Here is a 114072-nt window from a genome sequence, read left to right as displayed (position 1 = left end):
CACGTCGGTCAGCTGGGCGAGCACGATCAGGCCCATCAGCATGGTCACCGAGATGGTGCCCATCATCAGGAGCGTCGTGGCGGCGTTGCGGGACTTCGGCTTGCGGAACGCGGGCACGCCGTTGCTGATCGCCTCGACACCCGTGAGGGCCGCACAGCCGGACGAGAACGCGCGCAGCACGAGGAACACGAACGCGAGGCCCATGAGGTGGTCCTGTTCGGCGTGGATCTCGAAGCCGGAACTCTCCGCACGCATGTCGTCACCGAGCACGAGCCCGCGGAACAGGCCCCACACGATCAGGACCATGATGCCGATCATGAACGCATAGGTCGGGATCGCGAACGCGCTGCCGGACTCGCGGATGCCGCGCAGGTTGATCGCCGTGAGGATCACGATCGCGGCGACCGCGAACAGGGCCTTGTGCTCCGCGACGAACGGGATGGCCGACCCGATGTTCGCCGCCGCGGCCGAGATCGACACCGCGACCGTGAGGATGTAGTCGACGAGCAGGGCGCTCGCCACGGTGAGCCCTGCTCTGCGCCCGAGGTTGACCGTCGCGACCTCGTAGTCGCCACCGCCCGACGGGTAGGCGTGCACGTTCTGCCGGTAGCTGGCGACCACGGTGAGCATCACCACGACGACCGCGACCCCCACCCACGGCGCCATCACGTAGGCGCTCAGGCCCGCCACGGACAGCATCAGGAAGATCTCCTCCGGCGCGTAGGCGACCGACGACATGGCGTCGGAGGCGAACACGGGGAGGGCGATGCGTTTGGGCAGGAGGGTGTGCGCGAGGCGATCACTGCGGAACGGCCTGCCGACGAGGAGGCGTTTGGCAGCGGTGGCGAGCTTGGACACCGGCAGAGCGTAAGGGGTCCACTCACCGGGACGGGCTAATGCTCGGTAGGTTCTGCTCAGAGTTCGCCTGAGGAGGCATGTCGTGCACGTGGTGATCATGGGGTGTGGCCGGGTGGGGGCGTCCCTGGCCAGGGCTCTCGAGCGACTCGACCACCAGGTCGCCGTGATCGACAAGGACCCGCAGTCGTTCCGCCGGCTGGGCAGCGACTTCCACGGGCAGCAGGTCGTCGGCAACGGTTTCGACCGCAACGTCCTGATCGAGGCGGGAGTCGAGCGCGCGGGCGCGTTCGCTGCGGTCTCCAGCGGCGACAACTCGAACATCATCTCGGCGCGGGTCGCGCGTGAGACGTTCGGCGTCGAGCACGTCGTCGCGCGGATCTACGACCACAAGCGCGCGGCCGTGTACGAGCGGTTGGGCATCCCGACCGTGGCGACCGTGCCGTGGAGCACCGACCGGTTCCTGCGGATGCTGTTGCCAGAGGGGGCCGCCACCGCGTGGCGCGACCCGTCCGGCACGGTCGCGGTGCTGCCGATCGAGGTCGACGAACGCTGGGTGGGCCGTCCCGTCTTCGAGCTCGAGGCCGCCATCGGTGCCCGGGTGGCGTTCCTGATGCGGTTCGGCACGGGTGTGCTGCCGGACGCGAAGGCCGTCGTGCAGGCCGACGACATCATCTACGTGGCGGCGCTGTCCGGCACGATCACCGACGTCGCGGCGGCGGCGCAGCAGGCACCGGAGGAGAGCTGATGCGGGTCGCGATCGCGGGTGCGGGCGCGGTGGGCCGGTCCATCGCGCAGGAACTCGTGCAGGACGGGCACCAGGTCATGCTGATCGAACGGGACCGGGCGCACTTCGACCCGAACTCCGTCGAGCAGGCCGAGTGGGTGCAGGCCGACGCGTGCGAGTTGTCCTCTTTGGAGGACGCGGGCATGCAGCTGTGCGACGTGGTGATCGCCGCGACCGGTGACGACAAGGTCAACCTCGTGGTGTCGCTGCTGGCCAAGACCGAGTTCGCGGTCCGTCGCGTCATCGCGCGCGTGAACGACCCGACGAACGAGTGGCTCTTCACCGAGTCGTGGGGTGTCGACGTCGCGGTTTCCACGCCACGGTTGTTGGCCGCGATGGTCGAGGAGTCCGTGACGATCGGTGACGTCGTGCGGCTGCTGACGTTGCGGCAGGGGCAGGCGAACCTCGTGGAGATCACGCTCGACGAGTCGACGCCGTTCGCCGGCCGGGCGGTCTCGGAGCTGACGCTGCCCCGCGACGCCGCGCTGGTGACGATCCTGCGCGGCGGGCGGGTCATCGTGCCGCAGCCGGACGACACGCTCGAGGGCGGCGATGAGCTGTTGTTCGTCACCACCGCCGCCGTCGAGCACGAGATCAAGTCCGCGCTGGGGTACTAGCGGGGGGCTAGATCCCGTTCCAGTACTGGTTGCTGCCGCCGTGGCAGTCCCACAGACCCACGTTGGCACCGTTCCACCAGTTGGCTCCGACGATCTCGACGCAGCGGTTGCCACCGAGCCATGACCGGATCCGGCCGACCTCGTAGTCGTGGGAGGCCGGGCGGTAGAACATCTGGAACGCGTTGTTCCCCGCCCAGCAGTCGAACATCTGCAGCGCCGCGCCGTTGTCGCCGTTGCCCCAGGCGGCGGACAGGCACTTGTTGTTGCTGGAGTTGCGCAGTTTCAGCCCGTCCCAGTACCAGCGCTGGGTGACCGCGCCCTGGCAGTCGACCATGATCACGCCGGCACCCTCCTGCGGGGTGGCGGCGGTCAGGCATCTGCCGTTGGACCGCGACGTGAACTGGGACCCCGCCTGCGCGCCCGCCGAGGTGGACGTGCTGACGAGCAGACCGCCCGACACGAGCGCGAGCGAGGCCAGGAGCGCGACTTTCCGCATGAAAGGTTTCATGCGGACCCGACGCTCGCCGCGGGCGGCGTGATACGGCTGGGTTCTCAGACGTTCCGGCGGGATCGCAGCTTTCGTCCTCACTGCGTCCCCTCTTCGTGCCGGATTTCGTCATCCACGACATCCTGGGAGGGGCCACGAGCCTGACCGAGCTCAACCCCGGTATCTGCGCAACGGAAGCGAGCACTTACCAACTGTGAGCGATCAGTTGCCCCTGGTCGGGCGCGAGGGTGAGCTGCGGGCCGCGCTGCGGACGCTGGCCGTGGACGGAACGGTGCTGCTGTCCGGTCCGCCGGGCGTCGGCAAGACCCGCCTGGCCGCGGAGGTGCTCGCCGCCGTGCCGCACGCCGCCGTGCGCTGCTATGCCACGGTCGCCACGTCCCGGATTCCGCTCGGGGCGATCGCGTCGCTCGTTCCCGCGGACATCCCCGCGAGCTCACACGGGCCGTCGATCCTGCCGTTGTCGTCTGTGCGCGCCGCTGCCGAGCATCTCTCTCGTGGCGGACGACGGGTGCTGTCGATCGATGACGCACATCTGCTCGATGACGCGTCGTTGTTGGTGTTGCAGCACGTTGTGCGCCACCGGCTGACGCGGGTCATCTGCACGGCGCGGCTCGGGTGGGGCCTCGAAGGGCTGTCCGTCGTCAACGTCGGCGCGCTCGATCAGCAGCGCGCGGACACGTTGCTGGCTTCCGCGCTGGGCGGACCCGCCGACGCCTCGACCCGGCACCTGGTGTGGGCGAACAGCCAGGGCAATCCGTTGTACCTCAAGGAACTCGTGGCCGCCGGCCGGCATTCGGGCGCGCTGACCGAGACCGAGGGCGGCTGGAACTGGAGTGGGCCGCTGGAGCTGTCGGGGCGGCTCGCCGAGCTCGTCGACCTGTCGCTGGGACGCCTCGCCGATCCGCAGCGGCGGGCGCTGGAGCTGCTCGCGTACGGCGAGCCGCTCGAACCGGAGCTGATGCCGGTTCCGCAGGACCTCGTGGACATGGGGTTCGTGCGTGTCGGTGATGACGGGCGCGCACGCGTCGCGCACCCCCTCTACAGCGCGCGCCTGCGGGCGACCTGTCCGACGCTGCGAGCTCGCGCGCATCGCAGGGCCCTCGCCGACCGGTTGGAGGCGGAGGGCGCGGACCGGCCAGGTGACGCGGTGCGGGTCGCGACGTGGCGGCTGGACAGCGGGACGGCCGAGTCGCCGGACGTGCTCGCGCGGGCCGCCGAACAGGCACTGTCCGCACAGGACTGGGAGCTGGCCGAACGACTCTCGCGCGCCGCCGTCGCGCGTGGGGCGACATCACGCGTGGGGCTCGTGCTCGGCCTCGTGCTGATGTACCAGCGTCAGTGCGTACAGGCCGAAGAGGTGCTCGCCGAGACGATGGCGGCGGGCGGCGACATGCTCACGTTGATCCAGGTGGGCTGTACGCGCGCGTTTAACCTGTTCTTCGGGCTCGGTGACGAGGACGCGGCCGTGGCGGTGCTCGACGAGGTGACCGATCGGGAGTTGCCTGCCGAGCTGGAGCACGCGGTGCTGTTCTTCGCGCTGACGTTCGCGCTGGAGGCCGCTCCGCTGCGGCTCGCGCGGCTCGGGGGTGAGCTGCTGATCGCCGAGGGCGGCTGGGCGGAGACGGCGGGACGGCAGGTGCTGGCGTTCGCCGACCAGTTCGCCGGCCGCTACACCGAGGCGATCGCGCGGATCGAGGACAACCACGAGGCCGTGCTGGCGACGGCCGGGCGGTTCCCGTCGCTGACGAACGCGGCGAACGGGGTGCGCAACGAGAGCATCCTGCGCTGCGGTGACCTCGCGGGTGCCGAGACGCGGGCCGCGCGGGCGCTGGCCGAGGTGATCGAGGAGGACCGCTGGTCGGTCACCCAGGTGCCGCCGCGGGTGCTGCTGAGCCAGTGCGCGCGGTTGCGCGGGCAGGCCGCGTCCGCCGTGCGGATCACCGCCGAGGGCATCCCGGAATCCGGTGGGCGGTCGGACTCCCGGGCGATGATGTGGGACGTGCTGCTGCTGGCCGAGTTCGCCGCCGGTGCCGCGTTGCAGGGGCAGTCCGATCGGGCCGAACGGGCGTTGGCGCGGGCAGAGGCCGGGTTGCGACCTGCGTGGCGGATCGCGCAGTTCGCCGTTGGGTCTGCACGGTCGTGGGTGCTGGCTGGCGGCGGGCACGTCAACGAGGCGATGCAGGCCGCTCTGGACAACGCCGCCACCGCGCGTGCACATGGCGCGCACTCTGAGGAGATCGTGTCGCTGCACGACGCGGCACGGTTCGGTGCGGACACCTCTCCACGGCTGTTGGAGCTCGCCAAGTCTCGCAAGGATCCGCTGACGACTGCGTATGCCTCGCACGCCCAGGCGCGCGCGTTGCGTGATCCGGCGGGGCTGGAGGAGGTGGCGGCGGCGTTCACGGCGTGCGGTGCCACTTTGTACGCGGCTGAGGCGCTCGCGGAGGCCAGCAGGCTGTCGCGGCTGCACGACCGGCCACGAGACGCGGACCGGCTGGAGCGGCAGGCCTCGGCGCTCGCGGAGTCGTTCGACGGCGCGACGACGCCCGGTCTGGTGGTGACGAGCACCCTCGCCGCGTTGACGCCGCGTCAGCTGGAAATCGCGCGTCTGGCCGTGGCGGGGCTGACGAACGTGGAGATCGCAGAGCGTCTGGCGATCGCCAAGCGGACAGTCGACAACCACCTGCACACGACGTACGCGGCGGTGGGTGTCACCGGGCGGGGTGGGTTGCGCGCGCTGTTCGGCCAGGGCTGAGGGCCAAAACGAAGTGCGCGGTGGACCGGACCTTCGGCACACTGCGAGTTGTGTGGCCGTTCGTGGGCAGGGCGCGAGAACTCGAGGACGTGATGTCCGCGCTCACCTCACCGAACGCAAACGGCGCCGCGCTCGTCGGACCCGCCGGTGTGGGCAAGACCCGGCTCGCGGACGAGGTCGTGGCACGGCTTGAGCAGACCGGTGTCGCCGTGCGGCGCTGTTACGCGACCGTGGCGACGTCGTCGATCCCGTTCGGGGCGCTGGCCGCGATGCTGCCCGCGGACATGCGCACCGCGAACCCGTTGGGCCGCGCCGTCGAGCACTTGGCGGCCGGGCCGCAGCCGTTGGCGATCGTGGTGGACGACGCGCACCTGCTCGACGACGCCTCGATCGGGTTGCTGCATCACCTGATCCGGCACGGGTTCGCACGGGTGCTCGTGACGTCGCGGCCGGGTGAGCGGACCGAGCTGTGGCAGGAGGGGTTGTTGCGGCGCTATCCGTTCGGCGACCTGTCGCGTGCCGAGTCCGATCTCTTGCTGGAACAGGCGTTGGACGGGCCGGTGGACACGCGCTCGTCGTCGTTGCTGTGGTCGGGCAGCGCGGGAAATCCCTTGTACCTCAGGGAACTCGTGGTCTCCGGGCGCGCGGTGGGGGCGTTGCGCGTCGACGACGGAATCTGGTCGTGGCATGGCGCGATCCAACTCGGCGGGCGGCTCGGCGAGCTCGTGCAGGAGAACCTCGGCCGGCTGGAGCCCGCGCACCGGCACGCGTTGGAGCTGCTCGCCTACTCCGAACCGGTCGAGCTCGAGCTGCTGGCGTCGCTGGTGCAGGAGGAGGCGCTCGACGACCTGGAGACACGGGCGTTGATCCGTGTCGAGTCGTCGGGCCGCCGCACCGTCGTGCGGCTCGGGCATCCGTTGTACGGCAGCCTGCTCCGCGCGACATGCCCCGCGTTGCGCGCGCAGTCACACCAACGCGCGTTGGCCGCCGGTCTGGAAGCAACGGGCGCACGCCGTCGTGAAGACCTGATGCGCATCGCGACGTGGCGGCTCGACGGCGGCTCACCGATCTCGCTGACCCTGCTGGCCGCGGCCGCCGAACAGGCGTGGGCCGCGCGGGACGTGACACTCGCCGAACGCCTGTGCCGCGCCGCCGTGGACGCGGGCGGCCTGAGCCGGGTTGGGCACGTGTTCGGCCAGGTGCTGATGCACGGCCGTGCACCGGACCAGGCCGAGGCAACGCTGGCGGACGTGATGACCGGCCCGTTGTCGGCGGCGGACCTGAGCCGCCTCGGCGCCACCCGGTCCATGAACCTCCACTTCGGGCTGGGCGACGCGGACGCCGCCGCCGCGGTGCTCGCCGACGTCGACGTGCCCGGCCTCCCGGAGGACCTGCGCGACTGGCTGAAGGTCGTCCGGACCCTGCAGGAGGCGCAGCACCATCACGTCACCACGGTGCTGGAGAGCACCTACCAGCCACTGATGCCGCACCTGTCCATCCACATGCGACGCACCAGGGCGTTGTGCCTGCTGCACGCGGGCCGGTACCGCGAGGTCGAGGAGGAGGTCGACTGGTGTGAGGCCGAGACTCTGTCGTTGGGCAGCGAATCGCCGGCACCGGACTACGGCGAGATGCGCATGCGCTGCTTCGCACTGGCGTACGGCGGCCACATCGCCGAGGCGGAGAGCCTCGCGCTGAAGATGTACGACACGTTGTTCGACGATTTGGACTTCACCGGCACGACGTCGCTCTACAGCGTGCTGTCGTTCTGCGCGCGCATGCGGGGCCACGGCTCCCAGGCCCTGCGCCTGGCCCGCGAAGGCAGTCCGAAAACACCAGGAAACCCGCTGATCTTCGACACCATCGCCCTCGCGAGCCTGGCGAGCGCCGCCGCGCTCTGCGGCGACGGCGCCCTGGCCGAGGAAGCCCTGGCCCGCGCCGAGAAGGCCCGCCGCCCAGCGTGGCGGCTGACCGGCATGAGGGTGCCGGTGGCCCGCTCCTGGGTGCTCGCCGCACTGGGCGACATCCGTGCCGCCGCCGACGCCGCGGTGACCGCGGCGGACGAATGCGCGGAACTGGGCGTGCACGGCGGCGAGGCCATGGCCCTGCACGACGCGGCCCGCTTCGGCGTCGACACGTCCCTGCGCCTGACGGCCCTCACATCCACCATGGACGACCCGATGACCTCGGCCTACGCGGCACACGCGACCGCACTCGCCCACGCCGCACCGGCCGTCCTGGGGGCCACGGCAACGGACTTCCTGCGCCTCGGCGCCACCCTCTACGCCGCCGAGGCCCTGGCCTCCGCCGCCCGCCTGCACCGAACCCAGGGCAACGCCCGCGCCGCCTCCCAGGCCTCCGCCCGCCAGGCCCTGGTGATGCGCGACTTCGACCGCGTCCACACCCCGGCCCTGCGCGCCGACGGCCTGACCCACCTGACCCGCCGCCAGGTGGAGGTGGGCCGCCTCGCCACGTCCGGCCTCACCAACCAGCAGATCGCCGAGAAGCTCCACACCTCGAAGCGCACCGTCGACAACCACCTGCATGCGATATACGGCGTGCTCGGGGTGACGGGGCGCGACGAACTGCGCACGGTGCTCGGCCCGTCCTGACGGGATCCCGCGGACTGCTACTGACGGCGGTATCCGGTATCCGGTGTACGGGATGCGGGATGCGGGATGCGGGATGCGGGATGCGGGATGCGGGATGCGGGATGCGGGATGCGGGATACCAAGTTCAGACGGCAGATATCCGGTATCCAATGTGTTGCGCACTGGGCATCGCCTGCCGATGACAACGTTGTCATGACTGGCGACCGTATGCCATTGCACCTGACATCCGATGTACGGGATACGGCATACCGGTCGCTGCTGATATCCGATATATCGCATACCGTCCGCCCGGCCAGTCGACAGCAGGCTGACCAGGGCACGGGCAGCGCCTCCGAACGAAGACGCGGCCGGCTGAACAAAGACGCGGCCGGCGCCTCCGAGGAGACACCGGCCGCGGGGAGACGCCGAGCGGATCAGTCGCGGGACTTGTCGCGCGACTCCTTCTCCACCACGCGCTGGAGTTCGTCCATGTCCGGGGTGAGGAGGTCGTCGGCCGTGCGGGCCAGGACCTCTTCCTCGGTGGCGCGAACTCCGGCCTCGGCCTCGCGGGCTTCCTCGGCCGCCTTCAGGCGCTTGTCGGCCCGGCGGACCGCCCAGACCGTGGCGACCAGTGCGATGGCCATAAGCGGGTAGCCCATGCCGAGGCGGGCCACGGCCAGCCAGCCGACCTGGTCCTCCTCGTAGAGCCAGCGCTGCACCACGAAACGCGCGAAGAAGACCAGCGCCCAGACGAAGGTCGCGATGTCGTAGTCGCGGACCGTGGCCTTGTCGGACCGCCAGGAGCGGTCGCGGCCGTTGAGGAACGTCCAGATCACGCCGGCCAGGGGCCAGCGCAGGATGATCGACAGCAGGAAGGCGCCGCCGTAGACGACGCTCTGCCAGATGCCGAAGAGGAAGAAGCCCTTGGCCTCACCCGTCTTGTAGGCGATGAACGCCGCGATGCCCACGCCGAACACGGCGGAGATGGCGGGCTGGATGGTGCCCTTGCGGACCGCCAGGACCACGCCGATGACGACGGCGGCGGCGAGCGCGCTGATGATCGCGGCCATCAGGTTCTTGGCGGCGAAGTTGACGATGACGAAGACGACGACGGGCAGCGACGAGTAGAGCATTCCGCTCACGCCGCCCATCTGCTCGAGGACGGTGGGCTGCTTTTCTTCGGTCTCAGCTGAGGTCATGAAGCGTTCTGCAACTCGTAATAGGGGTTGTAGAGCACCTTGCGCCCGTCGCGCACGGCGATGCGGCCACGAGCCTTGATCGTCCGACCAGGCTCGATGCCCGCGATGCGACGGCGGCCGAGCCAGACGAGGGTCACGCCCTCGGTGCCGTCGTAGAGCTCAGCCTCCAGCGTGGCGGCCGCGTCCCGGGGGCAGAGCTCCACGCTGCGGAGCCTGCCGAGGACGGTGACCTCCTCGCCGGACTTGCAGTCGCAGGCCTTCACCGCGCCGACGGCCTCCGCTTTTCGCGACAGGTCGTCCGCGTCGAGCTCGGTGACGTCACTGGTCAAGCGACGCACCAAGCGGCGCCAATAGCCGCTCATCCCCGACTCCTGCATTGCTCAAGTGGCCCCGTGGTGTGGACCGTCTGAGAGTGAGGGTACGCACGAGGGCGGACAATCTCGGGCGTGCCTGTCGAGACCGTCCTCCTCCTGCCCGGAACCGCCTCTGACGAGGTATTTGTCCGTTCCGTGTTCGCCGAGCCGTTGTCGCAGGTCGGCGCCGTTCTCACCGCTCCTCGCGTCCGCACACTCAGTGAACGGTTGACGGCCCTCGAAAATGCCTCGGCAGGCCACCCGATCGTGGTGGGTGGCGTCTCACTCGGCGCGCACGTCGCCGCCAGGTGGGCCGCGCACAACCCGGACAGGTGCGCGGGCCTGATCCTCGCGCTGCCGGCCTGGACCGGGGCTCCTCGGGGCGCGCCCGCGGCGCTCGCCGCCAGGGCCAGCGCGGAGATCGTCACGAACCACGGCCTCGACACCGCGCTCGCGGGCACGACCGGCTGGCTGCGCGAGGAACTGACCAGGGCCTGGCGCGGCTACGGGGACCAGCTCGTGCCGCACTTCGAGGAAGCCGCCGAATCGCCGGCACCGACGCTCGACGAGTTGAGGAGCCTGACCGTGCCGACGGGCATCGTCGGGTGCACCGACGACCCGGTGCACCCGATCGAGATCGCTGAGCAATGGGCAGAAGCGATCCCACGCGCCGTGCTCACCACAACGACGCTTGACGCCTACCCGCACGCACTAGGGCGCGCGGTGCAGGCGTGGCAACAAGCGCGTCAGCCCTGCTGCTGAATGTGCTTGGCGATCGCTTCCGGCAGTTCGACCGGCAGCGGGGTGCGGGGCGGCATCGGCTGCTCGCCGCGCACGACGACGGTGCCGCGCAGCATCTCCCGCAGTGCCGCGGAGTTCTGCTCGAAGTGCTCCTCGGGACCGGCGGCGACACCGCGCAGCATCCAGCGCGGCCCGTCGACGCCGACGAAGAGGATCTGCACGCCCTGGTTGCGCGCGGTGATCTCCTCGCCCCACTCGCCGTTCTCGCGGTTGATGCGGGCGCCGTCCTCCTTGAGGCCGTCGATCAGCTCGGCGCCGACCTCCCGCCAGAGGCCGCCCGACTTCGGCGCGGCGAACGCGCTGACCGTCAGCTGCCCGACGGACGTGAGGACGTGCACGGCGCGCACGGAACCGTTCTGCTGGTCCATCTCGACCTGCAGCTGGGCCTCGGCCGGCATCGGCAGCTGCACCGATCCCAGGTCGAGCCGCTCCAGCTCGTCATGGGGCGCCACCGTCGAGTCCCACGGCCCGGCGACGTCGTCGAAGTCCTCGTCGTGCTCCGGACCGGTGTCGACAGCCCCAGCGGAGTGACGACCGCGCTTGCGGCGCCTTCCGAACATGCCTCTACCCCTCTGTCTTCGTACGGGCGAGCACCACGTGCCCGCCGGTCGAGCCATAGCCTCCCGCACCGCGTTCCGTTTCCGGCAACTCGGTGACCTCACGGAACACCGCGTGCTCGACGCGTTGCACGACGAGCTGGGCGATCCGGTCGCCGCGCGACAGCACGATCGGCTCACGGAGATCATGGTTCACGAGGCAAACGCGGATCTCACCGCGGTAGCCGGAGTCGATCGTGCCCGGAGTGTTGACCACGCTCAGCCCGACCCGCGCGGCCAGGCCGGAACGGGGGTGCACGAAACCGGCGAACCCGAACGGGAGCGCGATCGCGACACCGGTGCCGACGACGGCGCGCTCGCCTGGTGGAATGACCACGTCCGACGTGGTGACCAGATCGGCGCCCGCGTCGCCGGGACGGGCGTAGGCGGGCACGGGAACCCCCGGATCGAGCCGGGTCAGCAACACCTCGACGCTGGACACGGCGGGCGAGATTACCCTGACGACGTGAGTGAGACTGCCGTGACCGCCACTACGACCTTCCGCGAGCGCCTGTACGTGACGTGGTGGATCTGGCCCTGGCCGCTGCTGGGCGCCGGGCTGCTGGCCGCCGAGGTGCACATGGGCTTCCCCGGTGTCCGGTCCTGGCTGCCGTACGTGATCCTGCTGCCGCTGATGATCGTGCTGATCATGCGGCAGGGGTCGACCAGGGTGGAGGTCGCCGACGGCGAGCTGCGGGCGGGCGAGGCGCACATCCCCCTCGCGCTGCTCGGCGACGTCGAGATCATCGCCCCGGAAGACCGGCGCAAGGTCATGGGCCCGTTCCTCGACCCGGCGGCGTACGTCGTGCAGAAGGGCTGGATCAAGTCGCTCGTGCGGGTGCGCGTGAACGACCCGGAGGACCCGACGCCCTACTGGCTGATCAGCTCGCGGCGCCCGGAAGAGCTCGCCGCCGCGATCAGGTCCGGGCAGAACGCGAGCTGAAGAACACAGTCCGAAGAACACAACTGGGCGCCACCCGTGCGGGTGAGCGCCCAGTTCTTTCTCGGCGGAATTTGCGTCAGGCGCAGTCCCGGCAGATGTACGTGCCGCCGTTGTCCTCGGCGAGCCTGCTGCGGTGGTGCACCAGGAAGCACTTCGAGCACGTGAACTCGTCGGCCTGCTTGGGCAGGACCTTGAACGTGAGCTCCTCGCCGGACAGATCGGCGCCGGGCAGCTCGAAGTTCTCCGCGCTCGCGTCCTCGTCGACGTCGACGACGCCGGACTGCGTCTCGTTCCGCCGGGCTTTCAACTCCTCGAGGGAGTCCTCAGCGAGTTCGTCCGCCTCGCTGCGACGCGGCGCGTCGTAGTCGGTCGCCATCTTCTTCACCCCTGCGGTCTACGGAGACTGTTCGTGTCGCTGGTTAACGCTCCAGCGACCTCTTTTGTGCCCCACGTCAAGGTGACGTAGGTCTCTCACACCCGAGCGCCAAGCCAACCCCCTTGACGTGACCGTCGGCTTGATCCACATGTGTGCGGAGCGCGCAGAGGGTAGCTCATTGTCCGAGTGCCTCCACATCGGGTTACCCCTTACCGACCGGACGGGTGACACAACCTTTGTACGCTGGACCGATACCCTGTGCGGGAGCACGTGCGTCCCGGCGTGCAACCTGACGTCAGGCCGGTACCGTCCTGACTGTGGGCAATCAGGCCGGTGCGGTGGGTCACGCCCGTCGGGGCGCGCAGCAGCCGGGCAGGGCCTAGGCTGATCAGGGGACGAACACGGGGAGGGCTTCGGTCGTGGGACCCGCATCGGGAAGTTTGACGCCCTACAAGCGGCGTCGGCCCGTGCCCGCGCTCGTCCTGTTCGCGGTGCTGTTGGTCAGTTCCGTGTTCGTGTGGGTGAAGGTGCTCGGCAACGCCGGCGACGTGGACGCGGCCATCAAGTGCAACGCGCCCGGCCACGTGCAGGCCTCGGGGACCGCGGCGGCCGAGGCCGGTGGCGATCCGGGGGCCACCTCGACCGCACCGCCGCCCGCCCTCGGGACCGTGCTGGAACACGACGCGCTGGACCGCACCAACCCCGTGCCCGTCGGCGAGGTCAACTTCAAGGTCGTCAACGCCTCGACCCAGCGCAACCACGCCAAGACCGTCGCGACGCAGTTCACCGAACTGGGCTTGAAGCAGGCGGCCGACCCAGGCAACGACCCGATCTACCCGGCGGGCGACATGAGCTGCCGCGGCCAGATCCGCTTCGGCGCCCCCGGCTCGCAGGCGGCGCGGACGCTGTCACTGCTGGAGCCGTGCCTGGAACTCGTGCGCGACGACCGCCAGGACGCCACCGTGGACATCGCGGTCGGCAAGAAGTTCGACGAGGTCAAGCCGAACAGCGACGCCCGCAAGGTGCTCGACCAGCTCAAGGAGTGGGCCGAGCAGCAGCCGGAGCAGCAGGGCGGCCAGGTCGCCGCGGCCGCCCCGCCGACCCTGAACGCGGACAACCTCTCCGGCGCCCGCGACGTGACCTGCGCCTGACCCGCTGACTTTCCGCTCGCCCGGCGCTACCTCGCGCACCTGGGGATTGACCTTCTTCCGGACGAACACGTGCTGTGGCGCGGCTCGCCGGTGCGTTGTTCGGTGTACTTGCGCACCGACCTGGCCTAGATGCGCTTCAGCGTGAAGTTCTACGCCGTGCGTCGGCACGCTCGATTCCTCGACCGCCCTGAACGACCTACTACGTCACCAACCGACGCGTCGTGTCGTTCCCGGCAGGCGCGCCCGCGCAACACGGCTGGCCGAGATCCACGTGCCGGACGCGCGTGGAGTCGTCACGCTGCTGTCCACGTTGACCGGACTGAAGCTCGTCAACATTGACTGAATCAACGTCGATGTTGATTCAGTCAAGCTCAACGTTGATTCAGACCTTGCCGAAGCCGGACTCGACGAGCGCGCTGTACATGGCGTCGGCGATGCCCGGTGCGGCCGCGAACGTCGCGTCCTCCCCCAGCTCGGGAGAAGAACCCGGCAGCCGCACCACGGCACCGGCCTCGGCGGCGATCAGCCCACCGGCTGCCCAGTCCCAGCGCCCCAGCGCGTGCTCGGCGTACGCGTCGAGCCGCCCGGCGGCCACCGAGCACAGGTCCAGCGAGGCCGCGCCGGCCCGGCGCAGGTCACGCACCCGCGTCGCCATCAAGGCCCACGCGTCCGCCTGCCGCTGACGACGTTCCGGCCGGTACGCGAAGCCGTACCCCAGCAATGACAGCGACAGATCCGTGGTCGCCGACACGTGCAACGGCTCCCCGTCCAGGAACGCGCCGTACCCGCGCGCCGCGGTCCACACGCGGCCGGTCGCCGGCTCCACCACCGCGCCCGCGACGGACTCGCCGTCGAGCTGCGCCGCGATCGACACCGAGTACCAGGGGATGCCGTAGAGGTAGTTGACGGTGCCGTCGATCGGGTCGACGACCCAGGTCAGCCCCTCGACGACGGTTCCGCCCTCTTCCTCGCCGAGAACCGGCTCACCGGGACGCAACTCGGACAGACGCGTCCGGACGAGTTGTTCTGAGGCGCGGTCGGCGGCTGTCACCACGTCCGTCGACGTGCTCTTGGTGTCGAACGAGACCACGGCGGAAGCACGCATGCGCTGAACAAGAGCGCCCGCTTCCTGTCCGATGGCCGTGGCGATGTCGACGAGTGGCCTGGGATCGAACACGACCGGTTCCCTCCTGCGTCACTAGCACGGGACTATCGGACAACGTCAGGCTAATGTCTGCGCACCACAGGTACTGAATCGAAACCAGCAGGATCGAGTAGGAAGGACCACGGGGAATGGGCATCACCCGCGGGTTCGGTGTGGACATCGGCGGCTCCGGCGTGAAGGGCGGCCTGGTCGACCTCGAAGCAGGAGCACTGGACGGCGAACGCCTGCGCATCCCCACACCTCAGCCCTCGACGCCGGAAGCGGTCGCGGAGGTCGTCGCCGAGATCGTCGAGAAGTTCCAGTGGGACGGGCCGGTCGGCATCACGCTGCCGTGTGTGGTCAAGCACGGTGTGGCGCTCAGTGCCGCGAACGTGGACAAGGGCTGGATCAACTGCGACGCCCAGAAGCTCTTCGCTGAGCGCCTCAAGCGCAGGCCAGAGGACATCGTGGTGATGAACGACGCGGACGCGGCCGGCATCGCCGAGATGTCGTTCGGCGCGGGCGTCGGCAAGGACGGGACCGTCGTGCTGCTGACGTTCGGCACCGGTATCGGCAGCGCGGTGTTCCTCGACGGCAAGCTCGTCCCGAACACCGAGTTCGGCCACCTCCAGGTCGACGGGCACGACGCGGAGACGCGTGCGGCCGCCTCCGTGAAGGAGGACAAGGGCCTTTCCTGGGAGGAATGGGCACCTCGCGTGACGCGCTACATCAACGTGCTCGAGGACCTCATCTGGCCCGATCTCGTGATCGCCGGCGGCGGTGTGAGCAAGAAGGCGCAGAAGTGGTTGCCGTTGCTCGAGGTCCGCACCGAGGTCGTCGCGGCCGCGCTGAAGAACGACGCCGGCATCGTCGGCGCCGCGTGGGCCGCCGCGCACGGCATCAGGCCCTGACCGCGATCATCGCGACCATTCGACACCGAAACGTGTCCGACTCGCCTTACTCGATCTAGCTGCGAGAACGCAGGTGAGAGCGCCCCGAACCACCTCGGGGCGCAACACCGCGTCACCGACGTCGTTACAATGGAACGCACACCCGCCAAGCAAGATCGGCGGGGAGATCCCCTGAACTCTGGCGACCGAGGTTTCGCGCCCTCTGGTTTGCCTTGAACGACCGTCGCGAAAGGGCGTACGTGGCAGCCGCAGAAACCGCATCCCGACGCTCCAGCTCCGCCGCGAGCGCCGCCAAGACGACCAAGGCGACCGCGGCCGGTGAGGCCGAGGAGAAGCCCAAGCGCAAGACGACCGCGACGGCAGCGGCCAAGAAGCCCGCCGCCGCAGCCGCCAAGGGCGCGCGCAAGCCGGCCACGAAGGCCGCTCCCGCCAAGGGTGCGACGACCAAGAAGGCCGACGGCGAAGAGCCCGAGGACATGGAAGGCGCTCCCGGCGCCGAGGACCTGGTCGAGGACGTCGAAATCGTCGACGAGCCCGTCGTGGACGAGCCCGAGGAGGCGGAGGACCCCGAGAACAAGGGTGACTTCGTCTGGGACGAGGAAGAGTCCGAGGCCCTGCGCCAGGCGCGCAAGGACGCGGAGCTCACCGCCTCGGCCGACTCCGTCCGCGCCTACCTCAAGCAGATCGGCAAGGTCGCCCTCCTCAACGCGGAGGAGGAAGTCGAACTCGCCAAGCGCATCGAGGCAGGCCTGTACGCCGCCGAGCGCGTGCGCCGCTCCGAGGAGGAAGCGGAGAAGCTCACGCCGCAGCTGCGCCGCGACCTCCGCTGGATCGTGCGTGACGGCGAGCGCGCCAAGAACCACCTGCTCGAGGCGAACCTCCGTCTCGTCGTGTCGCTGGCCAAGCGCTACACCGGCCGCGGCATGGCGTTCCTGGACCTGATCCAGGAGGGCAACCTGGGTCTGATCCGCGCCGTCGAGAAGTTCGACTACACCAAGGGCTACAAGTTCTCCACGTACGCCACCTGGTGGATCCGGCAGGCGATCACCCGCGCCATGGCCGACCAGGCCCGCACCATCCGCATCCCGGTGCACATGGTCGAGGTCATCAACAAGCTCGGCCGCATCCAGCGTGAACTGCTCCAGGACCTGGGCCGCGAGCCCACCCCGGAGGAGCTCGCCAAGGAAATGGACATCACGCCCGAGAAGGTGCTGGAGATCCAGCAGTACGCGCGTGAGCCCATCTCGCTGGACCAGACGATCGGCGACGAGGGCGACAGCCAGCTCGGTGACTTCATCGAGGACTCCGAGGCAGTCGTCGCTGTCGACGCCGTGTCGTTCACGCTGCTGCAGGACCAGCTCCAGTCCGTTCTCGCGACGCTGTCCGAGCGCGAGGCGGGCGTCGTCCGGTTGCGCTTCGGCCTCACCGACGGCCAGCCGCGCACGCTGGACGAGATCGGCCAGGTCTACGGCGTCACGCGTGAGCGGATCCGTCAGATCGAGTCCAAGACGATGTCGAAGCTGCGTCACCCGTCGCGCTCGCAGGTCCTGCGCGACTATCTCGACTAGGTCATACCTGGACATACGCAGAAGGCCCCGCACCGGTTCGGTGCGGGGCCTTCTGTGTTTCGCGGGTTTGTGTTTTCCTGCGACGTGATCGACGAACTGCGCACCACCCTCGCTCGCAACGAGGTTCTGGTGGAGGTCCTGCGCCGCGCCGCCGAACTCGATCTCCCGGGGTGGTACCTGACCGCCGGATGCGTGTTCCAGACCGTGTGGAACGTGGTCACCTGCCGGCCGCCGACCGAGGGCATCAGGGACTACGACCTGTTCTACTTCGACGGGTCCGACCTCAGCTAGGAAGCCGAGAACGAGGTCATCAAGGACGGCGCGCGCGTTTTCGCCGATCTGCCCGCGGTCGTCGAGATCCGCAACGAGGCGCGTGTTCGACCTCGTCGTCCGCCCCAACCCCGTGCTCGCTCCGCGCGAGATCTCCGAGACCAAGACCCGGCGGTGGCGGGAGCACTGGCCGGAGCTCACCGTGCTGCCCTGGCCTGACCAGGCCTGATCGTGCGCACGCGAAAGATGAGTACCCATGTGCTCATGTGCCGTCTATGCATCCGCGACACCATCAGTGTGTGGCTGTGCCGGAGGGGTGCACAGGGACAGTTCCGGACACCGGAACGAGGGGGCAGGAAAACATGGGCAGGTCAGTACTCGAAGGGGCTTTCTCGCTGCTGGACAAGCTGATGGACGAGGGCGAGCTGGGGCTCACGCAACTCGCCGACCGCTGTGAGATGCCGAAGACGACGGTGCACCGCCTTCTGGACCAGATGGAGACGCTCGGCGCGGTGGAGAACGTGCGTGGGCGCTACCGCATCGGCGCGCAGATGTTCCGGTTCGGGCAGGCGTGGGAACCTGCGCCGGGCATTCTGCGGGTCGCGCGGCAGCCGTTGCGGGCGTTGTCGGCGACGATCCGGACGTCGACGATCCTCGCGGTGCCGCGGCGGGACCGGGTGCTCGTCGCGGCGGCGAGCATCGTGCGGGCGGAGGACGTGGCCCGGTTGCGTCCTGGGGCCACGGTGCCGGCGGGCATGGAGTTCGTCAGCGCTCCGGTGCGCACGCCGTCCAGCAGCGTCATCGGGACCGTCTCCGCGGTGCTCGACAACGGCCGCAGCCCCACCGCGTTGCGGGAGGCCGTGGGACATGCGGCGCGGGCGATCAGCGCGGCCCTCGCGAGCTGATCCGGCCGGGAAACCAAGCGTTTGATCGGGAGTTTGATCACGGTTCCGCGTCCGAATTGTGGGACGTTCGTGACCTGTTCGCTGCGGGCGGACAAGCGCAACCGATATCACACTCCCGGTCGCACGCAACCGACCGAACGGCCTGAACATGCTGCTCCACCAGCGGGTTTCTGGTTGCGCAGCGTGCGTGTCAAGACTGTGAACCGGTGGCAAACACATGTGTAAGCCTGCTGCAGCCGGGTAAATCGCATAGTGACGCGAGTCGCCACGCACACGGGAACACTGACTATCGCCAGAACGTCTGTCAGAGTGGAGCCAGCGAGCACCGCGCACCAAGCCAGGGGCGCCGTGGTCGCAGCTTGGTAAGAGGGCACCGGAACACACCGTATCGGTGCCGGGACGGAGGGAGATTCATCATGACTGCAGCACTCACCCGCCCCGAGTTGACCGCTGCCGACCGCTGCGACCGCTGCGGGGCTGCTGCCCAGGTTCGCGCTTTGCTCCCGTCCGGGGGCGAGCTGCTGTTCTGCGGGCACCACGCCCGGGCGCACAGTGAGAAATTGCGCGAACTCGCTGCTGAGATTCAGCAGGGCTGACTTCCACCCCACCTAGCCGCTCGGGGCGGAGATCCGGATGGATCTCCGCCCCCTTCGCTTTCGGGCCAGTTCTGGTTCCTGGGCGAGTTCTAGATCGTGTCGAGAACGGGCTCGAACGCCAGCTCGGCCGCACCGATCAGCTTCGCGTCCCTGCCCAGCGGTGACGTCACGACCTGGGTGCCGCCGACCGCCCGCGAGACCAGGCTGCGCTGCTGCACGGCGGCGCTCACCGCGTCGACGATGGAGTCCGGCAGGGCCGTGTAGAGATCGCCGAGCACGACCAGTTCCGGGCCGAGCACGTTGACGATGTTCGCGAGCCCCAGCGCCAGCCACCCGGCGAACTCGGTCAGCACGGCGGGATCGTCGAGCGCCCGCAGCGTCGCGACGACGGCGCCGCGCGGGGCGTCGTCCGGCAGGCCCAGCGCCCGGCACAGCGCCGGTTCGCCGACCTCGGTCTCCCAGCAGCCGTCACAACCGCAGTAGCAACGCCGGCCCTGCGGGTTGACCACCATGTGTCCCAGCTCGCCGACGTAGCCGCCGGAGCCGCGCAACGGCTGCCCCGACAGGATCACTCCCCCGCCGACACCGACGTCCGCGGAGATGTAGACCATGTCCGAGGACGACTGGGCCGCGCCGCGCACGTGCTCCGCCAGCGCGCCGAGCTCCGCGTCGTTGCCGACCTGGACCGGCAGCTTCAGCACCGCCTCCAGGCGTTTGCCGAGTGCCACGTCCGTCCAGTGCAGGTTCGGCGCCTCGTGCACGTGGCCGTCGGCACGCCTGACGACACCGGGCACCGACACACCGACCCCGACAGCGGTGGCGTCGAGGTCGTCGGCCATGAGGCGCGCCGACTCGACGATGTGCGTGATGACCTCCCCCGGATCACGCGTCCGGTGCAGGTTCCAGCTGTCCCGGCCGAGGATCTCCCCGCCGAGGCCGACGAACCCCATCGCCACGTGCTCCACCCGCACGTCGATCGCGATGACGACCGCGGCGTGCGGCTGGGGCAGGACCAGCAGGGACGGGCGGCCCGCTCCGCTGCGCAGAGCGGGCACGCGTTCGGCGACCACGCCGGCTTCGGCGAGCCCGTCCACCAGGGCCTTGATCGTGCTGCGGTTGAGCCCGAGCTCAGCCGCGAGCGACGCCCTGGTGGACGGCCCGTCGACGTGCAGGCGACGCAGCAGCGCCGTCCTGTTGTGCCTGCGGATCTCGTCGGGACGGGTGCCGGAGGTTGGTCCCGTCACCTCGTCAGCGAGCCGCGGTGGCTGCCCGGCGGCGGGACAACGCGTCGACGCTCGCGGCGAGCAGCAGGACCAGGCCGGTCACGATGTACACGACGGCGGCGGGCTGCTTGAGCAGGCCCATGCCGTTCGCGATGATCGCCAGCACCGCGCCACCGATGACCGCGTCGCGCAGGCGGCCCTTGCCACCGAACAGCGACGTACCACCGATGACAGCCGCACCGACCGACAGCAGCAGCGTGTTGCCGCCACCGGCGTTCGGGTCGACCGAGCCGACCTTCGACGAGTACACGATCGCGCCGATCGCGGCCGCGGAGGACGCGATCACGAACACGCTCATGCGGATCCGCTCGACGTTGATACCGGCGCGACGCGCGGCTTCCTTGTTGCCGCCGACGGCGTAGATGTGCCGGCCGTAGGCGGTGCGGTCGAGCACGAACGTGCCGATCACCAGGAGCACCAGCACGAGCGGCACCACGAACGGCACGCCCTCGATGATCACCAGGTTGCTCGGCGCCCGGTTGAGCGACAGCGCGAAGGTGATGAGCGCGGCCAGCACCGCGAGGCCGGCGATCTTGGCCAGCACCAGCGACGTCGGCTGGGCGACGAGTCCCTTGCGCAGCCGGGAGAAGTGCCGGGTGAGCACGACCGCCGCGTAGCCGCCGATGGCGATGACGAACAACGCCCACGAACCGGCTGCGCTCAGGTTGCCGTTGGCGACGTTGAAGATCGTGTCGTCACGCAGGCCGAGCGTGCCGCCCTGACCGATGAGCTGCAGCACGACGCCGTTCCAGACGAGGAACAACGCCAGGGTCACGACGAACGACGGGATGCCGACCTTGGCGACCAGGAAGCCCGTGATGCAGCCGATGGCCGCGCCGACGCAGACCGCGAGCAGCATCTCCAGCCAGGCGTTGGCCGGGATGCCGACCGCGGCGATGACCAGGGCGACGGCCGAGAGGGCCGCACCCGCCCAGATCCTCATCAGCACCGACAGCGCGATCGCGAGCACCAGCAGGCCGCAGAACACGTAGAACACCGTGTCGCCCATGCCGCCGAGCAGGTTGCCGTTGTGGATCAGGTGCAGTGCCATCACCGAGGCCGTCACACCGGACGCGGTACCGGCGGACAGGTCGATCTCGCCGAGCAGCAGCACGAACACCAGGCCCATCGCGATGATGGTGATGCTGGCGCCCTGCTGGAGCAGGTTGGCGAGGTTGCCGAGGGTGAAGAACGTGTCGGACAACGAGCTGAACACGATGAGCAGCACGACGAGCCCGAGCAGCGCGGGCAACGAGCCGAGCTCGCCGCCGCGGACCCTGGCCCAGTAGTCGCGCACCGCTTCGCCCGTGGACTGGGACGTCGTGTCGATGCCGAAGTCGGAGATGGCGCCCGCTGCCGGGGTGTCCTGCGAGGGCGTCTCGGTGGTGTTGGTCATGCTGTCCTCTTCGGAACTCATCAGATCGTCGCCGCCTCGGGGCGGGCGATGCCCAGGTCACCGGAACGGCCGGCGGTGATCAGCTCGACGACCTGGCCGTGGGTGACGTCCTTGGACGACACGACGGCGGCCATGCGGCCGAGGTAGAGGCACGCGATCTTGTCGGCGACCTCGAAGACGTCGTTCATGTTGTGGCTGATCAGGACGACGCCCAGGCCCTGCTCCGCGAGCCGGCGGACCAGGTCGAGCACCTGGCGCGTCTGCGCGACGCCGAGTGCCGCGGTGGGTTCGTCGAGCAGCACGACCTTGCTGTTCCACAGCACGGCTTTCGCGATCGCGACGGTCTGGCGCTGACCGCCGGACAGCGACGCGACCTGCGTGCGCACCGACTTGACCGTGCGCACGGACAGCGACGCCAGCGTCTTGCGCGCCGCCTGCTCCATGTCGGTCTCGTCGAGCAGGCCGTTCTTGGTGCGTTCCCGGCCGAGGAACATGTTCTGGACGATGTCGAGGTTGTCGGCCAGGGCAAGGTCCTGGTAGACGACCTCGATCCCGAGCTCCGCGGCTTCGCGCGGACCCTTGATGTGCACCGGCTGGCCCTCGAACAGGACCTCGCCCGAATCGGTCGGGTGGATGCCCGCGATGCACTTGACCAGCGTCGACTTGCCCGCGCCGTTGTCGCCGACGAGGGCGGTGACCTCGCCGGGTTGGACGTCGAGGTCGATGTCGTGCAGGACGTGCACGGGACCGAAGCTCTTGTTGATGCCGCGCAGCTCGAGAATCGGCTCGCTCACTGGGTTTCCTCCGTGGTTACACGTGGCGAGAGGCGGGGCGCGCCAGACGCGCACCCCGCCTTCGCCGCGAGCGGTGTTACTTGATGCCGAGCTCGGAGCAGGCAGCCTGGGTGGCGGCCACGCAGACCTCGGAGGCCTTGACGAAGCCGGCGTCCACGACGACCTTGACCTTGTCGCGGGTGATCAGCTGGGACGTGAGCAGCACGGACTTGACGTCGCGGTTGCCCTTGGCGTCCTTGGTGACGCCCGAGGCCAGCTTGTCGGCACCCGCGGTGTCGCCCTTGGCCAGGAAGCCGGCCAGCTTGGCGGCGGCCTCAGCCTCTTCCTTGATCGGCTTGAAGACGGTCATGTACTGGTCCTTGAGCAGAACGGCCTGCAGGCCGTCCGGCGTCGCGTCCTGACCGGTGACCGGCACCTTGCCGTTGAGGCCGACCTTCTTGAGCACGGTGATGACCGCGCCGGCGAGGCCGTCGTTCGCGGCGACGACGCCGTCGACCTTGCCGCCGTTGCTGGTCAGGATCTGCTCGAAGACCTGGCCACCCTTCTGGTTGTCCCAGTTGTCGATCGGCTGGGACTGGACCAGCTTGAGCTTGCCCGAGTCGTAGAGCGGCTTGAGGACCTTCTTCTGGCCGTCCGCGAACAGGGTGGCGTTGTTGTCCGTCGGCGCGCCCTCGATCTCGATGACGTTGGCGCCCTGCGGGGCCTCCTTGAGCGCGTCGGCCAGACCCTGGCCCTGCAGCTCGCCGACCTTCACGTTGTCGAACGACACGTAGTAGGACGAGGAGCCACCGGTGTTCAGGCGGTCGTAGTCGATGACCTGAATGCCCTGGGCCTGCGCCTTCTTGGCGACAGAGGCACCGACCTCGCTGTTGGGCGTGGCGATGATCAGGACCTTGACGCCGGCGTTGATCATGCCGTCGGCCAGGGTGCTGAACTTCTGCACGTCGCCCTGGGCGTTCTGAATGTCGGGGACGAGGCCCTCGGCCTTCAGAGCGGCCTCGAGGAGCGGCTTGTCGAAGCCCTCCCAGCGAGCGGAGGTGGCGGTCTCAGGAAGGATCACGCCGACCTTCGCGCCATTGCCGCTGCCAGAGTTCGTTTCGGTGCTTCCTCCGGTGTTGGAGGACGTGTTGGCGCCGCACGCCGAAACCGCCAGGGCGAAGCCCGCGGTAACAGCGATGGAAGCGAGAGTCTTGCTGCGCATCCGCCATCCCTTTCACTGCGCTGTGTCACAGAGAATGTTGTGGCGCACAACGTATGCCCGACATATGCGTGACCGGAACCACACTGGATCGATTAAGTCGCAACGATGCGGTAACCGTGGCGTCATTTAGTCACTCAGAGTTGTGAGAGCGTAACCACGGCGCAACGACCGACTCGACCATCCGGCGCACCGCCTCAGCCGATGGCCGAACGTGGCGATCAGCGAAGAGCAGGTGCCCGGTGCCGATGAGCACGGGGGCGACACCCTCGGCGTCGAGATCGCCGACGCGACCCAGCTCCTTCTCCCGTTCGAGATAGGCCTGGATCATGATCGCGGCGTCCGTCAGCACCGGAACACCCGCCGGCCAGGTGTCGCGCAGCCGCCTGCGCAGGTCGTCGCGGAACGTCACGAGGGCGACGATCGCGACAGCGACCGACTCGAACACGGCGGTGATCGCTTCCGCGAGGTTGCCGACGACGGTGCCGGTGCCCGCGGCCTCGAGCAGCGCTTTCGCCCGCGCGTCCATCTTGTCGACACGGTCCATGACGAAGTCCGCGAGGAACGCGTCGAAGTCGTCGAAGTACCGGTGCAGCACACCCTTGGCGACGCCGGCCTCGGTCGTCACCGCCCTGCTGGTCAGCGCGCTCGGCCCACTCTCGACGAGGAGGCGATCCGCGGCGCCGAACAACTGTTCCCGCACGTCGCGCAGGTGCACACCGGTGGGCACGCTGATTGCTCCTAGCTGAGTGGGCACATGCCCACTATGGTGGGCACATGCCCACTCTAGACAACGAAGAGCTCGGCAAGCGACTCGCGAGCTCGTTCGGTGCCGACGCCGCCCGCTACGACCGCACCCGGCCGCCCTATCCCGACGAGCTGGTTCAGCGGATCGTCACGGCGAGCCCGGGACCGCGCGTGGTCGACGTCGGTTGCGGCACCGGCAAGCTGTCGCGCCAACTGCAGGCCGCCGGACTCGATGTTCTCGGCGTCGAGCACGACGAGAACATGGCCGGGTTCGCCCTGGCGACCGCTGTGCCGGTGGAGGTGTCGAAGTTCGAGACCTGGGACCCCGCCGGCCGTGAGTTCGACGCCGTCGTCGCCGGGCAGTCGTGGCACTGGGTCAACGCCGAGGAAGGGCAGCGCCAGGCCGCGCGGGTGCTGCGGCCCGGCGGCGTGTTCGTGGCGCTGTGGCACGTGTTCGCGATGCCGGACCCGGTCGCGGAGGCTCTCGCCGACGTCTACCAGAAGGTCGCGCCGGAGATTCCGTTCCGCGTCGGGTACAAGGGCGCGGAGATCCTGGCGTCCTACCGGTCCGGATGCGAGCGGACCGCGGAGTCGTTCGTCGCCACGGGCGAGTTCACCGGCTCCGACCTGTGGAGCACACGGTGGGACCAGAGCTACACGACCGCCGAGTACCTCGACCTGATCCTCACCATGAGCCCGCTGGCCCTGCTCACGACCGAGCAGGTCACCGAGGTGCTGGACTGTGTCGGCGCCGCCATCGACGCGGCCGGCGGCGGCTTCACGATGAACTACGAGACGCTCGCCGTCGCCGTCACGCGCAACTGATACATCGGATACCGGTCACCAGGATCGCAGGGTCGCGATCCGTTCCTCGAGCTGTTCGATGGTGGCCATCGCGGTCGGCGGCCCGCCGCAGTACTCCCGCAGCGAGTTGTGGATCTTGCCGTGCGGCTTCTTCGTGCGGTGGTGGTGCATCGCCACGAGTGTGTTGAGCTCCTTGCGCAGTGACGCGAGGCGTTCCTGCACGCTCGCGGTCCGCACCTCACGCACCGCGGCTTCCGGCTTGGGGCGCTTGGCCGCGGTGGCCATCTGCTCTTCCTGGCGTTGCAGGAGCAGGGTGCGCACCTGGTCGGGTTCCAGCAGCCCCGGCAGGCCCAGGTACTCCTGCTCCTCCGCCGAGCCCGCCATGGTCGGGGCGCCGAACGACGAGCCGTCGTAGATCACCTGGTCGAGCTCGGCCGTGGTGCCCAGGGCCGTGAAGGCGCGTTCGTCCTCGCCCGGTTCGTCCTTGGCCTGGTTGGCCGCGGCCATCAGCTCGTCGTCCCAGCCGTCCTTCTCGCGGTGCGGCTTGCCCAGGACGTGGTCGCGCTCGGCCTCCAGCTCGGACGCGAGCTGAAGCAGGACGGGCACCGACGGCAGGAACACGGTGGCGGTCTCGCCGGGCTTCCGGTTGCGCACGAAGCGGCCGACGGCCTGCGCGAAGAACAGCGGGGTCGACGACGACGTCGCGTACACGCCGACGGCGAGCCGCGGCACGTCGACACCCTCGGACACCATGCGGACGGCGATCATCCAGCGTTCGTTCGTCGCGGAGAACTCGGCGATCTTGCCGGACGCCTTCGGGTCGTCCGAGAGGACGAGCGTGGGGATCTGGCCCGTGACGCGCTGGAGCACCTGCGCGTAGGCCTTCGCGACCGTCTGGTCGGTGGCGATCACGAGGCCGCCGGCGTCGGGCAGCCCGTTCTCGCGCTTCTGGGTGAGCCGCTGGTCGGCGGCGCGCAGCACGGAGGCCATCCAGTCTCCCGCCGGGTCCAGCGCCGTGCGCCACGCCCGCGCGGTCTGCTCCTGGGTCAGGGGCTCGCCCAGCCGTGCGGTGTACTCCTCGCCCGCGCTGGTCCGCCACGACGCCTCGCCCGAGTACGCCAGGAACAGCACCGGCCGGACGACGCCGTCGCGCAGCGCGTCGGAGTACCCGTACGTGTGATCGGCCTTGGACGTCTTGAAGCCCCCGTTGCTCTCCTCGTACTGCACGAACGGGATCGGCGAGTCGTCCGAGCGGAACGGCGTGCCGGTCAGGCAGAGCCGGCGGACCGCGGGCGTGAACGCCTCGCGGATCGCCTCACCCCACGACTTGGCGTCACCGCCGTGGTGCACCTCGTCGAGCAGCACCAGCGTCTTGCGGTTCTCGGTCCGCACGCGGTGCAACGTCGGATGGGCGGCGACCTGTGCGTACGTCACGGCCACGCCGTGGTAGTCGCGGGAGGTCATCGCGTTGGTGTTGCGGAAGTTCGAGTCGATGTGGATGCCCTGCTCGGCGGCGGCCTTCGCCCACTGGTGCTTGAGGTGCTCGGTGGGCGTGACGATCGTGACGGCCTCGATCGTCCGGTCGGCCAGCAGTTCGGCGGCCACGCGCAGCCCGAAGGTCGTCTTGCCCGCGCCCGGCGTCGCGACGGCGAGGAAGTCCTGCGGCTTGGCGGCGAGGTACTTGGTCAGCGCGCGGCGCTGCCATGCCCGCAGCGGTCGCATTGCTGCTGTCGCTGTCACAGACGTGTTTCTCCTCATTTGCGCTGTTCAGACATGGCTTTGACATGCAACAGCCCTCAGGCGGACCGTGGCCGAGGGCACCGTGACTCTACCCGTTCCGAGCGTCGATGCCGCGAAACGTGGCCCTATGCACCATGCTTGTCACTGCGATGGGTTCGCCTACCGACAACAGCGCACGCAGGTCCGGCCGCAAGGGGCCGCTGCGTCTACTCGCGCGCACGCTGTCGAAGGCGTGGCAGGGCAACATCTTCTCAGAAGCCGCCGAGGCGGCGTTCTGGCAGACGCTGTCGTTCCCCCCGCTGCTGCTCGGAGTGCTGGGCGCCATGGGTTATCTCGGCGACTGGTTCGGCCCCGAGGTGCCCCTCGCCGTGCAGGAGAAGATCATCGGGTTCACCCGGACGATCTTCAGCGGCGACGTCGTCAACGGCGTGATCCAGCCCACGGTCGCGGAGATCCTCAGCACCGGCAAGGGCGAGATCGTCTCCATCGGCTTCCTGATCTCGCTGTGGGCGGGTTCGTCGGCCATGTCGTCGTTCGTCGACGCGATCACGGTGGCGCACGGCCAGTACGGCGTCCGCAACGAGCTGTGGCAGCGCATCTTCGCACTGCTGCTGTACATGATCTCGCTGGTGGCGCTGGTGGTCGGCCTGCCGGTGCTGGCGCTGGGGCCGGACATCCTGCCGCAGTTCTTCCCGGCGTCCTGGCAGCCCTACATCGAAACGTGGGTGGGGCGGTTCTACTACCCCGGCGTCGCGCTGCTGCTGGTGTTGTCGTTGTCGCTGCTCTACAAGGTCGCGCTGCCACGCAGACTGCCGTACCACCGCGTGCTGCCCGGCGCGATCCTCGCGATGGCCGTGTTCATCCTGTCGTCCATCGGCCTGCGCCTGTACATCCAGTGGATCACCACCACCGGCTACACCTACGGCGCTCTCGCGACCCCGATCGCGTTCCTGCTGTTCGTGTTCTTCATCGGCCTGGCGATCACCATCGGCGCGTACTTCAACAGCGCCATCCAGGACACGTGGCCGGCCAAGATGACCCGCCGCCAGCGCCGCCGCTGGCGCAGGCTGGAGATGGAGCGCGCGGCGTCGCGCATCCGTTCGGAAAGTGCTGCGCCCCAGGAAGTCGGACAGCAGGAAACGAACAACACCGGCTACTCGGCACCGTCGCCCGCCGACACGCAGCTGACGGCCCCGCTGAAGATCCAGGAGCCGCGGTCACAGCCCCCTCAGCCCGAGGAAGAGAAACAGCGGGGGTAGCCGAAGCCACCCCCGCTGCTCATCGAGCGCGCGGAGTTCTCGGGGAACGCGATCTACTCGCCGCCGGCAGGCAGGTTGTCGTAGATCTTCTGGCAGTCCGGGCACACCGGCGAACCAGGCTTCGGCGACTTCGTCACCGGGAAGACCTCGCCGCACAAAGCGACCACGTGCGTTCCCATCACGGCGCTCTCGGCGATCTTCGCCTTGCGCACGTAGTGGAACATCTTCGGGGCGTCGTCCCCGGTCTGGTCCGTGCCTTCCGGCCGTACGTCGACCTCGGGGAGAGTCTGGGTGCTCACCCGCCCAGGGTACCTGGGATGATGTCCCCTCGTGACCACGCTGCACATCGCCGACGAAGTAGCCACCGCACTGGCCGGGAACCGGCCCGTCGTCGCTCTTGAGAGCACCATCCTGTCCCACGGGCTGCCCGCGCCGCGCAATCTCGCCGTCGCCGCACGCCTGGAGAAGGTCGTACGGGACGCCGGTGCCGTACCCGCCACGATCGCCGTGCTCGACGGTGTGCCGCACATCGGCCTTTCCGCCGCCGAGCTGGACCGCGTGTGCAACGCGGGCGACCTCGTGAAGCTCTCGCTGCGCGACCTCGGCCCCGCCTACGCCCTGGGCCGCAGCGGCGCGACGACGGTCGCCTCGACCACCGCCCTGGCGCACCAGGCCGGCATCCGCGTCTTCGCGACCGGTGGTCTCGGCGGCGTGCACCGCGGCGCCCGCGACACGTGGGACGTCTCGGCCGACCTCGACGTGGTGGCGACGACCCCGGTGCTGATCGTCTGCTCGGGCGTGAAGTCGATCCTGGACATGGGCGCGACCCTGGAAGTGCTCGAAACCCGCTCGGTGCCGGTCGTCGGCTACCAGACCTCCCGCTTCCCCGCCTTCTACCGCCGCGAGTCGGAGTTCGACGTGCCGTGGCGCGTGGAGACCGCCGCCGAAGCCGCCGCCGTGTTCGCCGCCGGTGGCCGCGGCATGCTCCTGGCGAACCCGATCCCCGCCGCCTTCGAGATGGACTCCGCCCTGCACGACCGCCTGCTGGCCGAGGGCCTGCGGAAGCTCGCCGACCAGGAGGTGCGCGGCAAGGACGTCACGCCGGTCCTCCTGGAGCACTTCCACACCGCGAGCGCCGGCGTGAGCCTCGACGCCAACGAGGAACTGGTCGTGAACAACGCCTCCGTCGCCGCCGCCGTCGCCGTCGAGCTCTTCCAGTGAGGCCAGTGGTCGTCGTAGGTGACGCCGGCCTCGACGTAGTAGCCCGCCACAGCGGCCCCATCGCCCACGGCGGCGACGTGCGCGCGAAGGTGACCATCGAGCCAGGCGGCGCAGGCGCGAACACGGCCGTATGGCTCGCCGCGTGCGGTGCGTCGCCGGTCCTGGTGGCCCGCGTGGGCGCCGACTCGGCAGGCCGCCAGGTCCACTCCGAACTGACCTCGGCAGGCGTCCAATGCGCCTTCGCGGTCGACCCCGAGCTGGCGACCTGCTGCGTCGTCGTGCTCGTCGACGAGGACGGCCAGCGCTCGATGCTGCCCGACCGCGGCGCGAACGCCCGCTTCTCCCCCGCCGACCTCGACCCCGGCCTGCTCGCCGCCTCACACGGCCACCTGCACCTGTCCGGCTACGTCCTGCTCGACGCCACCTCCCGCCCCGCGGGACTGGCCGCACTCGAGGCGGCCCGCAACGCCGGCTGGACAACGTCGGTCGACCCTCAAGCGGCCGTGCTGATCCACTCCGCCGAGGCGTTCATGGAGGACGTGCGCGGCGTCGACATCCTCATGCCGAACGCCGACGAGCTTCAGGCGCTGACCGGCTCAGCCGACCCGGCCGCCGGCAAGGACCTGCTGACCTACGTCGGCGCGGTCGTCGTGACAACGGGACCGGACGGCGCGTCGTGGGTGGACGCCGACGAGCTGATCTCAGTCCCCGCTGAAGTCACCGAGTGCGTCGACTCGACCGGCGCGGGCGACGCCTTCGACGCCGGCTTCCTGGCCGCCTGGCTGGCCGGCGCTTCGAAGCGGGACGCCCTCCTCGGCGGCGTCCGCGCGGGCTCCCGAGCCGTCAGCGTCGTAGGCGCCCAGCCACCCCGCTAGGCCCCCGCCCCCGATAGATCAGCGCCGATATATCAGTTCCCGCCGCCCTCACCGGATGCAAAAAACGTTTGCGGACGACGTCAAAAGACTCATTGCAAAGGCAGACGCGCGGAAGGCCTTAGCAATGAGTCTTTTGCGGACGAAGTCCAAAGAGTCATTGCCAAGGGGCGGGCGGCGTGGGGCGACAGCCGAATGCGGCTCAGGTTGTTGACTCGGGTTGGCCGGCTGGGACTCGGTGCCGAGTCAGCCGTCGATGATCGTGGTGCTCTTGGGCGCGATGGCGCGGCGCTCGACCTCGTAGCGGTTGGCCTTCTCGGCCTTGCGCGGCGGCCTGTCGTTCGCGATCAGCACGGCCATCCACGGCAGCGGCACGGACAGCACGATGAAGAACAACGCGAGCCACCAGGTGTTGGCGAACAGAGCCGCGAGGATGAGGCACGGGAAGCGCAGACTCATCATGATCGCGTACTTGCGTCTCCGGGCGGCGTGCTGTTCCTCGTAGGACGGGGCCGCCTCGGTGATCAACACCGGGGTGTCGTTCCGGTCGGGACTGCTCACGACACCACCTCCACCCATCAATAGTCCCACGTCCGAGTGACGCTCGGGACACCCGGTCGGCGGTTAACATCCGCGAGTGGTCGCCCTTGATCGCCTCGTGGACGTGCTCGGCAGTCTGGGCACGCATCTGGCGTGCGCGCCAAAGGGCCGTGACGCCGAACTCCGCGGGGTTGCCCTGCACGACCCGGCGGAGAACACGCCGGCCGCGGCAGGTGATGTCCTGCTCGGATTGGGCACGGCCTCTGTCGCCGCGGCGGCGCGCCTTGTGTCTTCGACGGTGGCGTCAGCAGTTGTGTTGCACGGCAGGCCGCCGCTGGACGAGCGTGTGATCGCCGCTGCCAAGAAGTCTGGCGCGGCCGTGTTGCTCGTGGATCCGTCGGTGCCGTGGAGCCAGCTTGCGAACGTCACGCAGACGCTGGTCAACGGCGGTACGCGCACCGGTGACCTGTTCGGCCTGGCCGACGTGATCGCGGGCGTCGTGGGCGGGCCGGTGACGATCGAGGACCAGCAGTCCCGCGTGCTCGCCTACTCCTACCGGCAGCAGGACGTCGATCCGGTGCGGGTCCAGACGATCCTCGGTCGTCGCGTCCCGGAGGAAGCTCGTCGCGCGCTCGACGAATACGGCGTGTTCACGCACCTCGCGTCGTCCGACGAACCGATCTTCGTCCCCAAGCTGACGCCGCAGCTGGGCAACCGGCTCGTCGCCGCCGTCCGCGCGGGCCGTGAGCTGCTCGGCTCGGTCTGGGTGGAGGTCACGGGGCCGGTCGATGCCGCGAGGTCGGCCGCGTTGGTGGACGGTGCGCGCACGGCGGCGTTGCACCTGCTGCGGTCGCGGGCGTCCACGGATCTGGAACGCCAGGCGGAGGCGGACCTGGTGATCCGGCTGCTCGAACACCCCGAGTCCGCCGACGTCGCGCGGCTCGGGTTGCCGTCGGCCGACCTTCGCGTGATCGCGGTGCAGGCCCACGCGGGTGAGGGTGAGCACGGGGCCGCGGTGCTCGCGTTCCAACGGGCCACCGCGGGCTTCGGGTGGTCCCGGCCCGGACGCAGCGCACTGTTCGGCAACGTCCTCTACACCGTCATCCCGGCCGCCGACGACGCCGTCGGCTGGGTGCGCTCCCTGGTTCGCGAACTGCCGGCCGAGGCCACCGTGCTGGCCGGCATCGGTGGTCCGGCCGAGGCGACGCAGCTGCCGACGTCACGGCAGGAAGCCGATGAATGCCTCGCGCTCTCAACCGGTGCACCGGTTGTATACGACGACGCTTGGGCGCAGGTCCTGCTGCAGCGGCTCGCCGCGGTCGCCGAGGCCGGACGACTTCCCACGCGCGGCCCGATATCCAACATATTGCGATATGACGCTGAATACGGGACGCAGTATGCAATGACGTTGAAGGCGTGGCTCGCGGCTCAGGGCGATGTGCGGACAGCGGCGCGCGAGCTCAAGGTGCACCCGAACACGTTGCGGTATCGCATGCAGAAGATGGCGGAGGTGACGCCACTCCCCCTCGACGATCCCGACCAGCGGCTCGCGATGGCCATCGCCCTGTCGATCACGCGGTGACAACGGTGCCGTGAAAGCATCTACACCCGTGCACCCTGATCTTTCCGTTGACCTGTGCGCCCGGTTGCGCGAGGCGTTCGAGAACGCCGGCTACACCGCGGACGGCGTCGTCGACGCACTCGGCCCCCAGGCCCACTCCGCGCTCGGCCGGGGCGAACCGGAACCCGCCCGTCGCGCCAGCAAGGACGCCGGGGCGCTCGGCACGTTGATCCGCCTCTTCCTGCTGGGCGACCAGGAGCCGGAGCAGGACGTCCGCAAGGCGCTCGACGGAGTCGGCATCGACGACCTCGTCGCCAACGAGGTGTTGGCAGCGAACACAACAGCAGGTTCTCTGACGGCCGGGCTCGACGTGCGGCCGTACGAGGACAACTGGTGGGTGATCGCCGACCTCGACTCCGACCTGCGCGGCGGAGCGGTCCCCGAGGACCACGTGCTCGGCGTCGGCCACGCGTCCATCAGCCTCGCCCGCGCGACCAAGCGCACGCCGGTCGGCACGTTGCTCGACCTCGGCACCGGTTGTGGCGTCCAGGCGTTGCACGCCAGCACGCACGCCGAGCGCATCACCGCCACCGACCTGTCCGAGCGCGCGCTCCGGCTCGCGCAGGGCACGTTCCGCATCAACAACCTCGACGTGGAGGCGCTGCAGGGCGAGTGGTTCGGCCCGGTCCGCAACCGGCGGTTCGACCAGGTTGTATGCAATCCGCCGTTCGTCGTCGGTCCGCCGCGGGTCGACTACGTGTACCGCGACTCCGGGCTCGGCGGCGACGACGCGTCGGCGCTGGTCATCCGGCAGCTGCCCGCGTTCCTCAACGAGGGCGGCGTCGGCCAGCTGCTGGCGTCGTGGGTGCACCGCAAGGGCGAGGACTGGGAGGAGCGCGTCTCCAGCTGGTTGCCGCGCGGTGGGATCGACGCGTGGTTCGTGCAGCGCGACATCGCCGAGCCCGCCCTGTACGTCGGCACGTGGCTCAAGGACGCGGGCGTCGACCCGCGCAGCCCCGAGGGCCAGCGCAAGGCCGCGGCGTGGCTGGACTGGTTCGAGGAGAACGAGGTCCAGGGAATCGGCTTCGGGTACGTGACGCTGCGGCGCACCGACGAGATGCACTCGCAGGTCGTGTGTGAAGACCTGCGCCACGCCTACGACGACCCACTGGGTCCGGAGGCGGCGCGGTGGCTCGACAACGTCGCGTGGCTGCGGGCGAACCCCGATCTGCTGGGCCACCGGTTCCGCGTGGCGGACACCGTCCTGCTCGAAGAGGTGTCCGAGCCGAGCGAGGAGGGCTGGCGCAAGGTCGTGGCCCGGCTGCACCGCACCGACGGGCCCGGCTGGCAGCACGAGGTCGACGAGGCGACCGCGAAGCTGATCGCCGGTTGCAACGGCGCGTTGCCGCTGGAGGACCTGCTCTCACTGCTCGAGTTCGCTTACGGGGAAATCGATGCAGAAGCCGCGTTGCCCATCGTTCGTGATCTCATCCGGCACGGAATGTTGATTCCCGCGTGAAAGCAGTTGTGGCGCGCGTCACAGAAGCGAGTGTCGAAGTAGAGGGGGCCGTCGTCGGCGCGATCGACGAGCCCGGATTGCTGGTGCTGCTCGGCGTCCATCACGACGACACAGCCGAGCACGCCCGCAGAATGGCGCAGAAGCTGCACGGTCTGCGCATCCTCAACGACGAGCAGTCATGTGAGTCGACCGGTGCTCCGTTGCTGGTCGTCAGCCAGTTCACCCTCTACGGGGACACGCGCAAGGGCCGCCGTCCGTCCTGGACGGCGGCCGCCCGGCCCGAGCACGCGGAACCCTTGGTGAACGCCGTCGTGCAGGAACTCCGCCAAAAGGGCGCGCGGGTCGAAACGGGACGATTCAGAGCCGAGATGAAGGTACGGAGCGTGAACGACGGTCCGTTCACCGTGCTCGTCGAGGTGTAGTCGGCCTCTTGGCTAAACGGTTCTCAGCCAATCCTCAGATTAGTCGCGCAACCGCTGTGACTGTGGCGACGTCTTCAAGTCATGGAAGTCGGGAACGAATTCGGAATCGTCTTCGTTACCCAGGTATCAGCCAGCTAGCGATGGGATCCCGAGCGGGCCCGCCGCAACCGGCAACCAGGGCGCAGCGCCGCGCCGCCTTGACCGCCACGCGCGACTGTCCTGACCGACAGCAGCGTCGCCCGCACCAGGGGGAGGGAGATCCATGACCGTCACGAGGATCTCCGACCGTGAAGTCGGAGAGAACACGCCCGCCGTCGTCGAGCACGAACTCGACGCCCAGGGACCAGCAGCCGACCTCGTTCGAGTCTACCTGAACGGAATCGGCAAGACCGCGCTGCTCACCGCCGAGGAGGAGGTGGAGCTCGCGAAGCGCATCGAGGCCGGTGTGTTCGCACAGCACGTCCTCGAGACGGCCAAGCGCCTCACCCCGACCCGCCGTGAGGAGATGGGGGCACTCGTCCGCGACGGTCGCCGCGCGAAGGACCACCTGCTCAAGGCGAACCTGCGCCTCGTCGTGTCGCTGGCCAAGCGCTACACGGGCCGTGGCATGCCGCTGCTGGACCTGATCCAGGAAGGCAACCTGGGCCTGATCCGCGCGGTCGAGAAGTTCGACTACACCAAGGGCTTCAAGTTCTCGACCTACGCGACGTGGTGGATCCGCCAGGCCATCACCCGCGGCATGGCCGACCAGGGCCGCACCATCCGCCTCCCCGTCCACCTCGTCGAGCAGGTGAACAAGCTCGCGCGGATCAAGCGCGACCTGCACCAGACGCTCGGCCGCGAGGCGACGAACGAGGAGCTCGCGAAGGAAGCGGGCCTCAACCCCGACAAGGTCGCCGACCTGCTCGACCACGCGCGTGACCCGGTATCGCTGGACATGCCGGTCGGCACGGAGGAGGACGCTCCCCTCGGTGACTTCATCGAGGACTCGGACGCCACCGACGCCGAGAGCGCCGTCATCTCCGGGCTGCTGCAGGACGACCTGCGCCGCGTGCTCGCCACGCTGGAGCCGCGCGAGCAGGCCGTGATCCGGCTGCGCTACGGGCTCGAGGACGGTCAGCCGCGCACGCTGGACCAGATCGGCAAGCGGTTCGGGTTGTCGCGCGAGCGGGTGCGGCAGATCGAGCGCGAGGTCATGTCGAAGCTCCGTCAGGGTGAGCGCGCGGCGAAGCTGCGGGCCTACGCCTCGTAACTCACCCGTCCGGCAGTATTGACTTGTGACTCAACTCACGGCACGGTCGGGCGTTACCAAGCCAAGCGACGCCCGGCGAGAGCCGGAGGTCGCACACGAAGGAAGGTCGGGACGGCCGGGGGCCGCCCCGGCCTTCCGTGCGTTGGGGGTAGCGAAGAACACGGTGGTCGGGGATCACATCAATACGTCCCTTTGATGGCGGTACGGTTTTCTGATCCGAACTGCACACCGTTGGAGTTGTGTACCCCGTGCCCACCACTTTCGAGTACACCGACGTCCTTCCGCTCGCGAAGGACACCGAGACCGAGTACCGCCTCGTCACGTCGGACGGGGTGAAGCTGATCGAGGCCGGCGACCGCAAGTTCCTGGAGATCGCTCCCGAGACGCTGACGCTGCTCGCCAAGGAAGCCATCCGCGACATCCAGCACCTGCTGCGCCCGTCGCACCTCGCCCAGCTGCGCAAGATCATCGACGACCCCGAGGCCTCGGGCAACGACCGTTTCGTCGCCATGGACCTGCTGCGCAACGCCGCCATCTCGTCGGGCGGTGTGCTGCCGATGTGCCAGGACACCGGCACGGCGATCATCATGGGCAAGCGCTCCGAGACCGTTCTGACCGGCGGCGACGACGAACAGGCCCTCGCCCGGGGCGTCTTCGAGGCCTACCAGGAGCTCAACCTGCGCTACTCGCAGATGGCCCCGGTGACGTTCTGGGACGAGAAGAACACCGGCACGAACCTGCCCGCGCAGATCGAGGTGTTCCACAAGCCCGGCCAGGAGCCCGTGTACGAGTTCCTGTTCATGGCCAAGGGCGGCGGTAGCGCGAACAAGACGTTCCTCTACCAGGAGACCAAGGCGGTTCTGAACCCGAAGCGCCTCGCGTCGTTCCTCGACGAGAAGCTCCGCTCGCTCGGCACCGCCGCGTGCCCGCCGTACCACCTGGCGGTCGTCGTCGGCGGCCTGTCCGCCGAGCAGAACCTCAAGGTCGCGAAGCTCGCCTCGGCCCGCTACCTCGACAACCTGCCCTCCGAGGGTTCGGCGCTGGGCCACGCGTTCCGCGACAAGGACCTCGAGCAGCAGGTCCTGGAGCTGACCAGGAACTTCGGCATCGGCGCCCAGTTCGGCGGCAAGTACTTCTGCCACGACGTGCGCGTCATCCGGCTGCCCCGGCACGGCGCGTCCCTCCCGGTCGGTGTCGCGGTGTCGTGCTCGGCGGACCGCCAGGCCAAGGCCCGCATCACGCCCGAGGGCGTGTTCCTCGAGCAGATGGAACGCGACCCGGCGCAGTTCCTGCCCGAGATCGAGGGCGAGGACCTGTCCGACGAGGTCGTCAAGATCGACCTCACCCGCCCGATGCCGGAGATCCGCGAGATCCTCACCAAGCTCCCGGTGAAGACCCGCGTCTCGCTGACGGGCCCGCTGGTCGTGGCTCGCGACATCGCGCACGCCAAGATCAAGGAACGCCTCGACGCCGGCGAGGAGATGCCGCAGTACCTCAAGGACCACCCGGTCTACTACGCCGGTCCGGCCAAGACGCCCGAGGGCTACGCCTCCGGTTCGTTCGGTCCGACCACCGCGGGCCGCATGGACTCCTACGTCGAGCAGTTCCAGGCCGCCGGCGGCTCGCTGGTGATGCTCGCCAAGGGCAACCGGTCCAAGCAGGTCACCTCTGCCTGCAACAGCCACGGCGGCTTCTACCTGGGCTCCATCGGCGGCCCGGCGGCCCGGCTGGCGCAGGACTGCATCCGCAAGGTCGAGGTGCTCGAGTACCCCGAACTCGGCATGGAGGCGGTCTGGAAGATCGAGGTCGAGGACTTCCCCGCCTTCGTCGTCGTCGACGACAAGGGCAACGACTTCTTCGCCGAGACGTCCGCCCCGACCCTGCAGATCAGTTTCAGGCGTTGATCTTCAGCCTCTAGTCGCATCCACAGCCGGGCCCCTGATATCCGATATATCAGGCGGCCCTGCTGTGCTGCGTCGGGTCCCTAGCGGGCCAGCAGCCAGTCGAGGGCGGCGTCGGCGTGGTCCAGCACTGAGATGTGGCCGTCGCCTGGGGTGAGGCGGAGTTCCGCGCCGGGGATGCGGGAGGCGAGCCACTGGCTGTGCGAGGGCGGATTGATGCCGTCGCGATCGCCGTGCAGCAGAAGCACGGGTACCCGGATGGACGCCGGGTCGAAGCCCCACGGGGTCACGTAGGCGAGGTCGTCGTCGATCAGCGGGCCGGGGCCGTTCGCCAGCGCGGGTTCGACGACCTTGCCGAACCACGACCACGGGCCTCGCAGCGTCGCGAGGTCCGCCTCGGAGAACTCCATGTCGTACTCGACGCCGGACGCCTCGTACCGTTCCTTCGCCGCACGGCCCGCGGCGGCCGCACGCAACGACGCTTCGGCCGAAGCGACCATGCCGTCGAACCAGGCGAGGCCGGAGGCGTCGAAGGGGGCCAACGACGCACCGGTGACGACAGCGGTCACGCGGTCCGGCAACAGGGCGGCGCACGCGAGGGCGTGTGGTGCGCCGCCGGAATGGCCGATGACCGCGAACTCGTCGAGGCCGAGCGCGTCGGCGACGTGCGATGTGTCAGCGGCGGCCGACGCCACCGTCCTGCCTGGTACGGCGGTCGACCCGCCATAGCCCGGCCGGTCGTATGACACCCAGCGCACGCCCGGACGGAACAGCGGTTCGGGTGGCAGTCCCAGGTTGGGTGTGCCGTGATGCCAGAACACCGGCACGCCTTCGCCCACGTCGTACACGTGGAGCCGCCGCTCCCCCAGGTGAAGATCCATGCCGTCAGCGTCTCACCATCAGCCGGTCTCCTCGCGGGATTCCAGGACCAGGCGGCGGTCGCCGAGAGGGGCGGCCAAGCGGACGGTCAGCGGCACCTGACGGACCTCCTGGGTGCACATGGTGCCCGGCGGCTGCTTGGTGATCGTGACCAGCGTGATCTGGACGACCTCGGCGGACTGCGCGGTCACCTCGGCACGAGCCTCCTTGCAGCCACCACCCACGCCGAAGACCTCGATGTCACGACCGTCGCCGAAGACGTAGGCCTCGTCGCGGTAGGTGTCTGACAACGATGTCGTGTCCACCTTCTCCTTGGCCACCGGCGTCACGTTGGGCGGGACGACCGGCTTCTCCTCCGAGATCGAGACCGGAGGCTGGGCCGGGGCCGTGGGGTTCGCGCCGGACGACCCGGTGGAACCAGGCGCGGACGTGCCGGACGTGGGCGCGCCGCTGGAGGAGCCCGAGGACGATCCGGGCGCGCCGGACTGCGTGCCGGACGAGCAGCCGGCGAGCACAACGGCAAGAGCAACGGCAGCGACGGCGTTTCTCATGCGCACCATCCTTGCAAACCGGGACAAGTGGCCAGGTGAAGAGCGGAGGTGCCCGGCCGACGGGGCAGATGCCGACCGGGCACCGTGGGAGGGAGGTCTACTTCTGTTCCTGCCGCGACGTCAACGCGACCGTGCGCTCACCGAGGGGCTCGGACAGCTGCACCGTCAGCGGTGGGAAGCGGATGTCCATCGTGCAGGCCTGCTTGTCCAGCGGCAGCGTCTCGACGAGCTCGATCTTCACCACGGACGCCGACTGCTCCAGCACGGACGCGCTGGCCTTGCCGCACCCGCCCTCCTGGGCGATGACACCGACGGTCTTCCCGTCGCCCTGTGTCCACACGGTGCGCGGATACTCCGACGACAAAGCGTTGGTGTCCAGCTTTGTCACGGGTTTACCGTCCGGCGGGACCTCTCCGGGCGCGATGCCTGGCGGGATCTCCGAGGGTGAGGTGGCGGTCGGCAACGTCGGACCGCCACCTGCCCCAGTGCCCGCGTTCTGCGCACTGCCACAGGCCGAGATCACCAGCAGCAGGACGCCAGTGCCAACTACGGTTCCTATGTGCCTCATGTTCAGAGGACGGAACCGCGAGCACTAAGGGTTGCAGCGACTTCGCTTCACAGTTACCGGCTTACGGCGGCCACGGCCTCACGCAGCGCGTCCAAACGAGCAGCCGAGGCCAGACCTCCGTGGTACAGGTGGAATTCCTCGACGCCGGCGTCGAGGTAGGCCAGCCACTCCTTCGACAGCGCCGCACCGTCGGCGGGCTTCGGCGGCAACCCCAGCACGTACGCGGCGATCCGCGTGTCCGGAGCAGCGGCCTTCAAAGCCTCGATGCCGGGCACCGCGACCTCAGGGCCGGGCCAGCACATCGTCGTCAGCACGTCGACATCCGCGTCCAGCCCGCCGGCAACCGTCGCGAACGGCCCGGTGCCCCACGGGTCCGCCGTCACGTGCATGCCGATCCGGATCGACGGCGCCGCAGCACGAATCTCGCCGACCAGCCTCTGCCGCAACGATCGCACCACCCCGGTGCGCACGGCCCGCACGTCCTCCGCGAGCGCACCCAACGCTTCCTCAACGCTGGGTGCACCGCGATCAACCCCGGCCCGGACCGCTTCACGCAGGGCATCCGGGTCGGCGTACAAGGCGGTGCACGAAGAACAGAAGCACAGTGACAACAGCTTCTGCTGCACCGGATTCCAGTCCGTGCCATCGGTCTTCTCGTGGTGCCCTCCGTGGAAGAACCCCAGCGGACCACAGGCCTCGAGGATGATCCCGTCCGGCGCACCGAGTTCCAGCACCTCGGACACCAGCACCGACGTGTACTCGACAACATCGGGCTGCGCCGTGCACAACGCGTACGGGTAGCGATCCCCGAAGGCGTTCACCACGGTGACGTCCGGGTGCAGGTCGCCCAACCGCGAGTTGTGCGTCAGCACCGTCCACGCGTACACCGGCAATCCGGCCGCACGAACCAAAGCCGCCGCCTCACCGTACGAGTTCGAACCGTCCATCCAGGACGGTTCCGCCGGCACCAACCGGCCGAAGTTCGACTCCCGGACCGGCAGGTAGAACGCCGCGTGCCGGGCATCGACCAACCTGTGCTGCGGATGCAACGGCGTCGCGGCCCGCACGGTGTGGTACGACGCGGCCAGGGCGATCGCGTCGACGCCGAGACCCCGATACCGGGCAACGGCCTCGGGATCCCCGATCAGGTCCCACGGATAGGCGTGGACAACCGACTTCACCACCGGGGACGCTTCCTCTCGTAGCTCGGGTCGAACTTCCGCATGTAACCCGTGTCGTCGCGCGAGGTGATCCCGCACTTCACGTAGTTCTCGGCCATGCGCGCCAACGCGTCGCGATCCAGCGAGACACCGAGACCGGGCGTGACGGGAACCGGCACCGCACCATCCACAAAGGACAGCACGCCTGGTTCGACGATCTCGTCCTGGGCGTTCCACGGGTAGTGCGTGTCGCACGCGTAGTTCAGGTTCGGCGTGGCAGCGGCCAGATGCGTCATGGCGGCCAGCGAGATGCCCAGGTGCGAGTTCGAGTGCATCGAGAGGCCGATGCCGAACGTCTGGCAGATCATGCCCAGCTGCCGAGACCGCTGCAGCCCGCCCCAGTAGTGGTGGTCGGACAGCAACACCTGCACGGCGTCCTGCTCCACGGACGGCTTGAGGTGCTCGAACGCGACCACGCACATGTTGGTGGCCAACGGCATCGGCGCCTTCGCGGCCACCTCCGCCATCCCGGGGATCTCCGCCGTCGGATCCTCCAGGTACTCCAGCACGCCGTCGAGCTCGGCCGCGACCTTCAGCGACGTCGCGGGCGACCAGGCGGCGTTCGGGTCCAGCCGCAGCGGGTGGTCGGGGAACGCCTCGCGCAGCGCCCTGATCGCCTCGATCTCCTGCTCCGGCGGGAACACACCGCCCTTGAGCTTGATCGAGCCGAACCCGTACTCGCCGATCATCTTCCGCGCCTGCGCCACGATGCCTGCGGGGTCGATCGCCTCGCCCCACTCGTCCGGCTCGGCGCCGGGATGCCCGTCCCACTTGTAGAACAGGTAGGCGGAGTACGGCACAGCAGAACGAACAGCGCCACCCAGCAGGTCGTGCACCGGACGCCCCAGCGCCCTGCCCTGGATGTCCAGGCACGCGACCTCGAACGGCGAGTACACCCGGTCGACGGTGCTCTCCGCGGTGATCTTCCCGGTCAGCCCGTGCTTGTCCGGCCCGGCCTTACCACCCAGAACCGACGCGACCCGCGCGTGCATCTCGTTCAGCGCGAAGACGTCGAGCCCGATCAGAGAGTCCACAACGGACCGTGAGCGCTCCAGGTGCGCGAGGTCGCCGTATGTCTCCCCCAGCCCTGAAACGCCTTCGTCGGTGTGCACCTCGACGATCGTGCGCAACGCCCACGGCTCGTGCACGCCGGCGGCGTTCAACAGCGGCGGATCGCGAAACGCGATCGGCGTCAGAACGATTTCGGTGATTTTCATGCCAGCAGGGCCTTACCAGCGGCGATGATCTTGTCGAGTTCGGCGACGTGCTCGTCCAGCGGGTCGATCAGCGGCGGGCGAACGCCACCGACGTCGAGACCGTTCGCGCGCACCGCGGCCTTCACCAGGGCAACCGCGTAGCCGGGAACCTTGTCCCGCAGCTCGACGAGAGGCTTGTAGAACTCGAACAGAAACCGGTTCACGAGCTCGGTGTCGCCGGTCTGCACCGCGTTGTAGAAGCCCAGTGAGATCTCCGGCGCGAAGCAGAAGACGGCCGACGAGTAAAGCTCGACGCCGATGCCCCGGTACGCGAGCTGGGTCATCTCCGCGGTCGGCAGGCCGTTGAAGAACTGGAACGGCTTGTCAACAACTGCGCGGACGGAGAGCACGATCCGTTGCATCTGGTCCAGGTCGCCGATGCCGTCCTTGAACCCGACGACGTTCGGGATCGACGCGACCTCGACGGCCGTCTCTGGCGTGAACCGCGCGTTGTTGCGCTGGTACACGATGATCGGCAGCTCGGTGACGCCCGCGACCTCGGCCACGTACCGCACGAGACCGGCCGCCGGGTTCGTCACCAGGTACGGCGGCAGCAGCAGGATGCCGTTGGCACCGGCGCGTTCCGCGGCCCGCACGAACTGCTTGGCCGCCACGACCGAGCCACCGGCGCCGGCGAACACCGGCACCTTGCCCGCGGTCGCCTCGACCGCGACGGCCACCGCACGCTCGAACTCCTCCAGCCCCAACGCGTGGAACTCGCCGGTGCCGCAGGCGACGAACACCGCGCCTGGCCCGGCGGAGACACCGTGCTTGACGTGCTCAGCCAGCACGTCGAACGCGATGTTCCCCTCGGTGTCGAACGGGGTCACCGGAAAGAACAGCACACCATCGAGTTGCATACCAGACACTCATCCCTTGATCGCTCCGGTGGTGATCCCACGCAGGAAGGACTTCTGCAGCGACAGGTACACGACCAAGCTCGGTACCAGCGCCAGCAACGCTCCGGCCAGCACGATGCCCGTCCCGACCATGTCGTCGGACCGGAGCGCGAGGAGTGCGACCGTGAGCGTGTAATCGGAGGGGTCAGCGGCGACGATCAGGGGGAGCAGGTACTGCTCCCAAATCATGTTGAAGCCGAACACGGCGATCACACCGAGCGCGGGCTTGCACAGGGGAAGAATGATCTGCGCGAAGAGACGCAGCTCCCCGGCACCGTCCACTTTGGCCGCTTCCTCCAGTTCGCTGGGGATCTCCTTCATGAACTCCGTCATGACGAAGATGGAGAATCCCCAAGCCCCCAACGGGAGGATGACGCCGAGCAGGGTGCCCTTCAGACTCACGTGCACCAGCGGTAGGTCTCCGATCACCAGCGAGAGCGGGATCGCGATGACCTCCTCCGGCAACATCATCGTGGCGAGGATGACCAGCAAAGCGATGGCCTGACCGCGGAACTTCTTGCGCGCCAACGCGTAGGCGGCGAACACGCTCACCGCCAGCTGCAACAGCAGGGCACCACCGGCGATGATCAACGAGTTCATCAGGTAGTGCCAGATCTTGTTCTCCGCCGCGACCTGGAAGTTGATCAGCGACGGGTTGTCCGGGATCACCGACAGCTGGGTCGGGTCCGGGTTGTGGTCGAACGCACCGGAGAAGATGACCAGCAGCGGGCCGCAGAAAAGGATTACAGCGACGGCACTGAAAAGAACGCGGACGCCCCTGCTGACCCACGCGTCCGGGCGGGTGGACCAGCCGATGGCACTGTCGAAGCGACTTGAGTTGACGCTCATCGCGCCTCCTTCCGCCGGCGGTACCACTGCACGCTGACCGTGAGAATCAAGGTAACCAGGAACAACAGCACGGAACCAGCGGAAGCGAGCCCGGCTTCGGACTGTTCGAACGCCGTTGTGTAGACGCGCGTCATCCAGACGTCGGTCGACCCCGCGGGGCCACCGCCGGTGAGCACGTACACCTCGGTGAAGACGCGCAGGCCGCGGATCGCCGCCAGCGTCAGCAGGATCGTGATGACCGGGCGCAACGCCGGCAGCGTGACGTTCCAGATCCGCTGCGGCGTCGAGGCGCCGTCGATCGCGGCCGCCTCGTACTGCTGACGGTCGATGCCGGCGAGCCCGGCGAGGATCAGCACCATGTCGTACGGCGCGTGCTTCCAGATGCCGACGAACATGACCGACACCAGCGAGGTGTCCGTGCTGTGGATGTACTCCCAGGGCCCGAGGCCGACCCACGAGATGAGCTCGTTGAGGAAGCCTTCCGGTGCCGGGTAGAAGAACAGCCGCCAGATCTCACCGATGACCGCGGTGGCCGCCACGACGGGCAGGAACACCGCGGACCGCACGAACCACAGCGACTTGGTGTGGCCTTCCAGCAGCAACGCCAGGAAGAAGCCGATGAGCATCGCGCCGATGGTCTGACCGCCCGCGAGGACCAGGGTGTGCCAGCTCGCGGTCAGGAACTTCTCGTCGGACAGGATCGTCGAGTAGTTCTTGAAGCCGACGAAGATGTCACCGAGGAAGGGCCGGACCTCGAACAGCGAGAGCCGGATCCCCTCCGCCATCGGGATGAACTTGAAGACCAGGAAGATCAGCGCGGCGGGAAGCAGGAACAGCCACGGGACGAGTGTGGCTCCCGTGAGGCGACGCCGGCGGCGCCGCCTCACGGGGTGGGTTTCGACGGCACCGCCGCCACTAGCCGTCGAGCCCACGTCTCGGGTGTCCCAGTGATGTTTCTCGGTCGGCTGAACTGCCGTCACTGCGACGCCTTCTGGTTCTCAAGCTCCTTCTTCAGCGCGTCCGCGAGGGACTTCAGTTCGGCCGAGGAGTCAGCCGGGCACTTCGCGAAGATGGAGTTCAGGGTCTCCGAGGTCTTCTGCCGGAAGGGCGCGAAGTTCGGCACGCTCGGGAACGGCCGCGCCTCGCTCTGGTACACGCCCGCCACGGTCGCCCAGCGCGGGTCCTTGTAGGTCGCGTTGACGTCGACCGTCTTGTTGACGGGGAGGCGGACGACCGGCTGCGGGTCACCCTTCATGCCGGCCTGCTGAGCCTCCGCCGTGATCAGGTACTCGGCGAGCTTCTTCTGGTCGGCGGTCTTCGCGGAGCCGGCCATCTGGTAGATGTTCTCGCCCTCGCCGAGCACCGTGGCGCCGGCCGGGCCGCGCGGGGACGCGATGACCTCGTACTTGTCCTTGCCGACCGACTTGTCGAAACGGCCGATCATGTACGGGCCGGTGAGGTAGATGCCGCTCTTGCCCGACTCGAACAGCGGGTGGGCGTCGTTCGTGCCCAGCGTCAGCGAGCCCGGCTGCATGACCTTCTCTTCGCAGAAGAGCTTGCGCAGCCGTTCGATCGCCTTGGTCGACTCCGGCGAGTCGATGCCGACGGAGAACTTGCCGGCGCCCTCTTCCTCGAGGATGTCGCCGCCGCCCTGCCAGATGTAGCTGGACGCCCACCACGCGAGGTAGCCGCGGTCGGTCGTGCCCGGCACGAGCATGCCGTAGGTGTCGTTCTGCCCGTTGCCGTCGGGGTCGTTGCGGGTGAAGGCCTTCGCGAGGTCGTCGAGCTCTTCCCACGTCGTCGGGACCGGCTTGCCGAGCTTCTCGCGCCAGTCCTTGCGGATCAGCGTGACCATCGCCTGGGTGGAGTAGGGAATGGCGTAGAACTTGCCGTCCGCGCCCTTCCCGTTGTTCCACGCGCGGTCGACGATGTCGCCGCCGCCCGCGACGTCCTCGCGGCTGACCTCGGTCGTCCAGCCCTGCTTGACGAAGTTGCCGAGCGAGCCGGTGTCGGTGATGACGACGTCGGGGAGGTCCTTCGACGCGGCGCGCTGCTGCACCTGCTTGTCGAAGTCGTTGAAGATCGGCTTGTAGTCGACCTGCACACCGGTCTTCTCGGTGAACGACTTGAAGATCTTCTCGTAGACCTTCGCGGTTGCCTCGGTAGAGCGGGTCCACACCTCCAGAGGCTTGTTCGGGTCCTTGGACGACGTCGCCGTGGTGCCACCGCTGCCGCATCCTGCGAGCAGCGCTGCCACGCCGAGCGTGGCGATAGTCGTGGCTGTTCTACGGCGCATCGTCGGAGCCCTTCGTGTTCAGATATATGAACGGGGGTCGTACTTGTGAACCTGGTGCAGGACTGTAAGAATCAGCACAGCGACGTGTCAAGGGCATGTTGCGTACGGGTTTCGAAGGAGGCCAGGTGGCGTCGCCGATCGACAAGGGCACAGCTCGTCCGGGCGCAGTAAAGTCCGCGGACCGAACGGTGGAGCTGCTCGAAGTGCTCTCCGCGTCGGACCGCCGGCTGACGCTCACGGAGCTGCATCGCGAGCTCAGCTACCCCAAATCGAGCCTCTACATGCTGCTGCAGACGCTGGTCGCGCGCGGCTGGGTGGAGGTCGACTCAGATCGGGGCACCTACGGCATCGGCGTGCGCGCACTGCTCGTCGGTACGTCCTATCTGGACCACGACCCGGTGGTGCGCGCGGCGATCCGCGTGATGGAGCAGGTGCGGCAGGACATCAACGAGACCGTGCACCTTGCCCGATTGGACGGCGCGGACGTCGTCTACCTGGCGAGCCGCGAGTCCGAGCACCACCTGCGCGTCGTCTCGCGCGTCGGCCGCCGGCTGCCCGCGCACTCGACGTCGCTCGGCAAAGCCGTGCTCTCGACGCGCACGCCGGAGGACGTCGACCTGATCCTCCCCGCCGAACTGGCCCCGCTGACCCCCAACACCGTGATCGATCGGGCGGCGCTGCACGAGCAGCTCGCCGGGTTCCGGAATGTCGGTTATGCCCACGAACGTGAGGAGAACACGCCGGGGCTGGGATGTTTCGCGGTCGCGTTGCCTTACCGAAACCCCGTTCTGGACGCTATGAGTTGTTCGGTACCACTGGGCAGACTGGACCCCGAGCACGAGCGGCAGGTCATCGCCGCTCTGCTGGACGCCGCCCGGACGATCACCGAGCTTCTCCGCCAGTTCGGTCGCTGATACGAGTACTGCCGAAACATCTGCACAAGACGGAGGGGTCCAAACCCGTGACCGCACGCATCCTGATCACCGGCGCCGGTGGTGGGGTGGGGACGCTCATGCGTTCCCGTCTCGCCGCGGAGGACCGTGCCCTGCGGCTGCTGGACATCGCGGAGCTACCCGCGGCCGCTGACGGCGAGAACGTCGAGCTGGTCCAGGCGACGGTGACCGACATGGCCGCCATGGAAGCCGCGATGAAGGACGTCGACGCCGTGATCCACCTCGGCGGCCACAGCCTCGAGGAGGCGTGGGACAAGATCCTCAGCGTCAACATCGACGGCACGCACACCGTGCTGGAAGCCGCACGGCGCGCCGGGGTGCGCCGGGTGATCCTGGCCAGCTCCAACCACGCCGTGGGTTACGTCGAGCGCGCCGACGGCGAGGCCGGTGACTACGCCTTCCCGCGCCCGGACACCTATTACGGCGTGTCCAAGGTGGCGCTGGAGGCGTTGGGGTCGCTGTACGCCGACCGCTACGGCATGGACGTGATCGCGATCCGCATCGGTTCGTGCTTCGAGAAGCCGCGTGACGTGCGGATGCTGTCGACGTGGATGTCACCGGACGACGGCGCACGCCTGTTCGAGGCGTGTCTTTCCGTTCCCTCACCGGGATTCCGGATCGTGTGGGGTGTCTCGGACAACAAGCGCGGCTGGTTCTCGCTGGACGAGGCGCGCGCGATCGGTTACGAGCCGCAGGACGACTCCGAGGAGTACGCCGCAGAGGTGCTGGAGAAGCACGGCGGTGAGCTCGACCCCTCGTCGTACGCGGCGAAGTACGTGGGCGGGGTCTGGTGCGGCCCCGATTTCGACACGGCAGTCAAGGAGGCAGGGCGTTGAGCCACGTCGTTCAGGGATACAACCCGCGCACCGGTGAGCCGTTCGGCGAACCGGTTGCGAAGACCCCCGACAGCGAGGTGGACCGGATCGCCTCAGCGGCGGCAGTCGCGTTCTCCGCCTGGTCGGTCGTTCCGGCGGCGGACCGCGCTGTGGTGCTGGAGAAGGTCGCGGACGCGCTGGACGCCGAGTCCTCGTTGCTCGTGGAGACCGCCGACGGCGAGACGGCTCTCGGCGTGCCGCGGCTGACGACGGAACTGAAGCGCACCACGAACCAGCTGCGGCTGTTCGCGGAGGTGTTGCGCGAGGGCAGCTACGTCGAGGCCACTTTGGACACGGCGAACCCGGACATCATTCCGCCGCGGCCCGTGCTGCGGCGCGTTCTCCGTCCTCTTGGGACGGTCGCGGTGTTCTCCGCGTCGAACTTCCCGTTCGCGTTCTCGGTGGCCGGTGGTGACACGGCTTCCGCGCTGGCGTCGGGTTGTTCCGTTGTGGTGAAGGCACATTCCGCGCACCCGTCGACTTCGCGTGAGACCTCGCGGGTCGTCGTGGACGCTTTGCGCGACGCCGGTGCGCCCGAAGGTGTGTTCGGCATCGTGTTCGGCACCGAGTCCGGTGTCGCGCTGGTGAAGCACCCTGCGGTGCGCGCGGTCGGCTTCACCGGGTCGACCGGTGGCGGGCGGGCGCTGTTCGACCTGGCGCAGGGCCGGCCGGACCCGATCCCGTTCTACGGCGAGCTGGGCAGCGTGAACCCGACGGTGATCCTGCCGGGTGCGGCCGCCCGTGAGGACATCGCCGCCGGGTTCGCCGCGTCGCTGACGATGGGCGTCGGGCAGTTCTGCACGAACCCCGGCCTGGTGTTCACGCCCGCCTCGCTGGTGCCCGCGCTGGGTGAGGCCGTCGCCGCGACCGCCGGTGGCGCGATGCTGAACGAGCGGATGTGCGACTCCTACAAGGCTTCGACGGACGCGCTGGCCGCGTCGGACCTGGTGTCCGTCGTGTCCTCGGGTACGCGCCCGGACGAGGCGTGGGCCGTGGCGCCGCGGCTGTTCAGCGTGCCGGTGTCGGTGTTCGAGGAGAACCTCGAGAAGCTGACCGAGGAGCACTTCGGCCCGGCCGCGCTGGCCGTGACGTACTCGGATCCCGCCGAGCTGCACTCGGTGCTGGCGAAGCTGCCGGGCACGCTGACCGGCACGGTGCACGCGGAGACGTCGGACCACGCGGAGGCCGGTGAGATCGCCGAGATCCTGCGGCACGTCGCGGGTCGCATCATCTTCAACGCGTGGCCGACCGGTGTCGCGGTGGCGTGGGGCCAGCACCACGGTGGCCCGTGGCCGTCGACGACGAACCCGCTGCACACGTCGGTGGGTGCCACGTCGATCCGCCGCTGGATCGCTCCGGTGACCTACCAGTCGTGGCCGGACGAGTTGCTGCCCGCGGAGTTGCAGGACGCGAACCCGCTGGGCATCCCGCGCCGCATCGACGGCGTGCTGGGCGTGCACTGAGTCTTCTTCGGCCGGGGTCTCTTCGGCCGCGTGCTTGGCGGGGCTGCTGACGGTAACGTCGGTGGCCCCGCTTTTCGTTGGGAGGCCTTGCGATGGTCGGTCGTCGTGCTTACGACTTCATGTACCGGACCTGGGCGCCGTGGGAAGGGGGACCGCGCGACGAGCTGGTGGGGCTGGTGACGTCGGGGCGGATCGCGCCGGGACGCGCGATCGACCTCGGCTGCGGCAGCGGGGCGAACTCGATCTTCCTCGCGGAACACGGCTTCGACGTGACGGGTGTGGACTACTCCCCCGTCGGCCTGGAGAAGGCCCGGCGCGCGACGCCGCCGTCGTTGTCGATCTCGTGGTTGCCAGGGGATCTGACCGCCGCCTCGATTCCCGGTGTCTCCGGGACGTTCGACCTGCTCGTGGACTACAGCGTGCTGGACGACATGAGCGGGCCCGCGATGGAGGCGATGGCGGCGACGGTGCTGAGGCTGTCGCATCCCGGTTCGGTGTTCCTGATGTGGTGCTTCTACGACGAGATTTCGTGGTGGAAGCGTCGTGGCGGGCGGTTCCCCGGCCTTGCCGTGGGTGCCGAGCAACGGTTGTTCGGTTCGTCGTTCGACATCGAGCGGTTGCCGGAGCCCGCGGTCGGCAGCGGCTACGCCTGTTTCGTGATGACGCGCGCTTGACATTGGAGTGTGCTCACAGGTTTAGCGTGGGCACATGAGAGTCGCCGAGCTCGCACGGCAGGTCGGGGTCCGGCCCGACACGGTCCGGTACTACGAACGCGCAGGACTGCTCGCGCCGCCGCCGCGCACGTCGTCGGGGTATCGGCAGTACCCGTCGTCGGCCGCGGACCGGATCCTGTTCATCCGCGACTGCCAGCGCCTCGGCCTGAGGTTGCGGGAGATCTCGTCGTTGCTCGCCGTCCGCGACACCGGCGAGTGCCCGTGCGAGCCGGCCGAGGAGCTGCTGCGCCGGCACATCGACGAGATCGACGCCGAGATGGCCCGGCTCGCGCGACTCCGCTCGGAACTGGTGGGCATGGTCGGTACCGACTGTCCACCGTGGTGCCCGCCGGAGGGGAGGTGAACGGGATGGACGACTGCTGCATGAGTTGCGACTGCTGCTGACCGACGATTTATCAGTCGGTTGACACCAATCCGGCGTGGCGCCCGCCGGATTCGTGTCCGGGACATGTCATCAGTCCGACATCAGGCAGATGTTTGAAGGAATTCGACAGCTCCTTTCTCGACTCGCCGGGGCAAGATGGTTGTCGCACGGCGACGTCCAGGGGAGCGGGACATGACCGACCTGCGTTTCGCATGGCTCGAGATCACCGGAAAATGCCAGCTGAGTTGCACGCACTGCTACGCGGACTCCGGGCCGCGCGGTACTGAGGGTGCGATGAGTCCGCCGGATTGGTTGCGGGTCGTCGACCACGTAGCCGAACTCGGGGCCCACTCGGTTCAGTTCATCGGCGGTGAACCGACATTGCATCCCGATTTACCGGAGTTCGTGGACCGCGCACTCGGCGCCGGTCTCGCGGTCGAGGTCTTCAGCAATCTCGTGCACATAGGCCCGCGCCTGTGGGACACCTTCTCCCGTCCCGGCGTGCGCCTTGCCACGTCCTACTATTCCGACACCGCGTCCCAGCACGACGGCATCACGCGCCGCCGCGGCAGCCACGCCCGCACCAGAGCCAACATCGCCGAAGCCCTGCATCGCGACATCCCGCTGCGCGCCGGTGTCATCGATGTCAGCACGTCCGACCACATCGGCCGGCAACGAACCCGCTCCGCACGGGACGAACTCGTCCAGCTCGGGGTCCCCCACGTCGGCGTCGACAACCTGCGCGGCATCGGCCGAGGCGCAAACGCTTCACCTGCCGCTGACCAGCTGTGCGGCCGCTGCGGTCACGGCGCCGTGGCGATCTCCTCGTCAGGCGAGGTCTGGCCGTGCGTGTTCGCCCGCTGGATCTCGCTGGGCAACATATTGGACACGGCTCTTCCAACGATCCTGTCGGCCGCGCCCTCTACCGCGCCCTCGACCGCACCCTCGGCTGCGCGTGCCGTCACCGGCCCGTCCTGCTGGCCTCAAGGCGGCGGCTCCTGCGCCCCGAACGACCCACCCCGCGCCTGAATCCTCGCGGCGATCACCCTCGCGCACTCGATCGCCTCATACCGCGCGGTGTCGACCTCGACGTCGTAGGTCATCCCGCGATGCACCAGATCGGCCTGCACCTCGGCCATCCCGGCGACCCGGTCGCCGCGCGCGAGCTCCCGGCCCGCGGCAACAGCGGCGTCACACCGCACCCCGACCCACACCACGCCGAGCCCGTCCAGCACCTTCTCCCACCGCTGCCGGGACTCGACCCCACCCAGAAACACGTCGTCCACGATCACCCGCGCCCCAGCGCGCACCATCGCGGCGACCCCCGCCATCCACGCGTCCTCGAGCATCCGGAACTCGCCCCCGACGGTGACGTCCCCGTCGTCCGCGAACCCGATGCCCTCAGCCCCGAGCCGCAACCGCGCGGGCATCACGTCGATCAACGTGTCGACTCCGATCGCCAGCCAGGCCTCGGGCAGCACGGCCTGCAGACACCGCGCGATCCCCGACTTGCCGGAGCTGGACCCACCGTTGAGAACGATCACCTGAGCACTCGCCGCCACAGCACCACTCACCGCCCGACCGTACCCATGCCACCCATCCGCCACGCCTCACACCTCACCCCCACCACGCCCTTAGCAATGAGTCTTTTGACGACGTCGTCAAAAGACTCATTGCTAAGCCCCAGGTTACCGCGCCGCGCGACTGATATATCGCCGCAGCCAGCCCGCCCGCATGCAAAAAACGTTTGCGGACGAAGTCAAAAGACTCATTGCAAAGGCCGGTCAGCGGCGGGCCGCGCCTGCTCGGCGTTCCTCCCGCAGCTCCCGCTGATACCCGAGGAAGTCGACCTCCAACGTGTGCCGCTTCGACTTCACGTACCGGCTCCGCAGCGACTGCCGGTAAGCCGTGATCTCCGCCTTCATCTCCGGCACCGGAGGCAACGCGGCACGCCCGGACACCAGATCGGCGATCCACTCCGACTGGGCCTCGGCCAGCGGCATGATCGCCCCCAGAGGCTGGATCAGCCCGAGGAAGTACAGGCCGGGATGATCCGGATCCACGACCCGCCGGTACAGCGACACCTCGTTGTCCGGAGAAGACACCGCGGGGAACGAGGCGGAGTCCAGGAACGGGAAGTCGACCTTGTACCCGGTGCAGTAGACGATGACGTCGACGTCCTCACGGCTGCCGTCGGTGAACACCACGCCGGACCCGTCCAGCCGGGCGACGTTCGGCTTCACCGTGATGTCGCCGTGCCCCAGCCGGGTCAGCAGGTCGTCGGACACCGTCGGGTGCGCGGCCAGGATCCCGTGCGACGGCTCGGGCAGCCCGTAGTCGGAGAGCTTGCCCCGCGCCAGCCGCAGCATCGCCCGCACGGACAGCGCCTGCAGCCACGCCGGCGCGAACCGGGCGAGCGGCGAGGTCGTCAGGTGATCGGTAGGCATCCCGAACAGGTACTTGGGCATGATGTGCGCGCCCCGCCGCATCGCCAGAAACGTCCGGGCGGAAACCCGGGACGACTCGACCGCGATGTCACACGCCGAATTCCCGATACCGAGAACCAGCACCCGCTTGTCCGCGAATCGCTCCGGCGTCTTGTAGAAGTGCGCGTGCGACTCCTCTCCGTCGAACGAACCCGGAAACGCCGGTTCCGGCATCCGCGGCGACCAGTGATGGCCGTTCGCGACGATGACAGAGCTGTACGACGACGAAACTTCCGAACCCGTGTCGCGATCGCGCGTGGTGACCGAATAGCCACCCGAAGCGGCCGAAACCGAGACGACCTCGGTCCGGAACCGGATGCGGTCGCGGAACCCGTGGTGCTTCACGAAGTCGTCGAAGTACTCGGCGATCTGGAAGTGCGAGGGGTAGGCCGGGAGGCTCGCGGGCATCGGGAAGGACTTGAACTCCATCATCTGCCGCGAGGTGTTGATGTGCAGCGACCGATAGGCGGAGGACATGCCGTTGTCGTTGAGGTAGCGCCAGTTGCCGCCGATCTCGGATCCGGACTCGTAGCAGTCGTACTCGATGCCACGGGCACCGAGCACCTGACATGCGGCGATGCCGGAAGAGCCTGCCCCGATGACGCACACGCGGTCCATGACGCTGAAGTATTTTCACGTTCAGACCGACTGTCAATCACCCGACCCAAGTACGGTAAATCGGACGAAATTGTCAGACCCGTTCGTCATGATGCCCGCATGACAGACGCGATCGTGGCCGAAGGCCTGGTCAAACGCTACGGGTCGGTCGTCGCACTCAACGGCCTGGATCTCAAGGTGCCCGAGGGCACCATCATGGGACTGCTCGGCCCCAACGGCGCGGGCAAGACGACGGCGGTGCGGGTGTTCACCACCCTGCTCGACCCCGACGAGGGATCCGCGCGTGTCGCCGGGCTCGACGTCCGCAAGCAAGCAGACGAACTGCGCAAGCGCATCGGCCTCTCCGGCCAGTACGCCGCGGTCGACGACAACCTCACGGGGTTCGAGAACCTCGACATGGTCGGCCGCCTCTATCACCTCGGGCGCGCCAGGAGCCGTGAACGCGCCCGCGAACTGCTCACGCGGTTCGACCTCGAGGACGCCGCCGACCGCCCCGTGAAGGGCTATTCCGGCGGCATGCGCCGAAGGCTCGACCTCGCTGGCGCGCTCGTCGCGAAGCCGAGCGTCCTGTTCCTCGACGAACCCACCACGGGCCTCGACCCGAGGTCCCGCCTCGGCATGTGGGACGTCATCGAGGAACTCGTCAAAGGCGGCACCACCGTTCTCCTCACCACCCAGTACCTCGAGGAGGCCGACCGCCTCGCCGACCAGATCGCGGTGATCGACCAGGGCAAGGTGATCGCCGAGGGCACCGCCGACCAGCTGAAGGAACAGGTGGGCGGCGAACGGCTTGAACTCTCCGTCGCCACCACGGCCGAACTCGCCATCTCCAAGGAGGCCCTGGCCGACCTCGCCGTCGGTGCCATGGAGTCCGACGAACGCCAGCACCACCTCACCGTGCCGGTCGCCGGCGGGTCCGGGGTGCTGATGGAGGCGATCAGGCGGCTGGACGGCGAGTCGGTGAAGGTGCTCGACATCGGACTGCGCAGGCCGACGCTCGACGACGTGTTCCTGGCCCTGACCGGCCACCACGCGGACAACGACTCAGCGGGGGACGACGAGAAGTGAAGCTGCTGCAAGCGCTTGCCGACGGCGCGGTCGTCTCCAAGCGCAACCTGATCAAGATCAAGCGCGTGCCGGACCTGCTGGTGTTCTCGACCGCGGCGCCGATCATGTTCGTGCTGCTGTTCGCCTACGTGTTCGGCGGCTCGATCGAGATCCCCGGCATGGACTACCGCGAGTTCCTGATGGCCGGCATCTTCGCCCAGACCGTGCTGTTCGGCGCCACCATCACCGGCAGCGGCCTGGCCGAGGACATGACCAAGGGCATCATCGACCGGTTCCGCTCGCTGCCGATGGCCCGCTCCGCCGTCCTGGTCGGCCGCACGACGTCCGATCTGGTCAACAACGCTCTCGTGATCGTCATCATGATGATCACCGGCCTGATCGTCGGCTGGCGCATCCACTCGTCGCCGCTGGAAGCGCTCGCGGCGGTCGCGATCCTGCTGCTGTTCGCCTACGCGTTCTCGTGGGCGATGGCGTGGATCGGGCTCCTGGTGCGCAGTCCCGAGGTGTTCAACAACGCCAGCTTCATCTTCATCTTCCCGATCACCTACATCGCGAACACGTTCGTGCAGTCGGAAAGGCTGCCGTCGGGGCTGCGGCACATCGCGGAGTGGAACCCGGTGTCGGCGGTGACGCTCGCCGCGCGCGAACTCTTCGGCAACACCTCGCCGTTGCAGACGCCGCCGGACGTCTGGCCGTTGCAGCACCCGGTGCTCGCGTCGCTCGGCTGGGTCGTGGTCTTCCTGCTGATCTTCGTGCCGCTGGCCAACTACCAGTACAAGCGCGCGGTGGCCCGCTGAGTGGAACGGGGTATGCCCCGCGCACCCAGGGCCAATACGTTGTGCCACATGAGAAAGCTCCTCGTGGCAGTCACGTCGGTACTGGCGATCACGGTCTCCGCGGGCACGGCGGCGGGCGCACCGCTGCCGTGCCCGGAGATCTTCGCGACGAACAACACCGCGATCATCACCGACCCCGATGATCCGCGCCTGCGGGACAGGCTGGCCAGGTTCGACCGCGAGGTCCGCGGCATCGTGCTCGCCAACGGCGGCCTCACCGCCCGCTCCACGCTGCTCGACGGCGTGTTCTGGTCGAGCGATCTGCAGCAGACGACGTTCGAACGCTCGCGCAAGTTCGACGTCACCCTCGACGAGAACAGCCTGCGGCACACGGCATCGACGATCAGCAAGCAGTTCAGCCAGGAGTCGGTGCTCACGTTCCGCTTCCTGCCCGCGAACTCGCAGGAGGTCGACGCCGTCCAGGTCGAGATCGAGGGCATCACCGCGAAGCAGGTCCGCGAAGGCCTCCTCAAGGACGCGGTCGCGCGCGAGAAGCTCGGCGGCGGCAGCGTGACGTTGCAGAACAAGGCGATCCTCATCGCGGGCGTCAACGACCTTCCGACAGTGCGCGCGTTCGTCACGAACATCGGCGGCAACATGAGCAAGGCCAAGGTCCGCAAGGGGGCGTGGGAGTTCGTGTCGGCAGTCGACGTGACAGCTGAAACTCCTTTGTGGATCAACCAGAACGCCGCCTAACCTCGTACCCATGGCAGCAACTGTGGTCCGCGGCCAGAACGTGGACATCCGAATGTGGACTCGGCCGGACGAGGTCGAGGAGTTCGCCATGCAACAGCTCCAGAACATCTCCGCGCTGCCGTGGGCGGTGAAGCACATCGCGGTCATGCCCGACGTGCACTACGGAAAGGGCGCCACGGTGGGGTCGGTGATCGCGTTGCGCGACGCCGTCTCCCCCGCGGCCGTCGGCGTGGACATCGGCTGCGGCATGGCCGCCGTGCGCACCTCGCTCACGGCGAGCGACCTGCCGGAGACGCTGCGTGGGCTGCGGTCGCGGATGGAGGCCGTCGTCCCCGTCGGTTTCGGTCAGCACAAGGCGACCGCTTTCACCGAAAGGGACGCGTCCGACTGGGCACCGTTCTGGAGGCGGTTCGACGACCTGACGCCTGCCGTGAAGGCGCGCGCCGACAAGGCGATGCACCAGATGGGCACGCTCGGCGGCGGCAACCACTTCCTCGAGGTCTGCCTGGACTCCGACCAGCGCGTCTGGGTCATGCTGCACTCCGGTTCGCGTGGCATCGGCAACGAGCTGGCGCAGCACCACATCTCGGTGGCGCGCAAGCTCGCGCACAACGCCGAGCTGCCGGACCCGGACCTCGCCGTGTTCCTCGCGGGCACGCCGGAGATGGCGGCGTACCGGCACGACCTGTACTGGGCACAGGACTACGCGCGACGCAACCGCGCGGTCATGCTGCGCCTGGTCTGCGACGTGCTGCGCGCCGACTTCCCGCAGATCCGGTTCGAGGAGCCGATCTCGTGTCACCACAACTACGTCTCCGAGGAGAACCACTTCGGCGAGGACGTGCTGGTGACCCGCAAGGGCGCGATCCGGGCAGGCCGCGGTGAGCTCGGCATCATCCCGGGCTCGATGGGCACCGGTTCGTACATCGTGCGCGGGCTCGGCAACCCGGACTCGTTCGAGTCGGCGTCCCACGGCGCCGGCCGGAGGATGTCGCGCAACAAGGCCCGCGAGACGTTCACCACGCAGGATCTCGCCGACCAGACAAGTGGCGTCGAGTGCCGCAAGGACTCCGGCGTGGTGGACGAGATTCCGGGCGCCTACAAGGACATCGACACCGTGATGGCGAACCAGTCGGACCTGGTCGAGGTGGTCGCCAAGCTCAAGCAGGTGGTTTGTATCAAGGGTTGATGTTTCCGTTTCGAGCACATGGGAAGCCTCCGGACAGCAGAGATACTTGCCTGTCTTGGAGGTTTTCCATGTCAACGGGCGCCATCATCGGCCTGGTGGTCGCGGTTCTCGTGGTGCTGGTGGTCCTCGCCTTCGTGCTGAGGCCCGCCATGCAACGCAAGAAGTTGCGCGACCGGTTCGGCCCTGAATACGACCGCGCGGTCTCTGACAGTGACAGCAGAACGGCCGCGGAGAAGGAGCTCGCCGAGCGGGAGCACCGCCACAGCGAGTTCGACCTGAAGCCGCTTTCTGCTACGGCACAGGACAGTTACCGCCGGCACTGGGCGAACGTGCAAGCGAAGTTCGTCGATTCGCCGGACAGCGCGATCGCGGACGCCGACCGGCTGGTGACCGACCTGATGGCCGAGCGCGGCTACCCCACCGAGGGTTACGAGGCGCAGCTGAGCGTGCTGTCGGTGGAACACGCTCAAACCCTTGAGCACTACCGCAAGGCGCACGACATCTCCGAACGCCAGGAGATCGGCGAGGCGAGCACCGAGGACCTGCGCACCGCGATGGTGCACTACCGCGAGTTGTTCACCGACCTGCTCGAACACGGTGCGGCTCCGCGCAAGGACAAGGACCGTGAGGCCGTGCGGAAGGAGAAGACGGATGTCTGAGGCACCCACCCACGCGGCGGTTCCGACGCCCACCCCGGCGCGACCCCAGCAGAACCCACCGCAGACTGAACGCACCGCTCAGGCCGAGCGCCAGACGGAGCGTGAGGCAGAGCGCACCACGCAGGCGGAGCGGCATGCAGAAGGCCGCACGGAAGATCGGCCGGAAAACCGCACTGCGCAGACCGAACAGCGCACGCAGCACACGGAGCGCATGCCGCAGCAGCAGTCACAGCGCAGCGAGCAGCAGCGACCCGACGCTCAGCGCGCCGAACAGCAGCGCACAGAAGCACAACGCACAGAAGCACAGCGCACGGAACAGCAGCGCAACGAGTCGCAGCGCACCGAAACGCCGCGGTCCGAAACGCCGCGGTCCGAACAGCGCGCCGAGCAGCGGCCGTCCAGCAAGCTCGAAGACGAGTGGCAGGCCGTGCAGTACGAGTTCGTCGACGACCCGAAGGCGGCCGTGCGCAAGGCAGACGGCCTCGTGACGCGGGCGCTCGAGGAACTCACCTCGCGCCACCGCTCCCTCACCAAGCAGCTCGAGGGAAACGGTGATCCACAGACCGAGGACCTGCGACTGGCTCTCCACCGCTATCGGGAATTGTTCAAGTCGCTCGTCGCCGTCAAGTAAGTGGCTATACCAGATCATTTGCGCCCCGGCGCCGTGGCCGTAACAGGCGACGGCGCCGGCTGGCGTGCAAGGGCTGGCTGCGCAGCTAGCTGGGCAGCTCGCGGATTTCCATCTCCAGCACGTCGATCTCGTCGCTGATGGCCTCGTCGAGCATGTCGTCCAGCAACTTGCGGCACTCCGCCGATCCGCATCGCGGCAGTCCCGCGCCGAACCTCGGCACCTGCTCCCACCACACCGCCGGGTTGTTCCAGAAAGACCCGGAACCCTGATCGACACCGTCGAGACAGCGCAGTTTCTGGTCACTCTCCGGAAGAGCTCGCACGAACTCGATGAACAACGCGAGTGCGTCCGGATTGCTCACCGGGACCGCGCCGTAGCCGCGCAGGCAGTCTTCGAGTTCAGCGAGGAACTCCGACTTGAAGGACACGGCACACCCCCGCTCCTCCGCACCGTTGCGGACGTACTGAGTTCGTAGCATCAACAGTACCTCCGTGACTTGAGCGGGAAACGAGTGCGAACGGGCGGTATCTTCCTGAGCCCGCACCGGATCCGGTGACCCGCAGTCACGTCATCTGCTGGCCATCTGCCCTCGTGCACGCCTGGACGGCGAGCGTCAGCCTCCTGGGCGCGCGGGGAAAGTCACGCAAAGTGCTCAGCCCTCGAAACGCTGACACAGCCACAGTCGAAGCAGAACACATCCGTTGGGGCCCGAAAGAAAGTCTTACTCGCGCACTGCTTCCGAACGGCCTCGGACATGGCGAAGAACTGTTGCACCGGAATGCGCGCCGGCCATTCCTCCGGCTCCGTCTGTTTTGGACGATGGCAGGCGCTTGCCCGCGATTCCGCCCCGTTCCTAACGGTCGGCGTGCAGCCGCGCGACGAAGCTGAACCGATCACCGCGATACAGCGACCGGGCGCGTTCGATGGGGTGGCCCTCGACGTCGTAGGAGACGCGGTGCAGCAGCAGCATCGGCAGCGCGGGGTTCGTGCCGATCAGCAACGCCTCGCGGGGCGTGGCGAGCACCGTCTCGACGCGTTCCTCCGCCTCGGCGAAACGCACGCCGAGCCGTTCGGTGAGGCACGCGTAGAGCGACCCAGCGGGGTCGAGCTTCTCCAGCAGGCCCGGGAAACGGCCGAGGCTCAGGTACGTCGACTCGAGGCCGATGCGCTCGTCGTCGGCGAGCAGGACGCGTTCGAGGTGCACGACCGGGTCGCCGGGTTCGATCATCAGGTCGCGGGCGAGGCCGTCGTCGGCGCCGAGCTCCTCGACCGTGATCACGGTGCGGTTCGGCTCGACGCCCTGACGACGCATGCCCTCGGTGTAGCTGACCAGCGACAACGGCTGGACCAGCTTCGGTGGCGCGACGAACGTGCCGCTGCCCTGGCGGCGGATGAGCAGGCCTTCGAGCACCAGTTCGCTGACGGCCTGGCGGAGCGTGACGCGCGAGACGGAGAACCGCTCGGCGAGCTCGCGTTCGGACGGCAGGACGGTGCCTTCGCCGAGAGTCTCGACGAGGTCGAAGAGCTCGGCCTTGACCGCGTAGTAGCGCGGGACTCGGCCGTGTTCGGGAATGCCCGCGCGAACGGGTCGATCAGCGCGGTGCGGCGGGACGCGGTTCACGTGGCGTGAGCCTACGTCACGCCCCGTGTGATCAGGGCGCGAGCTTCGGCGGGTCGGGGATCTTGTAGCCGGAAGATCCGATGTTCGTCTCCAGCGACTTGCGCCAGGCACCCGTGTCGATCATCTTCTGCAGCGCTTGCTGGACCTTGGCCTTGCTGCTGGGGTCGTCGCGGTGCAGGCCGACGCCGTACTCCTCCTTGCTGAACGGGTCGCCGACGACCCGCAGGAGCTCGGGGTTCTGGGCGGCGTACCCGGCGAGCAGCACGTCGTCGGTCGTGACGGCGTCGACGTTGTTGGCCAGCAGCGCGGTGACGCAGTCGCTGAACTTGGCGTACTCGACCAGGTTCACGTCCTTGGCGAACTGCTCCTTGACGTACGCGGCGGACGTGGAGCCCGCGGTGGAGCACAGGCGCAGGCTCGCGTTGAGCGACTTGGGGCCGTCGATGCGGGTCTCGTTCATGCGCACCAGCAGGTCCTGGCCGGCGACGAAGTACGGGCCGACGAAGTCGACGATCTCCTTGCGCTTGTCCGTGATCGAGTAGGTGGACACGACCATGTCGGCCTCACCGCTGGTCAGGAGCGTTTCCCGGTTGCCGGGCTGTGCTTCCTTCCAGGTGATGTTCTGCTCGTCGACGCCCAGTTCGTTCGCGATGAACTTGGCCACGTCGACGTCGAAACCGCGGTAGCTGCCGTCCAGCCTGCGCACCGCCATGCCGGGCTGGTCGAACGACACAGCGACGATCATGCGGTCGTCCGAGCTGACCTTGCCCGCCATGGTGGATTTGTCGCCACCCGCGCACGAGGCGAGGAGCAGCACGGCCGCACATGTTGTCGCCACCAGGCGGAGGAGCGCTCTCGGCGTCATTCGTCCCTCTTACAGCGTCGATCAACGGGCATGCGCCGATGCACCTTGAGGCAACGTTGCTCGGCGATGCCGGAAACCTAGGCGGCGATTGGGCGCATGTCCATACCTCGGCGTGAATGAGACAACGGAATCGGTGCGGTGAACCGATCACCTCAGGCGGCGTGGACCCGCGTCGTGCAGGGACGGAGGCGGTCCCACGACAATCCGCGCGCTGCTGACGAAAGCCCCTGCGGCAGAAGCAAGAACGGGTTCGAGCTTCAGCGAGCGCACCTCCGGAAGGTCCTCTGCCAATGCGGCCAAACGGAGTACCAGTTCCTGAAGTGCTTTCAGGTCCGCGGGTTCGTCGCCTCGATAACCGGTGAGCAGCGGCGCGGCTTTAGGTGCCGCAACGAGTTCCGCGGCGTCGGTGTCGGTGAGGGGTACCGCCCGGTAGGCACGGTCACCGAGGAGGTCGCTGACCAGACCCGACAGTCCGAACCAGACCAGCGTCCCGAAGCTCGGGTCGTCCTGCAGGCCGAGGACGCAGCTGACTCCCTTGGGCGCCATGCGTTGCACGTACACGCCCGGTTTGCCGCTCAACGCCGCGAGATCGTGGTATGCCGCCTTGACCGATTCTTGTTGCGCGATGTCGAGCCTGACGCCGACGAGATCGGTGCGGTGACGAAGGCGTTCGCTGGTGGCTTTCATCGCGACCGGGTAGCCGAGTTCGCCGGCGGCTTCCGCCGCTTCTTCCTCGGTGTAGGCGATGCGGAACGGGACCACGTCGATTCCGTAGCACTTCAGGAGTTCGACGGCGGTGTGGTCGCCGAGCCGCTGTTCGGCCTGCGGGTTGTCCACAATGGACCGCGCTTTGTCGGCGTCGATGCCGTCCGGGCGCGCGAAGTTGCCCTGGGGTGCGGCGCGCCAGTGGGCGTAGCGGACGGTGCGGGCCAGTGCGAGAACGGCGCGTTCGGGGCTGGAGTAGCTGGGGATCGAGCCTTTCCCCGGCATTTTGAGCTCGTCTGGAATGCCCTCGACCGCGAGGAACGTCGAGACGATCGGTTTCGTGCGGTGCGCGGCTTCCTTGAGCGCGCGGGCGTAGGCGGCGCCGGGGACCGCGATCGGTGGCACGAACACGACGACGAGGGCGTCGGTGTCGGCGCGGTCCAGTGCTTCTTCGACCGCCTTGGCGAACTCCTCGGGCGTGGCCTGGGCGCCGACGTCGACGGGGTCGCCCGCGAGTTCGAGGTCCTGGGCGAGCAGCGTGTCGGCGGCGAGCAGGCCGATGGCGGTGGAGTTGCCGACGACGGCGACGCGCTTGCCCTTGGGCAGCGGCTGGTGAGCAAGCAGCAACGCGGTGTCGAACAGCTGGGCCAGCGAGTCGACCCTGATCACGCCGGCCTGCTCGAACAGCGCCTGGACGCTCGCCTCGTCGACCTTGGCGGCGGTGGCGGCGAGTCCGGGGACGACGGCGTGCCGGCCGGACTTGACCGCGACGATGGGTTTGGTGCGGCCGAGTCTGCGGGCGAGCCGCGCGAACTTGCGCGGGTTGCCGAACGACTCCAGGTAGAGCAGCACGACGTCGGTGGAGGGGTCGGTCTCCCAGTACTGCAGCATGTCGTTGCCGGAGACGTCGGCGCGGTTGCCCGCCGAGACGAACGTGGACAGGCCGAGGCCCCAGCCGGCGGCGTTGGCGAGGATGGCCGTGCCGAGTGCGCCGGACTGGCAGAAGAAGCCCGCGCGGCCCCGTGCGGGGAGTTTCGGGGCGAGGCTCGCGTTCAGGCGGATCTTGGGGTCGAGGTTGATCACGCCGAGGGCGTTCGGCCCGACGACGCGCATGCCGTGCGCTCTCGCCTCGGCCGCGAGCCTGCGTTCGGCTGACAGACCGTCCGGGCCCGTCTCGCCGTAGCCGGAGCTGACGACGACGAGCGCCTTCACGCCCTTCGCGAGGCACGCGTCCATGACCTCGTCGACGCTGGCCGCGGGCACGGCGACGACGGCGAGGTCGACGTCGTCGGGGATGTCGAGCACGGTCGGGTACGCCCGGACGCCCCGCACGGCGCGATGTTCGGCGTTGACCGGGTAGACGGGGCCGTTGAAGTCGGCTTCGAGGAGGTTCTTGAGGACCGCGTGCCCGATCTTGGTCGGGTCGGTGGAGGCCCCGATGACCGCGACGGACCGAGGATGCAGCAGGTTGTGCACGCTGCGGGCCTCGGCGGCCTGCTCGCGGGCCCTGGCGACGGCGACGGACTCCTCGGTGGGGTCGATCGCGAACTCCAGGTGCAGCACGCCTTCCTCGAACGCCCTGCTGACCTGGTAGCCGGCGTCGCGGAACACCCGGACCATCTGCCCGTTCTCGGCCAGCACCTCGGCCTCGAACCGCGTCAGCCCGACCTCCCTGGCGGCCGCGGCGAGGTGTTCGAGCAGGATGCTGCCCAGCCCGCGCCCCTGGTGCCCGTCCTCGACGACGAACGCGACCTCGGCGCTGTCCCCGCGATGGTCGCCACCGTGCAGCCGGTCGAACCTGCCGACGGCGACGATGTCGTCGCCCAGCAACGCGATGAGCGCGACCCGGTCGTGGTGGTCGACGGTGCTGAACCGCTCGAGGTCCCGCTGCGGGATCCGCGGGTAGGGCCCGAAGTAGCGGAAGTACCGCGTCCGCTCGGACAGCCGGCCGTGGAACTCCCTGAGCTTCTCGCCGTCGTCCGGCGTGATCGGCCGCAGGTGGACGGTGCCGCCGTCACTGAGGACGACATCCGCCTCCCACTGCCGGGGAAAGTCGAACGGATCGCTGACCGCGGCACTGTCTGGCACTTTGTGTCAGTCCCTGGGATCGTCGGGATCAAGTCCATGCAACGGGAACACCGCCCGGCGCGTCTCACGGATCGCCTTGTCCACCGGCTCCTCCGTGTCGCCGCCCCACGGCTGGTGTCCAGGGTCGCACTCATCCGTCATCGACGCAGGCAACGGCCAGTCAGGTGCGATGCGTGTCGCATGCGCCACCCAGTCCGCGGGCAGTGGCCGGTTCGGGTCGACATCGCGATCCAGGACCGTCGCCAGCAGATGCGTCCACGACCGCGGCACGACCCTGAGCAGCTCGTACCCGCCACCGCCCAGCGCCAGCCACTTGAACCCGTGCTCGTTCACCAGCTCCCGGAACGCCTGATAGATCGCCCGGTGCCCGTCCACGCTCAGCGCGAGGTCCGCCAGCGGATCCTCCTTGTGCGTGTCCACACCGCACTGCGTGACCAGCACCTGCGGCCTGAACGCCTTGAGCAACGCCGGCACCGTCGCGTGAAACGCCCGCATCCAAGCGGCGTCCCGCGTGCCCGCCGGCAACGCGACGTTGACCGCACTCCCCTCGGCCCCGGCGCCCCCGACCTCACCGGCCCACCCGGTGCCCGGCCACAGGCTCATCGGGTGCTGGTGCAACGAGACCGTCAGCACCCGCGGGTCGTCCCAGAACGCCGTCTGCACCCCGTCCCCGTGATGCACATCGACATCGACATACGCGATGCGTTCCACCCCGCTGCGCAACAACCACTCAATGGCCACCGCGCAGTCGTTGTAGACGCAGAACCCGGCCGCGCTGTCCGGCATCGCGTGGTGCAACCCACCGGCGATGTTGACCGCCCGGTCCGCCTCACCCGAGGCAATGGCCCGCGCCGCAGCCAGCGACCCGCCAACGACCAATGCCGACGCCTCGTGCATCCGCTCGAACACGGGGTTGTCCGGCGTCCCCAGCCCGTGCCCGACATCCCACCCGGCCGTCGGCGCCGCCTGCACAGCGCTCAAATACCCCGGCCGGTGCACCAGCTCGATCTCCTCGTCACTGGCCGCCGCGGGCACCCGCATCTCCACGCCCTCGAGCACCCCGAGCGCCGTGGCGAGCCGGATCGTCAGGTCGAGCCGGACAGGATTGAGCGGATGGTCGCCACCGAGGTCATACCCGAGGAAGGACCTGTCCCAGACAACAGCGGCCGGCTTACCCATGGCCAGCAACCTACCGACCGATCGGCCCAACCGGCGATCACGATTGCCCGTCACCGGCCCGCCACCCGTGCCCACCGCCCGAACGCCGCCTACAGTCCCCACTCGCCGGGCCCCCGAACCCGGAACCGATCTCACCGAACAGGGGTCAGAGGCGACATGAACCTGCGACCAGCGGCCGTCCTCCTCGCACTGGGCCTGACCCTCGCCGCCGTCACAGGCTGCAGCGAACAGGTCAAGGGCACCGCGACGGCCGACGCCAACGCGGCCCCTGAACCAGCCGACCCCACCTCGACCTCGAAGAAGCCACCCGCCAGCACCCCGGCCTCCAAGCCGGCGGACCCCACCGCCCCGAAACAGGGCGATGTGAAGATCACCACCAAGAAGAAGGCCTCAGGTCTCGAAACCTGCGGCGTCCTCAAAGCCGCGGACATCGAAGCCGCGACCGGCGGCAAGTCCTCGGCGGACGGCGGCTGCATCCACACCACCACCGGCCCGTCCACCGTCATCACCCAGATGGTCACGGTCCCCGACGTGGCGGATCAGGACGGCGAGAAGAAGCAGATCGAGATCGGTGGCAACACGGCATGGCAGGTCGCCGCGTCCAAGGAGGACTGCCAGGTCACCGTCATGCTGACCGACGACCCGGCCGTCATCACCCCGGCCTTCTCCGTGAGCGTCCTGGCGATCGACGACGTGGACACCTGCGCCACCGCCCTCAAACTCGCCACCGAGGGCTTCAACCGCATCCCCAACGCCTGACCACCGCCCGCTCGCCGGCATGGCCGCCCGCCCTCAGCCGCCGGTGGCAACCTCCCGGTCCAACGCACACCAGTTGGACCACGACCCGGCGTACAGCGCGGCCGGCTTCTCGGCCGACGTGATCCCCGCGACCTCCAGCGCCAGCACGACGGACGAGGCGGTCACACCGGACCCGCAATAAGCACCAACAGCCACATCACCCGACACCCCGAGCTCACCGAACCGCGCGGCCAGCTCGGCCCCGCCGAGCCACCGGCCGTCCGCGCCGACGTGCCCGGTCGTCGGCGCGTTGAGCGCACCCGGAACGTGCCCGGCCCTGGGATCCACCGGCTCGGTCTCCCCGCGATACCGCGCCGCGGCCCGCGCGTCGAGCAACACGCCCTCCTGAGCGAGCGCCGCGGCACCATCCGCGTCCAGCACCGGCATCCGCCCGGCCCGCACCACCACGTCCCCAGCGGCGTCACCCGTCAGGGGCGCGGGCACCTCCGCGCTCACCGGCAGCCCGGCCGCCTCCCACGCGGCGAACCCGCCGTCCAGCACCGCGACCTCGCCGTAGCCGGCCCACCGCAGCAGCCACCACACCCGCGCGGCAACCGAGCCGTCTCCTGCGTCATACGCCACGACCTGGCCGCCCTCGCGCACACCCGCACGGCGCAGCACCTCCTGCAACCGCCCGGGATCCGGCAGCGGATGCCGGCCACCGACACCGGGCGGCGCGGACAACTCGGTGTCCAGATCCACGTACACCGCGCCGGGCACGTGGCTGACCTCGTAGTCTTGGCGTCCAGGTGGTCCGCCGAGACGCCACCGGACGTCCAGCACAACGGTGGCCGGCTGCGCACTCAGCGCATCGGAGAGGACCTCAGGAGTGATCAAGGGATGCACAGCTCACATCCTGCACCCGCGTGGACACCTGTGTCCCCCGGCACGACTACCATTGACACCATACGAAGGGGAGCGGGTGTGAACGACCTCATCGACACCACGGAGATGTATCTCCGCACGATCTACGAGCTCGAAGAAGAGGGCGTGGTGCCTCTGCGCGCCCGCATCGCCGAGCGCCTCGGCCAAAGTGGACCGACGGTCAGCCAGACCGTGGGCCGGATGGAACGCGACGGCCTGGTGGTCGTGGCGGAGGACCGCCACCTCGAGCTCACCGAGCAGGGCCGCAACCTCGCGATCGCCGTCATGCGCAAGCACCGGCTCGCCGAGCGCCTCCTCGTGGACATCATCGGGCTCGAGTGGGAGCACGTGCACAGCGAGGCATGCCGCTGGGAGCACGTGATGAGCGAGGCGGTCGAACGCAAGCTCATCAAGCTCCTCGGCAACCCCACCACCTCGCCCTACGGCAACCCGATCCCCGGCCTCGACAAGCTGGGCGACGGCGAGCCCGCCCCGCCCGCCGAGGCGGACCTGGTGCGCGTGGACGAGGTGGCCCGCCGCGGCGGCGGCCGCGTCGAGGTGCGCCGCATCGCCGAGCACGTCCAGCTCGACCCGGACCTCATGGCCGAACTGAAGTCCGCCGGCGTGGTGCCGGGCGGCACCGTGGAGGTCGAGGCGCTCGGTGGCGCCAAGGTCATCCAGGTGCGCGGCGGTAACGGCACCACGGCAGAACTCGACCCCGCGGTCGCCCACGCCGTCATGGTGCTCGCCCGGTGACCCAGGCGACCACACCGGCGGCGAAGGCGGCCGAGGCGTTCCAGCGCCTGCACGGACGCGCTCCCGAGGGGGTCTGGTCGGCACCTGGCCGCGTCAACCTCATCGGCGAGCACACCGACTACAACGACGGCTACGTGCTGCCGTTCGCGTTGCCCCACCGCATCGCGGTAGCGGCGTCGCCCCGTGCCGACGGCGTCATGACCGTCAGCACGATGGGCGACGACGGCGGGCTGCAGGACGCGGACCCGGTCGTGGTGGCCGACCTAGTCCCCGGCACCGTCAAGGGGTGGGCCGCGTACCCCGGTGGTGTCGCCTGGGCCCTGCGTGAGCAGGGGATCGCGGTCACCGGAGGGGCTGACCTCGTCATCGCGGGCGACGTGCCCGCGGGGGCCGGTCTCTCCTCGTCGCACGCTCTGGAGTGCGCCGTCGCCCTCGCCCTGCTCGGCCTCGCCGGCGTCGACGCCGAGCGGCCGGACATCGCGCGCTGGGTGCAGCGCTCCGAGAACGACTTCGTGGGCGCACCCACCGGCATCCTGGACCAGACGGCATCGCTGTGCTGCATCGAAGCGCACGCCCTGTTTTACGACGTGCGCTCCGGCAAGCCGGAGCAGGTCGCGTTCGACGCGGCTGCCAGCGGCCTCGAGGTTCTCGTCGTCGACACCCGCGCGAGCCACGCCCTCGTCGACGGCGGCTACGGCGCCCGGCGAGCGGGCTGCGAACGTGCCGCCGGCATCCTCGGCGTCCCCGCGCTGCGCGACGTCGACATCGCGGAACTCGACGAGGCGCTCGTCCGGCTGCCCGAAGAGCTGCGTCCGCTGGTGCGGCACGTCGTGACCGAGAACGAGAGGGTCCTGCGCACCGTCGAGCTGCTCCGCGCGGGCAAGCTCGCCGACGTCGGCCCCCACCTCTCGGCCTCCCACGCGAGCCTCCGGGACGACTACCGCGTCTCCTGCCTGGAGCTCGACGTCGCCGTCGACTCCGCGATGGCGGCCGGCGCTCTCGGCGCCCGGATGGTCGGCGGCGGTTTCGGCGGTTCGGCCATCGCCCTCGTGCCCGTCGAACGGCACGACGAGGTCGAGCGGTCCGTGCTCGCCGGTTTCGCCTCGCGCTCGCTCACGCGGCCGAGGCTCTTCACGGCGGTTCCGTCCGCGGGTGCGGGCCGGGACCGGTAGCGAACAACGATCTTCATCGGGAATGCGAGGACTGTGGTGAAGCTGCTCGTCACGGGCGGGGCCGGATACGTCGGCAGCGTGTGCGCCGCCAGGCTGCTCGAAGCCGGACACGAGGTGGTCGTCCTCGACGACCTCTCGACCGGCCACGAGGACGCCGTCCCCGCGGGAGCGCGCTTCATCCGGGGCGACATCGCCGAAGTGATCGGCGACGTCCTCGCGGAAGGGTTCGACGGCGTTCTCCACTTCGCGGCGAAGTCCCTCGTCGGCGAGTCCATGCAGGACCCCGGCAAGTATTGGACGGGCAACGTCCTCACCGCGATTCGCCTGCTCGACGCGATGAAGGAGCACGGCACGCCGAAGCTCGTCTTCTCCTCGACTGCCGCGACGTACGGCGAGCCGCGGGAGGTGCCGATCCCCGAGACCGCGCCCACCGCGCCCACCAACACCTACGGCGCCACCAAGCTGGCCATCGACCACGCGATCACGTCGTACGCCGCCGCGCACGGCCTGGCGGCGACGAGCCTTCGGTACTTCAACGTCGCCGGCGCCTACGGCGGCATCGGCGAGCGGCACGCGACGGAGACGCACCTCATCCCGCTCGTGCTCCAGGTCGCCCTCGGGCAGCGGGAGCACATCTCGATCTACGGCGAGGACTGGCCCACCGAGGACGGCACCTGCGTCCGCGACTACATCCACGTCACCGACCTCGCGGACGCCCACCTCCTCGCGCTCGACCACGCCACCGCCGGCGAGCACCGGATCTACAACCTCGGCAACGGCACCGGCTTCTCGGTCAAGCAGGTCATCGACACCTGCCGCGAGGTCACCGGCCACCCGATCCCCGCCGTCGTCGCCCCCAGGCGCGCCGGCGACCCTGCCGTCCTGGTCGCCTCCGCCGAGCGGGCCCGCACGGACCTCGGCTGGAAGCCCGAGCGCGCCGACATCGCCGGGATCGTCCGCGACGCGTGGGAGTTCACCCGCGCCCGGCACGGGGCCTGAGCCGGCATGACCGACTTCGCCTCCTTCGAGAGCTACAACGCCACCCCGCGGCTCGCGTCGCTCGCGCTGTCCCCGGACGGCACACGGCTCGTCACGGTCGTCTCCTCCCTCGCCCCGGACGGCAAGACGTGGCAGGGCGCTCTCTGGGAGGTCGACCCCACCGGCGAGCGGGAAGCCGTCCGGCTCACCCGCTCCGCCAAGGGCGACTCCTCCCCCGTGTTCGCGCAGGACGGGTCGCTGCTGTTCCTCTCGGCGCGCCCGGACCCGCTCGCGAAGCCGGGCGAGGCCAAGGACCAGAAGGCGCTGTGGCGGCTTCCCGTCCACGGCGAGGCCGGCGAGGTGCTGCGACCGGGCGGCGGAGTCGGTCAGCTTCGTACCGCGGGCGAGACGGTGGCTTTCACGTCGTCCGCGTACCGCTTCACGGATTTCGGCGACGAGGACGACGCCAAGCGCAAGGCCCGCGAGGACGCCGGAGTGACAGCGATCCTGCACGAGTCGTACCCGATCAGGTACTGGGACGCGGACCTCGGTCCGGCCTATCCGCGTCTGTTCGCGGCTCCCCTCGCGGACATCACCCCGGAGACCGCCGAGGGGAAGATCGTCGCCCTCAGCGAAGACTCCGAAAGCAGGCTCAACGACGAGGACGTCGCGCTCAGCCCAGACGGGAAGTGGGCGGTTCACGGCCACGCCGTCGACGTCAGCGCTTCCTACGGCCGCAGGACCGAACTGCGGCTCGTGGCGACGACCGGCGGCACGTCCCGGGTCATCGCCTCCGAGGACGGTTTCTCGTTCTTCGACGCCGCTTTCACACCGGACTCCACCGCCGTGATCGCGATCCGGTTCCGGGAGTCCACCACGGACTCCCCATACCGGCGCGACCTGGTGCGGATCGATCTGGCGAGTGGCTCGATCACGCCACTCGCGCCCGATTTCCAGGAGGAGCCGGACCACCCGGTGGTGAGCCCGGACGGGTCGGCGGTCTTCTTCGCCGCCAGCCATCTCGGTCACCAGCCGATCTGGCGGCTCGACCTGGCGACTGGCGAAGTCACGAAGCTGACGCTCTCGGGCTACTACAGCGATCTGGTCGTGAGCCCGGACAGCAAGACGTTGTACGCACTGCGCAACTCGGTCGACCATCCGCCACAGCCGGTGCGGTTCGCCGCCACCGGAGCCGACCAGGATCCCGAGCGGCTGCGCGCGCCCGGCGCGATCGCCACGCTGCCCGGCACGCTCACCGAGATCTCCACGGTCGTCGCCGACGGCAGGACGGTCCGTTCCTGGCTGGTGCTGCCGGAAGGCGCCTCCGCCGACTCCCCCGCCCCGCTGGTCCTGTGGGTCCACGGCGGTCCGGTGATGAGCTGGAACGGCTGGACCTGGCGCTGGAACCCCTGGCTGATGGCCGCTCGCGGCTACGCCATCCTGCTGCCCGATCCCGCTCTGTCCACCGGGTACGGACCCGACTTCATCAAGGCCGGCTGGGGTCGCTGGGGCGCCGAGCCCTACACCGACCTCATGGCCATCACGGACGTCGCGGTCGAACGGGCCGACATCGACGCCTCCCGGACCGCCGCCATGGGCGGGTCGTTCGGCGGCTACATGGCCAACTGGATCGCCACTCAGACCGACCGGTTCCGCGCGATCGTCACGCACGCGTCCCTGTGGCACCTCGACGCGTTCTCCGGCGGCACCGACAGCTCCTACTTCTGGATGCGGGAGATGGGCGATCCCCTCACCCAGCCGGAGCGGATCCTGGCCAACTCCCCGCACCTGCGGGTCGCCGACATCAAGACCCCGATGCTCGTCATCCACGGGGACAAGGACTACCGGGTTCCCATCGGCGAGGGGCATCGGCTGTACTTCGACCTCGTCCGCCACGGGGTCAATGCGAAATACCTTTACTACCCAACCGAAAACCACTGGATTCTCACCCCCGGGAACTCTCGGGTCTGGTACGAGACGGTGTGGGCGTTCCTGGCCGAGCACGTCCTGGATCAGGACTGGGAGCGGCCCGAACTGCTCTGAGAGCCGGCGGCGAGCAACCGACGGGCGCTGTCCAGGTACTTGACGGACAGCGCCCTCATCTCTTCCGGCGGAAACGCGGCGCTGAGGGCGGCACGGAGGAGTTTGGTCAACGCGTGGCCAGGGCAGGCGTCCTCGGCCGCGTCGAGCGCGATGGACGCGATCCCGCCGTCACCACGTTGGTAGGCGTAGAACGCGAGCAGGCACGCGGCTTCCGCACGTTCCGGCGCCGGGCACGTCCTGGTGAGTTCCAGCCACAGCCGCTCGGCCGGTCTGGACCTGGGCTGCGCGGCGAAACCCATGCTCGCGTCCCGCACTTCGGGCACCGCCAGCGCCCGTGCCAACGCGACGATCTCCGCGTCCGGCAACGGTCCCTTGCGGTCTTCCACAGCGTCGATCGCGTCGCGCACCCGATGCAGTTCGGCGCTCGGATCAGGTTCGCCGGAGGCGATGATGAGCTCGTCGAGCAACGCGGATCGGCGTTCCAGCGCCTCGGGTGGGTCCAATGCCGCGATCGCGGCCATGGCCGCGCGAGACTCGAACGTCACGTTGCCTTCGTGTGCCGACGCGGCGGCCAGTGCGGACAGCTGAGGATCGGGCAACGTGCCGTGGCAATCGATGTCGAGATAACAGAGCCACGGCGCGTCCTTCTCGCACGAGGGCAGCCACACGGCTTCGACAACCTCGATGCCCACGCCGCCCAGCCGGTGTCTGAGCGCGGTGATCAACGGCGTGTGCGGCAGTTCCTCGGGCATGTGCTCGGACGGCGCGCACACGACCGCGAGAACCACCTCCGAAGCGCCTTGTTCCAGCAGCGGCGCTTCCAGTTGGGCGGCCAGCATTCCCCTGTGTCGCGGGCGCGGCAGGTCGACGCGCATGGTCATGCTGATCAGATGGTCTTTCAGCACCAGCACGACGAGCGAGTCGGCCGGGTGGAACCCCATCAGGTGCGGGATCGCGGCGTAGAGATCGCCGGGGCCGCGGACTCGGACGGGTTTCGGGAGGGTTGTGGGCATGGGCCCACAGTGGCGGATGGGGAAGGCCGGGCAACGGGGTCGCGGCGAAGTTGTGGACAACTCGGCGGCTGTGGACAGGTCGAGATCTTGGAGCGCTCGGGAACGGGGTTTTGTCGGGGGTGGGTGCTAGGTTGTCGCGCTTCGGTCCCCAGGCGAGCGGGAACCGAAGCGCGACAACGACGTCAGAACGTCTGGAACACGGCGCGCCAGCCGCCGACGACCGGCAGTTCGATCGACGTCCGGGCGAGGTCCAGCGACAGCCCGGCACCCGGCTTCGGGCGCAGGGTGTAGTCGTAGTCGCTGGAGATCACCACGAACTCGAGCCGGTGACCCGCCTGCAGGACGTAGTCGTCCGGCACGATCGGCACGGCGACGTCGTAGAACTTGCCCGGCTTGATCGGCGTCGTCCTGTCCGGCCGCTCCCTGTTCTGCGGGTCGGTCGAGCCACGCGTGATGACGTGCGACTTGCCGTCCGGAGCGCGGTCGACGAGCAGCGTCGTCACGTTGGCCGCGGGACGGTCGAACGCCACCCGCAGTTGCGCGGTCGACTTACCGGACAGCCGCAACGGCTTCTTCGTGGGCTCCGAGGTGTAGGACAGCCGGTTGGGCGACGTTGCCTGGTCGATCAGCGATTCGGCCGTCTTCGTCGCGTCATCGGTCAGCTTCTCGACGCCCCTGCCGGGCCACACTCCGAGGCCGCCCTTGGCGGTTCCACCCGCGGACAGCCGCAGCCGCACGTCGGACGTGCCGGGAGCCGGCCAGTCCTTCTCGTCGACCCACGTCTTGTCCTCACGCTGGATCGTCGCCTTCGGCTCCTTGTCGACACCGTTGCGGTGACCCCACAGGTACTGGGTGAACCAGCGGTTCAACGTGCGCCGCCACTCGACCGAGCGCAGCGTGTCGGCGTCCGTGTGCCCGGACTGGTGCAGCCAGATCTTCTGCGGCACACCGACCTTCTTCAACGCCGAGTACCACTGCTCGACGTGCGTCATCTTGACGTTCCAGTCGTTGAGCCCGTGGACCGCCAGCACGGCCGCGCGGACCTTGCGGACGTCGTTCAGGTAGTTCCGCTTGTCCCAGAACCTGCTGTAGTCGCCGGTGACGCGGTCCTGGTCCTTCGCGATCTCGGCGATGATCGGCTTGCAGATCTCCCTGTCGGCGCGGGTGTAGACGTACTCGGCGAGCACATCGGCGTCCTCGCCCTGGAACGTGCCGGGCGCGACGACGGCTCCATCAGCGCGGTAGTAGTCGTACCAGCTGGAGATCGCGGCGATCGGCACGATGGCTTCCAGACCACGCACACCAGTGGAGGCGACGGCGTTGGGCAGCGTTCCGTTGTAGGAGACGCCCATCATGCCGGTCTTGCCGGTCGACCAGGTCGCCATGATGGCTTCGCCCGTTGCGGTGCGAGCTGACGCACGACCGTTGAGCCAGTCGACGACGACGCGCGCGCCGATCGTTTCGTTGACATCACCCGTCGTCGGGCAGCCCGTCGATTTGCCGGTGCCAAGCGATTCGGCATAGACGACGGCATATCCGCGCGCGATGAAGTAGGCCTCGTAGCGTCCCGAGGTGATCGGGTTCGGGCCGAGGGCGGCGGTGATGCGTTCGTCGGAGGAGGACTTCAGCAAACGGCCGTTGCGCTTGTCCGGCACGTAAAGCTCGACGTCGACGTTGTGGTTGGCGACGTCGTTGCCGCCCGAGAAGTACGGGCTGACCATGTAGACGACCGGTACTTTGAGGCCGCGTTCGGTGGCGCGCGGCCGGACGACCTCGGTGTAGACCTCGTCGTCCTTGCCGTCGCGGTCGCTGTCGACCGGCGCCCGGACCCAGAGGCTTTCCTTCACCACGTCCTTCGGGTCGAAGACGGGTTGTGCCTCGCCGTCCTTGAAGACCGGCCCTTCAGCGGCTTGGGCCGTCGTCGGGAGGAAAGGCAGGACAAGCACCGCTGTCAGCAGTGCGACTCTTCGTGCGCCCCTCACGAGGCACCCCCAATGCAAGGCCAGGTACACGGATTCGTCCTGCACCCTTCCCCTTGACTGCAAGACATGTCACCCGTCGAACGGCCCTTGACCTGAGAGCATTGGCCATGCACATTTCCGACTTCGTCCACGCGCTGCCGAAGGCCGAGCTGCACGTCCACCTCGTCGGCGCGGCTTCCGTCGACACCGTCCTCGCGCTCGCCCGCAACCACCCCGACGGGCCCGTGCCGACCGACGAAGCCGCGCTGCGGAAGTTCTACGAGTTCACGGACTTCGGGCATTTCATCGACGTGTACGGCGTCGTCAACGACCTCGTCACCACCGGCGAGGACGTCCGCACTCTCATCGCCGGATACGCCCGCGACGCCGCGCGAACCAACATCCGATATGCGGAGCTGACGATCAGCGCGACGAGTCACGTGCGGGCGGGCATCGCGCACGACGAGCTCGTCGAAGCCTTGGCGGCAGGACGTGAAGAAGCGCTTGCCGTGCATGGCGTGGCGCTGCAGTGGATCTTCGACGTGCCCGGCGTCTGGGATCGTGACTGGGGCATGACGAGCGCGCGGTTCGCGACCGAGTACCGGCCGGAGGGGCTGGTCGGGTTCGGGCTGGGCGCGTTCGAGTCGGACGCGCCGAGGGCGAACTTCCGGGAGGCGTTCGCGATGGCGCGCGACGCCGGGTTGCGGATGGTGCCGCACGCCGGCGAGACGGCGCCGGCCAGCGAGATCTGGGCCGCGGTGCGCGATCTGCGTGCCGAACGGATCGGGCACGGCGTCAGCGCGATCCAGGATCCCGAGTTGGTGCGCCATCTCGCCGACGAGGGCGTCGTCGTCGAGATGTGCCCGACGTCGAACATCCGCACCGGCGCGGTGAAGTCCTTCGACGAGCACCCCTTGCCGCGGCTCCTGGAGGCAGGGGTGCCGGTGACGGTCAACACCGACGACCCCGGCATGTTCCACACCGATCTCGACCGCGAGTACCTGTTGTGCCACGAACAGTTCGGATTCGGCCGCGACGAGCTCGCCGATCTCGCACGGGCCGCGGTGCGCGCGTCGTTCGCGCCGGCCGAGCTCAAGGACCAGTTGCTGAAGGAGATCGACGCGCTGTGAGTGGTGTGTGCGTGGTGACGACGACCGTCGACTCCGCCGAGGCTGCGGAGTCGTTGGCGAAGGGCGTCGTCGAGGCGCGGCTCGGCGCGTGCGTGCAGATCGTGCCGATTCGCAGCGTCTACCGGTGGGACGGCGAGGTGCGCGTCGACGCGGAGTGGCAGTGCGTCGTGAAGACGTCCGCCAACCGCGCCGACGAACTCGTCGCGCACATCAAGGCCAACCACAGCTATGACGTGCCCGAGGTCGTCGTCACCCCTGTGGTCGGGGGCAACGACGACTACCTCGCCTGGGTTTCAGAGGAGACCTCGTAGGTGACGTGGCAACGGCTCGGTGTGCAGTACGCCGAGCCGTTGCGTCGCCCTTGTCAGCGCCACGTACAGCTCGCTGGGCGACATGCGTTGCGGTTCGACGACGAGGACGACGTCGAACTCCAGCCCTTTCGACGCACGCGGGGCCATCCAGCCTTCGCCGATGACGGCGATCGTGCGTCCGTTGCGTGCAGCAGCGTGTGCTTCGAGTTCATCGCGCACAGCCGCCGACATGTCGGTTACGCGACGGGCCCACGGGCGGACGCCGGTCCTTCGCACGGACACCGGCGCCGACGCGTCGGCGTCGACGAGTTTCAGGACCGGCGTGGCGACGGCCATGATCTCGCCGGGCGTGCGGTAGTTGACCTCGAGCCGGCGGTAGGTGAACCGGTCGAACATCGAACCCCAGCTGCGGACACCTCCTGCGGCCTGGCGCTGGGCCAGGTCGCCGACGATGGTCATGGACCTGTTGGGGCACCGGCGCAGGAGCACCCGCCAGTCCATCGCGGACAGTTCTTGCGCCTCGTCGACGACCACGTGGCCGTACGTCCACGTGCGGTCGGCGGCGGCGCGTTCGGCGAGAGTGCGGTGGTCGCGCACCTCGTGCCGCGCGGCCAGCACCTCGGCGTTGACGAAGTCGGTGACGATGTACTCGTCGCTGTCGGCGCGCCTGTCGATCGACAGGACGTCCATGACGCCGCGGGCGTACTCGAGCTGTTCCTCCTCCTCACGCCTCGCCACCCGTTCCGCTGAGCCGTCCGAGCCGAGCAGTTCGGCGAGCTCGTCGAGCAACGGCACATCGGATACCGTCCACACATCGGCGTCCTCCCGGTACAGCTCCGGCGCACCGATCCGGAAGCATCGACCCCTGTACAGGTCGGCGAGCAGCTGTTCCGGGGTGAGCAGCGGCCACAACCGGTCGACGGCGTCACGCAACGCGGAGCTTTGCCGGAGCTCGTGGCGCACGTCGTCCTCGATCTCCGGCCAGTCGACGCCGATCAGCCGCAACGCCGGTGCGACGAGTTCCTCGGCGAGCGCGAGGAAGAAGTACTTGCGAGCGGCGTTGTGCGGCAGTCCGTAGTAGCGCGTCTTTTCCCGCGCGACGGCGGCGATGTGGGCGTCGAGCGGGACGACGACGTCTTCCAACTCGATCTCGACTGGTTCGTCGGGAAGTTCCTGCCGGTCGGCGACGGCGACGGCCAGCAGGTCCAGAACCGATATATCGCCTTTCAGGCGCTGCAGCTGCGGGGTGTCCTCTACGTCGGTGACGACTCCGGGATAGAGCTCGCCGGGCGTCGCGAAGACGACGTCGGTCTCCCCCAGCGACGGCAGGACCTCTCCGACGTAGTGGAGGAAGCCGGTGTTCGGGCCGACGATCAGCACACCGTGCCGCGACAGGCGTTCACGGCGCGTATACAGCAGGTATGCGACGCGGTGCAGGGCCACGGCGGTCTTACCGGTACCGGGCCCGCCTTCGATCACCAGTACGCCGGGGCCCCAGTAGCGGATGATCTCGTCCTGCTCGGCCTGGATGGTCGAGACGATGTCGCGCATCGTCGCGGTCCGCGGTGCGTTGAGAGCGTCGATCAATGCGGCCGTGCCGGTCAGCAGTTCGTCGTCGTGGAAGTCGCGCAGCTCTCGATCACGAACGCGGAAGTGCCTGCGCAGCACGACGCCTTCCGGGTTCGCGGCGGTCGCCGTGTAGAACGGCCGCGCCGCGGGTGCCCGCCAGTCCAGCAGCAGTGGCTCGAAGTCGTCGTCGAACAATCCGACGCGTCCGATGTAGGTCTGTTCGCCCGTCTCCGAGTCGATGCGACCGAAGACCAGCCCCTCCTCCGCTGCCCGGTACTTCCCGACCTCCCTGGTCAGCCCTTCGACGGCGGCCTCGCGGTCCAGCCTCTGGGTGGTGGTGTCCCGCAGCACGGCCGCAAGGTCAGCAGCCGCTTTGTTCCGATTCTGATCGAGCCTTTCATACAGAGAGGTGATCCGTGCCTGTTCGCTCGCCAACACCTTGCCCCCTGTGATACAATCGTTCATATCTTCCCGGAAAATTCATTCCGAAAATGCAAAGCCATTCTTTGTATCATGGATCAGCCGTGCGCGGAACCCCTTTGCAAGCGCCTGAGCTGCCGGAAGAGTTCACAGCCACCCACCCGTGCCGCGTCGAGCAATTCGTCGTGTGCCGCACCTGAAATGTACGATCCGACGTGCTCGGCTCGTACTGCAGGAGAGGCCGAAATGGGTGTGGTCAAGGCATGAAGCTGGTCATCCTGGGTGGCGGAGGCTTTCGCGTGCCGCTGGTCTATCGCGCTTTGCTCACCGATCGATCGCCCGGCCGCGTGACCGAGGTCGTGCTGCACGACCTCGACGCCACTCGACTCGCAGCCGTCGGCGGGGTCCTGGCGGAACTCGCGGCTGACATGTCGGACGCCCCGAGCGTGACGACCTCGACGGACCTCGACGAAGCGCTGCTCGGGGCGGACTTCGTGTTCTCCGCCATCCGGGTCGGCGGGCTCGAGGGTCGCGCGGCCGACGAGAGCGTCGCGGCGGGATGCGGTGTACTCGGGCAGGAGACGATCGGCGCCGGCGGCGTTGCATACGGGCTGCGTACCGTGCCCGTCGCGCTCGACATCGCACGTCGTATATCGGTGCACGCGCCGGATGCGTGGGTCATCAACTTCACCAACCCCGCCGGCATGGTCACCGAGGCGATGTCGGCGCATCTCGGCAACCGGGTCATCGGCATCTGCGACTCCCCTGTCGGGCTCGGCAGACGCGTCGCGCGTGCGGTCGGCGTCAGCCTTGAAGACGCGTGGCTCGACTACGCCGGCCTCAACCACCTCGGATGGTTGCGTGGCGTCCACGTGCACGGGCGCGATGTGCTGCCGGATCTGCTCGCCGACACCGCGCGGCTGGAGTCGTTCGAAGAGGGGAAGCTCTTCGGCGCGGAGTGGCTGCGAACGCTGGGCGCTATCCCGAACGAATACCTGCACTACTACTACTTCACGCGTGAGGCGGTGGAGTCCGGTGCGTCGCGCGGGACGTTCCTGCTAGAGCAGCAGAAACGGTTCTACGCAGCACCGTCGTTGGAGAGCTGGGAACGGACGCGCCTCGAACGCGAACAGACCTACATGGCCGAGACACGCGACGAGGAACGCGACACGAACGACCTCGACGGCGGCGGCTACGAGCAGGTCGCGCTCGATTTGATGCACGCCATCGCCGACGACAAACGGACCACGTTGATCCTCAACGTGCCGAACAGAACGACGTTGTCCTGCCTCGACGCCGACGCCGTCATCGAGGTGCCGAGTCTCGTCGACGCCAACGGAGCGCGGCCCGTCGCGGTCAGCCAGGTGCCGGACGAGGGCGTCGGACTCGTCACGGCGCTCAAGGTCGTCGAGCGCGCCACCATCCGGGCAGCGATCAGTGGTGAGCGCGGGCATGCGGTGAAAGCGCTGGCGCTGCATCCGCTCGTCGACTCCGTCAACGTCGCACGCAAGATCGTCGACACCCATCCATTCCTGGCGTTGGGGCTGCAACGGAATATCGGGTGAAGTCGGGCGGTGCCCGCGCTAGCTTCTGAAACGTGGACACCGATCTGTTGCGGCAGCTCAACAACGACATCTGGCACCCGTTCCGGCTGGCATACGCGAAGCTGGACGCGCCGGCGTTCCTGGGCCTGCACGCGCCGGAGCTGATCCGCGCGGGCGGACCCGCGAAGCAGGTGTTCGGGTTCGCCGACTACGCGGACCAGATCGGGAAGTGGTTCGCCGAGCTCGCCGACCGCGGCAGCTCCGTGACCATCTCGTTCCGGTTCGTCGAACGCATCGCCTCGAAAGACCTCGCGAGCGAACGTGGCATCTTCCAGATCGTGTCGACGCGCGCGGACGGCGACGGGCGCACGTTCTATGGCCGCTTCCACACATATGCGCGACGCACCGACGGACGCTGGCGCATCTGCGTGGACTACGACACCGACGAACGGTCGGCGACGCTGAAGGAAGAGTTCCTCGCGGGGATCGACATCGACGACGTCGAAGCGTTCCGCGCCCAGGACGTGACCAGCGCCTGACCTTGGACCCTGATGCCAAGCGGTGGCGTTCTTAACTACGCTCGTCCGCAAATGGACACCACCACCTCTCGCCGCGTGCCGCTCGTGATGGGCATCGCCGTGCTCGTGCTGCTGCTGGACCAAGCCACGAAGTTCTGGGCGGAGAGCGCGCTGACCGGCCGCGCGCCCATCCCAGTGCTCGGGGAGTTCCTGCAGCTCAGGCTCCTCTACAACCCCGGTGCCGCGTTCTCGATCGGCGCGGGGTCGACGTGGATCTTCACCATCGTCGCGGCCGTCGCCGTCGTGATGCTCGCGCGGTACGGCATGCAGCCGCAGACCAGGCTGCGCGCTGCGGCACTGGCCTTGATGCTGGGCGGCGCGACGACGCACCTGCTCGACCGGCTGTTCCGGCCGCCGGGTTTCGCGCGCGGGCACGTCGTCGACTTCATCGACTACAACGGCTGGTTCGTCGGCAACGTCGCGGACATCGCGCTCGTCTGCGGCGCGATCCTGCTCGTGCTGCTGAGCTTCACGCCGACGAAGCAGCCTGCCGCGTGAGCGTGTCGGCGCGGCGGGTCGTCTCGGGCAGCCGATAGCGCGGGGCGAGACGCAGCACCTCGGCGCACGCCCGGTCCAGGTCGATCTTGTGACCGACCGACACGAAGACCGGCTTCACGCCGTCCTGCGTCCGCAACGCCCTGCCGACGACCTCGTCCTCCATCACGAGGTCGCTCGTCGACCCGCGGGCGTGGCCGGGCTGCGCGAACGTGCCCATCGGGTTCTTCGCCACGCCGATGCTCGGGATGCCCGTGTGCACGCCGAGGTGGCACGCCAGCCCGAACCGGCGCGGGTGCGCGAGGCCCTGACCGTCCGCGACCAGCAGGTCCGGCGCGACGGCCACCTGATCGAGCGCGCGCAGCAGCACCGGCATCTCCCGGAACGCGAAGAGCCCCGCGATATACGGGAAGTCCGTCGTGTCCTCGACAACGACCTCGTCGAGCACGACCAGCGTCTTTGCATCGAACACCACGCAGACACCCGCAACCGCGTCATTGCTGCGGTAGCCGACGTCCAAGCCTGCAACTGTGTCTATTCGCAGGTCAGGGGCACTGGCGGTGATCACCTGGGTGCGCAGGCGCTCTTGCAACGCGACGGCGTCTTCAACCGTTCTGGGCCACTCCACGGGCGACAGTGTGCCGTGACGCCCCGTGTCGGGTGTTGTAGTGGGCGGCGAGGAGGTCGTCGCCGAAGTCACCCGAATGACGCCGCCACACGGTGTGGACGTGGTTGGCCTCGTTGGCCGTGTTGTCGTACTCGATGAGCAGTTCCGGGCCCTGGACTCGGTAGTAGTGGCCTTCGCCGCGGCGCAGCGAGCCCTCCCACGAAAAGTGCAGGCGTTCCTGGTCGATCCGCGCGAACTCCTCGTCGGCGAGTTCGAACGCGAGCCGGTCGAGGTAGAAGCGGACGATGTCGACGAGGAGCTCACCCGCGGGCTTGCCGAGCTGTGCCGGCGTCACGCCGACCGGTTCGGACGGGCTGACGCGCGGGGAGTTGCCGCTGCGGATGTCGTGCGGCGCGGTGTCGGACACGACGGCGAGGCGGCGGGCTGTCGGGCCCATGCGGTCGAGAAGTTCGCGGGCGAGTTCCTCTTCGAGACGGAGCGGCTGGCCGACGACGTGGCCGCGATAGGTGACGCGGGCCGGGTTCGCGCCGAGGAAGAACGGGGTCGCCGAGACGCGGCCGTCGACGACCACCACGTTGACCGACAGGTGGTGGCCTTCGACGCGCCAGCCCCATGGTTCGTCGCCGCCGGGCGTGCCGAAGAGCACCGTCCAGAAGTCGCCGTTGTGCCGGTCGCGGTGACCACCCTCGCGGTGGTCGAGCACGTCTTCCAGCGCCATCACCGCCGCGGCCTGTGCGTAGGCGTGTGGACTGAGGACGGTCGCCAGCATTCCGTGTACAGCCTTGCGCTGATCACGCCGGAGCTCGCCGAGCACGAGGCCGGCCCGTGTACCGGGTGTATACGCCCAGCGGTGCCTCAGGTCGTCGTCGGTGACCGCGCGAATCGCGTGTTCGCGCTGGCCACCGGCGAGCAAACTAATATATTGGTGCGTGGCGTCAGTGACGTCGTGCAGCATCATTCGAACTTATAGGCCTTGAGGTTTCGCAGCAGCAGGTAGCAGTTCTGCAACGCACCCGAGGTGTCGCCGAGTGAGCGGTAGATGCCCCACTTCGGGCGCAACCGGTCGTCGAGCCACGTGTCGACGTTGTTCTTCGTCGCGTCGAGCACGGTGCGGCCGCCCTCGCGGACGACCCAGCGGACTCGCCCGGTGCCGTTGCCGACCTTGATCTCCACCTCGGTGTCGATCCACTTGTTGTGCAGCGGCTCGAGGTTCACCTCGCCGACGAGCACGTTGCCCTCGGTGATCTTGAACTCGATCTTCTGCACGCCGCCGGTGCGGCGCAGCGACATGACCGTCACGGGCGCGGAGCCGAGGCCGGGCATCTTGGTCTGCATGATGTGGGTGAACGAGGTCGTCGACTTCAACGAGCTCGGGATGAACATGGAGTAGGTCCACTTCCACGTCTCGCCGTTGTCGATCTCGAGGTTCTGGCCGCCCGCCTTCATGCCGCGGACCTCGTTGCGCTGCCGGTCGGTCGACGTGTCCCGGTCGCGGGTGTGCATGTCGAACCGGTAGTCGTTGCCCGACACGTAGATGTGCTTCGTGCCCGGATGTGAGCCGGCGCGGTCGTCCTCGACGCCCTCGAAGGCGCCGAGGCCGTCCTTGTTCGCCTGTGGACTCCACTTGAGCTTCCAGGCAGCCGCCTGCGCGGGCCCGGAACCAGTCAGGAGCAGCGGAACTGCCGCCGCCCCACCGATCAACGCCGAACGCCGAGAGATCTCCACGGCCGTTCCTCCCCAACATCCATGGCGGCGGATTTAGGGAAAAGGTCTGCACCACTTCGAGTGCGGGCGTGATCACATCATTGGCTGACTCCAGAGTCAATCTTCCGTGAGCCGCGCTCGACACGAACCAGGTTAGGTGTTAGAAACATTACGTAATGAAGATGCCACATGATGACGACGCTGTGTGGCGCGCCCTGGCGAACCCGCTGCGGCGCGCGATCCTCGACGTCCTGCGGGCCGGCCCGCGCACCACGGGTGAGCTGGTGGACGCGCTGGAGACGAGCCGGCACGTCGTCATGCAGCACCTCGGTGTGCTCCGCGAGGCCGATCTGGTGCTCGTGGAGCCAAGGGGCCGGGAGCGGGTCAACCACCTGAATCCAGTGCCCATCCAGCAGATCCATCAGCGGTGGGTCGCGCACTACGAGCAGAACTGGGCAGCGGCGCTGATCGGCCTGAAGCACGCGGTCGAGAGCGTCGAACAGGAGGATGAGGACGTTGGCTGAGCCAGGCACCGAGCTGTTGCACAGCATCACGATCGCCGCGCCCATCGAGAAGGTGTGGGCGGAGATCACCAAACTCGACGGCAAGCAGCGCGCCATGATGGACGCCGTCCTCGACTCGGAACTGAAGCCGGGCGCTCCGCTCTACTACCGGTCGACCGACGGCAAGCGGGTCTTCGTTGTCGGACGCGTCGTCGAGGTCGACCCGCCGCGGCTGCTCTCCCACACGCAGCGGCTCACCATGCGCGACGACCCGTGGACCGTCGTCTCGTGGGAGCTGGAAGAGGTCGACGGCGGCACACGCGTCACGCTGCGCAACTCCGGTTGGCCCGCGGACGTCAAGCGGCTCGACAAGGTCGACGCGACCTGGAAGGGCATCCTCGCCGCGCTCAAGCAGGTCGTCGAGTCCGGCGACGTCGGCACCGGCATGAAGCTCCAGTACGCGATGATGCGCGCCTTCATGTGGGCGATGCCGTCTGGCACCAAGACCGAGAACGTCCCCGAGCCGCCCGGCATCGACCGTGCCGGCTGAACGTGAATCCTGCTTTGGCAATGAGACTTTTGACGACGAAGTCAAAAGTCTCATTGCCAAGCAGCAGGTCAGAGCAGGTTGAAACCGATATATTGGTTGGGTCGGGGTCGTCGGACCTGACGACCACGCCGGCGTTGTTGATCATTCGGGATCCGCCGGGCAGGCTTCGCCCGACCAAGCGCGGTCACGACCCAGGATCAGCCCTGGGCGATGTAGGCCTGCAGCTGGTCCTGCGACTGCTCCAGCTGCCCGATGCGGCTCTTCACGACGTCACCGATGCTGACGATCCCCACCAGTTGCCCGTCGGACAGAACGGGTACGTGGCGGAAGCGCCGTTCGGTCATCAGGACCGTCAGGCTGTCCACCGTGTCCGACGGCGAGCAGGTGTGCACCTCGGTGGTCATGATCGCCGATACGGGAGAAGACAGCAGCTCAGCGCCTGATTCGTGCAGACGGCGCACGACGTCGCGCTCGGACACGATTCCCGCCACGCCGGACGGGCCGACGACGACGATGGCGCCGACGTTGTGTTCAGCCAATGCTCTGAGCAGTTCGGACACAGGTACGTCCGGGTCGATGGTCGCGACCAACGATCCCTTGGTCCGCAAAACGTCAGCGATCCTCACCTGGCGCCTCCGATCCTGTCGGTCCGGTAGCAACTCAGGCTAGATCGGATCCGGACAGAACGGGAGATCGAACCCGCATCGTGCCCACAAAGGGAGCAGGGGCACGTTCGGGTGAACGTGCCCCTGCGGTGTCGCGCCTGGTTCGGCGTCGGCTACGCGGATCCACCGCGGCGACGGGCCATGAACTGGCGCGGCGGGACTACCGGCACGCGCTGCTGTGGCAGCTGGACGTGCGGGTTCTGGTCGTTCTTGCCCCGCTTCTGCGCGCGGCGCGCAGCGCGGTTGGACGGCTCTGGCGGGGTGGTCGCAGGCATGCGAAAGCCTCCTCGTGACGAGGGCGTGCAAGGACACGGCGGAAGACGGCCGTGAGAGAAGGACCCGCGAAAGGGTCACCGAGACGACATCAGGAGTCGCGAAGGCGGCGTCCGGAGCGCCGCGGGGCTTCATCAGATGAAGAACATGTCCGCAACGCTAGCGACGCCGCCGGGTCACGCCAACCGATTTATCCGCGGGCCCTGGCTGCGGCGGCACCGGCGCCCAGCATCACCAGGACGATCGTCACCATCGCCCACTTGCGGGACTTCGTCAGCGGCGTGGTCTCGGCCTCGAGCGGAAGGTCCTTGCGCGGCTCGGTTCGCTGCCGCGCGGCACGCACCGGAACTGGTTGGGGCGGAAGGGAAGGCGGTGTGGTCGCGACGACCGGAGGCGGCGGGACGACCGGCACGGGAGCGGGTGCGGGGGCCTGCGCGGGAGGCGTTACCGGAGCGGGAGGCGGCGGGGGCGGCACCTCGGGGCGGGGCGCGGGCGGTTCGATGCGGGGTGGCATCGGGTTCGGCAGGCAGCCCGCCGCGTCGATCATGCCCATTTCCGGGCCCTCCGACAGCTCCACCGCGTTGCCGGACACCCGGTAGGTACGGCTGCGGCCTTGGTAGCCGTTGTTGGTGGCGTACACGGTGCCGGCCGAGTCGATCACGACGGCGCCATAGGTGGATTTCCCTGGCAGCTCAGCGACTTCCGTCCTGCTGAGCCCGCGTCCGGACACCGGATCGAACGTCACGACCTCGCCTGGCCCCCAGCCCGCGGCCGACACCCCGGTCAGCTTCCCGTTCGCCGGGTTCGCGGTGAAGTCGTCGAGCGTCAGCGCGGGCCAGTCCAGCACTACGGTCCGCACGATCTTGAGATACGACGGGCTCGCCGGGTCGATGTCGATCGCGTGCAGCCGGGCGTTGTCGCGCACGTAGAACGTGGTGCCGACGACCGCGCCCGCGGACACGTCGTCGGTGCGGAACCAGTACGCGTCAACGGGTCCGAGGTCGTTGACCACGCCCTTGGTGTCGATGAGCACGACGTGCGAGGGGTTCTTCCACCAGTGATGCCCCTTGGACGTAAGACCAACCAGACGGCCCAACGTCGCCGAGTACCCCAGCGCATTCACCGCGTAGTCGAGCCGCGCTATCTCCGTCACCCCACCGGATGAGGTGTCCATCTTCGCCAACGTCGAGAGTGCGCCACGATGGGATGAACGAACTTGATAAGCGTCACAGTTCGGCGGTGCGGCCTGAGCAACAGCGCTGGTGAACGGCGCGGAAAGCACCAAAAGAGACGAGACACCGCTCAACGCGAGCAAATTCCCTCGCCACCGGAATGGAGCAGTCCAATACGACAACCGGGTATCACTGCTGTTGCCGCGCATTCCCACCTGACCATTGCTCGTTAACCAGACCGTGCTGTACCGGCCACAGTAGACCGTGGTCTAATCCCACACCAGAAAGGAGCCGAATTGAGCATTTACCTCACCGGCACGCTCTGGGTTGCCGGTGCCGCTGTCATCTCCGCCGTCCTCGTCGTGGTCACCCGTCGGTTCGGCTCGGAGGAAGTGGGCGAGAAGAACCTCGGCCCGGGCGGATCGGTGTTCAGCATCGTCGCCGGCCTGCACGCCGTGCTGGTCGCGTTCATCCTGATCTCCCTGTTCGACTCGGCCAACGGCGCGGAGGAACAGGTGCAGAAGGAGGCCAACGCGCTCGTCGCCGTCGACTGGTCGTCCGACTCGCTGCCGGAGCCCGCGAAGACCAGGGTGGAGCAGCTGATCCGGGACTACGTCTCGACCGTGGTGGACGACGAGTGGCCGCGGATGCGCGAAGGGCAGGACGTCGACAACCAGGGCTGGAGCACGTTGAACCAGCTCAGGGACACGATCGCGACGGCGGCGCCGGACGGCGTCTGGCAGGAGGACCGCAAGACCGAGGCCGCGAACCAGCTTTGGGAGGTCTACCAGGCCAGGCAGGAGCGGCTGGACGCGGCGGGCAACGGCGTCAACCCGGTGGTGTGGCTCGCGCTGCTGATCGGCACCGGGCTCTCGCTGCTGTTCCCGTTCCTGTTCGGCGGGCCGAACCTGATCTCACAGCTGCTGATCACCATCACGCTGAGTTCGACACTGGTTCTGCTGTTGTTCGCGATCTACCAGCTGCAGAACCCGTTCAGCGGTGGCGTGCTCATCCCGCCGGACGCGTTCAGCTCAGCACTCGATCGGCTGAGCTAGCGCGAATCGGCCGTTCCGTCCGCTTCCTCGATCTCAACGGAGAGCACCTCGCCGTCGATGACCTTCGGCAATGGGTTCGTGTGAGCGAAGTAGCGATTTGCGAATGCGCCGACCGCTCTGGTAGAAGCGGCGTCCACGCCACCGCCGATGACGCCGCCCAGCACCGGAACACCCTTCGCGGCGATCGTGCCGAGCTTCTTTGTACCGTATTTTGTAATAAGTGCGGAGGCGGCCTTCTTGGTGAACTGCTTGATGCCGACTTTTTTGAACAGTTCGGTGCCGGCATTGCCGAGCAGGCACAGCAGGATGGCCGTCTGCACCTCTTCGCTGTCCACGTCGTGACCGCGCATCGACGCGATCGACGCGATGAGGTGCGTCTGGATCACGTAGGTGGCCGCGACGTTGGACGGCAGCGAGATCGGCAGCGTGATCAGGCCGCCGAGGTTCGTGATGAAGCCCTGCGCACCGGCCAGCGCCACGTGGGTGCGGATGAGGTGCTTGATCGCGGCCTCTTCGTCGCCCTTCTTGACGAGCGCGTCGGACGCGGCCTCGCGTGCGCTCTTGAACGGGCCGAACCCGTCCACGCCGGCACGGAGCAGGTAGTCGGCGAGGCCCTGCTGGACCTTGTTCAGCTCACCCTTGGACTCAGCCACAAACCCGAGATTACGCGTTCAGCTCACGTGAGGCGGCGTCAACGGTCTGTTCCAGCAGAACCGCGATCGTCGTGGGGCCCACTCCCCCAGGTACGGGCGTGATCAGGCCGGCGTGCTTGGCGGCGTCGAAGTCGACGTCCCCGACGTTGCCCTCGTTGTAGCCGGCATCGATCACGACGGCGCCGGGCTTGATCCAGTCGCCCTGGACGAACCTAGGCTTGCCCACCGCGGCGACCACGATGTCCGCCGTGCGCACGATTTCCGCCAGGCCGACCGTCTTCGAGTGGCAGATCGTGACCGTGGCGTCCCTGGCCAGCAGCAACATCGCGACGGGCTTGCCGAGGATCGGGCTGCGGCCGATCACGACCGCGTGCCTGCCCGCGACGTCCACGTCGTAGGCGTCCAGCAGACGCATGATCCCGCCGGGGCGTGCAGGACACGAACTCGTTGTGCCCGAAGGGCATGCCGGCGAACGAGTGCATCGTCACGCCGTCGACGTCCTTGTGCGGCGCGATCGCCTCGAACGCCGCGTGCTCGTCGACGTGGTGAGGAACGGGGTGCTGCAACAGGATGCCGTGCACGTCCGCGTCCTCCGAGAGCTCGCGGATCTTCGCGACGAGCTCCTCGGTCGTCGTGTCCACCGGCAGCGCCACGTGCCGGGACTCGAGTCCCGCCTTGTGGCACCGGTTCTGCTTCATCCGCACGTACGTGACCGAGGCCGGGTCGTCGCCGACGATCACCGTGGCCAGACAGGGTTTGCGGCCGGTGCGCGACATGAAGTCGGCGGCGCGCGGCAGCGGTCAGCTGAAGGTCGCTCCCCGGTGGTGCTCCACCTCGACTGCGCCAGTCACAACCCGTCGTCCAGTGTAGTGACCGCGCCCGTGCTGCCGTCGACGGTGATCCGCTCGCCGGTCTTGATCCGCGTCACGGCCTCGCGCACCCCCACCACCGCCGGAATCCCGTACTCGCGGGCCACCACCGCGCCGTGGGAGTTCGCGCCGCCCATCTCCATCACAAGTCCGCCCGCCGTCAGGAACAACGGCGTCCAGCCGGGATCCGTCGAGGGCGCCACGAGGATCTCGCCGGGTTCCAGGTGAGCGCCGACCGGGTCCATCACGACGCGCGCGATGCCGGTGATCGTGCCCGCGGACGCCGGGGTGCCGACGAGATCGCCTTCCACCGCGGCACCGTGGTGCACGGCTTCCGGTTCGGTGCCGTCCGACAGCAGCACGCGCGGGATGTGCCTGCGCCGCATCTCGCGGTCGTAGACCTCACGGCGCTGCGCGACCACCGCGCGCAGATCTCCTTCCGTGGAGCGCATTTCCTCGAAGTTGAGGAAGTACACGTCGTCGGCCTGCGCCAGCCGGCCCTGCGACACCAGGTCGGCGCCGTGGTCCGCGATGCGCTTGCGGAGTGCGCCGAACAGCGTGATGACCAGGTACTTCGGGTACTCCCGCAGGCCGGCGAGCAACCTGGTGCGGCGCAACGCGAAGCGCACGAACCAGCCGCGGCCCCACGCGCGCTTCGCCAGCGTTTCGATCATCGCTTCGGCTTCCGCGGCGCCGCGGGCGAAGACCTTGTCCGGCGCGGCGTTCTCGTTCTCCAGGCGCAGGAAGTTCCGCACCACCCCGATGACGTACGCCGGATCGTCGGACCACCTGGGCAGACCGAGGTCGATCTCGGCGACGGCGCGATGACCCCACTTCGCGAGGAAGACGTCCACCGCGGCGGGGCGTTCGCCGTCCTGGAACTGCCGCAGCGCCACGGGATCGCGCCGGATCTCCTGCGCGAGATCCCACATCGCCATGTCCATCTCGGTGGTGATGTTGTTGGGCAGCCCGCGCAGCACGGTCTGCAGCTCACCGGGCTTGACCTTGACCACCTTGCCGGCCAGGCCGAGCATCGCGAAACCGATCAACGCGGTCGGCGCGAGTCGCGGCAGCACCGGTACGACGCACTGCTGCAGCGCCTGTTCGATCGGGAGGGCCGCGGACTTCTCGAGGATGTCGTGCTCCATCAGCAACGCGTTGCGCACGGCCTTTTCCGGGTTCGCCAGCGCTTTCCAGGCGACCACCGGCACGCGGAACCGGCGGGCCAGCCGCAGGACTCGCTTGAGAGCGGGCGTCGGCGAGGAGTTCCTGATCGCGAACCGCGGGTCGTCGAACAGGCCGCGCAGCACCTCGGAGGAACGCGCCTCCATCACACCGAGCAGCCGCGTGACGAACTCGCGGCCGACGCGGCTCTGCAGAACCTTGGTGGCGTCGAAGAAAATGCGTTCGCCGTTCTCCACGTAGGACTTGCTCTTCGGGTCGCCGATCACGATCTCGAAGGCGGACTTGGAGATCTCGCGGAACGCCGCGCGTCCCATCGGGGTGATCGGTCGTTCGAGGCCCTGCGCGAGGCTGAAGCAGAAGTAGACGTGCGCGCCGCCGTCGGGGTTGTCCGGCAACGGGAACAGCGTCGTGATCGGCCGCGCCTGGGTGAGGTGCGGCTCGCCGTCGGTGTCGATCGCCCACTCGGTGTCCTGCGGCGAACCGTAGTGCCGCTGCACCTTGCGGCCGAGGACGGCGAGCGCGTGGATCTGCCCGTCGGTCAGGCAGGGTTCGACGTTCTCACCGACCTCGACGTGCTCGGTGCCGCCACCCGGCAGCGAGCGGATGACGAACTTCTTGTCCCCCAGCCGCTTCTCGACGATCTCGGATCCGTCGACGACGAAGTGGTCGGGGTTGACCGCGCCCGACACCACCGCCTCACCCAGGCCGGGGCTCGCGTCGATGACGATCTGGTCGCGCGTGCCGGTGACCGGGTTCGCCGTGAACATCACGCCGGAGACCTCGGACTGCACCATCCGTTGCACCACGACGGCGAGGTAGGTGGTGGTGTGGTCGATGCCGTTCGTTTGGCGGTAGCTGACCGCGCGGTCGGTCCACAGCGACGCCCAGCAGCGGCGTACCGCGTCGACCACCGCGTCCTCGCCGACGACGTTGAGGAACGTGTCCTGCTGGCCGGCGAAGCTCGCGAACGGCAGGTCCTCGGCCGTCGCGCTGGATCGCACCGCGACCGGGAGCCCAGGACTACGACCGTCGCCGAGCTTGCGATACTCGGCGACGATCGCGTCCCGGATGTCCTGCGGCACAGGGGTTTCCACCAACGTCCTGCGGGCGTTCTCCGGAGTCGTGCTCGCCAGTTCGTCCGCCGCGGCGACGGCGCGGTAGGCCTCCGTGGTGACGCAGAAGCCCTGCGGCACCGGCAGGCCGGCCCGCGTGAGCTCGCCGAGGTTCGCGGCCTTCCCGCCCACGATGGCGAGCATCGAGCCGTCGATGGCGCTGAAGTCGAGGACGAGCGGCATGGTTCCTCCAGGTTTCACCTGAAGAGGAGGTTACGAGCGTTCGGCCAAAAACTCAACACGTGATGAATAAATCACTCGCGACTCACCCAACCGGGGAGCTCCTCGCGGTCCGCGCGCCACTCCGGTGGAGCCTTCGCGATGATGCCGCCGACGATCGCGGCGGTCGTGTCGATGTCACCGCCCGCCTTGACGCACGTCGTGATGGCGGCGCGGTAGTCGTCGAGGTGGTGAGCGGCGACCCAGAGCGTGAACGGCACGGTGTCCTGCGCCGTCACGCGTGAACCGTTGCCGAGGACGTAGGCCGCCTCCTCGGCGTTGTCGATCTTGCGCGCCTTCTCGATCCCCCTGCGCACGAACGAGTCTTCGAGGTGCTCGACGACGCTGCCGAGCATGTCCCGCGGTGGCGACCCGGACAGCCTGGCCATCGTCGCGATGGCCGCCGCGTGCGCCACGGCCACGCCGCCCGCGATGCCTTCCGGGTGCTGGTGCGTGACCTCGCTGGCCTTGATCGCCTGCTCCGTCACGACCTTCGGGTCGTCGGCGAAGTACGCACCGAGAGGCGCGATCCGCATGGCGGCGCCGTTGCCGCACGAGCCCTGACCGTCGAACGCTCTGCTCGCCGCCTCTTTCCACGGCGTGCCCTGGCGGATCTTGCGCAGGATGATGAACGCTCCCGCACCGTACCCGCGGTAGGGCTCGCAGCGGTCGGCGAAGATCGCCGCGAGCCGGTTCTGGTCGATGTCGCCGTGATCACGGAGCTCGGCGACGAGATTGCAGGCCATTTCGGTGTCGTCGGTCCACTCCCAGGGCCCTCGTGGCGGCTTGCCGGCCACGAGGTCGGGCAACGAGCGGCCGACCATGAAGAACTGTGCGCCCAGAGAGTCGCCGACGGAGAGCCCGTCGAGCGAGTCGTATGCGAGGTCCAGGCGCGCACGAGCATGCAGAACTATGCGCATCGCCTGTCATTTTACCTTGCCCCGCAACGGATTACAGGCGAGCACGGTGCCTCCGTCGACCGTGCGGATCGTGCCGGTCGTCCACGGCTGTGTCATCAGGTACAGGTACGCGTGCGCGATCTCCTCGACCTCACCGACCCGCTGCAGCGGCAGTGTCCTGGCGACGTCCGCGTAGAGCTGGTCGGCGTCCGGCCCCCACAACGGGCTGCGCACCACGCCGGGGCTGACCGCGTTGACCCGCAGCGGCGCGAGTTCCACGGCCAGTGCCTTGGTCAACGCCTCGACGGCGCCGCAGATGCTCGCCGCGACCGCCCAGCCCGGTCCCGGCCGGTCCTTCGCGATGCCGGTGGTGAGGGTGATCGACGTGGTGACGCTGGCCGCCTTCACCGCGTCGAGCACGCTGAAGTACCTGAGGCCGAAGAAGGTCCTCGCGCGATCCCGGTCCAGGCCGCCGATCTCCATCAGCTCGAGCGGCTCCCCCGCCGTGTACACGAGGTGGTCGATCTCGCCGATCGCCGCGAAGACGTCGACCACCGCGGTGGGATCGGTGAGATCAGCCGCGTGCGTGGCGATTCCCTGCTGGGGCTGCGGTTTGCGCGAGACGATCGTGACTTGCGCGCCCGCGTCCCGTGCGGCTTGAGCCGTCGCCAGGCCGACTCCCGAAGAACCGCCGAGGATCGCGACCCGTTGTCCGTCCAGTGTGGATTTCATGGCTCCAGCCTGCTCCCGCGACGGGCGCGTGGTCCAAGACTTGTCCGGTCGCCTGCCATACCCTGGAGGTATGGACCTGGACCTGCGGAAGCTGCGCTATTTCGTGGCGGTCGCGGAGCAGCTCAACTTCGGCCGCGCCGCCGAGGCGCTGCACATCGCGCAGCCCGTGCTGTCCCGGCAGATCCGTGCGCTGGAAGCCGAGCTGAAGGTGCAGCTGTTCGACCGCTCGCCGAAGGGCACCGCGCTGACTCCGGCCGGTGCGCAGCTGCTGGCCGACGCCCGCCCGTTGCTCGCGCAGGCCTCGGCGTTGCGGCGGCGCGTCGGCGTGGCGGACACGTTCACGGTCGGCTTCATGCCGGGCCTGATCATCACGCCCGCGGTTCGCCTGCTGGCCACGCGGCATCCCGGGCTGCGGGTCGACGTGCTGCGCACGACGTGGGAGGACCAGGTCGAGGTGATCCACGACGGACGCGTGGACGTGAGCTACGTGCGGTTGCCCGTTCCGGAAGCCGGTCTGCGGTTGACGCCCGTGTTCAGCGAGCCGCGGGTGGCCGTGGTGCCGTCGACACATCGGTTGGCGGGCAAGGAGAGCGTGCTGGAGACGGACCTGTCCGGCGAACGGCGCGTGCGGCACACCGACCCGCCGGGGTTCCGGTCCGTCGAGGAGAAGCTGGAGCACGTCGCGCTGCACGGCGGCGTCGCGATCCTGCCGCTCTCGACGGCGGTGTTCTACTCGCGCGACGACCTCGTGCACGTGCCGATCGAGGACATCGCGCCGAACGAGGTGGCGCTGGCGTGGGCCGAGCACCGGCACACGCCGTTGATCGCCGAGTTCGCGGAGATCGTCACCGCGACTGCCCGGCAGGTGTGAAGACGAAGCTGTCGCGGAACCCGCCCTCGCCCCGCCTCGTCGCCATCAGCCGCAGCTCCGGCATGAAGTGGAAGAACACGAGCGAGCCGGACCGGTCCGGGTAGGCCAGCGTCTTCGAGTACTTCGGATTGGTGCCGCCCAGCCACAACGGCGGTTCGCCGTACTCCGCGATCACGTCGTCGAGCACGCAGTCCCGTTCGCCCAGCACCCCGGGGATCCGGCTGTCCGCGTCCAGCGACAACCAGCCCTGCCGGTGCGCGAGATCCGCGTACACCGACGCCATGACGTCCTCGCTGCGGTGGCCGAGCACCTCGTGCACCGCGCCGCTGACCATCGCCGCGTTGGCCGCGCCGCGCGCCACCAGTGCGTCGAGCTCGGTCTGCCACCGATCCGTGCGGTCGTCGGCGAACGCCAGCGCGTCGAGCAGGTTGAGGATCACCGCCTCGCCGCCGTACATGCCAGGTCGCCGGACAGCGGCGTTGAGCTGACCGAGCAGGTAACGGCGTAAATCGTCGAACGAACGCATCTCTCCCCCTTCGCCGCGTTGTTTTATCAGCTGCCCGCATGTGAAACGCAATCGCCCGCGCCACCGACAGGAAGGTCAACTCAACTGGGGAGGGCACTATGGGCCTCGGCAACGAGCAGATCGTCGCGTACTGGGTCGAGCACGAGATCGACCTGGCCGTCGACTGGAGTGAAGCCCACGAACGGTGCTGGCGCTGCGGATACAAGGCCGGGCTGGCGAAGTGCCACATCGTGCCCGCCGCGCTGGGCGGCACGGACAGCGCGGACAACCTGGTCCTGCTGTGCGGCCGGTGTCATCGTGAAGCGCCGAGCCACCAGGACCCGCAGTACCTGTGGCGGTGGCTGCGGGCGACGTGCGTCTCGTCCCACGACACGTACTGGACGTTGCGCGGCTGGGAGGAGTTCGAGGTCATCTTCGGCAGGAAGCCACTCGAGTGCTTCAAGGAGGCCGAGATCGATCACCGCGCGCTGAACGCCGAATGCCGCGCGCTGGCGGCCGACGAGTTCGCCAGGACCGTCACCCACTTCGGGGAGGGCCGGCTCAACCCGTCGACCATCGCCTGCGTGATCGCGGAGGTCGAGAAGAAGCTGGCGGACCGCCACGGCATCGCATTGCCGTGACGGTCCGCCAGTGGTGATCAGCTGCAGCCGGAGGTGCTGCCGCAGCCCTCGCACAGGTAGCACGAGCCGGCCGGGCGCATCTTCGTGCCGCAGGTCATGCACAGCGGCGCGTCAGCGGCCTTGCCCAGGTGCAGCTCCAGCAGCTCGGTCGAGCTGCCGACGTGCTTCGGGGTCTCGACCGCGGCCTCGACCTGCTTCGGAGCCGCCTCCACCGAACCGCGCAGACCCTCGAGGTCCACATCGGACGACGGCGCGCCGTACTCGCCCGCGACCTGCGCTGAACGCTCGTCGGCGGTGAAGATGCCGAGCTGCGCGCGCTTGTCGTAGGACAGGTAGTCCAGCGCCAGGCGGCGGAACAGGTAGTCCAGCACCGACGTCGCGATGCGCACGTCCGGGTCGTCGGTCATGCCCGCCGGCTCGAAGCGCAGGTTCTGGAACTTCGAGACGTAGAACTCGAGCGGGATGCCGTACTGCAGGCCCACCGAGATGGACATCGAGAACGCGTCCATCACGCCGGCCAGCGTCGAGCCCTGCTTGCCCAGCTTGACGAAGATCTCGCCGAGGCCGTTGTCCGGGTAGGAACCGGCGTGCAGGTAGCCCTCGGCGCCACCGACCGTGAACGACACGGTCTGCGACGGGCGCTTCTTCGGCAGGCGCTTGCGGACCGGGCGGTACTCGACGACCGTCTCGGTCTTGGCCTCGGCGCCCTTGTTCGCGCCCTTGCCTGCGGACAGCGGCTGGCCGACCTTGCAGTTGTCGCGGTAGATCGCGAGCGCCTTCAGGCCGAGCTTCCAGCCCTGGTAGTAGATCTCCTCGACGTCCTCGACCGTGGCGTTCTCCGGCATGTTGACCGTCTTGGAGATCGCACCGGACAGGAACGGCTGCGTGGCCGCCATCATCCGCACGTGGCCCATGGGCGCGATGGAACGCTCGCCCATCGCGCAGTCGAAGACCTCGTAGTGCTCGCGGCGCAGGCCCGGGGCGTCGACGACGTGGCCGTGCTCGGCGATGAACTCGACGATCGCCTCGATCTGCTCGTCCTGGTAGCCCAGCGACTTCAGGGCGCGCGGCACCGTCTGGTTGACGATCTGCATCGAGCCGCCGCCGACGAGCTTCTTGAACTTGACCAGGGCCAGGTCCGGCTCGATACCGGTGGTGTCGCAGTCCATCATCAGGCCGATGGTGCCGGTGGGGGCCAGCACGGACGCCTGGGCGTTGCGCCAGCCGTTCTTCGCGCCGATCTCCAGCGACTGCTGCCACGCCTCGGTCGCGACCTTGTGCGTCGCGGCGTCGTTTCCGCCGTAGGTGCGGATCAGGTCGTTGGCGGCGGCGTGCTTGCGCATGACGCGCTGGTGGGCCGTGGCGTTGCGCTTGTAGCCGTCGTACGCGCCGACCATGCCCGCGAGCTCGGCGGAACGGCGGTACGAGACACCCGTCATCAGCGAGGTGATGGTCGCGGCGAGCGCGCGGCCGCCCTCGGAGTCGTACGCGTGGCCGGTCGCCATCAGCAGTGCGCCGAGGTTCGCGTAACCGATGCCGAGCTGGCGGAACTTGCGGGTGGTGTCCGCGATCGGCTCGGTCGGGAAGTCCGCGAAGCAGATCGAGATGTCCATCGCGGTGATGATCAGCTCGACGGCCTTGGCGAACGTGACGGCGTCGAAGCGGCCGTCGTCACCGAGGAACTTCATGAGGTTCAGCGACGCGAGGTTGCAGCTCGAGTTGTCGAGGTGCATGTACTCCGAGCACGGGTTGGACGCGGTGATGCGGCCCGACTCGGGGCAGGTGTGCCAGTCGTTGATCGTGTCGTCGTACTGGATGCCGGGGTCGGCACAGGCCCACGCCGCCTGGGCGAGCTTGCCGAACAGCGACTTGGCGTCGACGCGCTCGATGACCTCACCGGTCTGACGCGCGCGCAGGCCGAAGTCGCCGCCGCTCTCGTAGGCGTGCATGAACTCGTCCGACACGCGGATCGAGTTGTTGGCGTTCTGGTACTGCACCGACACGATGTCCGCGCCGCCGAGGTCCATGTCGAACCCGGCGTCGCGCAGCGCGCGGATCTTGTTCTCTTCCTTCGCCTTGGTCTCGATGAACTCCTCGACGTCCGGGTGGTCGACGTCGAGAACGACCATCTTGGCCGCGCGGCGGGTCGCGCCACCGGACTTGATGGTGCCCGCGGACGCGTCGGCGCCGCGCATGAACGACACGGGACCGGACGCGGTGCCGCCGGAGGACAGCAGCTCCTTCGAGGAACGGATGCGCGAGAGGTTCAGGCCGGCACCGGAGCCGCCCTTGAAGATCAGGCCCTCCTCGCGGTACCAGTTCAGGATCGACTCCATGGTGTCGTCGACCGCGAGGATGAAGCACGCGCTGACCTGCTGCGGCGAGGTCGTGCCGACGTTGAACCACACCGGCGAGTTGAAGCTGAACACCTGGTGCAGAAGCATGTAGGTGAGCTCGTGCTCGAAGATCTCGGCGTCCTGCTCACCCGCGAAGTAGCCGTGCTCCTTGCCGGCGCCCACGTAGGTCTTCACGACGCGGTCGATCAGCTGGCGCAGCGACTGCTCGCGCTTCTCGCTGCCGACGGCACCGCGGAAGTACTTGCTGGTGACGATGTTCGTGGCGTTCACCGACCAGAACTCGGGGAACTCGACACCGCGCTGCTCGAAGTTCACCGAGCCGTCGCGCCAGTTCGTCATGACGACGTCGCGGCGCTCCCAGGTGACCTCGTCATAGGGGTGACTGCCCTCGGTGGTGTAGACGCGCTGGACCTTCAGCGCGGCAGGCTTCGCAGCCGCCCGTGCGGCTGTCTTCTTGGCTGAGCCGCCGACGGTCTCGGTCACGGTGGATCTCCCTCGTGCTGGTGCGTGGAAAAGAAAGATGGTGGCTTCGCGCGCTTTGAGGCACGCGGATCACTGCTCGGCCGGTACGTCCTCGGCTCTCGCAGTGCGAAGATCAAGAATTTCCTTCTCGAAGTCCTCGACGGACGAGAAGGACCTGTAAACGCTCGCGAAGCGGAGGTAGGCAACTTCGTCGAGTTCCCTCAGCGGACCGAGAATGGCGAGGCCCACCTCGTGGCTGGCGATTTCCGCACATCCCGTCGACCGGATCGACTCTTCCACTCGCTGGGCGAGCTGCTGGAACGCGTCCTCGTCGACCGGGCGGCCCTGGCACGCCCTGCGCACGCCGACGACGACCTTGTCGCGGCTGAACGGCTCCGTCACCCCGGAGCGCTTGACCACGGCGAGAACCGCTTCCTCGACCGTGGTGAACCTGCGGCTGCAGCTGTTGCAGGAGCGTCGACGACGGATCACCTGTCCCTCGTCGACCTCACGGGAGTCAACGACCCGTGAGTCCGAATGACGGCAGAACGGACACCGCACGCCAACTCACCCCTTCCCCAGCGCAGCACCCGCCGCAGCAGCCACACTGGTCGGGTTACCCACAACCTGTGGACTACTTACAACGGTGTAACCACTAGATGTAGGGGTAGAACCTAGATCGCAGCGGACGCCGACGCAACTCGACACGGCGCGTCGCGTGTCACTCTGTTGGGGGAACCGCGAGCGATCAGCGGTGATTACGCAACGACGCCCGCACATGACGGAGTGAACACGTCACGCCGGGCGCCGGAACACAAGATGTAGGGGCAGGCCTACGGGGTGACCCCCACCTGCTGGAGGTAGAGCACGCCGAGCGCGATGACCGTGAGGGCGCTCAGCACACCCATGGCGACGAGTTCGAGCATCGACTCGCGTTTCGGCCGGACCTCGCACGAGCTCGACTCGCGCGACGTGACCACCACGACCGGGCGCGGCCTGGTCGCCGGGCGCCTCGGCATGACGCGAGGACCCGAACGGAGTGGACGTCCCGCTGCGACGGCTGCGACGTCGGTGTCCTCAACTACGCGCAACCGCTTCTCGACGAGCACCGCCATGACGCCCTCCATCGCAGGTCAAGTACCTTGATCGAACAGGGGTTCGATCGAACGTCCGTGCGAATTTCTACCACGGGGACCCGCCGGACGCCACAACACGCGCCCAAATACCTCGAACAGGTGTTTGATCTGTGCAGCAAACACGACTACCGTCGACCACGAAGATCGACGGAGGCCGGAATCCCATTCGAACTGGGGGCGGCGAGGAGGACAGCGACCGTGGCAGGCAAGACGATCGACCCAGACCCCGCTCTTGTAGAGACAGAGGTAAGTGAGATCGCAGGTAATGCCGGCCTGACTTTGCGCCAGCGCAAGGTGCTCGACGTGATTCGCGACTGGGTCGACCGTTTCGGCTACCCGCCGAGCGTGCGGGAGATCGGCGAGGCCGTCGGCCTCACGTCGACCTCCTCGGTCGCGTACCAGTTGCGCGCGCTGGAGCGGAAGGGCTTCCTGCGCCGCGACGCGAACCGCCCGCGGGCAGTGGGGATGCTGCCGCCCGAGATCGACCCCGGCCTCGACCCGATGTCCAAGCCGACGCCCGCGTACGTGCCGATGCTCGGCCGCATCGCCGCCGGTGGCCCGATCCTGGCGGAGGAGTCGATCGAGGACGTGTTCCCGTTGCCGCGCGAGATCGTCGGCGAGGGCGAGCTGTTCCTGCTGCGCGTCGTCGGCGACTCGATGATCGACGCCGCGATCACCGACGGCGACTGGGTCGTGATCCGCAAGCAGCCGACCGCGGACCAGGGCGAGATCGTCGCCGCCATGATCGACGGCGAGGCGACCGTGAAGACGTTCAAGCGCAAGGACGGCCACGTGTGGCTGATGCCGCACAACACGGCCTACCAGCCGATCAACGGCGACGAGGCCACCATCCTCGGCAAGGTCGTCACCGTGCTGCGGCGCCTGCCGTAGTTCTTCCGGCGCTAGTTCTTCCGGGCTCTAGTTCTCTCCCCTGGCTCGCTTCTTCTTCTCGAAGAAGTCCAGCCACTTCTGCCGCGTGGACTCCATGTCCACGACGACGAAGCTGAAGAACTGCCCCATGTCCTTGAGGCGTGCACCCACTGGGGTGTCGAGACCGAAGATCTCGGCACCGTCCAGTGCGGTGTGCGCCCAGGTCGAGTTGCGCTGGGCGCTGGACAACCACGCGCGGTACCAGATCTCGTCGTCGAGGAAGTACCGCATGCGCTTGCCGTCGCGTTCACCGCGCAACAGGTCCAGCTGCTGCAGGTGGGTCGTCGACCGCGAGATGGTGCCGGGACTGACCGACAACCGCAGCACCAGCTCGGTCGCGGACAGACTGCCCTTGTCGGTCATGAAGATCTCGGCGAGGATCCGCGCCGCCGTGCGCGTCAGCCCGGTCTGCACGAACACCGCGACCAGCCTCAGGTGGAACTCCTGCACCTGCCCCGGGCTGCGGTCGAACGAATACGCCTCGTCGTCGACGTCGAGATCGTCCACCGCGGGCATCCGGCGCATCGCCCGCTCGCTCGCCGCCCGGTGCGCGGCGGCCGGCCGGTAGTTGTTGTGGCCTCCGTTGCGCGCCACTTCCCGCTGGATCGTGGACGCCGGCCTTTGCAACCGCCTCCCGATTTCGGAGTACCCCAGCCCGTCCCACACCCACTGGGCGATGAGCTGCCGTTCCTCTTCATCTAGCCGCTTACCAGGCACAACCCCATGGTGCCTTGCGCTTCAGGCCATTGCAATGAGTCTTTTGACTTCGTCCGCAAACGTTCTTAGCTTGCAGGTAGGGGAAAGACCTCGTTGCAAGGGGGAGCAATGCCACTCAGCCCGATGACGTTCCCGGACGGGCACGTCGGCTGGCGAGCACACGACCACGCCACCGTGCGCGCCGTGCTCGCGGACCACCGCTTCAGCATCCGGCCGGACCTGATGCACAACCCGTTCGGCCCCGGCAGCCCCGGCGACGCGCCGCCGTCACCGCCCGGCGCGTTCACCGACCACGACCCGCCGGACCACACCCGCTACCGCGGCAGGCTCACCGGGCAGTTCACCGTCCGCCGGATGCGCCTGCTCGCCGAGCGGCTCAAAGCCATCACCGCCGACCACCTCGACGAACTGGCGGCACAGGGTTCGCCCGCGGACCTGGTGGCGCACTTCGCGGTGCCGGTTCCGGGCCTGATGATCTGCGAACTGCTGGGCGTCCCGTACGAGCGCCGCACGGACTTCCAGCAGGACGCCATGCTGCTGACCGGTGCCAGCGGCGCGGGAGCCGACGAGGCCGCGGAGATGTTCGCCGCGTTCGAACGGCTGCAGGGGTTCATGCTGGAAATGGTCGCGGCGAAGCGCATACAGCCGACCGACGACCTGCTCAGCGACCTCGTCAACGCGAATGCCTCGTCGTCGGGCAGCGATCTGACCGACGACGAGATGGCCGCGATGGGCATGGCGCTGCTCGGCGGCGGGCTCGACACGACGACGAACATGCTGTCGCTCGGCACGCTGGAGCTCATGCGCTCGCCGGAGCGGGTGGACGCGATGCTGGCGAATCCCGACGCCGCCGTCGAGGAGCTCCTGCGATATATCAGTCTGACGCCGGCCACGGCGCGCACCGCGTTGGAGGACGCCGAGATCGACGGCGTCCTCGTGCGCGCGGGTGACACGGTGTTCGTCGAGCTGGGGTCGGCCAACCGCGACCCGGCGCGCTACGCCGACCCCGACGTCCTCGACCTGGCGCGCGGGGCGACCGGCCACCTCGCGTTCGGACACGGCATCCACCAGTGCATCGGGCAGCACCTGGCCCGGATCGAACTGAAGATCGCCTTTCCCGGCCTCTTCACCCGGTTCCCCAAGCTGCGTCTCGCCGTTCCCGAGGACGAGCTGCCGCATCGGGCGAGCCTGGTGATCGGCGGCCTGGAACGCATGCCCGTCGCCTGGGACTGACCGCCACATCCGATATATCAGCTCCTAGCAATGAGTCTTTTGCCGACGTCGTCAAAAGACTCATTGCTAAAGGGCAGGTCAGCAAGGGTGCGCGAAGATCGGGAACTGGGTGAACGGCCCAGTGAACGGCGCAGTGAACGGCCCCAGCGAACGGCCCAGTGAACGGCGCGGTCAGGCGCGGCGGCGGAAGCGGAGGCCGATGACGAGGGCGGCGATGAGGACGAGGCCGCCGAGAGTCAGCGCCAGGGGCCAGTTCTGCCAGGAGGAGCTCGGCGAGTCCGGTGACGACGACTGGGGTTGGTCGGCCACTGGTGGAGGTGTGGTGGTCGTCGGCGCGGGTGGCTGGGCCAGCGCGGCGGCGCCTGCCACGGACCGGATCGGGGTGCCGGCGCCTTCGGAGGCCGAGAGCAGGGTGCCGTCCGGGTCGAAGGCGATGGCTTCGCCCTGGGGATCGTTGGGCAGGGGGACGCGGACCGGGTCGCCGGAAAAGGCTTTGGCGATGTCGCCGTCGGGGACCGGGTAGAGGTAGGCGTCGGTGTAGGTGCGCAGGGCGATGACGGAGCCGTCGGACATCGAGGCGGCGCCGGTCACCAGGCGTGAGTCGAGGGTGCCTTCCAGGGGGCCGCCCGGGGTGTCCGTCGTCGACAGGGACACGCGGGTCACCTGCTCCAGCGGGACTGACACGTCGGTTCGGAGCGGGGCCGTGGGGCGATACACCAGCGCGGAGCCCAGGGGTTCCTTGGTGATGATGTACGGGATACCGGTCTTGTCGATGAGCAGGGCTTCGGCGTCGTGTTTGCCGTCCGGGTAGGTGACGCGGTACCGCTCCACGGCGCCCGTTGGTGAGACCTTGTGCAGGGCGACCGTGGTGCGGGACTTGTTGTTGTCGCCGGTGTCGGAGGCCCAGAGGGTGCCGTCCGGCGTCATCGCGAGGTCTTCGACGTCGTAGGGGTCCACGGGCGCGGTGATCGTGCGCGTCACCACGCAGTCGCGGCCCATGACCTGGATGCGCAGCGTGCCGTTGTCGCTGTCGCTGACGGCGAAGAACTGCTTGCCGTCGGACGTGAGCCCGGAGAGCTCCTGCATGGCTACCGGGCACACGTCCACCGGTGGAGGCGGGATCAAGCAGGCGTTCCGTTCGTCGCGAACTCCTCGAGCACGCCGGCGAGGTCCGGGCGCACTCGGGCGTTGAGCAGCGTGCCCGACTCCGTGTGCTTCTCGGACAGCACTTCGCCGTCGCGGTGCACGCGGGCGACCACCTCGCCGCGTGCATACGGCACGAGAGCTTCGACCACCACCTCTGGGCGTGGCATCAGCTCGGCGATGCGGACCCGCAGTTCCTCGATGCCGAGGCCCGAGTGCGCCGACACGAACGACGCGTCCGGGAACAGGTGCCGCAGCCGGGCGAGGCCCAGGTCGCCCACGGCGTCGATCTTGTTCACGACCAGCAGCTCGCGCGGCATCGCCGCGCCGGTCTTCTCGTTGATCTCGGAGATGACCTCGCGCACGGCGCTGACCTGCTTCTCCGGCATGGCGTCGGAGCCGTCGACCACGTGCACGAGCAGGTCGGCCTGGCCGACCTCCTCCAGCGTGGAGCGGAACGCCTCGACCAGCTGGTGCGGCAGGTGCCGGACGAAGCCGACCGTGTCCGTCAGCGTGTAGGCCAGGCCCTCCGGCGTCTCCGCGCGGCGCGTCGTCGGGTCGAGGGTGGCGAACAGCGCGTCCTCCACCAGGACACCGGCGCCCGTCAGCGCGTTGAGCAGCGAGGACTTGCCCGCGTTCGTGTAGCCCGCGATGGCGATGCTCGGGATCTCGTTCGCCGTGCGGCGGCCCCGCTTGGTCTCGCGGATGACGCCGATCGCGGCGATCTCACGGCGCAGCTTGGCGATGCGCGCGCGGATCCGGCGGCGGTCGGTCTCGATCTTGGTTTCACCAGGACCGCGCAGACCCACGCCGCCGTTGCCGCCACCGGCACGACCACCGGCCTGCCTCGACAACGTCTCACCCCAGCCGCGCAGGCGCGGCATCAGGTACTGCAGCTGGGCCAGCTCGACCTGCGCCTTGCCCTCCTTGGACCGCGCGTGCTGCGCGAAGATGTCCAGGATGAGCGCGGTGCGGTCGATGACCTTGACCTTGAGCTTCTCCTCCAGCTGACGCAGCTGGCCTGGCGAGAGCTCACCGTCGCAGATCACCGTGTCCGCGCCGGTCGACTGCACCACGTCGCGCAGCTCGGAGACCTTGCCGGAGCCGATGTACGTCGCGGCGTCCGGCTTGTCGCGCCGCTGCACCACGCCTTCGAGCACCTCGGAACCAGCGGTCTCGGCGAGGCGGGCGAGTTCGGCCATCGAGGCGTCGGAGTCGGCCGCGGTGCCCTCGGTCCACACCCCGACGAGCACGACCCGCTCCAGGCGGAGCTGCCGGTACTCGACCTCGGTGATGTCCTCGAGCTCGGTCGACAACCCGGCGACGCGACGCAGTGCGGCGCGTTCGACGCGTTCGTAGTCGCCCGTCGAGAAGTCGTCCTCTTCCCACGTCGAGTCGAACTCGGGGTCGAACTCTGTGCTCTGGATGTTTTCCGTCATTTGCCCTTCATCGTCCCACGGACAGTTAGTCCCCCGGATACACCGCGAGGTAGATCGCCACACGGGGAACATCCGGCTTGACCGGTTGCGCGGCCAGCTCATCCAACAACGACGCGAGCCGCTGCTTTAGTTCCTCCGGGTCGACGGTGACGACCAGGCGGCTCTGATCCACGTGCTCGAGCCCGATGTCGGCAACCTCGCCGAGGAAAGCGTGCAGCATCGCCTCACCGACGGCGACCACATTTTCGCTGTTGTCGAGCTGCCACGACAGCCCTGTCGACCGATAGGGGATTTCTTTCGCGCCCCGGTTGCCCGCGCGCGGCGGCATCGCCTCCAGGAATCCGGCGGCGACCAGCTTGCGGACGTGGTGCAGCGTCGTGGCCGGATCCTTGCCGAGCCGCTGCGCCAGCTCCTTGTTGGTCAGCGGGCGGTCGAACGTCATGCGGATCATCCGCAGCCGCAGGTCAGAGCTGAGGGCCGCGGCTTCGGCCTTGGTCGCGGGACGTCGGTCCCGGGAGAGCGTCACGAGACCCAGTCTAAGTGATTGACAGCTTCCAATCACTCAGCGCAGACTTCTCGGCATGGCGCTTTGGGGGCACCCCGACTTCCGCAGGCTCTGGGTCGGCGACACGATCAGCCAGTTCGGCGCGAACGTGGGCATGACCGTCATCCCGCTGCTCGCGGTGGGTGTGCTGAACGCGACACCGTTCGAGATGGGACTGCTGGCCGCGGCGAGCACGATCGCGTTCCTGCTGATCGGCCTGCCCGCGGGCGTCTGGGTCGACCGGATGCGCCGCAAACCGCTGATGATCGCGATGGACGTCGCCCGCGCCGCGCTGATGCTGAGCGTGCCCGCCGCGTGGTGGCTGGGCCTGCTCGACCTGCCGCAGCTGATCATCGTGAGCCTCGCGGTGGGCGTGTGCACGGTCTTCTTCGACGTCGCCTACCAGTCCTACCTGCCCTCACTGGTCGGTCGCGGCCAGCTCGTCGAGGGCAACTCGAAGCTGCAGGCCAGCCTGTCCGTCGCCGAGGTCTCCGGACCCGCGATCGGCGGGTACGCGGCACAGTTCCTCGGCGCGGCCAACGGCGTCCTCGCGACCGGGCTGGGCTACCTGAGCTCGGCGTTCTTCCTGGTCCGGATCAAGACCGCCGAACCGGCGCCGGAACGCCACCCCGACCCGCACCTGCGTCGCGAGATCATGGAGGGGCTGCGGTTCGTCTTCGGCAACGTCACCCTGCGCATGATCGTGGCCTGCACCGGCACGTCGAACTTCTTCCACGGCATCCAGAACGCCGTGATGGTGCTGTTCCTGCTGCAGACCGTGGGGCTGAGCGAGGGAACGGCCGGCCTGGTGCTCAGCGCGGGCGGCGTCGGCGGGGTGCTCGGGGCGGCCTTCGCCCACCGGATCGGCCTGCTCGTAGGGCAGGCCAGGATGATCTGGCTCATCCCGCTGCTGACCTGGCCGTTCACCCTGGCGCTGCCGTTCGTCTCGGACGGCTGGGGCCTGGTGCTGCCGATGGCCTGCCTGGCGGTGAGCGTGTTCGGGATCGTCGTCTACAACGTCGGCCAGGTCAGCTACCGGCAGGCGATCTGCCCCGACCACCTGCTCGGCCGGATGAACGCCTCGATCCGCTGGGTGGTGTGGGGCGCGACGCCGCTGGGCGCGCTGCTCGGCGGCGCGCTCGGGTCGTGGATCGGGATCGTGCCGACGATGTGGGTGTCGGTCATCGGCTCGGTGGCCGGGATGGTGTGGCTGTTGTTGTCCCCGTTGCGGTCTATGCGCGACCTGCCGGCGACGTCTAGCGTCGAGGCCCATGGCTGACACCACGGTGCTGCGGGACGGTCTTCACTTCGGCGAGGGACCGCGACGCGGCCCCGACGGTCGCCTCTACTACTCCGACTTCTACGCGGGCGAGGTCCACGCCCTCGACCTCGCGACGGGCGAGGACGAAGTCGTCGTCGCCTTCGACGGCCAGCCCTCCGGCCTCGGCTGGCTGCCCGACGGAAGCCTGCTCGTCGTCTCGATGCTCGACCACACGGTGCGGCGACTGGAGGACGGCAACCTCGTTCTGCACGCCGACATCTCGGATATCGCGACGTTCCACGCCAACGACATGCTCGTCGACGGCGAGGGCCGCGCGTACGTCGGCAACTTCGGCTTCGACCTGCACGGCCTCATCACCGAGGTCGGCATCGCGCGACTGATGGAGCCGGACTTCGAACCGCCGGGCGCCGCGCTCGCACTCGTCCAGCCCGACGGATCCGTCAGCGTGGCCGCCGAGGACCTCAAGTTCCCCAACGGCATGGCCCTGCTGCCCGACCCGACGGGCGAGTCGGAGAGCGGCACCATCCTGGTCGTCGCCGAGACCGTTGCGTTCCACCTCACCTCGTTTTCGGTCGACCGCAACGGATCGTTGCAAAACCGCAGGGTGTGGGCCGATGTGAAGGAGTTCGGCATCGCGCCGGACGGCATCGCGGGCGACGGTGACGGGGTGTGGGTGGCGCCGGCGTTGCAGCCTGCCGTGTTCCGGGTGACCGAGGGCGGCAAGATCACGCACCGGGTCGAGACGACGCAGACGTGCTTCGCCGTCGCGGTCGTCGGGGACAAGCTCGTCTGCCTGACGGCACCCGACTCCCACCCGGACGTGGTCAAGCCCGAGAGGCTCGGGAAGATCGAGGTCTACGACCTGAACTAGGCGAGGGCGTCCCACCAGGACTTGTCGAGCTCGCCGCGGGCGACGAGCACGGCGGGTCCGGTGAGCGTCGACGTCGTCGGCTCGATGGTGACGAACACCTGGCCGCCGAGGACGTCGACGGTCGCCGAGCCGGTGGTCTTGCCCTGACCGGCGAGCCAGGAGGCAACGGACGCGACCGTGCCGGTGCCGCAGGACCGGGTCTCGCCGACGCCACGCTCGTAAACGCGCATCTTCAGAGCACCACCGCGAGGCGAGTCGGCGTCGAGCACGTTGATCAGCTCGACGTTGACGCCGTGCGGGAAGAACACCGGGTCGAAGCCGGGCGGCACGGTGAGGTCGAAGCCGTCGACCGGGACGTCGGTGACGCACGCCAGGTGCGGGTTGCCGACGTCGATCGCGAAGCCGCCGATGCCGTGGCCGTCGACCGCCGCGATGGACGTGCCGGTCACGCGGGCGGGGCCCATGTCGTTGGTGACGGAGCCGTCCGGGTGCGTGGTGACGGTGCGGTCCCCCGCGCGCGTGCCGACGACGAACGTGCCCTGCGGCTGGTGCCCGGCGTCGACGAGGTAGCGGGCGAAGACGCGCAGGCCGTTGCCGCACATCTCGGCGATGGAGCCGTCGGCGTTGCGGTAGTCCATGAACCACTTGGCGTCAGACGTCGCTTCGGAACGCACGACGCGCAGCACGCCGTCCGCGCCCAGGCCGCGCTGCCGGTCGCACAGCGCCTGGACGCGCGCCACCGTCAGGTCCAGCTGGTCATCGAGGTCGGGCAGGATGACGAAGTCGTTCTCCGTGCCGTGCCCCTTCACGAACTCCACGGGACCAGATTACCGGCGGCTTCCAAAAGATCCGGCCGCGCACCGTCCAGCCAGGTGATGCGCTGGTCACGCCGGAACCACGACCGCTGCCTGCGCACGAACCGGCGGGTGGCGCGTTTGGTCTCCTCCGCGGCGAAGTCGATCGTGCACGCTCCGTCCATTGCGGACAGCACCTGCTGGTAGCCCAGCGCCCGGGACGCGGTCTTGCCGTCGCGCAGGCCTAGCCGGACCAGGGCGCGCACCTCGTCCTCCAGACCGGCACCGAACATCACGTCCACGCGCAGGTCGACGCGCGAGTCCAGTTCGGACACCTCGCGGTCGACGCCGATCTGGACGGTGTCGTAGCGCGCGGGGCCGGGCTTGGGAAGGTTCGCGGAGAACGGTTGCCCGGTCAGCTCGATGACCTCCAGCGCGCGCACGATGCGGCGGCCGTTGGACGGCAGGATCGCGATCGCGGCGGCCGGGTCGAGCTCCTGCAGACGCCGGTGCAACGCCTCCGCGCCCACCGACGCCAGCTCCGCCTCGAAGCGCTCCCGCACGGCGTCGTCGGTGCCGGGGAACTTCAGGTCGTCGAGCACCGCCTGCACGTAGAGCCCGGACCCTCCGACGAGGATCGGGGGACGTCCGTCCGCGAGCAGGCGTTCGATGACGGCGCGCGTCTCCCGCTGGTAGGCGGCCACCGACGCGGTCTCGGTGACGGAGAGGACGTCCAGCAGGTGGTGCGGAATCCCGCGGCGTTCGGCGAGGGTCATCTTGGCCGTGCCGATGTCCATGCCGCGGTAGAGCTGCATGGCGTCGGCGTTGACGACCTCTCCCCCGAACCGTTCGGCGAGCGCGACGGCCAGGTCGGACTTGCCGGTCGCGGTGGGTCCGACAACAGCGATGGGGGTGATCACGGGCGCTCCCAGAGGGCGACGTGGTAACCCACGCCGAAAGGTGCGAAGAACTCGGCGCCGGTGCCGCGCCACGGTCCGGGCACGCCGGCGAGGACCTGCCACGCCGCGCGGCCCTGCGCACCCAGCTCACGGGCGAGTTCGGGGTCGATGCCGAGCAGGCCGTCCACGTCGGCGGTGGCCAGCAGGGAGTGCACGTGCTCGTCGAACGGTCCCGAACGCTCGTCGTTCGAGCCCGGCGAGCGAATGCCGTGCCGGGTCGAGCCGTCGCCGAGGATCAACAGCCCGGCGGACTCACCGGCGAGTTGTCGTCCAAACGAGACACATTCGGAAGGGGCCAGGTCAGGCGGTACGAGTTCAACGCGTGACACCTCGACTGCGCAGTGTTCCCGCAGCCACGCGGTGATTAGCACTGGCAACGGAATTCGGGGGTCTGGAGGCAGGTCACCGCCGAGTGATACCGCCACGTCGACCCCGAAACCGAGAAAACTTCCCGACAACGGTGGCACAACGGTCGACGGCCCGCAGGCGTCGACCGCCACCGCGATCCACGGACCGGGCAGTTTTCCTGCCGCCGCAAGGGTTGCGGCGCGCACGGGCTCGGTTTCGGCGGCGGCTCCCGCGACCAGTTCTGGGACCAGAAGAGGTGGGTGGGGCACCACCGCGGCACGGGTGATCACGACGAACGAGGCTACCTATCGTGGACTCCCAGTACCGAGTCGAGCTCTGACCTGTTTGAATGCGCGCGGGGAACTGGGGACGGGAGACCCTCCAGCGCCCGTATTGCATCGGCCCCGCCGCGGCGGGGCGCCCGTGGCAGGCACGGGCGTCAGATGGGAGGAACCGGCGATGTCGGAGCAGGACAGCACACCGGAGGCCGTGGTCGAAGCCGCCCCAGCAGAGGGTGCTGTGGAGGTCGCAGCCGAGGGTGGAGTCGAGGAAACGCCGAAGGAAATCGCGGCGCAGGCGACGCCTCCGGCCGTCCCCGTGGCGTCGGACCACCCTGACCGCTGGGGGCGCGTCGACGCCGACGGCACCGTGTACGTGAAGACCGAGGACGGCGAGCGCGCCGTCGGGTCGTGGCAGGCCGGCGAGCCGGTCGAGGGCCTCGCGCACTTCGCGCGCCGGTTCGACGACCTGCGCACCGAGGTCGAGCTGCTGGTGTCGCGCCTGAAGTCCGGCGCCGGCGACCCGAAGCACGCCATGACCAGCGCGAAGCACGTCAAGGAGCAGCTCGCCGAGGCCGCCGTGGTGGGCGACCTGAAGGCGCTGGCGGCCCGCGTCGAGCACGTGCTGGTGCAGGCAGAGGCCGGCATGGAGAAGGCGAAGGAGGCCAAGGAGGCCGCCCGCGCCCAGTCCGTCGCCCGCAAGCAGACGCTGGTCGAAGAGGCCGAGTCGATCGCCAACGAGTCGACCCAGTGGAAGGTCGCCGGCGACCGCCTGCGTCAGATCCTCGACGAGTGGAAGACGATCCGCGGCGTCGACCGCAAGACCGACGAGCAGCTGTGGCGCCGGTTCTCGAAGGCGCGCGACGCGTTCAACCGCCGTCGCGGCTCGCACTTCGCGGACCTCGACCGGCAGCGTTCGGTGGCGAAGACCTCCAAGCAGGCGCTCGTCGAAGAGGCCGAGAAGCTGATCGACTCCGACGACTGGGGCCCCACGGCCGGTCGCTACAAGGAGCTCATGGTCGAGTGGAAGGCCGCCGGGCGTGCGCCCAAGGAGGCCGACGACGCGCTGTGGCAGCGGTTCCGCGCCGCGCAGGACGCGTTCTTCCAGAAGCGCTCCGAGGCGTTCAGCGAACGGGACGCCGAGTTCTCGGCGAACGCGAAGCTGAAGGAGGAGCTGCTCGCCGAGGCCGAGGCGATCGACCCGTCGAGCGACCTCGAGTCGGCGCGCAACCAGCTCTACAAGATCCAGGAGCGCTGGGACGCGATCGGCAAGGTGCCGCGCGAGCGCATCCGCGAGCTCGAGGGCAAGCTGCGCACGATCGAGGAGAGGGTCCGCGGCGCGGTCGACGCGCAGTGGCGTCGCTCCGACCCCGAGGCCGAGGCCCGCGTGGCGCAGTTCCGCGAGCGCGTGGAGCAGTTCGAGGCGCAGGCCGCGAAGGCTCGTGCCGCGGGCGACAAGCGCCGCACGGAGCAGGCCGAGGCGCAGGCCGCGCAGTGGCGCGAGTGGCTCGCCGCCGCTGAGCAGGCTCTGGCGACCCGCTAGTCAGGTGACGCACCGAGGGCCCCTCTCCCGCGCGGGAGAGGGGCCCTCGGGCGTTTCAGCGGGAGATCTGCCAGCGTTGCGCGGGGCCGTCCTGGCAGGCCGTCACCACGACCGAGGTGCCGAACGGCGGCGAGGCCTCGCCCGGCCCCAGGCACTCCCCCGAGACGGCACTGGCGGCCTGGCCGGAGTTCTTGGCCCGCCACAGCTGATGGGTGCGCTCCCACGAGCAGTCGGCGAGCCGCATCGGCTCACCGCGGACGGCCGCGCCGGTTTCCGTCTCCAGGCACAGGTTCTTACGGGCGTTGCGAAAGCGGAAGAGGTCCGGTGTGGCGCTGGAGAACTCACGCACCCAGCTCCGTTGGACGTCCGCCTCGTACGCGCCCTCCGCCTTCCTCGCGACCAGGAGGGCGTCCAAAGTGATCCCGGTGGTGTCGACCACCTCGCCGGTGTTCCCGGCGATCAGCAGGTAGCCAGGCCCGTCGTCGGCCGGTTTCGGCGCGGGCGGCTGGGGAACGGGGCTGGGCGGCTTCGTGGTCGCGGCCTGCACCGCGGTGGTGGTCGTCGCCGGTGGCGCTGACGACGGAGGCGGCGGTGTGGTCGACGTGGTGGCCGCGTCCGGGGCTGGCCGGTCGTCGAAGCGGGTGCCGGCCACGAACACCGCCGCCAGCACGACGGCTCCGAGGGCCACGCCGCCGAACGCCATCACCGAACGCCTGCGCGGCGAGTGGAAGGTGACGTTGCCGTGCACCTCCCCCGCCATGAAGGACGTGCCGTTGTTCTCGCCGGACATGCTGTTGGACGTCTCGTCCGCCATTCCACGGGACCTCGACTCACCGTTTGAGAGGAAATGGAGCCGAGACCGTACTACGGGTCAGAGCTGCGGCGGGCGGGAAGCCGCGATCCTGACCCACTTCACCAGCAGGACGACCACCGCGATCACCGCGATGATCAGGCCGATGCCGGGACCGGGGCCGATCGTCTTGTTGCTCGTGGTCGTCTGCTGCGTCCAGATCGACAGCACGCCCGTCACCGAGCCCGCGAACAGGCCCAGCGCACACACCCACGCGAGACCCCAGCGGCGCACCGCGAGCGTGACGCCGGAACCGAGCACGCCGACGCCGAGCGCGATGAACGAGAACAGCCGAGGGACGAAGCTCGTCGAGTCGCCCAGCAGGACGTTCAGGCCCGTCTTGTCCCCCACCCACGGCAGGATCAGCGACACCAGCAACGCCAGCACGGCGATGGAGATCGTCAACGCTCCGGTACCGGGGTCGATGCGCTTGGCCGCCTGCTGTTCCACGGCGTCGATCTCCTTGCGCAGGAAGTCCTCATCGCTCACTGGGCGGCGCACCCGGACACGGCGGCGGGCAGCGGGGCGGGAGCGCCGAAGGCCGGCAGGCCCAGGCCGACACCGGCGGTCTTGGGCTTGATGCCCGCCTCCGACCTGTCACCAGCCTTGGTGCGGCGCCACGTCAGCGGTTCGCCGTCCGCGACGAGGTAATGCGGGGCCGCGTAGGTCACGACGGTCTCGACGACGTCACCGGGACGAGGAACCGTGGCGCCGGGCGTGAAGTGCACGAGGCGCCCGTCGCGGGAACGGCCGCTCATGCGGTGCGTCTCGGCGTCGCGCTTGCCCTCACCGGTGGCGACGAGGACCTCGACGGTGCGGCCGACCTGCTCGATGTTCAACGAGTGGGTCATCTCGTTCTGCAGCGTCACGAGCCGGTCGAAGCGCTCCTGCACGACGGCCTTGGGCAGCTGGTCCGGCAGGTCCGCGGCGGGCGTGCCGGGGCGCTTGGAGTACTGGAACGTGAAAGCGGAGGAGAACCTGGCCTGGCGCACCACGTCCAGCGTGCCCTGGAAGTCCTCCTCGGTCTCGCCGGGGAAGCCCACGATGATGTCGGTGGTGATCGCGGCGTCCGGCATGGCGGCGCGGACCTTGTCGATGATGCCGAGGTACTTCTCGGTGCGGTACGAGCGGCGCATCGCCTTGAGCAGGCGGTCCGAACCGGACTGCAGCGGCATGTGCAGGCTGTGGCACACGTTCGGCGTCTCGGCCATGGCGGCGATGACGTCGTCGGTGAAGTCCTTGGGGTGCGGCGAGGTGAAGCGCACGCGCTCGAGGCCGTCGATGCCGCCGCAGGCCCGCAGCAGCTTGCCGAACGCGAACCTGTCGCCGAACTCGACGCCGTAGGAGTTGACGTTCTGGCCCAGCAGCGTCACCTCCAGCACGCCCTCGTCCACGAGCGTCTGGACCTCGGCGAGCACGTCGCCGGGACGGCGGTCCTTCTCCTTGCCGCGCAACGACGGCACGATGCAGAACGTGCAGGTGTTGTTGCAGCCCACCGAGATCGACACCCAGCCCGAGTAGGCGGAGTCGCGCGCGGCCGGCAGCGACGACGGGAACGTCTCCAGCGCCTCGAGGATCTCGACCTGCGCCTCCTCGTTGTGGCGCGCGCGTTCGAGCAGCACCGGCAGCGAACCGATGTTGTGCGTGCCGAACACGACGTCGACCCACGGGGCGCGGCGGACGATCTCGCTGCGGTCCTTCTGGGCGAGGCAGCCGCCGACGGCGATCTGCATGCCGGGCCTCTCCGCCTTCTGCGGGGCGAGGTGGCCGAGCGTGCCGTAGAGCTTGTTGTCGGCGTTCTCGCGGACCGCGCAGGTGTTGAAGACGACGACGTCGGCCTGCTCGTCCTCGGTGGCCCGCTCGTAGCCCGCGCCTTCCAGCAGACCGGCGAGCCGCTCGGAGTCGTGCACGTTCATCTGACACCCGAACGTGCGGATCTGGAAGCTTTTGCGAACCTGCGCGGTACTCACGCCCAACACGATAAACCCTGGTCAGTGGCCCAATGTGCGCGGACTGCGGAAACCCGGGCTCATCCGCACGTTGACCAGGCAGGACCTTCGTCGGGTGCAAGCGCGGACCACCCCCGTGGCACGATGCGATGGTGCTGGGACGAGTACATGCCGCCGTGAGCCTGCTGACCGCCGCAACGGTCCTGACGGGCTGTAGCAGCACGGTGTCCGACATCAAGATAACGATGGCCACGGGCAGCGAGGTCGGCGTCTACTACTCGCTCGGCAACGGCCTGGCGGACATCTGGAGCGGGCGGCTCGGCATCGTGCGGCCCCAGGTCGTCCGCACGGACGGGTCCAAGGACAACGTCACCCGGCTCGTCAAC

General features: G+C 68.7%; 116 protein-coding genes and 1 pseudogene (2 of these 117 only partly in view). 55 read left to right on the top strand and 62 right to left on the bottom strand.

Annotated features, from left to right (window positions below; all coding sequences use genetic code 11):
* On the bottom strand, positions 1–858 hold the beginning of the coding sequence (locus SK803_RS05785) for an APC family permease (RefSeq protein WP_319964705.1). It extends 1128 nt beyond the left edge of the window; the window shows 858 of its 1986 coding nt (coding positions 1–858); it begins with the start codon at positions 856–858; its stop codon lies off the left edge, out of view.
* Between the two features lie 82 nt (positions 859–940).
* Here SK803_RS05785 and SK803_RS05780 point away from each other — a divergent pair, with 82 nt between their 5' ends.
* Together SK803_RS05780 and SK803_RS05775 are read left to right on the top strand one after the other, a co-directional pair.
* Entirely contained in the window at positions 941–1603 is a 663-nt protein-coding gene (locus SK803_RS05780; protein WP_319964704.1) for a potassium channel family protein, read from the top strand.
* Positions 1603–2259, top strand: a complete 657-nt coding sequence (locus SK803_RS05775; RefSeq protein ID WP_319964703.1) for a potassium channel family protein — start codon at positions 1603–1605, stop codon at positions 2257–2259. The genes SK803_RS05780 and SK803_RS05775 overlap by 1 nt, the downstream gene beginning before the upstream one ends.
* A 7-nt stretch (positions 2260–2266) precedes the next feature.
* Here the strand turns inward: SK803_RS05775 and SK803_RS05770 are convergent, their stop codons facing one another.
* On the bottom strand, positions 2267–2755 hold the full coding sequence (locus SK803_RS05770; RefSeq protein ID WP_319964702.1) for an RICIN domain-containing protein: 489 nt from the start codon (positions 2753–2755) through the stop codon (positions 2267–2269).
* A 205-nt stretch (positions 2756–2960) separates the two neighbouring features.
* Here SK803_RS05770 and SK803_RS05765 point away from each other — a divergent pair, with 205 nt between their 5' ends.
* Positions 2961–5522 carry an AAA family ATPase gene (locus SK803_RS05765; protein ID WP_319964701.1) on the top strand — a complete coding sequence of 854 codons (2562 nt, stop codon included), beginning with the start codon at positions 2961–2963 and terminating at the stop codon, positions 5520–5522.
* A gap of 50 nt (positions 5523–5572) precedes the next feature.
* Positions 5573–8134, top strand: coding sequence for an AAA family ATPase (locus SK803_RS05760; protein WP_319964700.1), 2562 nt, complete (start codon positions 5573–5575; stop codon positions 8132–8134).
* Positions 8135–8547: 413 nt separating this feature from the next.
* Here the strand turns inward: SK803_RS05760 and SK803_RS05755 are convergent, their stop codons facing one another.
* Both SK803_RS05755 and SK803_RS05750 read right to left on the bottom strand, forming a co-directional pair.
* A complete protein-coding gene (locus tag SK803_RS05755) occupies positions 8548–9312 on the bottom strand; it encodes a DUF3159 domain-containing protein (RefSeq protein ID WP_319964699.1) in 765 nt (254 codons plus the stop codon).
* A complete protein-coding gene (locus SK803_RS05750; protein ID WP_030474780.1) occupies positions 9309–9689 on the bottom strand; it encodes an OB-fold nucleic acid binding domain-containing protein in 381 nt (126 codons plus the stop codon). The genes SK803_RS05755 and SK803_RS05750 overlap by 4 nt, the downstream gene beginning before the upstream one ends.
* Positions 9690–9758: 69 nt before the next feature.
* On the opposite strand from SK803_RS05750, the gene SK803_RS05745 reads away from it, so the two are divergent.
* Complete coding sequence (locus tag SK803_RS05745) at positions 9759–10427, top strand: alpha/beta fold hydrolase (protein ID WP_319964698.1); 669 nt, start codon at positions 9759–9761, stop codon at positions 10425–10427.
* Here SK803_RS05745 and SK803_RS05740 read toward each other — a convergent pair.
* Complete coding sequence (locus tag SK803_RS05740) at positions 10412–11026, bottom strand: DUF3710 domain-containing protein (protein WP_319964696.1); 615 nt, start codon at positions 11024–11026, stop codon at positions 10412–10414. The two genes, SK803_RS05745 and SK803_RS05740, sit on opposite strands and share 16 nt — an antisense overlap.
* A 4-nt stretch (positions 11027–11030) precedes the next feature.
* Positions 11031–11504 carry a dUTP diphosphatase gene (gene dut / locus SK803_RS05735; protein ID WP_319964695.1) on the bottom strand — a complete coding sequence of 158 codons (474 nt, stop codon included), beginning with the start codon at positions 11502–11504 and terminating at the stop codon, positions 11031–11033.
* Positions 11505–11528: 24 nt separating this feature from the next.
* Between dut and SK803_RS05730 the strand changes: the two genes are divergently transcribed.
* Positions 11529–12005: a DUF3093 domain-containing protein gene (locus tag SK803_RS05730; protein ID WP_319964694.1), complete on the top strand. Its 477-nt coding sequence runs from the start codon at positions 11529–11531 to the stop codon at positions 12003–12005.
* Between the two features lie 76 nt (positions 12006–12081).
* On the opposite strand, the gene SK803_RS05725 is transcribed toward SK803_RS05730, so the two are convergent.
* Positions 12082–12381 (bottom strand): DUF4193 domain-containing protein, encoded by a 300-nt coding sequence (locus tag SK803_RS05725; protein ID WP_030474775.1) that lies wholly within the window; start codon positions 12379–12381, stop codon positions 12082–12084.
* A gap of 419 nt (positions 12382–12800) precedes the next feature.
* On the opposite strand from SK803_RS05725, the gene cei reads away from it, so the two are divergent.
* Entirely contained in the window at positions 12801–13532 is a 732-nt protein-coding gene (gene cei, locus SK803_RS05720) for an envelope integrity protein Cei (protein ID WP_319964692.1), read from the top strand.
* 382 nt (positions 13533–13914) lie between these two features.
* On the opposite strand, the gene SK803_RS05715 is transcribed toward cei, so the two are convergent.
* Positions 13915–14709 (bottom strand): inositol monophosphatase family protein, encoded by a 795-nt coding sequence (locus SK803_RS05715; protein ID WP_319964691.1) that lies wholly within the window; start codon positions 14707–14709, stop codon positions 13915–13917.
* Positions 14710–14825: 116 nt separating this feature from the next.
* On the opposite strand from SK803_RS05715, the gene ppgK reads away from it, so the two are divergent.
* The 6 genes from ppgK (at position 14826) to SK803_RS05685 (ending at position 18926) form a co-directional block, all read left to right on the top strand.
* Positions 14826–15587 carry a polyphosphate--glucose phosphotransferase gene (gene ppgK, locus SK803_RS05710; RefSeq protein ID WP_319964690.1) on the top strand — a complete coding sequence of 254 codons (762 nt, stop codon included), beginning with the start codon at positions 14826–14828 and terminating at the stop codon, positions 15585–15587.
* A 239-nt stretch (positions 15588–15826) separates the two neighbouring features.
* Positions 15827–17155 carry an RNA polymerase sigma factor gene (locus SK803_RS05705; protein ID WP_319964689.1) on the top strand — a complete coding sequence of 443 codons (1329 nt, stop codon included), beginning with the start codon at positions 15827–15829 and terminating at the stop codon, positions 17153–17155.
* 84 nt (positions 17156–17239) lie between these two features.
* A complete protein-coding gene (locus SK803_RS05700) occupies positions 17240–17446 on the top strand; it encodes a nucleotidyltransferase family protein (protein WP_319964688.1) in 207 nt (68 codons plus the stop codon).
* A gap of 82 nt (positions 17447–17528) precedes the next feature.
* Positions 17529–17654, top strand: coding sequence for a hypothetical protein (locus SK803_RS05695; RefSeq protein ID WP_319964687.1), 126 nt, complete (start codon positions 17529–17531; stop codon positions 17652–17654).
* Positions 17655–17787: 133 nt separating this feature from the next.
* The gene (locus SK803_RS05690) at positions 17788–18330 is read left to right on the top strand and encodes a helix-turn-helix domain-containing protein (protein WP_319964686.1); all 543 of its coding nucleotides are present in this window, start codon (positions 17788–17790) and stop codon (positions 18328–18330) included.
* Positions 18331–18746: 416 nt separating this feature from the next.
* Positions 18747–18926: a DUF7455 domain-containing protein gene (locus SK803_RS05685; RefSeq protein WP_231642793.1), complete on the top strand. Its 180-nt coding sequence runs from the start codon at positions 18747–18749 to the stop codon at positions 18924–18926.
* 89 nt (positions 18927–19015) lie between these two features.
* Here the strand turns inward: SK803_RS05685 and SK803_RS05680 are convergent, their stop codons facing one another.
* From SK803_RS05680 to SK803_RS05660, 5 genes are all read right to left on the bottom strand, one after another.
* Positions 19016–20170 carry an ROK family protein gene (locus tag SK803_RS05680; RefSeq protein WP_319964685.1) on the bottom strand — a complete coding sequence of 385 codons (1155 nt, stop codon included), beginning with the start codon at positions 20168–20170 and terminating at the stop codon, positions 19016–19018.
* A 4-nt stretch (positions 20171–20174) separates the two neighbouring features.
* On the bottom strand, positions 20175–21605 hold the full coding sequence (locus tag SK803_RS05675; protein WP_319964684.1) for a sugar ABC transporter permease: 1431 nt from the start codon (positions 21603–21605) through the stop codon (positions 20175–20177).
* A gap of 20 nt (positions 21606–21625) precedes the next feature.
* Complete coding sequence (locus SK803_RS05670; RefSeq protein ID WP_319964683.1) at positions 21626–22399, bottom strand: ATP-binding cassette domain-containing protein; 774 nt, start codon at positions 22397–22399, stop codon at positions 21626–21628.
* Between the two features lie 76 nt (positions 22400–22475).
* Positions 22476–23600, bottom strand: coding sequence for a sugar ABC transporter substrate-binding protein (locus SK803_RS05665; RefSeq protein ID WP_319964682.1), 1125 nt, complete (start codon positions 23598–23600; stop codon positions 22476–22478).
* A gap of 130 nt (positions 23601–23730) precedes the next feature.
* A complete protein-coding gene (locus tag SK803_RS05660) occupies positions 23731–24327 on the bottom strand; it encodes a TetR/AcrR family transcriptional regulator (protein WP_319964681.1) in 597 nt (198 codons plus the stop codon).
* A 47-nt stretch (positions 24328–24374) separates the two neighbouring features.
* On the opposite strand from SK803_RS05660, the gene SK803_RS05655 reads away from it, so the two are divergent.
* Complete coding sequence (locus SK803_RS05655; protein WP_319964680.1) at positions 24375–25169, top strand: class I SAM-dependent methyltransferase; 795 nt, start codon at positions 24375–24377, stop codon at positions 25167–25169.
* 15 nt (positions 25170–25184) lie between these two features.
* Here SK803_RS05655 and SK803_RS05650 read toward each other — a convergent pair whose 3' ends face one another.
* Positions 25185–26870, bottom strand: coding sequence for a DEAD/DEAH box helicase (locus SK803_RS05650; protein ID WP_319964726.1), 1686 nt, complete (start codon positions 26868–26870; stop codon positions 25185–25187).
* Positions 26871–27022: 152 nt separating this feature from the next.
* Between SK803_RS05650 and SK803_RS05645 the strand changes: the two genes are divergently transcribed.
* On the top strand, positions 27023–28147 hold the full coding sequence (locus SK803_RS05645) for a YihY/virulence factor BrkB family protein (protein ID WP_319964679.1): 1125 nt from the start codon (positions 27023–27025) through the stop codon (positions 28145–28147).
* 53 nt (positions 28148–28200) lie between these two features.
* Here SK803_RS05645 and SK803_RS05640 read toward each other — a convergent pair whose 3' ends face one another.
* Entirely contained in the window at positions 28201–28446 is a 246-nt protein-coding gene (locus SK803_RS05640) for a DUF3039 domain-containing protein (protein WP_319964678.1), read from the bottom strand.
* Positions 28447–28477: 31 nt separating this feature from the next.
* Between SK803_RS05640 and SK803_RS05635 the strand changes: the two genes are divergently transcribed.
* Together SK803_RS05635 and SK803_RS05630 are read left to right on the top strand one after the other, a co-directional pair.
* Positions 28478–29368 carry a pseudouridine-5'-phosphate glycosidase gene (locus SK803_RS05635; RefSeq protein ID WP_319964677.1) on the top strand — a complete coding sequence of 297 codons (891 nt, stop codon included), beginning with the start codon at positions 28478–28480 and terminating at the stop codon, positions 29366–29368.
* A complete protein-coding gene (locus tag SK803_RS05630; RefSeq protein WP_319964676.1) occupies positions 29365–30243 on the top strand; it encodes a carbohydrate kinase family protein in 879 nt (292 codons plus the stop codon). Before SK803_RS05635 ends, SK803_RS05630 begins: the two co-directional genes overlap by 4 nt.
* 243 nt (positions 30244–30486) lie before the next feature.
* On the opposite strand, the gene SK803_RS05625 is transcribed toward SK803_RS05630, so the two are convergent.
* Positions 30487–30819 carry a DUF3099 domain-containing protein gene (locus SK803_RS05625; protein ID WP_319964675.1) on the bottom strand — a complete coding sequence of 111 codons (333 nt, stop codon included), beginning with the start codon at positions 30817–30819 and terminating at the stop codon, positions 30487–30489.
* A 58-nt stretch (positions 30820–30877) separates the two neighbouring features.
* Between SK803_RS05625 and SK803_RS05620 the strand changes: the two genes are divergently transcribed.
* The 5 genes from SK803_RS05620 to SK803_RS05600 all read left to right on the top strand — a co-directional run bounded on the left by SK803_RS05620 (position 30878) and on the right by SK803_RS05600 (position 37438).
* Positions 30878–32362 carry a PucR family transcriptional regulator gene (locus SK803_RS05620; RefSeq protein WP_319964674.1) on the top strand — a complete coding sequence of 495 codons (1485 nt, stop codon included), beginning with the start codon at positions 30878–30880 and terminating at the stop codon, positions 32360–32362.
* 28 nt (positions 32363–32390) lie between these two features.
* Positions 32391–33860, top strand: a complete 1470-nt coding sequence (locus tag SK803_RS05615; RefSeq protein ID WP_319964673.1) for a DUF7782 domain-containing protein — start codon at positions 32391–32393, stop codon at positions 33858–33860.
* Positions 33857–34282: a D-aminoacyl-tRNA deacylase gene (gene dtd, locus SK803_RS05610; RefSeq protein ID WP_319964672.1), complete on the top strand. Its 426-nt coding sequence runs from the start codon at positions 33857–33859 to the stop codon at positions 34280–34282. The genes SK803_RS05615 and dtd overlap by 4 nt, the downstream gene beginning before the upstream one ends.
* Positions 34283–34544: 262 nt before the next feature.
* Entirely contained in the window at positions 34545–35534 is a 990-nt protein-coding gene (locus SK803_RS05605; RefSeq protein WP_319964671.1) for a sigma-70 family RNA polymerase sigma factor, read from the top strand.
* Between the two features lie 239 nt (positions 35535–35773).
* Positions 35774–37438 carry a fumarate hydratase gene (locus SK803_RS05600; protein ID WP_406601486.1) on the top strand — a complete coding sequence of 555 codons (1665 nt, stop codon included), beginning with the start codon at positions 35774–35776 and terminating at the stop codon, positions 37436–37438.
* 80 nt (positions 37439–37518) lie between these two features.
* Here the strand turns inward: SK803_RS05600 and SK803_RS05595 are convergent, their stop codons facing one another.
* The 9 genes from SK803_RS05595 to SK803_RS05555 all read right to left on the bottom strand — a co-directional run bounded on the left by SK803_RS05595 (position 37519) and on the right by SK803_RS05555 (position 45953).
* Positions 37519–38316 carry an alpha/beta fold hydrolase gene (locus SK803_RS05595; protein ID WP_319964669.1) on the bottom strand — a complete coding sequence of 266 codons (798 nt, stop codon included), beginning with the start codon at positions 38314–38316 and terminating at the stop codon, positions 37519–37521.
* A gap of 18 nt (positions 38317–38334) precedes the next feature.
* Entirely contained in the window at positions 38335–38865 is a 531-nt protein-coding gene (locus tag SK803_RS05590) for a hypothetical protein (protein WP_319964668.1), read from the bottom strand.
* A gap of 97 nt (positions 38866–38962) precedes the next feature.
* Entirely contained in the window at positions 38963–39253 is a 291-nt protein-coding gene (locus SK803_RS05585) for a hypothetical protein (protein ID WP_319964667.1), read from the bottom strand.
* Between the two features lie 233 nt (positions 39254–39486).
* Positions 39487–40614, bottom strand: a complete 1128-nt coding sequence (locus SK803_RS05580) for a hypothetical protein (protein WP_319964666.1) — start codon at positions 40612–40614, stop codon at positions 39487–39489.
* Complete coding sequence (locus SK803_RS05575) at positions 40611–41870, bottom strand: glucarate dehydratase family protein (RefSeq protein WP_319964665.1); 1260 nt, start codon at positions 41868–41870, stop codon at positions 40611–40613. Before SK803_RS05575 ends, SK803_RS05580 begins: the two co-directional genes overlap by 4 nt.
* Positions 41867–42769 carry a 5-dehydro-4-deoxyglucarate dehydratase gene (locus SK803_RS05570; protein WP_319964664.1) on the bottom strand — a complete coding sequence of 301 codons (903 nt, stop codon included), beginning with the start codon at positions 42767–42769 and terminating at the stop codon, positions 41867–41869. Before SK803_RS05570 ends, SK803_RS05575 begins: the two co-directional genes overlap by 4 nt.
* Positions 42770–42778: 9 nt before the next feature.
* The gene (locus SK803_RS05565; protein ID WP_319964663.1) at positions 42779–43657 is read right to left on the bottom strand and encodes a carbohydrate ABC transporter permease; all 879 of its coding nucleotides are present in this window, start codon (positions 43655–43657) and stop codon (positions 42779–42781) included.
* On the bottom strand, positions 43654–44544 hold the full coding sequence (locus SK803_RS05560) for a carbohydrate ABC transporter permease (protein ID WP_319964662.1): 891 nt from the start codon (positions 44542–44544) through the stop codon (positions 43654–43656). Before SK803_RS05560 ends, SK803_RS05565 begins: the two co-directional genes overlap by 4 nt.
* 89 nt (positions 44545–44633) lie before the next feature.
* Positions 44634–45953: a sugar ABC transporter substrate-binding protein gene (locus SK803_RS05555; RefSeq protein ID WP_319964661.1), complete on the bottom strand. Its 1320-nt coding sequence runs from the start codon at positions 45951–45953 to the stop codon at positions 44634–44636.
* A 125-nt stretch (positions 45954–46078) separates the two neighbouring features.
* On the opposite strand from SK803_RS05555, the gene SK803_RS05550 reads away from it, so the two are divergent.
* From SK803_RS05550 to SK803_RS05525, 6 genes are all read left to right on the top strand, one after another.
* On the top strand, positions 46079–46867 hold the full coding sequence (locus SK803_RS05550; protein WP_319964660.1) for an IclR family transcriptional regulator: 789 nt from the start codon (positions 46079–46081) through the stop codon (positions 46865–46867).
* A 47-nt stretch (positions 46868–46914) separates the two neighbouring features.
* Positions 46915–47742, top strand: a complete 828-nt coding sequence (locus SK803_RS05545) for an NAD-dependent epimerase/dehydratase family protein (RefSeq protein WP_319964659.1) — start codon at positions 46915–46917, stop codon at positions 47740–47742.
* Positions 47739–49244 (top strand): aldehyde dehydrogenase (NADP(+)), encoded by a 1506-nt coding sequence (locus SK803_RS05540; protein ID WP_319964658.1) that lies wholly within the window; start codon positions 47739–47741, stop codon positions 49242–49244. Before SK803_RS05545 ends, SK803_RS05540 begins: the two co-directional genes overlap by 4 nt.
* Before the next feature lie 92 nt (positions 49245–49336).
* A complete protein-coding gene (locus SK803_RS05535) occupies positions 49337–49918 on the top strand; it encodes a class I SAM-dependent methyltransferase (protein WP_319964657.1) in 582 nt (193 codons plus the stop codon).
* Between the two features lie 34 nt (positions 49919–49952).
* Entirely contained in the window at positions 49953–50321 is a 369-nt protein-coding gene (locus SK803_RS05530; RefSeq protein ID WP_319964656.1) for a heavy metal-responsive transcriptional regulator, read from the top strand.
* A 213-nt stretch (positions 50322–50534) separates the two neighbouring features.
* Positions 50535–51371, top strand: coding sequence for a radical SAM/SPASM domain-containing protein (locus tag SK803_RS05525; RefSeq protein ID WP_319964655.1), 837 nt, complete (start codon positions 50535–50537; stop codon positions 51369–51371).
* Here the strand turns inward: SK803_RS05525 and cpt are convergent.
* Both cpt and SK803_RS05515 read right to left on the bottom strand, forming a co-directional pair.
* Complete coding sequence (cpt, locus tag SK803_RS05520) at positions 51326–51916, bottom strand: chloramphenicol phosphotransferase CPT (RefSeq protein WP_319964654.1); 591 nt, start codon at positions 51914–51916, stop codon at positions 51326–51328. The two genes, SK803_RS05525 and cpt, sit on opposite strands and share 46 nt — an antisense overlap.
* Positions 51917–52126: 210 nt before the next feature.
* Complete coding sequence (locus tag SK803_RS05515; RefSeq protein WP_319964653.1) at positions 52127–53446, bottom strand: NAD(P)-binding domain-containing protein; 1320 nt, start codon at positions 53444–53446, stop codon at positions 52127–52129.
* Positions 53447–53545: 99 nt separating this feature from the next.
* Between SK803_RS05515 and SK803_RS05510 the strand changes: the two genes are divergently transcribed.
* The 6 genes from SK803_RS05510 to SK803_RS05485 all read left to right on the top strand — a co-directional run bounded on the left by SK803_RS05510 (position 53546) and on the right by SK803_RS05485 (position 58525).
* Positions 53546–54514: an ATP-binding cassette domain-containing protein gene (locus tag SK803_RS05510; protein WP_319964652.1), complete on the top strand. Its 969-nt coding sequence runs from the start codon at positions 53546–53548 to the stop codon at positions 54512–54514.
* Positions 54511–55311 (top strand): ABC transporter permease, encoded by an 801-nt coding sequence (locus tag SK803_RS05505; RefSeq protein ID WP_319964651.1) that lies wholly within the window; start codon positions 54511–54513, stop codon positions 55309–55311. Before SK803_RS05510 ends, SK803_RS05505 begins: the two co-directional genes overlap by 4 nt.
* 48 nt (positions 55312–55359) lie before the next feature.
* On the top strand, positions 55360–56046 hold the full coding sequence (locus SK803_RS05500; RefSeq protein WP_319964650.1) for a hypothetical protein: 687 nt from the start codon (positions 55360–55362) through the stop codon (positions 56044–56046).
* Between the two features lie 10 nt (positions 56047–56056).
* Complete coding sequence (locus SK803_RS05495) at positions 56057–57235, top strand: RtcB family protein (protein WP_319964649.1); 1179 nt, start codon at positions 56057–56059, stop codon at positions 57233–57235.
* Between the two features lie 68 nt (positions 57236–57303).
* Complete coding sequence (locus tag SK803_RS05490; RefSeq protein WP_319964648.1) at positions 57304–57894, top strand: hypothetical protein; 591 nt, start codon at positions 57304–57306, stop codon at positions 57892–57894.
* Positions 57887–58525 carry a hypothetical protein gene (locus SK803_RS05485; RefSeq protein ID WP_319964647.1) on the top strand — a complete coding sequence of 213 codons (639 nt, stop codon included), beginning with the start codon at positions 57887–57889 and terminating at the stop codon, positions 58523–58525. Before SK803_RS05490 ends, SK803_RS05485 begins: the two co-directional genes overlap by 8 nt.
* Positions 58526–58610: 85 nt before the next feature.
* Here the strand turns inward: SK803_RS05485 and SK803_RS05480 are convergent, their stop codons facing one another.
* The 5 genes from SK803_RS05480 to SK803_RS05460 form a co-directional block, all read right to left on the bottom strand.
* Positions 58611–59003 carry a hypothetical protein gene (locus SK803_RS05480; RefSeq protein ID WP_319964646.1) on the bottom strand — a complete coding sequence of 131 codons (393 nt, stop codon included), beginning with the start codon at positions 59001–59003 and terminating at the stop codon, positions 58611–58613.
* 375 nt (positions 59004–59378) lie between these two features.
* Entirely contained in the window at positions 59379–60146 is a 768-nt protein-coding gene (locus SK803_RS05475; protein WP_319964645.1) for a GntR family transcriptional regulator, read from the bottom strand.
* A gap of 31 nt (positions 60147–60177) precedes the next feature.
* A complete protein-coding gene (locus SK803_RS05470; RefSeq protein ID WP_319964644.1) occupies positions 60178–60963 on the bottom strand; it encodes a glutamate ABC transporter substrate-binding protein in 786 nt (261 codons plus the stop codon).
* 195 nt (positions 60964–61158) lie between these two features.
* Positions 61159–63804 carry a bifunctional acetate--CoA ligase family protein/GNAT family N-acetyltransferase gene (locus tag SK803_RS05465; RefSeq protein WP_319964643.1) on the bottom strand — a complete coding sequence of 882 codons (2646 nt, stop codon included), beginning with the start codon at positions 63802–63804 and terminating at the stop codon, positions 61159–61161.
* A 6-nt stretch (positions 63805–63810) separates the two neighbouring features.
* On the bottom strand, positions 63811–64983 hold the full coding sequence (locus SK803_RS05460) for an acetoin utilization protein AcuC (protein WP_319964642.1): 1173 nt from the start codon (positions 64981–64983) through the stop codon (positions 63811–63813).
* Between the two features lie 156 nt (positions 64984–65139).
* On the opposite strand from SK803_RS05460, the gene SK803_RS05455 reads away from it, so the two are divergent.
* A complete protein-coding gene (locus SK803_RS05455; protein ID WP_319964641.1) occupies positions 65140–65742 on the top strand; it encodes a DUF3558 domain-containing protein in 603 nt (200 codons plus the stop codon).
* Between the two features lie 33 nt (positions 65743–65775).
* On the opposite strand, the gene SK803_RS05450 is transcribed toward SK803_RS05455, so the two are convergent.
* Positions 65776–66627, bottom strand: a complete 852-nt coding sequence (locus SK803_RS05450; protein WP_319964640.1) for a sulfurtransferase — start codon at positions 66625–66627, stop codon at positions 65776–65778.
* A 78-nt stretch (positions 66628–66705) separates the two neighbouring features.
* On the opposite strand from SK803_RS05450, the gene SK803_RS05445 reads away from it, so the two are divergent.
* The 4 genes from SK803_RS05445 to SK803_RS05430 are packed head-to-tail and all read left to right on the top strand — an operon-like array spanning position 66706 to position 71594.
* The gene (locus SK803_RS05445) at positions 66706–67401 is read left to right on the top strand and encodes a metal-dependent transcriptional regulator (protein WP_319964639.1); all 696 of its coding nucleotides are present in this window, start codon (positions 66706–66708) and stop codon (positions 67399–67401) included.
* The gene (gene galK / locus SK803_RS05440) at positions 67398–68573 is read left to right on the top strand and encodes a galactokinase (RefSeq protein ID WP_319964638.1); all 1176 of its coding nucleotides are present in this window, start codon (positions 67398–67400) and stop codon (positions 68571–68573) included. Before SK803_RS05445 ends, galK begins: the two co-directional genes overlap by 4 nt.
* A 36-nt stretch (positions 68574–68609) precedes the next feature.
* A complete protein-coding gene (gene galE / locus SK803_RS05435; protein ID WP_319964637.1) occupies positions 68610–69572 on the top strand; it encodes a UDP-glucose 4-epimerase GalE in 963 nt (320 codons plus the stop codon).
* 6 nt (positions 69573–69578) lie between these two features.
* A complete protein-coding gene (locus SK803_RS05430; protein WP_319964636.1) occupies positions 69579–71594 on the top strand; it encodes a S9 family peptidase in 2016 nt (671 codons plus the stop codon).
* On the opposite strand, the gene SK803_RS05425 is transcribed toward SK803_RS05430, so the two are convergent.
* Positions 71564–72607 carry a DUF4192 domain-containing protein gene (locus tag SK803_RS05425; protein WP_319964635.1) on the bottom strand — a complete coding sequence of 348 codons (1044 nt, stop codon included), beginning with the start codon at positions 72605–72607 and terminating at the stop codon, positions 71564–71566. The genes SK803_RS05430 and SK803_RS05425 overlap by 31 nt on opposite strands.
* Before the next feature lie 182 nt (positions 72608–72789).
* Positions 72790–74589, bottom strand: a complete 1800-nt coding sequence (locus SK803_RS05420; RefSeq protein ID WP_319964633.1) for a Xaa-Pro dipeptidyl-peptidase — start codon at positions 74587–74589, stop codon at positions 72790–72792.
* A 107-nt stretch (positions 74590–74696) separates the two neighbouring features.
* Here SK803_RS05420 and add point away from each other — a divergent pair, with 107 nt between their 5' ends.
* Both add and cutA read left to right on the top strand, forming a co-directional pair.
* The gene (gene add, locus SK803_RS05415) at positions 74697–75698 is read left to right on the top strand and encodes an adenosine deaminase (protein ID WP_319964632.1); all 1002 of its coding nucleotides are present in this window, start codon (positions 74697–74699) and stop codon (positions 75696–75698) included.
* 14 nt (positions 75699–75712) lie between these two features.
* Entirely contained in the window at positions 75713–76009 is a 297-nt protein-coding gene (cutA, locus tag SK803_RS05410; RefSeq protein ID WP_319964725.1) for a divalent-cation tolerance protein CutA, read from the top strand.
* Here cutA and SK803_RS05405 read toward each other — a convergent pair.
* Complete coding sequence (locus SK803_RS05405; protein WP_319964631.1) at positions 75992–77929, bottom strand: AAA family ATPase; 1938 nt, start codon at positions 77927–77929, stop codon at positions 75992–75994. The two genes, cutA and SK803_RS05405, sit on opposite strands and share 18 nt — an antisense overlap.
* Before the next feature lie 332 nt (positions 77930–78261).
* Here SK803_RS05405 and SK803_RS05400 point away from each other — a divergent pair, with 332 nt between their 5' ends.
* The 3 genes from SK803_RS05400 to lspA are packed head-to-tail and all read left to right on the top strand — an operon-like array spanning position 78262 to position 80618.
* The gene (locus tag SK803_RS05400) at positions 78262–79563 is read left to right on the top strand and encodes a 6-phospho-beta-glucosidase (RefSeq protein ID WP_319964630.1); all 1302 of its coding nucleotides are present in this window, start codon (positions 78262–78264) and stop codon (positions 79561–79563) included.
* Between the two features lie 32 nt (positions 79564–79595).
* A complete protein-coding gene (locus SK803_RS05395; RefSeq protein ID WP_319964629.1) occupies positions 79596–80081 on the top strand; it encodes a YybH family protein in 486 nt (161 codons plus the stop codon).
* A 51-nt stretch (positions 80082–80132) separates the two neighbouring features.
* Positions 80133–80618: a signal peptidase II gene (gene lspA / locus SK803_RS05390; protein WP_319964628.1), complete on the top strand. Its 486-nt coding sequence runs from the start codon at positions 80133–80135 to the stop codon at positions 80616–80618.
* Here lspA and SK803_RS05385 read toward each other — a convergent pair.
* From SK803_RS05385 to SK803_RS05375, 3 genes are read right to left on the bottom strand one after another with little or no spacing between them, the layout of a single operon-like run.
* The gene (locus SK803_RS05385; RefSeq protein WP_319964627.1) at positions 80590–81243 is read right to left on the bottom strand and encodes an endonuclease V; all 654 of its coding nucleotides are present in this window, start codon (positions 81241–81243) and stop codon (positions 80590–80592) included. The two genes, lspA and SK803_RS05385, sit on opposite strands and share 29 nt — an antisense overlap.
* Positions 81221–82198 (bottom strand): DUF3500 domain-containing protein, encoded by a 978-nt coding sequence (locus tag SK803_RS05380; RefSeq protein WP_319964626.1) that lies wholly within the window; start codon positions 82196–82198, stop codon positions 81221–81223. The genes SK803_RS05385 and SK803_RS05380 overlap by 23 nt, the downstream gene beginning before the upstream one ends.
* Complete coding sequence (locus SK803_RS05375) at positions 82198–82968, bottom strand: Tat pathway signal sequence domain protein (protein WP_319964625.1); 771 nt, start codon at positions 82966–82968, stop codon at positions 82198–82200. Before SK803_RS05375 ends, SK803_RS05380 begins: the two co-directional genes overlap by 1 nt.
* Positions 82969–83123: 155 nt before the next feature.
* Between SK803_RS05375 and SK803_RS05370 the strand changes: the two genes are divergently transcribed.
* Together SK803_RS05370 and SK803_RS05365 are read left to right on the top strand one after the other, a co-directional pair.
* A complete protein-coding gene (locus SK803_RS05370) occupies positions 83124–83471 on the top strand; it encodes an ArsR/SmtB family transcription factor (RefSeq protein WP_319964624.1) in 348 nt (115 codons plus the stop codon).
* The gene (locus tag SK803_RS05365) at positions 83464–84000 is read left to right on the top strand and encodes an SRPBCC domain-containing protein (protein WP_319964623.1); all 537 of its coding nucleotides are present in this window, start codon (positions 83464–83466) and stop codon (positions 83998–84000) included. The genes SK803_RS05370 and SK803_RS05365 overlap by 8 nt, the downstream gene beginning before the upstream one ends.
* A gap of 197 nt (positions 84001–84197) precedes the next feature.
* Here the strand turns inward: SK803_RS05365 and SK803_RS05360 are convergent, their stop codons facing one another.
* The 3 genes from SK803_RS05360 to SK803_RS05350 form a co-directional block, all read right to left on the bottom strand.
* Positions 84198–84626, bottom strand: coding sequence for a CBS domain-containing protein (locus SK803_RS05360; protein WP_319964622.1), 429 nt, complete (start codon positions 84624–84626; stop codon positions 84198–84200).
* Between the two features lie 152 nt (positions 84627–84778).
* Positions 84779–84940 (bottom strand): hypothetical protein, encoded by a 162-nt coding sequence (locus SK803_RS05355; protein ID WP_319964621.1) that lies wholly within the window; start codon positions 84938–84940, stop codon positions 84779–84781.
* A 188-nt stretch (positions 84941–85128) separates the two neighbouring features.
* Positions 85129–86319, bottom strand: coding sequence for a DUF6923 family protein (locus tag SK803_RS05350; protein WP_406601485.1), 1191 nt, complete (start codon positions 86317–86319; stop codon positions 85129–85131).
* 87 nt (positions 86320–86406) lie between these two features.
* Between SK803_RS05350 and SK803_RS05345 the strand changes: the two genes are divergently transcribed.
* On the top strand, positions 86407–87165 hold the full coding sequence (locus tag SK803_RS05345; RefSeq protein ID WP_319964619.1) for a bestrophin-like domain: 759 nt from the start codon (positions 86407–86409) through the stop codon (positions 87163–87165).
* Here the strand turns inward: SK803_RS05345 and SK803_RS05340 are convergent.
* From SK803_RS05340 to SK803_RS05315, 6 genes and pseudogenes are all read right to left on the bottom strand, one after another.
* Positions 87162–87818: an EcsC family protein gene (locus SK803_RS05340; RefSeq protein WP_319964618.1), complete on the bottom strand. Its 657-nt coding sequence runs from the start codon at positions 87816–87818 to the stop codon at positions 87162–87164. The genes SK803_RS05345 and SK803_RS05340 overlap by 4 nt on opposite strands.
* A gap of 10 nt (positions 87819–87828) precedes the next feature.
* A complete protein-coding gene (locus SK803_RS05335; protein ID WP_319964617.1) occupies positions 87829–88233 on the bottom strand; it encodes a hypothetical protein in 405 nt (134 codons plus the stop codon).
* Between the two features lie 136 nt (positions 88234–88369).
* Positions 88370–88594, bottom strand: a pseudogene (locus SK803_RS05330) (tetrahydrofolate dehydrogenase/cyclohydrolase catalytic domain-containing protein); the annotation flags it as partial.
* Between the two features lie 71 nt (positions 88595–88665).
* Complete coding sequence (locus tag SK803_RS05325) at positions 88666–91167, bottom strand: PEP/pyruvate-binding domain-containing protein (protein ID WP_319964616.1); 2502 nt, start codon at positions 91165–91167, stop codon at positions 88666–88668.
* A 71-nt stretch (positions 91168–91238) separates the two neighbouring features.
* The gene (locus SK803_RS05320; protein ID WP_319964615.1) at positions 91239–92123 is read right to left on the bottom strand and encodes an ADP-ribosylglycohydrolase family protein; all 885 of its coding nucleotides are present in this window, start codon (positions 92121–92123) and stop codon (positions 91239–91241) included.
* A gap of 6 nt (positions 92124–92129) precedes the next feature.
* Positions 92130–92834, bottom strand: a complete 705-nt coding sequence (locus SK803_RS05315) for an SDR family oxidoreductase (RefSeq protein ID WP_319964614.1) — start codon at positions 92832–92834, stop codon at positions 92130–92132.
* A 70-nt stretch (positions 92835–92904) separates the two neighbouring features.
* On the opposite strand from SK803_RS05315, the gene SK803_RS05310 reads away from it, so the two are divergent.
* Complete coding sequence (locus tag SK803_RS05310; RefSeq protein ID WP_319964613.1) at positions 92905–93705, top strand: LysR family transcriptional regulator; 801 nt, start codon at positions 92905–92907, stop codon at positions 93703–93705.
* Here the strand turns inward: SK803_RS05310 and SK803_RS05305 are convergent.
* Positions 93680–94231: a hypothetical protein gene (locus tag SK803_RS05305; protein WP_319964612.1), complete on the bottom strand. Its 552-nt coding sequence runs from the start codon at positions 94229–94231 to the stop codon at positions 93680–93682. The two genes, SK803_RS05310 and SK803_RS05305, sit on opposite strands and share 26 nt — an antisense overlap.
* Positions 94232–94329: 98 nt before the next feature.
* On the opposite strand from SK803_RS05305, the gene SK803_RS05300 reads away from it, so the two are divergent.
* Positions 94330–94851: an HNH endonuclease gene (locus tag SK803_RS05300; protein ID WP_319964611.1), complete on the top strand. Its 522-nt coding sequence runs from the start codon at positions 94330–94332 to the stop codon at positions 94849–94851.
* Between the two features lie 17 nt (positions 94852–94868).
* Here the strand turns inward: SK803_RS05300 and SK803_RS05295 are convergent, their stop codons facing one another.
* From SK803_RS05295 to SK803_RS05285, 3 genes are all read right to left on the bottom strand, one after another.
* The gene (locus SK803_RS05295; protein WP_319964610.1) at positions 94869–97691 is read right to left on the bottom strand and encodes a vitamin B12-dependent ribonucleotide reductase; all 2823 of its coding nucleotides are present in this window, start codon (positions 97689–97691) and stop codon (positions 94869–94871) included.
* A 69-nt stretch (positions 97692–97760) separates the two neighbouring features.
* Positions 97761–98231: a transcriptional regulator NrdR gene (nrdR, locus tag SK803_RS05290; RefSeq protein ID WP_086666468.1), complete on the bottom strand. Its 471-nt coding sequence runs from the start codon at positions 98229–98231 to the stop codon at positions 97761–97763.
* 272 nt (positions 98232–98503) lie between these two features.
* Positions 98504–98785 (bottom strand): hypothetical protein, encoded by a 282-nt coding sequence (locus SK803_RS05285; RefSeq protein WP_319964609.1) that lies wholly within the window; start codon positions 98783–98785, stop codon positions 98504–98506.
* A gap of 234 nt (positions 98786–99019) precedes the next feature.
* Here SK803_RS05285 and lexA point away from each other — a divergent pair, with 234 nt between their 5' ends.
* Entirely contained in the window at positions 99020–99697 is a 678-nt protein-coding gene (gene lexA / locus SK803_RS05280) for a transcriptional repressor LexA (protein WP_319964724.1), read from the top strand.
* A 27-nt stretch (positions 99698–99724) separates the two neighbouring features.
* On the opposite strand, the gene SK803_RS05275 is transcribed toward lexA, so the two are convergent.
* Positions 99725–100453, bottom strand: a complete 729-nt coding sequence (locus SK803_RS05275) for a GbsR/MarR family transcriptional regulator (RefSeq protein ID WP_319964608.1) — start codon at positions 100451–100453, stop codon at positions 99725–99727.
* A gap of 108 nt (positions 100454–100561) precedes the next feature.
* On the opposite strand from SK803_RS05275, the gene SK803_RS05270 reads away from it, so the two are divergent.
* Positions 100562–101686 (top strand): cytochrome P450, encoded by a 1125-nt coding sequence (locus SK803_RS05270; protein ID WP_319964607.1) that lies wholly within the window; start codon positions 100562–100564, stop codon positions 101684–101686.
* Positions 101687–101857: 171 nt separating this feature from the next.
* On the opposite strand, the gene SK803_RS05265 is transcribed toward SK803_RS05270, so the two are convergent.
* Genes SK803_RS05265 through SK803_RS05255 form a run of 3 tightly spaced genes read right to left on the bottom strand, consistent with a single transcriptional unit; the run spans position 101858 to position 104794 of the window.
* Positions 101858–102811 (bottom strand): SdiA-regulated/phytase-like domain-containing protein, encoded by a 954-nt coding sequence (locus SK803_RS05265; protein ID WP_406601484.1) that lies wholly within the window; start codon positions 102809–102811, stop codon positions 101858–101860.
* Complete coding sequence (hflX, locus tag SK803_RS05260; protein ID WP_319964606.1) at positions 102808–104268, bottom strand: GTPase HflX; 1461 nt, start codon at positions 104266–104268, stop codon at positions 102808–102810. Before hflX ends, SK803_RS05265 begins: the two co-directional genes overlap by 4 nt.
* A 25-nt stretch (positions 104269–104293) precedes the next feature.
* Complete coding sequence (locus SK803_RS05255) at positions 104294–104794, bottom strand: ArsR/SmtB family transcription factor (RefSeq protein ID WP_319964605.1); 501 nt, start codon at positions 104792–104794, stop codon at positions 104294–104296.
* A gap of 55 nt (positions 104795–104849) precedes the next feature.
* Here SK803_RS05255 and SK803_RS05250 point away from each other — a divergent pair, with 55 nt between their 5' ends.
* Both SK803_RS05250 and SK803_RS05245 read left to right on the top strand, forming a co-directional pair.
* On the top strand, positions 104850–106091 hold the full coding sequence (locus tag SK803_RS05250; protein WP_319964604.1) for an MFS transporter: 1242 nt from the start codon (positions 104850–104852) through the stop codon (positions 106089–106091).
* Entirely contained in the window at positions 106084–106965 is an 882-nt protein-coding gene (locus SK803_RS05245; RefSeq protein WP_319964603.1) for an SMP-30/gluconolactonase/LRE family protein, read from the top strand. Before SK803_RS05250 ends, SK803_RS05245 begins: the two co-directional genes overlap by 8 nt.
* Here the strand turns inward: SK803_RS05245 and dapF are convergent.
* Genes dapF through SK803_RS05230 form a run of 3 tightly spaced genes read right to left on the bottom strand, consistent with a single transcriptional unit; the run spans position 106962 to position 109356 of the window.
* Positions 106962–107783: a diaminopimelate epimerase gene (dapF, locus tag SK803_RS05240; RefSeq protein WP_319964602.1), complete on the bottom strand. Its 822-nt coding sequence runs from the start codon at positions 107781–107783 to the stop codon at positions 106962–106964. The genes SK803_RS05245 and dapF overlap by 4 nt on opposite strands.
* A complete protein-coding gene (gene miaA / locus SK803_RS05235; protein WP_319964601.1) occupies positions 107771–108679 on the bottom strand; it encodes a tRNA (adenosine(37)-N6)-dimethylallyltransferase MiaA in 909 nt (302 codons plus the stop codon). The genes dapF and miaA overlap by 13 nt, the downstream gene beginning before the upstream one ends.
* Complete coding sequence (locus SK803_RS05230) at positions 108676–109356, bottom strand: class III extradiol dioxygenase subunit B-like domain-containing protein (RefSeq protein WP_319964600.1); 681 nt, start codon at positions 109354–109356, stop codon at positions 108676–108678. Before SK803_RS05230 ends, miaA begins: the two co-directional genes overlap by 4 nt.
* Before the next feature lie 169 nt (positions 109357–109525).
* Between SK803_RS05230 and SK803_RS05225 the strand changes: the two genes are divergently transcribed.
* Positions 109526–110887, top strand: coding sequence for a DUF349 domain-containing protein (locus SK803_RS05225; protein WP_319964599.1), 1362 nt, complete (start codon positions 109526–109528; stop codon positions 110885–110887).
* A 55-nt stretch (positions 110888–110942) separates the two neighbouring features.
* On the opposite strand, the gene SK803_RS05220 is transcribed toward SK803_RS05225, so the two are convergent.
* From SK803_RS05220 to miaB, 3 genes are read right to left on the bottom strand one after another with little or no spacing between them, the layout of a single operon-like run.
* Complete coding sequence (locus tag SK803_RS05220; protein WP_319964598.1) at positions 110943–111701, bottom strand: RICIN domain-containing protein; 759 nt, start codon at positions 111699–111701, stop codon at positions 110943–110945.
* Positions 111702–111758: 57 nt separating this feature from the next.
* A complete protein-coding gene (locus SK803_RS05215) occupies positions 111759–112226 on the bottom strand; it encodes an Rv2732c family membrane protein (RefSeq protein WP_319964597.1) in 468 nt (155 codons plus the stop codon).
* The gene (gene miaB, locus SK803_RS05210) at positions 112223–113707 is read right to left on the bottom strand and encodes a tRNA (N6-isopentenyl adenosine(37)-C2)-methylthiotransferase MiaB (RefSeq protein ID WP_319964596.1); all 1485 of its coding nucleotides are present in this window, start codon (positions 113705–113707) and stop codon (positions 112223–112225) included. The genes SK803_RS05215 and miaB overlap by 4 nt, the downstream gene beginning before the upstream one ends.
* 155 nt (positions 113708–113862) lie before the next feature.
* On the opposite strand from miaB, the gene SK803_RS05205 reads away from it, so the two are divergent.
* Positions 113863–114072, top strand: partial view of a TAXI family TRAP transporter solute-binding subunit gene (locus tag SK803_RS05205; protein WP_319964595.1) — the beginning only. The gene runs 681 nt beyond the window's last position; only the first 210 of its 891 coding nucleotides appear in the window; its start codon is at positions 113863–113865; the stop codon falls past the right edge of the window.

The organism is Lentzea miocenica, assembly GCF_033949945.1.
GTDB classification, from domain to species: Bacteria; Actinomycetota; Actinomycetes; order Mycobacteriales; family Pseudonocardiaceae; genus Lentzea; species Lentzea miocenica.
The sequence above is the reverse complement of the archived record's forward strand: the minus strand, read 5'-3'. Positions and strand labels throughout refer to the sequence as shown.

Bases quoted from the DNA above. Each gene is read 5' to 3' on its own strand.
- SK803_RS05225 (WP_319964599.1), top strand. From the start codon at position 109,526: ATGTCGGAGCAGGACAGCACACCGGAGGCCGTGGTCGAAGCCGCCCCA.
- SK803_RS05575 (WP_319964665.1), bottom strand. From the start codon at position 41,870: ATGAAAATCACCGAAATCGTTCTGACGCCGATCGCGTTTCGCGATCCG.
- SK803_RS05650 (WP_319964726.1), bottom strand. From the start codon at position 26,870: ATGCGACCGCTGCGGGCATGGCAGCGCCGCGCGCTGACCAAGTACCTC.
- SK803_RS05605 (WP_319964671.1), top strand. From the start codon at position 34,545: ATGACCGTCACGAGGATCTCCGACCGTGAAGTCGGAGAGAACACGCCC.
- SK803_RS05480 (WP_319964646.1), bottom strand. From the start codon at position 59,003: ATGCTACGAACTCAGTACGTCCGCAACGGTGCGGAGGAGCGGGGGTGT.
- SK803_RS05320 (WP_319964615.1), bottom strand. From the start codon at position 92,123: ATGCGCATAGTTCTGCATGCTCGTGCGCGCCTGGACCTCGCATACGAC.
- SK803_RS05530 (WP_319964656.1), top strand. From the start codon at position 49,953: ATGAGAGTCGCCGAGCTCGCACGGCAGGTCGGGGTCCGGCCCGACACG.
- SK803_RS05655 (WP_319964680.1), top strand. From the start codon at position 24,375: ATGCCCACTCTAGACAACGAAGAGCTCGGCAAGCGACTCGCGAGCTCG.
- SK803_RS05400 (WP_319964630.1), top strand. From the start codon at position 78,262: ATGAAGCTGGTCATCCTGGGTGGCGGAGGCTTTCGCGTGCCGCTGGTC.
- SK803_RS05500 (WP_319964650.1), top strand. From the start codon at position 55,360: ATGAGAAAGCTCCTCGTGGCAGTCACGTCGGTACTGGCGATCACGGTC.
- add (WP_319964632.1), top strand. From the start codon at position 74,697: ATGCACATTTCCGACTTCGTCCACGCGCTGCCGAAGGCCGAGCTGCAC.
- SK803_RS05525 (WP_319964655.1), top strand. From the start codon at position 50,535: ATGACCGACCTGCGTTTCGCATGGCTCGAGATCACCGGAAAATGCCAG.
- SK803_RS05315 (WP_319964614.1), bottom strand. From the start codon at position 92,834: ATGAAATCCACACTGGACGGACAACGGGTCGCGATCCTCGGCGGTTCT.
- SK803_RS05555 (WP_319964661.1), bottom strand. From the start codon at position 45,953: ATGCGCCGTAGAACAGCCACGACTATCGCCACGCTCGGCGTGGCAGCG.
- SK803_RS05485 (WP_319964647.1), top strand. From the start codon at position 57,887: ATGTCTGAGGCACCCACCCACGCGGCGGTTCCGACGCCCACCCCGGCG.
- SK803_RS05305 (WP_319964612.1), bottom strand. From the start codon at position 94,231: ATGCGTTCGTTCGACGATTTACGCCGTTACCTGCTCGGTCAGCTCAAC.
- SK803_RS05590 (WP_319964668.1), bottom strand. From the start codon at position 38,865: ATGAGAAACGCCGTCGCTGCCGTTGCTCTTGCCGTTGTGCTCGCCGGC.
- SK803_RS05595 (WP_319964669.1), bottom strand. From the start codon at position 38,316: ATGGATCTTCACCTGGGGGAGCGGCGGCTCCACGTGTACGACGTGGGC.
- SK803_RS05770 (WP_319964702.1), bottom strand. From the start codon at position 2,755: ATGCGGAAAGTCGCGCTCCTGGCCTCGCTCGCGCTCGTGTCGGGCGGT.
- SK803_RS05335 (WP_319964617.1), bottom strand. From the start codon at position 88,233: ATGCGTCTGCTGGACGCCTACGACGTGGACGTCGCGGGCAGGCACGCG.
- ppgK (WP_319964690.1), top strand. From the start codon at position 14,826: ATGGGCATCACCCGCGGGTTCGGTGTGGACATCGGCGGCTCCGGCGTG.
- lspA (WP_319964628.1), top strand. From the start codon at position 80,133: ATGGACACCACCACCTCTCGCCGCGTGCCGCTCGTGATGGGCATCGCC.
- SK803_RS05370 (WP_319964624.1), top strand. From the start codon at position 83,124: ATGAAGATGCCACATGATGACGACGCTGTGTGGCGCGCCCTGGCGAAC.
- SK803_RS05245 (WP_319964603.1), top strand. From the start codon at position 106,084: ATGGCTGACACCACGGTGCTGCGGGACGGTCTTCACTTCGGCGAGGGA.
- SK803_RS05300 (WP_319964611.1), top strand. From the start codon at position 94,330: ATGGGCCTCGGCAACGAGCAGATCGTCGCGTACTGGGTCGAGCACGAG.
- SK803_RS05325 (WP_319964616.1), bottom strand. From the start codon at position 91,167: ATGCCGCTCGTCCTCGACTTCAGCGCCATCGACGGCTCGATGCTCGCC.
- SK803_RS05355 (WP_319964621.1), bottom strand. From the start codon at position 84,940: ATGCCTGCGACCACCCCGCCAGAGCCGTCCAACCGCGCTGCGCGCCGC.
- SK803_RS05270 (WP_319964607.1), top strand. From the start codon at position 100,562: ATGCCACTCAGCCCGATGACGTTCCCGGACGGGCACGTCGGCTGGCGA.
- SK803_RS05425 (WP_319964635.1), bottom strand. From the start codon at position 72,607: ATGCCCACAACCCTCCCGAAACCCGTCCGAGTCCGCGGCCCCGGCGAT.
- SK803_RS05725 (WP_030474775.1), bottom strand. From the start codon at position 12,381: ATGGCGACCGACTACGACGCGCCGCGTCGCAGCGAGGCGGACGAACTC.
- SK803_RS05285 (WP_319964609.1), bottom strand. From the start codon at position 98,785: ATGGCGGTGCTCGTCGAGAAGCGGTTGCGCGTAGTTGAGGACACCGAC.
- SK803_RS05675 (WP_319964684.1), bottom strand. From the start codon at position 21,605: ATGACCAACACCACCGAGACGCCCTCGCAGGACACCCCGGCAGCGGGC.
- SK803_RS05455 (WP_319964641.1), top strand. From the start codon at position 65,140: ATGAACCTGCGACCAGCGGCCGTCCTCCTCGCACTGGGCCTGACCCTC.
- hflX (WP_319964606.1), bottom strand. From the start codon at position 104,268: ATGACGGAAAACATCCAGAGCACAGAGTTCGACCCCGAGTTCGACTCG.
- SK803_RS05570 (WP_319964664.1), bottom strand. From the start codon at position 42,769: ATGCAACTCGATGGTGTGCTGTTCTTTCCGGTGACCCCGTTCGACACC.
- SK803_RS05430 (WP_319964636.1), top strand. From the start codon at position 69,579: ATGACCGACTTCGCCTCCTTCGAGAGCTACAACGCCACCCCGCGGCTC.
- SK803_RS05750 (WP_030474780.1), bottom strand. From the start codon at position 9,689: ATGCAGGAGTCGGGGATGAGCGGCTATTGGCGCCGCTTGGTGCGTCGC.
- SK803_RS05690 (WP_319964686.1), top strand. From the start codon at position 17,788: ATGGGCAGGTCAGTACTCGAAGGGGCTTTCTCGCTGCTGGACAAGCTG.
- SK803_RS05350 (WP_406601485.1), bottom strand. From the start codon at position 86,319: ATGCGCGGCAACAGCAGTGATACCCGGTTGTCGTATTGGACTGCTCCA.
- SK803_RS05310 (WP_319964613.1), top strand. From the start codon at position 92,905: ATGGACCTGGACCTGCGGAAGCTGCGCTATTTCGTGGCGGTCGCGGAG.
- SK803_RS05535 (WP_319964657.1), top strand. From the start codon at position 49,337: ATGGTCGGTCGTCGTGCTTACGACTTCATGTACCGGACCTGGGCGCCG.
- SK803_RS05380 (WP_319964626.1), bottom strand. From the start codon at position 82,198: ATGCTGCACGACGTCACTGACGCCACGCACCAATATATTAGTTTGCTC.
- SK803_RS05460 (WP_319964642.1), bottom strand. From the start codon at position 64,983: ATGGGTAAGCCGGCCGCTGTTGTCTGGGACAGGTCCTTCCTCGGGTAT.
- SK803_RS05515 (WP_319964653.1), bottom strand. From the start codon at position 53,446: ATGGACCGCGTGTGCGTCATCGGGGCAGGCTCTTCCGGCATCGCCGCA.
- SK803_RS05685 (WP_231642793.1), top strand. From the start codon at position 18,747: ATGACTGCAGCACTCACCCGCCCCGAGTTGACCGCTGCCGACCGCTGC.
- SK803_RS05625 (WP_319964675.1), bottom strand. From the start codon at position 30,819: ATGGGTGGAGGTGGTGTCGTGAGCAGTCCCGACCGGAACGACACCCCG.
- SK803_RS05250 (WP_319964604.1), top strand. From the start codon at position 104,850: ATGGCGCTTTGGGGGCACCCCGACTTCCGCAGGCTCTGGGTCGGCGAC.
- SK803_RS05490 (WP_319964648.1), top strand. From the start codon at position 57,304: ATGTCAACGGGCGCCATCATCGGCCTGGTGGTCGCGGTTCTCGTGGTG.
- SK803_RS05495 (WP_319964649.1), top strand. From the start codon at position 56,057: ATGGCAGCAACTGTGGTCCGCGGCCAGAACGTGGACATCCGAATGTGG.
- SK803_RS05510 (WP_319964652.1), top strand. From the start codon at position 53,546: ATGACAGACGCGATCGTGGCCGAAGGCCTGGTCAAACGCTACGGGTCG.
- SK803_RS05665 (WP_319964682.1), bottom strand. From the start codon at position 23,600: ATGCGCAGCAAGACTCTCGCTTCCATCGCTGTTACCGCGGGCTTCGCC.
- SK803_RS05645 (WP_319964679.1), top strand. From the start codon at position 27,023: ATGCTTGTCACTGCGATGGGTTCGCCTACCGACAACAGCGCACGCAGG.
- SK803_RS05740 (WP_319964696.1), bottom strand. From the start codon at position 11,026: ATGTTCGGAAGGCGCCGCAAGCGCGGTCGTCACTCCGCTGGGGCTGTC.
- SK803_RS05220 (WP_319964598.1), bottom strand. From the start codon at position 111,701: ATGGCGGACGAGACGTCCAACAGCATGTCCGGCGAGAACAACGGCACG.
- SK803_RS05775 (WP_319964703.1), top strand. From the start codon at position 1,603: ATGCGGGTCGCGATCGCGGGTGCGGGCGCGGTGGGCCGGTCCATCGCG.
- SK803_RS05565 (WP_319964663.1), bottom strand. From the start codon at position 43,657: ATGAGCGTCAACTCAAGTCGCTTCGACAGTGCCATCGGCTGGTCCACC.
- SK803_RS05755 (WP_319964699.1), bottom strand. From the start codon at position 9,312: ATGACCTCAGCTGAGACCGAAGAAAAGCAGCCCACCGTCCTCGAGCAG.